Source organism: Streptomyces sp. NPDC059256, from assembly GCF_042753785.1.
Taxonomy (GTDB): domain Bacteria; phylum Actinomycetota; class Actinomycetes; order Streptomycetales; family Streptomycetaceae; genus Streptomyces.
The window spans coordinates 1-111,712 of record NZ_JBHYZO010000021.1; the positions used below are offsets into that span (position 1 = coordinate 1).

General features: G+C 68.7%; 96 protein-coding genes and 3 pseudogenes. 45 read left to right on the forward strand and 54 right to left on the reverse strand.

Translation table 11 applies throughout. From position 1 onward, the window contains the following. The first annotated feature begins 499 nt into the window (after positions 1-499). Positions 500-1,501 (forward strand): tryptophan--tRNA ligase, encoded by a 1,002-nt coding sequence (gene trpS / locus ACFXJL_RS28850; RefSeq protein WP_384636312.1) that lies wholly within the window; start codon positions 500-502, stop codon positions 1,499-1,501. 86 nt (positions 1,502-1,587) lie between these two features. On the opposite strand, the gene proC is transcribed toward trpS, so the two are convergent. After that, a complete protein-coding gene (proC, locus tag ACFXJL_RS28855) occupies positions 1,588-2,397 on the reverse strand; it encodes a pyrroline-5-carboxylate reductase (RefSeq protein ID WP_384697161.1) in 810 nt (269 codons plus the stop codon). Between the two features lie 121 nt (positions 2,398-2,518). On the opposite strand from proC, the gene ACFXJL_RS28860 reads away from it, so the two are divergent. Then, positions 2,519-3,037, forward strand: a complete 519-nt coding sequence (locus ACFXJL_RS28860; RefSeq protein WP_384697164.1) for a SigE family RNA polymerase sigma factor — start codon at positions 2,519-2,521, stop codon at positions 3,035-3,037. A gap of 160 nt (positions 3,038-3,197) precedes the next feature. Here the strand turns inward: ACFXJL_RS28860 and ACFXJL_RS28865 are convergent, their stop codons facing one another. Together ACFXJL_RS28865 and ACFXJL_RS28870 are read right to left on the reverse strand one after the other, a co-directional pair. Further along, a complete protein-coding gene (locus tag ACFXJL_RS28865) occupies positions 3,198-3,935 on the reverse strand; it encodes an ABC transporter permease (RefSeq protein WP_358876548.1) in 738 nt (245 codons plus the stop codon). Then, positions 3,932-4,819, reverse strand: a complete 888-nt coding sequence (locus ACFXJL_RS28870) for an ATP-binding cassette domain-containing protein (RefSeq protein ID WP_384697167.1) — start codon at positions 4,817-4,819, stop codon at positions 3,932-3,934. The genes ACFXJL_RS28865 and ACFXJL_RS28870 overlap by 4 nt, the downstream gene beginning before the upstream one ends. Before the next feature lie 103 nt (positions 4,820-4,922). Between ACFXJL_RS28870 and ACFXJL_RS28875 the strand changes: the two genes are divergently transcribed. After that, positions 4,923-5,447: a hypothetical protein gene (locus ACFXJL_RS28875; RefSeq protein WP_384636302.1), complete on the forward strand. Its 525-nt coding sequence runs from the start codon at positions 4,923-4,925 to the stop codon at positions 5,445-5,447. 185 nt (positions 5,448-5,632) lie between these two features. On the opposite strand, the gene ACFXJL_RS28880 is transcribed toward ACFXJL_RS28875, so the two are convergent. From ACFXJL_RS28880 to ACFXJL_RS28900, 5 genes are all read right to left on the reverse strand, one after another. After that, entirely contained in the window at positions 5,633-6,838 is a 1,206-nt protein-coding gene (locus ACFXJL_RS28880; protein WP_384697170.1) for an NAD(P)/FAD-dependent oxidoreductase, read from the reverse strand. 51 nt (positions 6,839-6,889) lie between these two features. After that, positions 6,890-7,765, reverse strand: a complete 876-nt coding sequence (gene sigJ / locus ACFXJL_RS28885; RefSeq protein ID WP_358876552.1) for an RNA polymerase sigma factor SigJ — start codon at positions 7,763-7,765, stop codon at positions 6,890-6,892. 81 nt (positions 7,766-7,846) lie between these two features. Then, positions 7,847-8,623 carry a class I SAM-dependent methyltransferase gene (locus ACFXJL_RS28890; RefSeq protein WP_384697174.1) on the reverse strand — a complete coding sequence of 259 codons (777 nt, stop codon included), beginning with the start codon at positions 8,621-8,623 and terminating at the stop codon, positions 7,847-7,849. A 121-nt stretch (positions 8,624-8,744) separates the two neighbouring features. Next, the gene (locus ACFXJL_RS28895; RefSeq protein ID WP_384697177.1) at positions 8,745-9,299 is read right to left on the reverse strand and encodes a hypothetical protein; all 555 of its coding nucleotides are present in this window, start codon (positions 9,297-9,299) and stop codon (positions 8,745-8,747) included. Between the two features lie 403 nt (positions 9,300-9,702). After that, positions 9,703-10,020, reverse strand: coding sequence for an SH3 domain-containing protein (locus ACFXJL_RS28900; protein ID WP_329021864.1), 318 nt, complete (start codon positions 10,018-10,020; stop codon positions 9,703-9,705). Between the two features lie 133 nt (positions 10,021-10,153). Between ACFXJL_RS28900 and ACFXJL_RS28905 the strand changes: the two genes are divergently transcribed. Further along, positions 10,154-12,304, forward strand: a complete 2,151-nt coding sequence (locus ACFXJL_RS28905; protein WP_384636335.1) for a PQQ-binding-like beta-propeller repeat protein — start codon at positions 10,154-10,156, stop codon at positions 12,302-12,304. Between the two features lie 211 nt (positions 12,305-12,515). On the opposite strand, the gene ilvD is transcribed toward ACFXJL_RS28905, so the two are convergent. The 4 genes from ilvD to ACFXJL_RS28925 form a co-directional block, all read right to left on the reverse strand. Further along, positions 12,516-14,366 (reverse strand): dihydroxy-acid dehydratase, encoded by a 1,851-nt coding sequence (gene ilvD, locus ACFXJL_RS28910; RefSeq protein WP_383540511.1) that lies wholly within the window; start codon positions 14,364-14,366, stop codon positions 12,516-12,518. A gap of 236 nt (positions 14,367-14,602) precedes the next feature. Beyond that, positions 14,603-15,217 carry a TetR family transcriptional regulator gene (locus ACFXJL_RS28915; protein ID WP_358876556.1) on the reverse strand — a complete coding sequence of 205 codons (615 nt, stop codon included), beginning with the start codon at positions 15,215-15,217 and terminating at the stop codon, positions 14,603-14,605. Next, a complete protein-coding gene (locus tag ACFXJL_RS28920) occupies positions 15,214-16,062 on the reverse strand; it encodes a sugar phosphate isomerase/epimerase (protein ID WP_358876557.1) in 849 nt (282 codons plus the stop codon). The genes ACFXJL_RS28915 and ACFXJL_RS28920 overlap by 4 nt, the downstream gene beginning before the upstream one ends. Before the next feature lie 258 nt (positions 16,063-16,320). Next, positions 16,321-17,250: a Ppx/GppA phosphatase family protein gene (locus tag ACFXJL_RS28925; protein WP_358876558.1), complete on the reverse strand. Its 930-nt coding sequence runs from the start codon at positions 17,248-17,250 to the stop codon at positions 16,321-16,323. 40 nt (positions 17,251-17,290) lie between these two features. On the opposite strand from ACFXJL_RS28925, the gene ACFXJL_RS28930 reads away from it, so the two are divergent. Beyond that, entirely contained in the window at positions 17,291-18,148 is an 858-nt protein-coding gene (locus ACFXJL_RS28930; protein WP_384697182.1) for a hypothetical protein, read from the forward strand. An 8-nt stretch (positions 18,149-18,156) separates the two neighbouring features. Here ACFXJL_RS28930 and ACFXJL_RS28935 read toward each other — a convergent pair whose 3' ends face one another. Beyond that, positions 18,157-19,815, reverse strand: a complete 1,659-nt coding sequence (locus ACFXJL_RS28935; RefSeq protein WP_384636283.1) for a hypothetical protein — start codon at positions 19,813-19,815, stop codon at positions 18,157-18,159. 425 nt (positions 19,816-20,240) lie between these two features. Here ACFXJL_RS28935 and radA point away from each other — a divergent pair, with 425 nt between their 5' ends. Together radA and disA are read left to right on the forward strand one after the other, a co-directional pair. Continuing rightward, positions 20,241-21,731, forward strand: coding sequence for a DNA repair protein RadA (gene radA / locus ACFXJL_RS28940; RefSeq protein WP_358876560.1), 1,491 nt, complete (start codon positions 20,241-20,243; stop codon positions 21,729-21,731). Positions 21,732-21,775: 44 nt separating this feature from the next. After that, on the forward strand, positions 21,776-22,900 hold the full coding sequence (gene disA / locus ACFXJL_RS28945) for a DNA integrity scanning diadenylate cyclase DisA (RefSeq protein ID WP_329021846.1): 1,125 nt from the start codon (positions 21,776-21,778) through the stop codon (positions 22,898-22,900). 190 nt (positions 22,901-23,090) lie between these two features. Here disA and ACFXJL_RS28950 read toward each other — a convergent pair whose 3' ends face one another. Next, on the reverse strand, positions 23,091-23,930 hold the full coding sequence (locus ACFXJL_RS28950; RefSeq protein ID WP_384636279.1) for a hypothetical protein: 840 nt from the start codon (positions 23,928-23,930) through the stop codon (positions 23,091-23,093). 177 nt (positions 23,931-24,107) lie between these two features. Here ACFXJL_RS28950 and ACFXJL_RS28955 point away from each other — a divergent pair, with 177 nt between their 5' ends. The 6 genes from ACFXJL_RS28955 (at position 24,108) to cseC (ending at position 29,509) form a co-directional block, all read left to right on the forward strand. After that, positions 24,108-24,755 carry a phosphatase PAP2 family protein gene (locus tag ACFXJL_RS28955; protein WP_384697185.1) on the forward strand — a complete coding sequence of 216 codons (648 nt, stop codon included), beginning with the start codon at positions 24,108-24,110 and terminating at the stop codon, positions 24,753-24,755. A gap of 281 nt (positions 24,756-25,036) precedes the next feature. Beyond that, a complete protein-coding gene (locus tag ACFXJL_RS28960; protein ID WP_358876563.1) occupies positions 25,037-25,942 on the forward strand; it encodes an A/G-specific adenine glycosylase in 906 nt (301 codons plus the stop codon). Between the two features lie 173 nt (positions 25,943-26,115). Next, positions 26,116-26,802, forward strand: a complete 687-nt coding sequence (locus tag ACFXJL_RS28965; protein WP_358877057.1) for a SigE family RNA polymerase sigma factor — start codon at positions 26,116-26,118, stop codon at positions 26,800-26,802. Then, on the forward strand, positions 26,790-27,482 hold the full coding sequence (locus ACFXJL_RS28970) for a hypothetical protein (RefSeq protein WP_358876564.1): 693 nt from the start codon (positions 26,790-26,792) through the stop codon (positions 27,480-27,482). The genes ACFXJL_RS28965 and ACFXJL_RS28970 overlap by 13 nt, the downstream gene beginning before the upstream one ends. Positions 27,483-27,491: 9 nt before the next feature. After that, positions 27,492-28,187 carry a two-component system response regulator CseB gene (gene cseB, locus ACFXJL_RS28975; protein ID WP_329021836.1) on the forward strand — a complete coding sequence of 232 codons (696 nt, stop codon included), beginning with the start codon at positions 27,492-27,494 and terminating at the stop codon, positions 28,185-28,187. Then, positions 28,184-29,509, forward strand: a complete 1,326-nt coding sequence (gene cseC / locus ACFXJL_RS28980) for a two-component system sensor histidine kinase CseC (protein WP_358876565.1) — start codon at positions 28,184-28,186, stop codon at positions 29,507-29,509. Before cseB ends, cseC begins: the two co-directional genes overlap by 4 nt. Before the next feature lie 287 nt (positions 29,510-29,796). On the opposite strand, the gene ACFXJL_RS28985 is transcribed toward cseC, so the two are convergent. Further along, positions 29,797-30,519 carry a M23 family metallopeptidase gene (locus ACFXJL_RS28985; RefSeq protein ID WP_358876566.1) on the reverse strand — a complete coding sequence of 241 codons (723 nt, stop codon included), beginning with the start codon at positions 30,517-30,519 and terminating at the stop codon, positions 29,797-29,799. A 472-nt stretch (positions 30,520-30,991) separates the two neighbouring features. On the opposite strand from ACFXJL_RS28985, the gene ACFXJL_RS28990 reads away from it, so the two are divergent. From ACFXJL_RS28990 to ACFXJL_RS29005, 4 genes are read left to right on the forward strand one after another with little or no spacing between them, the layout of a single operon-like run. After that, positions 30,992-34,300, forward strand: coding sequence for an NACHT domain-containing protein (locus tag ACFXJL_RS28990; RefSeq protein ID WP_384697191.1), 3,309 nt, complete (start codon positions 30,992-30,994; stop codon positions 34,298-34,300). Positions 34,301-34,347: 47 nt separating this feature from the next. Beyond that, the gene (gene dacB / locus ACFXJL_RS28995) at positions 34,348-35,964 is read left to right on the forward strand and encodes a D-alanyl-D-alanine carboxypeptidase/D-alanyl-D-alanine-endopeptidase (RefSeq protein ID WP_384697194.1); all 1,617 of its coding nucleotides are present in this window, start codon (positions 34,348-34,350) and stop codon (positions 35,962-35,964) included. 42 nt (positions 35,965-36,006) lie between these two features. Further along, a complete protein-coding gene (locus ACFXJL_RS29000) occupies positions 36,007-36,366 on the forward strand; it encodes a trypco2 family protein (RefSeq protein WP_358876569.1) in 360 nt (119 codons plus the stop codon). Further along, positions 36,363-39,395, forward strand: a complete 3,033-nt coding sequence (locus tag ACFXJL_RS29005) for an NACHT domain-containing protein (RefSeq protein WP_384697198.1) — start codon at positions 36,363-36,365, stop codon at positions 39,393-39,395. The genes ACFXJL_RS29000 and ACFXJL_RS29005 overlap by 4 nt, the downstream gene beginning before the upstream one ends. Before the next feature lie 177 nt (positions 39,396-39,572). On the opposite strand, the gene ACFXJL_RS29010 is transcribed toward ACFXJL_RS29005, so the two are convergent. Continuing rightward, positions 39,573-42,101, reverse strand: a complete 2,529-nt coding sequence (locus tag ACFXJL_RS29010) for an ATP-dependent Clp protease ATP-binding subunit (RefSeq protein WP_358876571.1) — start codon at positions 42,099-42,101, stop codon at positions 39,573-39,575. Positions 42,102-42,532: 431 nt separating this feature from the next. Here ACFXJL_RS29010 and ACFXJL_RS29015 point away from each other — a divergent pair, with 431 nt between their 5' ends. Then, entirely contained in the window at positions 42,533-43,249 is a 717-nt protein-coding gene (locus tag ACFXJL_RS29015) for an SCO3374 family protein (protein ID WP_384697201.1), read from the forward strand. Between the two features lie 12 nt (positions 43,250-43,261). Here the strand turns inward: ACFXJL_RS29015 and ACFXJL_RS29020 are convergent, their stop codons facing one another. The 10 genes from ACFXJL_RS29020 to ACFXJL_RS29065 all read right to left on the reverse strand — a co-directional run bounded on the left by ACFXJL_RS29020 (position 43,262) and on the right by ACFXJL_RS29065 (position 51,779). Continuing rightward, complete coding sequence (locus ACFXJL_RS29020; protein ID WP_329021813.1) at positions 43,262-43,597, reverse strand: Lsr2 family protein; 336 nt, start codon at positions 43,595-43,597, stop codon at positions 43,262-43,264. Between the two features lie 143 nt (positions 43,598-43,740). Next, entirely contained in the window at positions 43,741-44,262 is a 522-nt protein-coding gene (locus tag ACFXJL_RS29025) for an amino-acid N-acetyltransferase (RefSeq protein ID WP_358876573.1), read from the reverse strand. A gap of 9 nt (positions 44,263-44,271) precedes the next feature. After that, the gene (locus tag ACFXJL_RS29030; protein ID WP_384697206.1) at positions 44,272-44,850 is read right to left on the reverse strand and encodes a BlaI/MecI/CopY family transcriptional regulator; all 579 of its coding nucleotides are present in this window, start codon (positions 44,848-44,850) and stop codon (positions 44,272-44,274) included. 147 nt (positions 44,851-44,997) lie between these two features. Further along, complete coding sequence (locus ACFXJL_RS29035; protein ID WP_329021810.1) at positions 44,998-45,171, reverse strand: hypothetical protein; 174 nt, start codon at positions 45,169-45,171, stop codon at positions 44,998-45,000. Between the two features lie 14 nt (positions 45,172-45,185). After that, entirely contained in the window at positions 45,186-45,779 is a 594-nt protein-coding gene (locus ACFXJL_RS29040) for a hypothetical protein (protein ID WP_358877058.1), read from the reverse strand. A gap of 298 nt (positions 45,780-46,077) precedes the next feature. Further along, entirely contained in the window at positions 46,078-46,878 is an 801-nt protein-coding gene (locus tag ACFXJL_RS29045; RefSeq protein WP_329021808.1) for a type III pantothenate kinase, read from the reverse strand. Then, a complete protein-coding gene (gene nadC / locus ACFXJL_RS29050) occupies positions 46,878-47,897 on the reverse strand; it encodes a carboxylating nicotinate-nucleotide diphosphorylase (RefSeq protein ID WP_384636248.1) in 1,020 nt (339 codons plus the stop codon). The genes ACFXJL_RS29045 and nadC overlap by 1 nt, the downstream gene beginning before the upstream one ends. Beyond that, entirely contained in the window at positions 47,894-49,699 is a 1,806-nt protein-coding gene (locus tag ACFXJL_RS29055) for an L-aspartate oxidase (protein ID WP_384697210.1), read from the reverse strand. Before ACFXJL_RS29055 ends, nadC begins: the two co-directional genes overlap by 4 nt. Then, complete coding sequence (gene panC / locus ACFXJL_RS29060; protein ID WP_358876577.1) at positions 49,696-50,790, reverse strand: pantoate--beta-alanine ligase; 1,095 nt, start codon at positions 50,788-50,790, stop codon at positions 49,696-49,698. Before panC ends, ACFXJL_RS29055 begins: the two co-directional genes overlap by 4 nt. Positions 50,791-50,840: 50 nt before the next feature. After that, positions 50,841-51,779: a Rossmann-like and DUF2520 domain-containing protein gene (locus ACFXJL_RS29065; protein ID WP_384636242.1), complete on the reverse strand. Its 939-nt coding sequence runs from the start codon at positions 51,777-51,779 to the stop codon at positions 50,841-50,843. 140 nt (positions 51,780-51,919) lie between these two features. Between ACFXJL_RS29065 and ACFXJL_RS29070 the strand changes: the two genes are divergently transcribed. Beyond that, positions 51,920-53,065 carry a threonine aldolase family protein gene (locus ACFXJL_RS29070; RefSeq protein WP_384697215.1) on the forward strand — a complete coding sequence of 382 codons (1,146 nt, stop codon included), beginning with the start codon at positions 51,920-51,922 and terminating at the stop codon, positions 53,063-53,065. Positions 53,066-53,092: 27 nt separating this feature from the next. Here the strand turns inward: ACFXJL_RS29070 and ACFXJL_RS29075 are convergent, their stop codons facing one another. The 3 genes from ACFXJL_RS29075 to ACFXJL_RS29085 all read right to left on the reverse strand — a co-directional run bounded on the left by ACFXJL_RS29075 (position 53,093) and on the right by ACFXJL_RS29085 (position 55,797). Then, on the reverse strand, positions 53,093-53,695 hold the full coding sequence (locus ACFXJL_RS29075) for an ATP-binding protein (RefSeq protein ID WP_384697218.1): 603 nt from the start codon (positions 53,693-53,695) through the stop codon (positions 53,093-53,095). 62 nt (positions 53,696-53,757) lie between these two features. Further along, positions 53,758-54,462 (reverse strand): response regulator transcription factor, encoded by a 705-nt coding sequence (locus tag ACFXJL_RS29080; RefSeq protein ID WP_358876581.1) that lies wholly within the window; start codon positions 54,460-54,462, stop codon positions 53,758-53,760. A gap of 138 nt (positions 54,463-54,600) precedes the next feature. Then, a complete protein-coding gene (locus ACFXJL_RS29085) occupies positions 54,601-55,797 on the reverse strand; it encodes a sensor histidine kinase (protein WP_358876582.1) in 1,197 nt (398 codons plus the stop codon). Between the two features lie 96 nt (positions 55,798-55,893). Between ACFXJL_RS29085 and ACFXJL_RS29090 the strand changes: the two genes are divergently transcribed. Both ACFXJL_RS29090 and ACFXJL_RS29095 read left to right on the forward strand, forming a co-directional pair. Beyond that, a complete protein-coding gene (locus ACFXJL_RS29090; protein WP_384697222.1) occupies positions 55,894-56,868 on the forward strand; it encodes an SAM-dependent methyltransferase in 975 nt (324 codons plus the stop codon). Positions 56,869-57,115: 247 nt separating this feature from the next. Beyond that, positions 57,116-58,258 carry an NADH-quinone oxidoreductase subunit D gene (locus ACFXJL_RS29095; RefSeq protein ID WP_384697225.1) on the forward strand — a complete coding sequence of 381 codons (1,143 nt, stop codon included), beginning with the start codon at positions 57,116-57,118 and terminating at the stop codon, positions 58,256-58,258. A gap of 329 nt (positions 58,259-58,587) precedes the next feature. On the opposite strand, the gene ACFXJL_RS29100 is transcribed toward ACFXJL_RS29095, so the two are convergent. The 4 genes from ACFXJL_RS29100 to ACFXJL_RS29115 form a co-directional block, all read right to left on the reverse strand. Continuing rightward, positions 58,588-59,931 carry a hypothetical protein gene (locus tag ACFXJL_RS29100; RefSeq protein ID WP_384697228.1) on the reverse strand — a complete coding sequence of 448 codons (1,344 nt, stop codon included), beginning with the start codon at positions 59,929-59,931 and terminating at the stop codon, positions 58,588-58,590. Between the two features lie 171 nt (positions 59,932-60,102). Further along, complete coding sequence (locus tag ACFXJL_RS29105) at positions 60,103-61,071, reverse strand: ABC transporter substrate-binding protein (RefSeq protein ID WP_358876586.1); 969 nt, start codon at positions 61,069-61,071, stop codon at positions 60,103-60,105. Positions 61,072-61,319: 248 nt separating this feature from the next. Then, entirely contained in the window at positions 61,320-62,030 is a 711-nt protein-coding gene (locus ACFXJL_RS29110; protein WP_384697231.1) for an ABC transporter permease, read from the reverse strand. Continuing rightward, positions 62,030-62,815 (reverse strand): ABC transporter permease, encoded by a 786-nt coding sequence (locus tag ACFXJL_RS29115; protein WP_384697294.1) that lies wholly within the window; start codon positions 62,813-62,815, stop codon positions 62,030-62,032. Before ACFXJL_RS29115 ends, ACFXJL_RS29110 begins: the two co-directional genes overlap by 1 nt. 139 nt (positions 62,816-62,954) lie before the next feature. Here ACFXJL_RS29115 and ACFXJL_RS29120 point away from each other — a divergent pair, with 139 nt between their 5' ends. The 6 genes from ACFXJL_RS29120 (at position 62,955) to ACFXJL_RS29145 (ending at position 67,323) form a co-directional block, all read left to right on the forward strand. Continuing rightward, positions 62,955-64,130 (forward strand): ABC transporter ATP-binding protein, encoded by a 1,176-nt coding sequence (locus tag ACFXJL_RS29120; RefSeq protein WP_384697234.1) that lies wholly within the window; start codon positions 62,955-62,957, stop codon positions 64,128-64,130. A gap of 131 nt (positions 64,131-64,261) precedes the next feature. Next, positions 64,262-65,101 carry a dihydropteroate synthase gene (folP, locus tag ACFXJL_RS29125; protein ID WP_358876589.1) on the forward strand — a complete coding sequence of 280 codons (840 nt, stop codon included), beginning with the start codon at positions 64,262-64,264 and terminating at the stop codon, positions 65,099-65,101. Further along, positions 65,098-65,556 carry a nuclear transport factor 2 family protein gene (locus ACFXJL_RS29130; RefSeq protein ID WP_329021775.1) on the forward strand — a complete coding sequence of 153 codons (459 nt, stop codon included), beginning with the start codon at positions 65,098-65,100 and terminating at the stop codon, positions 65,554-65,556. The genes folP and ACFXJL_RS29130 overlap by 4 nt, the downstream gene beginning before the upstream one ends. 233 nt (positions 65,557-65,789) lie before the next feature. Then, positions 65,790-66,149, forward strand: a complete 360-nt coding sequence (folB, locus tag ACFXJL_RS29135) for a dihydroneopterin aldolase (RefSeq protein ID WP_329021774.1) — start codon at positions 65,790-65,792, stop codon at positions 66,147-66,149. Next, complete coding sequence (folK, locus tag ACFXJL_RS29140; protein ID WP_358876590.1) at positions 66,146-66,733, forward strand: 2-amino-4-hydroxy-6-hydroxymethyldihydropteridine diphosphokinase; 588 nt, start codon at positions 66,146-66,148, stop codon at positions 66,731-66,733. The genes folB and folK overlap by 4 nt, the downstream gene beginning before the upstream one ends. A 95-nt stretch (positions 66,734-66,828) precedes the next feature. Further along, positions 66,829-67,323 carry a DUF3180 domain-containing protein gene (locus ACFXJL_RS29145; protein ID WP_358877060.1) on the forward strand — a complete coding sequence of 165 codons (495 nt, stop codon included), beginning with the start codon at positions 66,829-66,831 and terminating at the stop codon, positions 67,321-67,323. A gap of 300 nt (positions 67,324-67,623) precedes the next feature. Here the strand turns inward: ACFXJL_RS29145 and folE are convergent, their stop codons facing one another. The 6 genes from folE to dacB (ACFXJL_RS29175) all read right to left on the reverse strand — a co-directional run bounded on the left by folE (position 67,624) and on the right by dacB (ACFXJL_RS29175) (position 75,660). After that, the gene (gene folE, locus ACFXJL_RS29150) at positions 67,624-68,229 is read right to left on the reverse strand and encodes a GTP cyclohydrolase I FolE (protein ID WP_358876591.1); all 606 of its coding nucleotides are present in this window, start codon (positions 68,227-68,229) and stop codon (positions 67,624-67,626) included. A gap of 125 nt (positions 68,230-68,354) precedes the next feature. Next, entirely contained in the window at positions 68,355-70,385 is a 2,031-nt protein-coding gene (gene ftsH / locus ACFXJL_RS29155; RefSeq protein ID WP_358876592.1) for an ATP-dependent zinc metalloprotease FtsH, read from the reverse strand. 186 nt (positions 70,386-70,571) lie between these two features. Beyond that, positions 70,572-71,111, reverse strand: a complete 540-nt coding sequence (hpt, locus tag ACFXJL_RS29160; protein ID WP_329027685.1) for a hypoxanthine phosphoribosyltransferase — start codon at positions 71,109-71,111, stop codon at positions 70,572-70,574. Positions 71,112-71,284: 173 nt separating this feature from the next. Further along, positions 71,285-72,478: a tRNA lysidine(34) synthetase TilS gene (gene tilS, locus ACFXJL_RS29165; RefSeq protein WP_384697240.1), complete on the reverse strand. Its 1,194-nt coding sequence runs from the start codon at positions 72,476-72,478 to the stop codon at positions 71,285-71,287. A 269-nt stretch (positions 72,479-72,747) separates the two neighbouring features. Next, positions 72,748-73,878: a zinc-dependent metalloprotease gene (locus ACFXJL_RS29170; RefSeq protein ID WP_358876594.1), complete on the reverse strand. Its 1,131-nt coding sequence runs from the start codon at positions 73,876-73,878 to the stop codon at positions 72,748-72,750. 378 nt (positions 73,879-74,256) lie between these two features. Continuing rightward, positions 74,257-75,660, reverse strand: coding sequence for a D-alanyl-D-alanine carboxypeptidase/D-alanyl-D-alanine-endopeptidase (dacB, locus tag ACFXJL_RS29175; protein ID WP_384697243.1), 1,404 nt, complete (start codon positions 75,658-75,660; stop codon positions 74,257-74,259). Between the two features lie 182 nt (positions 75,661-75,842). Here dacB (ACFXJL_RS29175) and ACFXJL_RS29180 point away from each other — a divergent pair, with 182 nt between their 5' ends. Together ACFXJL_RS29180 and ACFXJL_RS29185 are read left to right on the forward strand one after the other, a co-directional pair. Next, positions 75,843-76,337 (forward strand): inorganic diphosphatase, encoded by a 495-nt coding sequence (locus ACFXJL_RS29180; protein ID WP_250921645.1) that lies wholly within the window; start codon positions 75,843-75,845, stop codon positions 76,335-76,337. A 199-nt stretch (positions 76,338-76,536) separates the two neighbouring features. Beyond that, a complete protein-coding gene (locus ACFXJL_RS29185; protein ID WP_384636209.1) occupies positions 76,537-78,291 on the forward strand; it encodes a threonine/serine exporter ThrE family protein in 1,755 nt (584 codons plus the stop codon). Positions 78,292-78,361: 70 nt separating this feature from the next. Here the strand turns inward: ACFXJL_RS29185 and ACFXJL_RS29190 are convergent, their stop codons facing one another. Next, positions 78,362-79,066, reverse strand: coding sequence for a DedA family protein (locus ACFXJL_RS29190; RefSeq protein WP_384697246.1), 705 nt, complete (start codon positions 79,064-79,066; stop codon positions 78,362-78,364). A gap of 288 nt (positions 79,067-79,354) precedes the next feature. On the opposite strand from ACFXJL_RS29190, the gene ACFXJL_RS29195 reads away from it, so the two are divergent. From ACFXJL_RS29195 to ACFXJL_RS29205, 3 genes are all read left to right on the forward strand, one after another. After that, a complete protein-coding gene (locus ACFXJL_RS29195; RefSeq protein WP_329021756.1) occupies positions 79,355-79,723 on the forward strand; it encodes a YbjQ family protein in 369 nt (122 codons plus the stop codon). Positions 79,724-79,864: 141 nt separating this feature from the next. Beyond that, on the forward strand, positions 79,865-80,368 hold the full coding sequence (locus ACFXJL_RS29200) for an FBP domain-containing protein (protein ID WP_358876597.1): 504 nt from the start codon (positions 79,865-79,867) through the stop codon (positions 80,366-80,368). A 121-nt stretch (positions 80,369-80,489) separates the two neighbouring features. Next, positions 80,490-81,926, forward strand: a complete 1,437-nt coding sequence (locus ACFXJL_RS29205) for a glutamate decarboxylase (protein WP_384636205.1) — start codon at positions 80,490-80,492, stop codon at positions 81,924-81,926. Positions 81,927-81,986: 60 nt separating this feature from the next. Here the strand turns inward: ACFXJL_RS29205 and ACFXJL_RS29210 are convergent, their stop codons facing one another. Next, entirely contained in the window at positions 81,987-82,628 is a 642-nt protein-coding gene (locus tag ACFXJL_RS29210; protein ID WP_329021751.1) for a PadR family transcriptional regulator, read from the reverse strand. A 60-nt stretch (positions 82,629-82,688) separates the two neighbouring features. On the opposite strand from ACFXJL_RS29210, the gene ACFXJL_RS29215 reads away from it, so the two are divergent. Beyond that, entirely contained in the window at positions 82,689-83,417 is a 729-nt protein-coding gene (locus tag ACFXJL_RS29215; RefSeq protein ID WP_384697250.1) for a bleomycin resistance protein, read from the forward strand. Between the two features lie 51 nt (positions 83,418-83,468). Here ACFXJL_RS29215 and ACFXJL_RS29220 read toward each other — a convergent pair whose 3' ends face one another. The 3 genes from ACFXJL_RS29220 to ACFXJL_RS29230 all read right to left on the reverse strand — a co-directional run bounded on the left by ACFXJL_RS29220 (position 83,469) and on the right by ACFXJL_RS29230 (position 86,611). Next, on the reverse strand, positions 83,469-84,017 hold the full coding sequence (locus ACFXJL_RS29220; protein ID WP_384636198.1) for a DinB family protein: 549 nt from the start codon (positions 84,015-84,017) through the stop codon (positions 83,469-83,471). 164 nt (positions 84,018-84,181) lie between these two features. Then, positions 84,182-85,639 carry an aldehyde dehydrogenase family protein gene (locus ACFXJL_RS29225; protein WP_358876601.1) on the reverse strand — a complete coding sequence of 486 codons (1,458 nt, stop codon included), beginning with the start codon at positions 85,637-85,639 and terminating at the stop codon, positions 84,182-84,184. A 72-nt stretch (positions 85,640-85,711) separates the two neighbouring features. Continuing rightward, entirely contained in the window at positions 85,712-86,611 is a 900-nt protein-coding gene (locus ACFXJL_RS29230) for a helix-turn-helix domain-containing protein (RefSeq protein WP_383532498.1), read from the reverse strand. A gap of 322 nt (positions 86,612-86,933) precedes the next feature. On the opposite strand from ACFXJL_RS29230, the gene ACFXJL_RS29235 reads away from it, so the two are divergent. Next, positions 86,934-87,440, forward strand: a complete 507-nt coding sequence (locus tag ACFXJL_RS29235; RefSeq protein WP_384697254.1) for an ATP-binding protein — start codon at positions 86,934-86,936, stop codon at positions 87,438-87,440. A gap of 464 nt (positions 87,441-87,904) precedes the next feature. On the opposite strand, the gene ACFXJL_RS29240 is transcribed toward ACFXJL_RS29235, so the two are convergent. Beyond that, the gene (locus tag ACFXJL_RS29240; protein ID WP_329027681.1) at positions 87,905-88,147 is read right to left on the reverse strand and encodes a DUF397 domain-containing protein; all 243 of its coding nucleotides are present in this window, start codon (positions 88,145-88,147) and stop codon (positions 87,905-87,907) included. A 553-nt stretch (positions 88,148-88,700) separates the two neighbouring features. Here ACFXJL_RS29240 and ACFXJL_RS29245 point away from each other — a divergent pair. Next, positions 88,701-89,249, forward strand: coding sequence for a hypothetical protein (locus ACFXJL_RS29245; protein WP_384697257.1), 549 nt, complete (start codon positions 88,701-88,703; stop codon positions 89,247-89,249). 32 nt (positions 89,250-89,281) lie between these two features. Here ACFXJL_RS29245 and ACFXJL_RS29250 read toward each other — a convergent pair whose 3' ends face one another. The 3 genes from ACFXJL_RS29250 to ACFXJL_RS29260 all read right to left on the reverse strand — a co-directional run bounded on the left by ACFXJL_RS29250 (position 89,282) and on the right by ACFXJL_RS29260 (position 93,557). Beyond that, entirely contained in the window at positions 89,282-91,324 is a 2,043-nt protein-coding gene (locus ACFXJL_RS29250) for an FUSC family protein (RefSeq protein ID WP_358876604.1), read from the reverse strand. Positions 91,325-91,384: 60 nt separating this feature from the next. Further along, entirely contained in the window at positions 91,385-92,500 is a 1,116-nt protein-coding gene (locus ACFXJL_RS29255) for a DUF2786 domain-containing protein (protein WP_384697260.1), read from the reverse strand. Positions 92,501-92,906: 406 nt separating this feature from the next. Further along, positions 92,907-93,557 carry a lipoprotein gene (locus ACFXJL_RS29260; protein ID WP_358876606.1) on the reverse strand — a complete coding sequence of 217 codons (651 nt, stop codon included), beginning with the start codon at positions 93,555-93,557 and terminating at the stop codon, positions 92,907-92,909. Between the two features lie 140 nt (positions 93,558-93,697). Between ACFXJL_RS29260 and ACFXJL_RS29265 the strand changes: the two genes are divergently transcribed. Together ACFXJL_RS29265 and ACFXJL_RS29270 are read left to right on the forward strand one after the other, a co-directional pair. Next, on the forward strand, positions 93,698-94,255 hold the full coding sequence (locus tag ACFXJL_RS29265; RefSeq protein ID WP_384697263.1) for a sugar O-acetyltransferase: 558 nt from the start codon (positions 93,698-93,700) through the stop codon (positions 94,253-94,255). A gap of 211 nt (positions 94,256-94,466) precedes the next feature. Then, positions 94,467-96,179 carry a bifunctional 3'-5' exonuclease/DNA polymerase gene (locus tag ACFXJL_RS29270; RefSeq protein WP_384697266.1) on the forward strand — a complete coding sequence of 571 codons (1,713 nt, stop codon included), beginning with the start codon at positions 94,467-94,469 and terminating at the stop codon, positions 96,177-96,179. Positions 96,180-96,569: 390 nt separating this feature from the next. Here the strand turns inward: ACFXJL_RS29270 and ACFXJL_RS29275 are convergent, their stop codons facing one another. Next, a complete protein-coding gene (locus ACFXJL_RS29275; RefSeq protein WP_358876609.1) occupies positions 96,570-96,944 on the reverse strand; it encodes a VOC family protein in 375 nt (124 codons plus the stop codon). 1,906 nt (positions 96,945-98,850) lie between these two features. Beyond that, positions 98,851-98,988, reverse strand: a complete 138-nt coding sequence (locus tag ACFXJL_RS29280) for a hypothetical protein (RefSeq protein WP_384697269.1) — start codon at positions 98,986-98,988, stop codon at positions 98,851-98,853. Between ACFXJL_RS29280 and ACFXJL_RS29285 the strand changes: the two genes are divergently transcribed. The 3 genes from ACFXJL_RS29285 to ACFXJL_RS29295 all read left to right on the forward strand — a co-directional run bounded on the left by ACFXJL_RS29285 (position 98,987) and on the right by ACFXJL_RS29295 (position 102,475). After that, on the forward strand, positions 98,987-100,228 hold the full coding sequence (locus tag ACFXJL_RS29285) for a PLP-dependent cysteine synthase family protein (protein WP_384697272.1): 1,242 nt from the start codon (positions 98,987-98,989) through the stop codon (positions 100,226-100,228). The genes ACFXJL_RS29280 and ACFXJL_RS29285 overlap by 2 nt on opposite strands. Beyond that, positions 100,225-101,538: an MFS transporter gene (locus ACFXJL_RS29290; RefSeq protein ID WP_384697275.1), complete on the forward strand. Its 1,314-nt coding sequence runs from the start codon at positions 100,225-100,227 to the stop codon at positions 101,536-101,538. Before ACFXJL_RS29285 ends, ACFXJL_RS29290 begins: the two co-directional genes overlap by 4 nt. A gap of 511 nt (positions 101,539-102,049) precedes the next feature. After that, on the forward strand, positions 102,050-102,475 hold the full coding sequence (locus ACFXJL_RS29295; RefSeq protein ID WP_358876613.1) for a hypothetical protein: 426 nt from the start codon (positions 102,050-102,052) through the stop codon (positions 102,473-102,475). 129 nt (positions 102,476-102,604) lie between these two features. Here ACFXJL_RS29295 and ACFXJL_RS29300 read toward each other — a convergent pair whose 3' ends face one another. Further along, complete coding sequence (locus tag ACFXJL_RS29300; RefSeq protein ID WP_384697299.1) at positions 102,605-103,189, reverse strand: histone deacetylase; 585 nt, start codon at positions 103,187-103,189, stop codon at positions 102,605-102,607. 531 nt (positions 103,190-103,720) lie between these two features. On the opposite strand from ACFXJL_RS29300, the gene ACFXJL_RS29305 reads away from it, so the two are divergent. Further along, on the forward strand, positions 103,721-104,515 hold the full coding sequence (locus ACFXJL_RS29305; protein WP_384697278.1) for a L,D-transpeptidase: 795 nt from the start codon (positions 103,721-103,723) through the stop codon (positions 104,513-104,515). A gap of 281 nt (positions 104,516-104,796) precedes the next feature. Here the strand turns inward: ACFXJL_RS29305 and ACFXJL_RS29310 are convergent, their stop codons facing one another. Then, positions 104,797-105,336 carry a GNAT family N-acetyltransferase gene (locus ACFXJL_RS29310; protein WP_384697281.1) on the reverse strand — a complete coding sequence of 180 codons (540 nt, stop codon included), beginning with the start codon at positions 105,334-105,336 and terminating at the stop codon, positions 104,797-104,799. Then, positions 105,333-106,325, reverse strand: a complete 993-nt coding sequence (locus ACFXJL_RS29315) for a hypothetical protein (protein WP_384697284.1) — start codon at positions 106,323-106,325, stop codon at positions 105,333-105,335. Before ACFXJL_RS29315 ends, ACFXJL_RS29310 begins: the two co-directional genes overlap by 4 nt. A gap of 521 nt (positions 106,326-106,846) precedes the next feature. Here ACFXJL_RS29315 and ACFXJL_RS29320 point away from each other — a divergent pair. The 4 genes and pseudogenes from ACFXJL_RS29320 to ACFXJL_RS29335 all read left to right on the forward strand — a co-directional run. Continuing rightward, positions 106,847-107,137: pseudogene (locus ACFXJL_RS29320) on the forward strand (ATP-binding protein); the annotation flags it as partial. Positions 107,138-107,174: 37 nt separating this feature from the next. Then, positions 107,175-107,729: pseudogene (locus ACFXJL_RS29325) on the forward strand (lantibiotic dehydratase); the annotation flags it as partial. A gap of 1,080 nt (positions 107,730-108,809) precedes the next feature. Continuing rightward, entirely contained in the window at positions 108,810-109,982 is a 1,173-nt protein-coding gene (locus tag ACFXJL_RS29330; RefSeq protein ID WP_384697286.1) for a DNA cytosine methyltransferase, read from the forward strand. Positions 109,983-110,000: 18 nt separating this feature from the next. After that, complete coding sequence (locus ACFXJL_RS29335; protein WP_384697289.1) at positions 110,001-111,080, forward strand: restriction endonuclease, SacI family; 1,080 nt, start codon at positions 110,001-110,003, stop codon at positions 111,078-111,080. Between the two features lie 257 nt (positions 111,081-111,337). On the opposite strand, the pseudogene ACFXJL_RS29340 reads toward ACFXJL_RS29335, so the two are convergent. Further along, positions 111,338-111,712: pseudogene (locus ACFXJL_RS29340) on the reverse strand (hypothetical protein); the annotation flags it as partial.

Below are 111,712 nucleotides of genomic sequence, written 5' to 3' on the forward strand. Positions count from 1 at the left end.
CTCCGGTCTTGCGTTTCCGACTCTATCAGATCCTTTCGGGCCTGATTCCCGGTCGAAATCGGGATTGTCTTTCCGGCCCCTCGGCCGTTCCGACGAGTGAGACTTTAGCGGAATCCAGTGTCCCGAACCAAATCGGGTTGCGTTCCTGCGAACGCGGATTCCTCATTCCGTAATTGCGCACACAAAGGCGGACGGCTACGAGTAGTCGTTTGCTTCTGGTGTGGTCTTGCGGAATGGCTGCCCGGGGACCAACCAAAGTCGGCGCTCACGTCGGGCAACTCGGAGAACACTACGGACCACGTGTATCCACTGTCAACCTGGGGCTCGCTCCCGTAGTCTCCCGGCATGACATCGCGTAGCTGCCTCCTTCAGTGGCGCGCCGCCTGACGGCGGCCGGCACCTACGCGCGTACTCATCGGCCGCCGCCTCGGCGGCCTTTTTGTTGCTCTCTCCCGGAGCCGGCCGCCGGCGCTGCGGCCACGGCAGGAGAGGGACAACGGTGACCAAGCGAATCTTCAGCGGCATCAAGCCCACGGGGCACCTGACGCTGGGCAACTATCTCGGAGCACTGCGCCGCTGGGTCGATGTCGACCAACACCAGTCGGACGCGCTGTTCAGCGTGGTCGATCTGCATGCGCTGACCGTGGACCACGACCCGGGACGCGTACGCAGGCTCAGCCGACAGGCGGCGACGCTCATGCTGGCCGCCGGACTCGATCCCGAGCTGTGCACGGTGTTCGTCCAAAGTCATGTGGCCGAGCACACCCGGCTCTCCTATCTATTGGAGTGCACGGCAACCGACGGTGAGCTGCGGCGCATGATCCAGTACAAGGAGAAGGGGGCACGGGCTCGGGCCGCCGGGGAGAGCGTCCGGCTGTCCCTGCTGACCTATCCGGTGCTGATGGCGGCGGACATCCTCGCCTATGGGACCGATGAAGTGCCGGTGGGCGAGGACCAGACGCAGCACGTCGAGCTCAGCCGGGATCTGGCCGTGCGGTTCAACCAGCGGTACGGGCACACCTTCACGGTGCCGAAGGCCACCCATCCATCCGTGGCCGCTCGGGTCATGGACCTACAGGACCCGCTGTCGAAGATGGGGAAGTCCCACGCTTCGACAGCCGGCATCGTCTATCTGCTGGACGACGCGGACATGGTGCGCAAAAAGATCATGCGTGCGGTCACGGACAGCGGGCGCGAGGTCGAGTACGACCGCGAGCGAAGCCCCGGTGTCGCAAATCTGCTGGAGATCCTCGCCGCCTGTTGCCAAGGGAACCCGGAAGCGTTGGCCGGTGGATATGAGTCGTACGGAGCGTTGAAGCGGGACACGGCCGAAGCCGTGGTGGAGCTGCTGAGGCCGGTGCAGGAGCGCCACGCGGGACTTGCGGCGGACGGGGGGTACGTCGATGGAGTGTTGAAGCGCGGTGCCGAGAGGGCCAGGGCCATGGCACGCCCGAGAGTCGATGCCGCCTATGCGGCGATGGGACTGCTCCCCGGCGTTTGAGGCAGAGGTTCGATGGCACCAGCAGCCTCGTCGAGGCTGATCCGTGTGGCCCACCGCCGAGGCGTCGCGGCGGTGGGTGCACAGGGTCAGCCGTTGCCGGAGGCCAGCTCTCGGCTGCGGTCGCGGGCGGCCTCAAGCGCGGCGATGAGTGCGGCGCGGACACCGTGGTTCTCCAGCTCGCGGATGGCGCTGATGGTGGTGCCCGCGGGGGAGGTGACGGCTTCACGGAGCTTTACGGGGTGCTCACCGCTGTCGCGGAGCATGACCGCGGCTCCGATGGCGGCCTGGACGATCAGGTCGTGGGCCTGCGAGCGCGGTAGGCCGAGGAGGATTCCGGCGTCGGTCATGGCCTCGACGAGGAAGTAGAAGTACGCGGGCCCGGAGCCCGACAGGGCGGTGGCCGCGTCCTGCTGGGATTCGGGAACCCTCAGGGTCTTGCCGACACCGCCGAAGATCGCTTCGGTGTGCGCGAGGTGGTCGGGGGTGGCATGGCTGCCGGCTGAGATCACGGACATGCCCTCGTCGACGAGGACCGGGGTGTTGGGCATGACACGGACGACGGGTGCTCCCGGTGACAGGCGCTCCTCGATGAAGGAGGTGGGAATTCCCGCAGCCGCGCTGATGGTCAGGCGGTCGGTGGTGAGGTGCGGGGCGAGTTCGTCGAGGAGCTTGCCCATGTCCTGGGGCTTGACGGCCAGGATGAGGGTGTCGGCCCGCTTGGCGGCCTCTGCATTGGTGACGGGTTCGACCCCGTAGCGGGTGTGGAGTTCCGTTGCGCGATCCGAGCGACGGGTGGTGACCAGAAGGTCGGAAGGCCGCCATCCAGCTCGGATCATCCCGCTCAGCAGGGCCTCGCCGATCTTGCCTGTGCCGAGGACTGCGACTGTCTGGGTCATGGGCTGTGTTCACCTCGCCGATGGGGGTTCTTGCTGCTCATACTCGCACTGGCGCCGCGGTGGCGCCGTGACGTCCACAGGGCGGTACGGCTGAGGGTGTTGATAGCTCCTGTGGAACCTGATGGCGCGAGGGAGGCTCCTACGGCGCGTGACGGAGGACGAGTTCGACGCCCTGTACGCAACCGCGTTCCCCAGGCTGGTGGGGCAGCTGACCGCGTTGACGGGTGATCACGGTGAGGCGCAGGACGTGGTTCAGGAGGCGTTCGTCCGCGCCTGGTGCCGTCGTGCTTCCGTCCTGGCGGACAGGGCTCCCGAGGCATGGGTCAGGACGGTGGCGGTGCGGCTCGCGGTGAGCCGTTGGCGTAGGGCGAGGAGATGGCGGGAGCTGGTGTGCGGCCATGGCGCGGCGGAGCGGGTGCTGGAGCCGGGGCTAGAGCATCTGGTGATCGTCCAGGCCCTGCGGCAGTTACCGGAGGCTCAGCGCAGGGCCGTGGTGCTGCACCATCTGTGCGATCTGACCGTGGAGCAGGTCGCACAGGAGACGGGTTCGCCGACGGGGACGGTCAAGGCCCGGTTGTCTCGGGGGCGGGCCGCTCTCGCGAAGCTGCTCACTCCCGGAGGCACCGTCTCCGTGGGCTGACCGTCCTGTCAGGGAGTCAAAGCGGAAGCGATCAGACGGACGCGATCAGACGGAAATGGCATGGAATCGGACGGGATGGAGGTGGGGCGCGGGTCCAAGGGGGTCGTGGCATTCCGGCCGGTGAGGCTGTCGCGGCTGTGCTGGCTGTCGTCCCGCCCGGTCAGGCCGTGCGGCGACGCAGGGTGGCAGCGCCGAGACCGAGGACCAGGATGGCGCAGCCCGCGACCACGAGGACGTCCCGGACGAAGGCACCCGTGGGGTCGGGGTGGCGGAGGACTTCGGTCATGGCGTCGACGGCGTACGACATGGGCAGTGCGTTGGAGATGGTCTCCAGGATGGGCTGCATGTTCTCGCGTGGGGTGAACAGACCGCAGAGGAGGAGTTGGGGGAAGATCACGGCCGGCATGAACTGGACTGCCTGGAACTCCGAGGTGGCGAAGGCGGAGACGAAGAGACCGAGCGCCGTGCCCAGCAGTGCGTCCAGGAGGGCGACGAGCAGGAGCAGCCAGGGGGAGCCGACGACGTCCAGGCCGAGGGCCCAGAGTGCGAGCCCGGTGGCCAGGAGGGACTGGGCGATGGCGATGACGCCGAAGGCCAGGGCGTAGCCGGTGATCAGGTCGCCCTTGCCGAGGGGCATGGCGAGCAGGCGTTCCAGAGTGCCTGATGTGCGTTCGCGCAGGGTGGCGATGGAGGTCACCAGGAACATCGTGATCAGCGGGAAGATGCCGAGGAGTGCGGCGCCGATGGAGTCGAAGGTGCGGGGGCTGGCGTCGAAGACGTAGCGCAGGAGGAACAGCATCACGCAGGGGACGAGGACCATCAGGGCGATGGACCGTCGGTCGTGGCGCAGTTGACGTAGTACGCGGGCCGCGGTGGCGAGAGTGCGGGAGATGCTCATCGGGCGTTCTCCTGACCGGTTGGGGTCGACTCTTCGGTCGCGGTCGACTCTTCGCGCTGGGTGCCGGGATCCGGGGACGCTGCCGTCGTGTTCCCGGGTGGGCGGTGAGGCGGGGTGCCCGGGTCGGCAGCGGGGCGGGTGGCGGTCGCGTCGACCAGACGGAGGAAGGCCGCCTCGACCGTGTCGGTGCCGGTGCGCAGCCGGAGGGCGGAGGGGCTGTCCTCGGCGAGGATCTCGCCTTCTCTCATCAGGAGGAGGCGGTGGCAGCGTTCGGCTTCGTCCATCACGTGGGAGGAGACGAGGATCGTCGTGCCGCGGTCGGCCGCGAGCCGGTGAAAGAGGTTCCAGAGGTCTCGGCGCAGTACGGGGTCGAGTCCGACGGTGGGTTCGTCGAGGACGAGGAGTTCGGGCGTGCCGAGCAGGGCGACGGCGAGCGAGACCCGGCTGCGCTGGCCCCCGGAGAGGCGTCCCGCGAGGGCGTCCGTGTGGGAGGTGAGGTCCACATCGGCGATGGAGCGGGTGACGTGGTCCTGGCGGAGTTTTCGTTGGTGCCGTCCGGGGTGGAGCACGGCGGCGAAGTAGTCCAGGTTCTGTCGGACCGTCAGGTCGTCGTAGATGGAGGGCGCCTGGGTGACATAGCCGATGCGGGAGCGGAGCGCGGCGTGACCGGCCGGGCTGCCGAGGATGTCGAGGGTGCCGCTGACCTTGGCCTGGGTGCCGGCGACGGCGCGCATCAGGGTGGATTTTCCGCAGCCGGAGGGGCCGAGCAGGCCGGTGATCCGACCGGGCGGAATGGTGAAGTCGATGCCGCGCAGGACGGTGCGGGCTCCTCGTACGACGGTGAGACCGCGGGCCAGGACGGCCACATCAGAGGAATTCATCATGTGATGAATAATGCTGTCGGGTGACCGTCCCGTCAAGAGATGGGGGGTGCGTCAGGGGGATCCCCCATGGCGCTTCGGGGGGCACCCAGAGAAAGCTGAAGGCATGAGCGGACACATGAACCAGCACGGCCAGATCTCCAAGGCCGAGCGGCGCCAACTGGCGGTCGCGGCGACGACGCTCGGCCCCTGGCGGACCGCCGCGACGACCGGCGGCTCGGGAGGCGTCGTCGTCTTCGGGCTCGGCGCCCTGGGGGGCGTCAGCCTGGAACTGCTCGCCGGAGCCCTGTCCTTCGCACTGATGTTGTTCTTCGTCGTGGGTGGCGCCGGGGCCGTGATCGGCGGCAGGTCGGCGGCTCCACGGACGGCCGGATCCACTGATGGCACCGGGTTGCCCGTCGCGGTCGACACCGATTCCCCCAGCGATCGGCGCATACGGCGCTGGGCCCGCGAGCACCCCTGGCGAGTCGCCATGGTGCCCGGTGCGTCCATGGCACTGGCCGATGTCGTGGTGAACACGACGCTGAGTGCGCGGAGCTTCATGGGCGGTGTGGGGGACGCACTGTGGATGGGTGTGCTGGTCTGGCTGTTCGTGGGATTGGCCGGACGGTTCGCTCCTCGCAAGGGCTGAGCACCTCGCAAGGGCCGAGTGCCTCGCAAGGGCCGAGTGCCTCGGCAAACACGGAGTGCTTCGGTAGCTGAGTGCTTCGGTAGCCGGGCGCCTGTGCAGTTGGGCGGGTGCGATGCCGCGGGGGCACGGACACCCGGGCGCCCGGCTGCGAAGGCAGCGGCGGCCGACGGTCCTCAGGCCGTCGGTCAGAAGCCCGGCAGCCGCCCGAGGGTGTCCGGAGCCCGCCGCGCCAAGCCCATCACACTGACCGTGGAACGAACGATGCGTTCCTTGGCCCAAGCGGCCGTACGACCGGTGAGGACGCGGTCCCGCGGACTGTCGTCGTGACGGACGAATTGGACCAGGCCGTCACGGCGGCCCAGGCTCACGCACTGGAGCAGGTAGCCGAAGTCCAGCCGCTCGGGTACACGGCCCCGGAGTTCGGCGATGATCGCGGTCGCCGCATGGGAGCCGGTGGGCAGCGCCGCGGCACAGCCCATGCGCAGCGAACCCGCCCGTGACGAGTGGGCGGCTGCGGCATCGCCGACCGCGTAGATCTCCGGATGGCTGATCGAGCGGAGGGATGCGTCCACGGCGACCCGGCCGCTGGCTGGATCCAGTGCGAGACCGGCCTCCGCGGCCACGGCCGTACGAGGGACCATGGCCGCCGCCCACACGACCGCATCGGCGTCCACGTCCAGCGGGTCCGCCACGGTGTGTCCTTCCTCGATGCGTACGCCCAGCGCCGTCAGCACCCCCCGAACGTGGTCCCGGCCCCGTGTCGAGTGGCCGACCGCGAGTTCACCCGCGGTCAACAGGCGTACGTCCCAAGCAGGTCGTGACTCGGCGATTTCGGCGGCCAGTTCGATGCCGGTCAGCCCGCCGCCGACGACGGCCAGCGAGCCGCTGCGGTCGCGGGTCAGGGTGCACAGGGCGGGCGTGGTCTCCGCGGTGAAGACCTGTGGGGCGGCCGGTTCGGGCCGGGGGGAGGCGTCCGCGGTTTCGAGCGGCGCGAGTTCACCGGTGGGCGGGGCTCCAGCGGACTGCCGAGGTGCGGATCGTACGGAGAGGACGCCGGGCGGAACGGCCGTACGGCTGCCGAGGGCGTACACCAGACGGTCGTAGTCGAGGCGTCGTCCGTCGTCCGTGGTGATCTGCCGGGCGAGCGGGTCGAGGGCCGTGACCCGTTGGGGGAGGTGGCGCACACCGGTGCCGCGCAGGAGTGACGCCAGCGGGAGATCGTTCGTTGCCGGTCGGGCGACGAGTTCGTGCTGACGTACCCGTTCGGTGAAGCGGTCGGTCGGATCGACCAGGGTGACGCGGGCATGCGGCGCCAGCCGCAGCGCGGCCAGCAATCCCGCATAGCCCGCGCCGAGAACGATGATCTGCTGCTTGTCGCGTTTCGTCGTCATGCAAGGGGGACGAGGTGAGCCGCAGATCTGTGACGTGGCACCGGTCACAGATCAGCGCAGGGCATCCAGATCGAGGTGGGAGAGCTTGTCCGGGTTGAGCATGGCGTTGACTTCCTGGATGCGCCCCTGATCGACCGTGAAGGCGAAGACGGCCGCATAGCCGGTGGTGTGGTCGGCGACGAGCACTCCGGGCGCACCGTTGACCTCCCGCATGACCATCCACATCCGGTCCGGGTGGAAGTCGCGCATCAGATGCTGGGCGAAGCGGGCCACCTTCTCGGCGCCGAGCACCGGCAGCCGAGCGGCGATGACCTTGCCGCCGCCGTCCGACCGCCAGATGACATCGGGGTCGAGGATGTTCAGAAGCGCCTCGAAGTCCCCGGCCACCACCGCGGCTGCGAAGGCTTCGACGGCCTTGCGGTGCTCGGCACGCGCCACGGGACGGCCGGGCGCCTCGGCGCGGACCCGACGGCGGGCGCGGGAGGCCGACTGCCGTACGGAATCGGGACTGCGGCCCACCACCTCGGCGATCTCGGCGAAGGGCACGGCGAAGACGTCGTGGAGGATCAGTGCGGTGCGCTCGGTGGGGCCGAGTCGTTCCAGCACGGTCAGGAGCGCGATGCTCACCGACTCATCGAGGGCCACCCGCTCCTCCGGGCCTTCCTGGGTGACCAGCGGTTCGGGCAGCCAGGGGCCGGTGTACTGCTCGCGGCGCGCCCGGGCGGAGGTCAACCGGTCGTAGCAGATACGGCTGATCACGGTCGTCAGATAGGCCCGGGGGTCGTCCGCCGTGCCGTCGGGCAGCCCCGACCAGCGCAGCCATGCGTCCTGTACGGCGTCGTCGGCGTCCGCGACGGAACCGGTCATGCGGTAGGCGATGCCCCACAGCCGTCCGCGCTGTTCCTCGAACTCGGCCAGTGCGGCCATCGTTCCCCCTTGCCCTTCTCCTCGGTGCGTTCCGTCCCCGGCGGGTTCCACGTCGTGCAACAGGTTCTACGCGTATGGGTTCTACGAGTGCGACGGTCGGTGCGGACGGAATGTGACGGTCAGCTGGACCTCGTACTCCTCGTGCAGGACCCCGTCGGGGAACGCCTTGAGCAGTTCGGCCCGTTCGCGGGCGAGGAATCGTGCTGCTTCGTCCTGCCTCATGGTGAGGAAGAGGGAGTGACTGGAGAGATTGTCCAGATGCGCGTCAACGGAGATCTTCCGTGTCCAGGAGACGGCACGCTCCCGGGTGGGGACCGGGTCGGGCAGCCGGCGTGAGCCGCCGGGGGCGCCGTGCGCCCCGTCGGCGAGTTCGGTGCTCATGCGGGCGGCCTGGGCGGCGATCCAGGGCGCGGTCAGATCGGCGACGTTCCACCACAGTGCGAGCGCCCCACCGGGCCTCAGCACCCGCAGTGCCTCGGGCAGGGAGCGGGCCGGGTCCGTCCAGTGCCATGACTGGGCGTAGGTGATCAGATCGGCGGTGCCGTCCGCCAGGGGCAGCGCCTCACCGGAGCCGAGGACGAGCGGGGTATCGGGGAGGGTACGGCGGAGTTGGGCGGCCATGCCGGGGCCGGGTTCCACCGCGGTGACCCGTGCGCCCCGGGCTCGTAGCAGCCGGGTGGCTATGCCGGTGCCCGCGCCCACGTCGATGACGCGGGTGCCGTGGAGCGAACGGCCGGTGATCTCCTCGACGGCGTCGAAGAGCGCGGGCGGATAGCCGGGGCGCGCGCTGTCGTAGCGGGCCGCCGCAGTGTCGAAGGAGAGCGCCCTCGACCGGGCCGGCGAGATGGGTTCGGTCATGGCAGGTCCATCCTGGCTCGTCCGCTGCTGGTCCGTTGCTGGCCGCTGCTCGTCCGTTGCTGGTCCGCTGCTCGTCCGCTTTCGTGCCGGCGGGTCCGGTCCATCAGCTCTGTCGGCGTCCCTATCGGCGTCGTGCCCTGGCGGACCTTCCCGCCCTGCCCTTGCGTGCGGCTGGGTTGCCGGTGCGGGCCTTGCGCCGCCGGTCGTACCGGGCCCGGGCGGTCTCGTACTCCTCGCGGTGCAACGACTCCCCGGGGGCCTCCAGCAGTGCACGCACCGCATAGGCGAGGAGTACGCCGATGAATCCGACGGCCTTGAGACTGCGCAGCGAGTCGGGTGCCGCGATCGGGCCGGTCGGGCGACGGGTGAAACCCTCCCAGGTCTTGCGGAAGGCGATCGCACTGCACGCCGCGAGCATGACGATGACCAGTGCGTTGACGAAACCCCCGACCTCGGCGATCGTCAGGCCCTGGTAGGCGAAGCGCAGTACCAGCGCTCCCGCGATGGCGGCCGTCAGGGCACCGATCGCGAGGCCCGCGCGGCGCAGCCCGTATCCCCCGTCACGGTCCACCCAGGTGGTGCCGAAGAAGCGGATGGGCTCGGGCCGGGGGCCCGTCTCCGCTTCGGCGCCCTGCCCTGGACCGGCGGTGCTGGTGGTGGTGCTCTGCTCGCTCACGCGCCGATTATCGCAAGGCGCGGCTCGGTGGGCGCGGACGGACCCGTGGAACGGCGCTGCGCGTGGCGAGGCCCCTGGGGTTACGGGCCTGGAGCTCATCTCTCGGGGCCGGTCCTCCCACGCAAACCGATGCCCGGGCGACCCGACGGTGCCGGTACGACCCGACGGTGCCCGGGCGGCTCGCTGCCCTGCTGCCACAGGACACGGCCAACGCTCCGGGTGCCTTGGTCCAGTGGCCCCAAGGCACCCGGAGCGTCAGAGCCGATCGAAGTCACCGGGGTCGGCCCGAACACCCCGAGCAGTACGGACACAACCCAAGTGGTACCGAGCCGTCCAGGCAGCCCGCACGACCCGGGCGGTCGACCCGGCCGACGACCCCGAGGGCGTCAACGCGCCACCGGTGTCAGGCACAGCGGATCGTCACATACCCGTCGCTGCCGGTCTGCACATAGGCGTCGGAGATGAACTGGCCGTTGGCGATGCAGTCCCAGATGTTGGTCGTGCCGTAGGGACCGGTGATCCATTCCCCCGGCTTCTGGCAGTTGATCGGCACGCGTGCCCCGTACGGCAGCACCCTGACGATGTCGTGCTGTGTTCCCGGTCCGCTGCGGACGTTCACCCGGTAGCCGGGTGCGACCGGATAGCGCGTGGAGCTGCGGGGCGAGACATCGCCCGCCTCGGCTGCACCATCTGTTTCCGGACGTACTTCTTCAAGTCCCATTGCAAACTCCCCCGTTGCTGTATAGGCGTTTACGTACGGTACGCCCCGCGGAGGGCAACAAGCCATCCCTGGATCGCACGCACCATCGACTAGGCTCCGACCAGTCGTGCGCTCCAAGAACACGGGGGTGGAGATGCCACCACTGCGCAGTACCGGACAGTCTCCGGAAGCGGAACATCCGGAATATGCCGGGCAATACCGTCTTGAGTCATGCCTGGGAACCGGTGGCATGGGAGTGGTGCATCTCGCCACCTCCGACTCAGGACTCCGCTTGGCGGTCAAGGTCATCCACCGTGAGCACGCATCCGACCCTGAGTTCAGAGCACGCTTCCGGCAGGAGATCGCGGCGGCGCGAAAGGTGAGCGGTGCCTTCACCGCATCCGTCGTGGACGCCGACCCGCAGGCCGGACGGCCCTGGATGGCCACCTTGTTCATCGACGGGCCGACCCTTGCGGAACAGGTCAAGCGGAACCCGTTGAACGGTGGGGAGCTACGTCGGATCGGAGCCGGTCTGGCCGAAGCGCTCCGCGACATCCACCGGGCGGGGGTGGTCCATCGCGATCTGAAACCGAGCAATGTGCTGCTCGCGTCCGACGGCCCCAAAGTGATCGACTTCGGTATCTCCCGTCCTTCGGACAGCGATCTGCGCACCGAGACCGGAAAACTGATCGGGACTCCGCCCTTCATGGCGCCGGAGCAGTTCCAGCGGCCGAGGGAAGTCGGTCCCGCCGCCGATGTGTTCGCGCTGGGGGCGGTCCTGGTTCATGCCGCGACCGGGCGCGGCCCCTTCGATTCGGACAGTCCGTACATCGTCGCGTACCAGGTCGTCCATGATGAACCGGATCTGGCGGGGGTGCCCGATGACCTCGTACCGCTGCTGCGGCGATGTCTCGCCAAGGACCCGGACGAGCGGCCCACCCCCCATGAGGTGATGGTCGCGCTGCGGAGTTCGACCCCGTCGAGCGGCTGTGACACCCAGGCGTACATACCGGCTCCCCGGACGCCCGACCCCAGCGAGGACGCCCCCGAGGCCGATGCGCGGCGGTCCGTCTGGAAGCGCCACCGGTTGCGGTGGGCGGCGGCGGGCGCAGCCGTCGTGGCGCTGGTGGTGACCGGTGTGCTGGTGGTGCGCACCCTGGATGAGGTCGAGGTCTCCGCGTCGCCGGGTTCGGTGGCGGTGAGCCGGGGCTTCACGGGCTGGGACGTTCTCCTCGGCAAGGCCGGACGCGAGGACAAGACCCCGGTGTGCACGGCGCCTTCGGACGGCTCCGCCCTCTACTGCGCCGCACCCGGCGTCACAGCGGCCCGATTGGACCCGCAGCGGGGCACAACGCTCTGGTCGAAGGCCGGGGCCGGTACCGAGGCTGGGCCCGGGCCCGGGACTGATCCGAGCGCCCGCGAGGACGGGCGGGTCAAGGCACCCGTGTTCGCGGGCGGCCTGGTCCATGTGGTGACACCGAACGTGGGCCTGCTGGAGGCCCTGGATCCCGCGTCGGGCGCGGTGCGTTGGAGTGTGAAGACCTCGGCGTACTCGGCCGTGCGCCATGCCGGGGACACCGTGCTGCTCGTGGGCAACGGCACCGTACGGGCGCTCGACGCGGCAACGGGTGCCCGTAGGTGGGAGGAGCGCCACGGCGGAGTCGGTACGCAGTGGATCTCCATGGCGCACGGAAGGGGTCCCGTCTTCGCGGCCACCCCCTCCGGCGACGGTGCCTCGACCTCGGTGATCGCGGTCGACCCCGCGGACGGCAAGCAGTTGTGGCGGGAGCGGCTCACCGGAATGCTGACCCCCGTGTCGGCGACGGACGACGCGCTGCACCTGCTCTCCACCAACGCCGACGACTACACGGACGCCGTGGTGCGGCTCGGTACGAAGCCCGGTGCCCGCAAGGTCCGCAGGGTGGCCCTCGACGTCCCCGTCGACCAGGCCCAAGCGGCGGTGGTCGGCGAGGTCGTCCGGCTGAGCGGCTCAGGAGGGGCACTGTTGGCGATCGATGTGGAGGCGGGCGCCCAACTGTGGCGCCTGGAGACCTCGGTCACGCATCTGTCGCGCCCCGCGGGCGATGCCCGCACGATGTACGTGGCGGCGGGCGACGGACGGCTGCTCGCCGTGGACGCGGTGGCCGGGAGGCTGATCGGGCAGACCGAGCCGCGGATGAACGACGGGCGCTACACCTTCTCCTCGGTGCTGTACGAGCCGGTGGTGACGTCGGGGCGGGTCTTCGGGACGGCACCGAACGGATCGGTGTTCGCCGTGGACGCGAAGGATCCCAGGCGCTGGTAGGTCCCGCGGTCCCGCGCCTCATTGCACTGCTCGACGGTCGACGGCTTGCGGGGTCTGGGCGGGGCCGAGGAGGCGTGCCGGGCCGGACCGACTTCGGCCGGGCCCTCGGAAAGCACCGGGCCCGCCCGGCACGGCTGCCGGACGGGCCCGATCGTTCCACTGCTGGCGTCCACGCCCCCGGCGCGAGGCGGCGGGGTTGAGGACCACCGGGTCAGGACAGTCTGCTGACGTCCCTGACCGCGCCCTTGTCGGCGCTCGTCGCCATCGCCGCGTACGCCTTGAGGGCCGCGGACACCTTGCGCTCGCGGTTCTTCGGCGCGTACACACCGCCGAGAGCCGCCTTCCGGGCAGCCAGGTCCTCATCGGAGACCAGCAGCTCGATCGAACGGTTCGGGATGTCGATGCGGATGCGGTCGCCGTTCTCGACGAGCGCGATCGTGCCGCCCGATGCCGCTTCCGGGGAGGCGTGGCCGATGGAGAGACCCGACGTACCACCTGAGAAGCGGCCGTCCGTCACCAGCGCGCACGTCTTCCCCAGGCCGCGTCCCTTGAGGAACGAGGTGGGGTAGAGCATCTCCTGCATGCCGGGGCCGCCCTTGGGGCCCTCGTAGCGGATGACGACCACATCGCCGTGCGTGATCTCCTTGCGGAGGATCTTGTCGACGGCCTCGTCCTGCGATTCGCAGACGACCGCGGGGCCCTCGAAGGTCCAGATCGACTCGTCGACACCGGCGGTCTTCACCACACAGCCGTCGACGGCCAGATTGCCCTTGAGGACCGCGAGCCCACCGTCCTTGCTGTAGGCGTGCGCGGCGTCGCGGATGCAGCCGAGGGCGGCGTCCGTGTCCAACGTCTCCCACCGCTCGGACTGGGAGAACGCCTCGGCGGAGCGCACACAGCCGGGTGCGGCGTGCCACAGCTCGACGGCCTCGTCGGACGGGGAACCGCCCCGGACGTCCCAGGTTTCCAGCCACTGCTTGACGGACGGGGAGTGAACCGTGTGGACGTCCTCGTCGAGGAGGCCCGCCCGGTAGAGCTCGCCCAGGATCGCGGGGATGCCGCCGGCCCGGTGGACGTCCTCCATGTAGTACGTGCCCTGGGGCGCGACGTTGGGCGCGACCTTGGCCAGACAGGGGACGCGGCGGGAGACGGCGTCGATGTCGGCGAGGTCGTAGTCCAGCTCGGCCTCCTGCGCCGCCGCCAGCAGGTGCAGGATCGTGTTGGTGGAGCCGCCCATGGAGATGTCGAGCGCCATGGCGTTGTCGAAGGCGGCACGCGTGGCGATGTTGCGGGGCAGGACGGTGGCGTCGTCCTCCTCGTAGTACCGCCGGGTGATCTCCACGACGGTGCGGCCCGCGTTCTCGTAGAGGGCGCGGCGTGCCGTGTGGGTCGCGAGCACCGAGCCGTTGCCCGGCAGGGACAGGCCAAGAGCCTCGGTCAGACAGTTCATCGAGTTGGCGGTGAACATGCCGGAACAGGAGCCGCAGGTCGGGCAGGCGTTCTCCTCGATGCGGAGGATGTCCTCGTCCGAGATGCTCTCGTCGACCGCGTCCGAGATGGCGTTGACCAGGTCGAGCTTGCGGACGGTTCCGTCGACGAGGGTGGCCTGACCGGCTTCCATCGGACCGCCGGAGACGAAGACGGTCGGGATGTTGAGCCGCAGGGCGGCGTTCAACATGCCCGGGGTGATCTTGTCGCAGTTGGAGATGCAGATCAGGGCGTCGGCGCAGTGCGCCTCGACCATGTACTCCACGCTGTCGGCGATCAGGTCGCGGGAGGGGAGCGAGTACAGCATTCCGCCGTGGCCCATGGCGATGCCGTCGTCGACCGCGATGGTGTTGAACTCACGCGGAATGGCGCCTGCCGCCTTGATGGCCTCGCTCACGATCCGGCCGACCGGCTGGAGGTGGGTGTGGCCGGGGACGAACTCGGTGAAGGAGTTGGCGACCGCGATGATCGGCTTGCCGATGTCCGCGCTCGCTACGCCCGAGGCACGCATAAGGGCGCGGGCGCCCGCCATATTGCGGCCGTGGGTGACTGTGCGGGACCTCAGCTCGGGCATCGTCGCTCGCTCCTCGGTAGTAAGAGACTTGTCGCCACCCACGAGCGTACGCCGACGGACCAAGATCTGGACACTATGTCCGCAATGTGGGATGCGCTGCTCAGGGAGCGGTCACTCCCGTCAGCCGTGGGCGGCCGGTACGGGCCGACAGGGGCGGCGGGCCGGACGGCCACCGCCGCACTCATGGGTTCGATGCAACGGTACGCGGCTGGAGCCGTGCGCGGGACCGCTCGGGCTCAGGCTTCGGTCAGATAGCGCTGAAGCGTCGGCGCCACCTGGGAAATGATCTCTTCCGGATCGGCCGACGCCAACGGCTCCACCTGGATCACATAGCGCAGGACCGCGATCCCGATCATGTGGGAGGCCGCGAGCTCCGCACGGAACTTCGGGTTCGGCACCTCCAGCTCGGCCGCGATCCGCTCCAGCAGCCGCCGCAGCACGAACCCCCTGAGGACCTTCGCCGCCGCCTCGTGCGTGAGCGCGGAGCGGATGACCACGAGCAGGGGGCCCCGGGAGACGGGGTTCTCCCAGACACCGATGAAGTACCGCGCGATGCGTTCACCGATCCCCTCGGTGCCCTTGCCCAGGATCGCCGTCACGGCCAGCGCCGGTTCGAAGGACACCTCGATGGCGGCGGCGAAGACATCGTCCTTGGAGCCGTAGTAGTGGTGGACCAGGGCCGCGTCCACGCCCGCCGCCCGGGCGATGCCGCGCATGGTCGTCTTGTCGTAGCCCCGCTCGGCGAACTCCGTGCGGGCGGCGCCCAGGATGCGCTCCCGCGCACCGGGACCCTCCTGGGCAGCGGCGCGGGCCGGACGTCCGCGGCGGCGCGGAGCGGGGGCGTCCGTCATGGGCCGGGCACTTTCCGGGCATCGGTCGACGCATGGGCGGCCAGATGGCGGCGGGTGAAGTCGAGCGCCTCGGCGAGGTCGGCCTCCCGTTCGGCCGCCGACATCGCCCGGCGCGTGTTGACCTCGACGACCACATGGCCGTCGAAGCCCGTTCGCACCAGATGCTCCAGCAGTTCCGCACACGGTTGGTCACCCCGCCCGGGCACCAGGTGCTCGTCCTTCGCGGACCCCTTGCCGTCGGCCAGGTGCACATGGCTCAGCCGGTCGCCCATCCGGTCGACCATGGCCATCGTGTCCACCCGGGAGGTGGCCGTGTGCGAGAGGTCGATCGTGAAGTGGCGGTAGTCGTCCTTGGTGACGTCCCACTCGGGCGCGTAGGCCAGCATCTCGCGGTCCCGGTAGCGCCACGGATACATGTTCTCGACGGCGAAGCGCACGTCCGTCTCGTCGGCCATCCGCCAGAGGCCGCTGACGAAGTCCCGGGAGTACTGGCGTTGCCAGCGAAAGGGCGGGTGGACGACGACCGTCGACGCCCCCAGCTGCTCCGCAGCCGCCTGGGCGCGCTGGAGCTTGGTCCAGGGATCGGTGGACCAGACCCGCTGGGTGATCAGCAGACAGGGCGCGTGGACCGCGAGGATCGGCACCCGGTGGTAGTCGGAGAGCCGGCGCAACGCCTCGATGTCCTGACTGACCGGGTCCGTCCAGACCATCACTTCGACGCCGTCGTAGCCGAGGCGCGCGGCGATCTCGAAGGCCGTCGCCGTCGACTCCGGATAGACGGAGGCCGTCGACAGGACGACCTTCACGTCCCTCGCGCCCGGGGGGCGCGCCACTGGTTCCACCACGCAGACAGGGTACGGGGCCGGGAGCGGGCCTCGGAGCAGGGAGCGACCGGTCCGGGGTCTACACGGCGGCGTTCGCGGTCGTGGTGGGGGGTGAAGGAGATCCGCCCCCTGGACGTACCACCGGCAGGCATCCGCACCTGGTGGCACGCACGGACACAGGGCGGCCGACGAAGCGGCACGGTGGGTGGCGGAAGGCCGCCGGGCCGGAGCCCGTACGGCCGGGGGTTCCCCATCGGGGAGCCGTTGGGCTCCCGCTCCCTAGCCGACCGGCAAGTGGTCGAGGCGACGCAGGATCACGCCTTCGCGCAGCGCCCAGGGACAGATCTCCAGCACCTCCGCGCCCAGCAGGTCCATGGCGGCCTCCGCGACGAGCGCGCCGGCCAGCAGTTGGCGCGCACGGCCCGCCGCCACGCCCGGGAGCGCCGCGCGCTGCTCGATCGTCATCTCGGCCAGTTTGGGCATCCAGTCCTGGAGCGACTTGCGGGTCAGCTCGCGCTGTACGTAGATGCCCTCGGCGTCGCGGGCGGCCCCGGCGATCCTGGCCAACTGCTTGAAGGTCTTGGACGTCGCCACGATGTGGTCGGGCCTGCCGAAGCGGCTGAACTCGCCGACCGTACGGGCGATCTCCGTCCGTACGTGGCGGCGCAGCGCGCGGACGTCTTCCGGCGTGGGCGGGTCGCCGGGCAGTTCCTTGGTGAGTCGACCGGCGCCCAGCGGCAGGGAGACCGAGGCGTCCGGGACCTCGTCGATGCCGTAGGCGATCTCCAGCGAACCGCCGCCGATGTCTATGACGAGCAGCTTTCCCGCGGACCAGCCGAACCAGCGGCGGGCGGCGAGGAAGGTCAGGCGCGCTTCCTCCGCGCCGGTGAGCACCTCCAGATGCACCCCGGTCGCCTCCCTGACCTGGGAGAGCACCTGGTCGGCATTGGTTGCTTCGCGCACGGCTGAGGTCGCAAAGCTGAGCACCTGCTCACAGCCCTGGTCTTCGGCGGCCTGGACCGCCTTGTGCAGCGTACTGATCAAATGGTCAACGCCCTCGGGGCCGATGGCGCCCTTGTCGTCGAGGAGTTCAGCCAGTCGCAACTCCTCCTTGTGCGAGTGTGCGGGTAGGGGGCGGGCGCCGGGGTGCGCGTCCACTACCAGCAGATGCACCGTGTTCGAACCGACGTCGAGGACTCCGAGTCTCATGGACCGAACGCTACTGCGGTCTCGGACATACCCTTGGCCTGTGGCAAAGACGAAAAAGGCGAAGCAGGGCAAAGCCCATCCCCAGCTCTCACAAAAGGCACAGGGCGACGAGAAGGGGCTGGACTTCCCGCGCGCCTGGGTGGAGTTCCCCGATCCCACCGACGACGAACAGGTCTTCCGCTGCGATCTGACCTGGCTGACGTCCCGCTGGACCTGCATCTTCGGCAGCGGTTGCCAGGGGATCGAGGCAGGTCGGGCCGATGACGGGTGCTGCACGCTGGGCGCGCACTTCTCGGACGAGGACGATGAGAAGCGGGTGGCCGGCCATGTGGCACGGCTCACTCCGGATATCTGGCAGTTCCATGACGTGGGAACCAAGACGGGCTGGGTCCAGGCCGCCCCGGACGACGACTCGGATGAATCAGACGACGCAGAGGAGGCGGAGGAAGCGGAGGAGGGCGGGGCGCGCCAGACCCGGCGCTGGCAGGGGTCCTGCATCTTCCAGAACCGCCCGGGGTTCGCCGGCGGCGCGGGCTGCTCCCTGCACATTCTGGCGTTGCGGGAGGGCCGCGAGCCGCTGGAGACCAAGCCGGACGTCTGCTGGCAGCTCCCGGTGCGGCGCACCTACGACTGGATCGAGCGGCCGGACGACACCAAGGTGCTCCAGATCTCGATCGGCGAGTACGACCGAAGGGGCTGGGGGCCGGGTGGCCACGACCTGCACTGGTGGTGCACATCGGCCACCTCGGCGCACGCGGCGGGTGAGCCCGTCTATGTGACGTACCGGCCCGAACTGACGGAGCTGATGGGGAAGGAGGGGTACGAGGTGCTGGCCGGGTTGTGTGAGGCACGGCTCGCCACCCAGTTGCCCCTGCTGGCCCCGCATCCCGCGGACTAGGTCGCCGTCTAGGTGCCCGAGGCCGGGGGTGTCTCGGGCGACGGTGACGGGGGCGACGGCGATCCGGCCGGTGGCGAGGAGGGCGGCGAGGGCGATGGGGTCTCGGGCGTCGGTGACGGTGTCGGCGAGGGGGAAGCGGGCAGGGTGGGCGTATGGGACGGCGACTCCGGTGGGACCGGTGAGCCGCGCCCCTCGATCAGCACCGTCGCACTCGCCGGGGCCACCGACACCCGCGCCCGCCACGCCCCGACGGGCTCGCGCGACCGGTCGACGGTGACCGTGAGAGTGATCGACTCCCCCGGTCGCAGCACGCCCGACGTCCGACTCACCGTGAGCCAGGGCGCTGACATCCCCACCGACCAGCTCACCGGTGTCCTGCCGGTGGCGAGCAGGGTGATCGAGGTCCCGCCGGCTGTCGACGCGGCCCGGACGGCGAGCCGTCCCGGGCCGCCGTGGCCGGGGGCGGTGGGCGAGGCCGGCGATCCGGTGCTGATGACCTCGACCGAGACGTCCGGCTCGTTCAGGCCGGTCGTACGGGCGGCTCGCGGACCGGCCTCCGCCTGGCCCGCACCTTCGTAGCGGTCGTGCCGGTTGTAGGGGTCACCGGCCAGGCCCCGGTCCTCCTCGGCCTCCGTCGCACTGACCGAGGTGCCTCCAGGGCGCCCCTCCCCCGTCAACGGTGCCCCTCGGTACGCGGCCCACAGCGCGAGCACCGGTGCCGCCACGACCGTCGCCACGACCGTGGTCGTCACCGCCCTGGCCCGCAGGCGGTTACGGCGGGCAGCATGGTCCTTCGGGTTCAGCGGAAACCCGGCCGAACCGAAGCGGAGCGCCGTCGACCGGGTACGGGGCAACTGGCACAGCGCGCGGTCGATGTCGGCCCGGGGCGCCCTGGCCAACGGGAGGGCGGCCGGGGTGGCCGACCCTGGCCACGGGCCCCGCGCCTCCTCGCGCTCGGCCGCCCGACGGCAGCGGGGGCAGTCGTCGACGTGGCGGACGAGTTCGGTGCGCAGCGCGGCCGAGAGCAGCACCAGATGATCGCCGGTGAGCCGGGCGATGGCGGGGCAGTCCCCCCGGTCGACGATGGCGAGCGCCGCCCGGGTCCGTTCCACTTCGCAGGCCGCAGCCGCGAGCAACTCGCGTGCCCCCGGCGGATCGAGCCCGAGGACCGCGGCGACTTCCCGGGTGCTGAGGCCGTGCCGTACGGCGAGTTCCAGGGCCTCCCGCTGCTCGGGGGAGGTGCCGGCCGCCTCGGGCCAGGCCAGCAGTGCCAGTTCCGCCCGACGCCGCTCCGCCGTCTCCTGTGACGCCTGGGTCTCCTGTGGTGCGGACGGGCGGCCGGTGTGTGCACCCGGGCGGGTCTTCCTGCGTTCGGTCAGTCCCCGTAGACAGGCCCATCGGGCCAGTGCGTACAGCCAGGCCGTGCGTTCGGGTCCGGGTGCCGGGCAGCGGCCGTGATGGCGTTCGGCGGTGACCAGGACCTCGGCGACGAGCGCGGTCGCCGCGTCGTGGTCACAGAGGGCGGAGAGACAGTAGGTGAACAGCCCGTCGAGATAGGGGCCGTAGCGCGCCGCGGCCCGCCCGGTGACCGGTCGCGCTGCACGACGGTGCGAGGCGTGTTGCTGTACGCCGCTGCCTTGCGTGGGTGGCTCCAGACCGCTGCTCATCACGCGGTGACCGTAGGCGTACACCAACATCCGGTTCGCACCACTTGAGCACTTTTAATCCGTACGGGTGAACAGTTCGCTCGAAGGGGGACATGAATGGCGAATTACGCCCCTGTTGCGCTGGGGCATTCGGGTGACTCACGGTCGAAAATGGGGAATTCTGCGCGAGCCTGACTGGGTCCCGGCCGGGTCTTGCCGGGCCCTTGCCGGGGCAGGCGAAGGGCCGAGACCAAGGGTCGAGACGAAGGGTCGAACAGCACCACGGAGCACCTTCGGTACGCCGTGCGGACGGCGGGCGGACGACAGGCAGACCACCAACAACCCACCAACAAACCACCACCAAACCACCCGCAGACTGAGCAGCGGACGGCGGGCGGAACCCATCGCTGGCCACCGGTGTCAGTGCGGGGCGCTACGGTCTGGGGATGGCTGCCCGTACGAAATCCACCAAGGACCGGCCGTCCTACCGCTGCACCGAGTGCGGCTGGACCACCGCCAAGTGGCTCGGCCGCTGCCCCGAATGCCAGGCGTGGGGGACGGTCGAGGAGTACGGCGCCCCCGCGGTGCGCACCACCGCCGCAGGGCGGGTCTCCACCGCCGCGCTCCCCATCGGGCAGGTGGACAGCAGGCAGGCCACCGCCCGCTCGACCGGCGTGCCCGAGTTGGATCGGGTCCTCGGTGGTGGACTGGTGCCCGGTGCCGTGGTGCTGCTCGCCGGCGAGCCGGGGGTCGGCAAGTCCACCCTGCTGTTGGACGTCGCCGCCAAGGCGGCCAGCGAGGACCATCCCACCCTCTATGTCACCGCCGAGGAGTCCGCGAGTCAGGTTCGGTTGCGCGCCGATCGGATCAAGGCGCTCCACGACCATCTCTATCTCGCCGCCGAAACCAATCTCTCCTCCGTGCTGGGGCATCTGGACGCGGTGAAGCCGTCCCTGCTGATCCTCGACTCGGTGCAGACCGTGGCCTCGCCGGAGATCGACGGCGCCCCCGGCGGCATGGCCCAGGTGCGGGAGGTGGCGGGCGCCCTGATCCGGGCGTCCAAGGAGCGCGGGATGTCCACCCTGCTCGTCGGTCATGTCACCAAGGACGGCGCGATCGCCGGACCGCGCCTGCTGGAGCACCTGGTCGACGTCGTGCTGTCCTTCGAAGGGGACCGCCATGCACGACTTCGACTGGTTCGTGGGGTGAAGAACCGCTACGGGGCCACGGACGAGGTCGGCTGCTTCGAACTCCACGACGAGGGCATCACCGGCCTGACCGATCCGTCCGGGCTCTTCCTCACCCGCCGGGACGCACCGGTCCCCGGGACCTGTCTGACGGTGACGCTCGAAGGGCGGCGCCCCCTGGTCGCCGAGGTCCAGGCGCTGACGGTCGACTCGCAGATCCCGTCCCCGCGGCGCACCACTTCGGGGTTGGAGACCTCTCGGGTCTCGATGATGCTGGCGGTGCTGGAGCAGCGGGGCCGCATCACGGCACTGAGCAAGCGGGACATCTACAGCGCCACGGTCGGTGGTGTGAAGCTCTCGGAGCCCGCGGCGGATCTGGCGATCGCCCTGGCCCTGGCGTCGGCGGCCAGTGACACGCCCCTGCCAAAGAACCTGGTGGCCATCGGCGAAGTGGGACTCGCGGGGGAGGTCCGGCGCGTCACCGGAGTGCAGCGGCGGCTGGCCGAGGCTCATCGACTCGGCTTCACCCAGGCCCTGGTCCCGACCGACCCCGGAAAGATCCCCGCGGGGATGAAAGTGACGGAAGTGGCGACCGTCGGAGACGCCCTCAGGGTGCTCCCCCGCGGTCGCCAGAAAAGCGGTAGCGGACCCTCCGCAGAGGGTCCGGCAGGTGGGCCCGTGGGCTCGCCCCGAAGGGCTCCGGGCAAAGAGAGCGCGGACGCCCCACGGGATGGGGACCTGCGCCGGTAGACTTTGCCCTGGTCTCGCCCATCCGTACGAGCCGGAGGAGTGCAGTGGCAGCCAACGACCGGGCATCAGCATCCGGAAAGTCCGGCGCGAGCTCCGGCAACGAAGCACTGATCCGCGCCGCCCTGAGCGCGGTCGCACCAGGCACCGCGCTCCGCGATGGCCTGGAGCGCATCATCCGCGGCAACACCGGCGGACTGATCGTCCTCGGCATGGACAAGACGGTGGAGTCGATGTGCACGGGCGGATTCGTGCTCGATGTCGAGTTCACCGCCACCCGTCTGCGCGAGCTGTGCAAGTTGGACGGCGCACTCATCCTGGACAAGGACATGTCCAAGATCCTCCGGGCGGGGGTGCAACTGGTCCCCGACGCGTCGATCCACACCGAGGAGACCGGCACCCGCCACCGCACGGCGGACCGCGTCTCCAAGCAGTGCGGGTTCCCCGTGGTCTCCGTCTCCCAGTCGATGCGACTCATCGCGTTGTACGTGGACGGCGAGCGGCGGGTGCTGGAGGAGTCGGCGGCGATCCTGTCCCGCGCCAACCAGGCCCTGGCCACCTTGGAGCGCTACAAGCTCCGCCTCGACGAGGTCGCGGGGACGCTCTCTGCGCTGGAGATCGAGGACCTGGTCACGGTCCGGGACGTCACGGCCGTCGCCCAGCGTCTTGAGATGGTCCGCAGGATCGCGACCGAGATCGCCGAGTACGTGGTGGAGTTGGGCACCGATGGTCGGCTGCTCTCCCTCCAGCTCGACGAGTTGATCGCCGGCGTGGAACCGGAGCGGGAACTAGTCGTGCGCGACTACGTGCCGGAGCCGACGGCCAAGCGGTCGCGCACGGTCGACGAGGCACTCGCCGAGTTGGACGCGCTCACCCACACCGAGCTCCTGGAACTGCCCATAGTGGCCCGGGCTCTGGGGTACAGCGGCTCTCCCGAGACGCTTGACTCCGCGGTCTCCCCGCGCGGCTACCGCCTTCTGGCGAAGGTCCCCCGGCTGCCGGGAGCGATCATCGAGCGGCTTGTCGAGCACTTCGGTGGACTACAGAAGCTGCTCGCCGCGAGCGTGGCCGACCTCCAGGCGGTGGAAGGGGTCGGCGAGGCCCGGGCCCGAAGCGTCCGGGAGGGACTGTCCCGGTTGGCGGAGTCCTCGATCCTTGAGCGGTACGTCTAGGGACGCATCCCGGCGCCCGAGGGCGGGTCCGTACCGAAGGTCGCACGGTCGGCGGGTCACGACCCGTACTCGGCTGCGCCTTCCAGCGCTGTCCCGTACTCGGCCGTGCCCTCAAGGGCCATCGCCCCGGGGCCAGAGACCACGGCCGAGCCAGGCCCATTCGGTCCAGCCTTTCTGCCCGCCCGGTGCCTCAGTCCTTCTCCAGGCGGAAGGACGCCGGCAGCACCGCGGTCCCGGGGAAGCTGGCCTCCACCAGATAGGTGCCCGCCGAGACCGCACGCGAGGTCGGCGTCGCACACCGGGGCTCGCTCTGCCTGCGGTCCCACCGCACGGTGTGGGTGACCGTCTGACCGGCGGGCACCCGTAGCAGCACGCTCCCCTGCGGCCGAGGGCAGTCCTTGGACGACCACACCTCTTCATCGCCGGTGTCCTTGACCGTCAGTACGGCGGCCTTGGGCCCGAAGTCCGCCTTGCACGTCGTCGCCGAGGTGTTGGAGGCACTCAGCTGGAACGAGGGCTTCTCCCCCGGCTCATAGGAGACCTTCGCGCTGCGCAGCGTCAACTTCAGCGCCGAAGAGGGGCAGTTGGGCAGATCGGAGCCCGCGGGCACTTGCTGGCCCGCCGTACCGCCCGAGGTTGCGGCGCCTCCAGAACCCTGGCCGCCGTTCGCAGCCCCGCCCTCCGTACCACCGCTGGCGGAACCCTCGCTCCCGCCAGAACCGGAACCGGAACCAGAGCCGGAACCAGAGCCCGAGCCGCTCCCGGAGCCGGAGGGGGAACCGCTCGGCTTCTCGCGCCCCCCGGGCTGCTCACTGATCGCGGGGCCTGACTGGTCAGGTCCCGGCGTGATCGAAGGAGCCGGTGTGGCAGAGCCGTTGACGCCGTCGTCCTTTCCGCCGTTCCCCCGGTCCGAGGTGACGGCCCATGCCACCAGCACCAGGAGCAGCGCGGCCAAGCACAGCGCGATAGCCCTCCGTCGCCAGTAGATGGAGGAGGGGAGCGGCCCGATCGGATTGCGCAGAGATCCCACGAACCAAACTGTACGAGAGATCACGCCCAACTCCGGCCCTACCCGCCGCCTACACCCCAAGTTCTCCGGATCATCATCATGGAAGCCAATCTTCCCCTTGTGGTGGTGCGGTGTTGCTGTCCCAACCTGCGACCGGCATCGAGGGCATGACCCCCCACCAGGTAGCGTCCCTGAACCATGGACAGCAGCATCACCCGCGACCTCTACCGCGACATAACCGACTTCGCCCACACCACCCCGACCTGGTTCCAGAAACTCGCCGAGATCTGGACCGAGCTGGGGCTGCTCCTGTTCGGAGCGCTCTTCCTCGTCGCCTGGTGGCGGGCGCGGGTCGGACCCCCATCGGCGATAGCCGTGGCCGTCCTCGCCCCCCTCGCCACGGCGACCGGCTATGTGGTCAGCGAGTCGTTCAAGTCAGTGGTCGACGAGGACCGTCCCTGTCGCACGGTGGCGGACGCCGCGGCCTCGCTCGTCCCCTGTCCTCCCGTGGGTGACTGGTCCTTCCCCAGCAACCACTCATCGATCGCGGGCGCCGCTGCCATCGCCCTGGCGATCGCCTGGCCCCGGATCGCCCTGCTGACGGTGCCCATGGCGGTACTGATGGCGTTCTCCCGGGTCTTCGTCGGGGTGCACTACCCCCATGACGTGCTGGTGGGTCTGGTCCTCGGTGCCCTGGTGGCGGTGGTCTTCATCCTGGCGCTGCGCCGCCCGGCCCAGTCACTGCTGACGACGATGCGCACCAGTCGTACGGGTGTGGTCGTCTGGTTCGCCGGTCCGGGCGGAGCAGCGGCACCGGTACGAAATCGGCATCGGCATCGGCGCTAGGCAGTATCCGCAGCTGGGTCCGCCGGGTGCGGGCCGGGCCTGGGCCGATGGGTCGTCGCGGGGCCGGCCCTGAGCTCGGCAGCCGCCGTTCAGGACGGGCTGGGCACCATCAGCCCAGGAGCAGGCATCGCACCACCAGCATCAGGTACACCCTGCACCTCGTGCGTCCCCCGGTTCGCACCGCACCCCGGCCACCCCGGGTACACCCTCTGGGCCGCTCGGCCCACGGCCCGGAGCGGATGCACCATCCGCCAGCCGGGACGTGCCAGGATCGGTGTGCCATGACTGACACCACCACAGCCCTCGCCCCCACCGACGCCGCATCCCTCCACGCCCCCGTCATCGCCTGGTTCGACGAGCACGCCCGCGATCTGCCGTGGCGTCGCCCCGAGGCGGGCGCGTGGGGCGTGATGGTCAGCGAGTTCATGTTGCAGCAGACACCGGTCAACCGGGTCCTGCCCGTGTACGAACAGTGGCTGGCCCGCTGGCCCCGCCCTGCCGATCTGGCCGCCGAGGCGCCCGGGGAGGCCGTCCGCGCCTGGGGACGCCTCGGATACCCCCGCCGTGCGCTGCGCCTGCACGGCGCCGCCCAGGCGATAGCAGAACGACACGACGGCGACGTACCCCGCGAACACGCACAGTTGCTCGCCCTGCCCGGAATCGGCGAGTACACCGCGGCAGCCGTCGCATCCTTTGCGTACGGGCAGCGACATGCCGTCCTCGACACCAATGTGCGCAGGGTCTTCGCCCGGGCCTCGTCCGGCATCCAGTACCCGCCGACCGCCACGACGGCCGCGGAGCGCAAGCTCGCCCGTGCGCTGCTCCCCGATGACGAGGAGACCGCGGCCCGGTGGGCTGCGGCGTCGATGGAGTTGGGTGCGCTCGTCTGCACCGCCCGTAACGAGGACTGCGCCCGCTGCCCGATCGCCGCACAGTGCTCCTGGCGGCTGGCCGGGAAGCCTGCCCACGAAGGCGCGCCCCGGCGGGGCCAGACCTATGCGGGCACTGATCGACAGGTGCGCGGCAAGCTGCTCGCCGTGCTCCGCGAATCCTCGGAACCGGTACCGCAGACGGCCCTGGACGTGGTGTGGCACGAGCCCGTACAGCGGGCCCGCGCCCTGGACGGACTGGTCGCTGACGGGCTGGTCGAACCGCTGGAAGGCGGGCTGTACCAGCTCCCGGGCTGATCCCGACCAGGCCCGCTTCCCTGGGTGATCGACACCGAAACATCTGCTGTTACACAACCGATGGATGGCCGTGCGCCCTTCGAGGGCTGCTCCGCACAGGCCCGTGACAACCGCTCCGTAACTTCTCCTGCATAAGGAACGCAGTGCTGGTGACGGGGACGGAGGCGGTTGGAATGGCGCACGGCGAGGTGCTCGGTTTTGAAGAGTACGTACGCAGCCGGCAGGAGGCACTGCTGCGCAGCGCCCGGCGGCTGGTGCCCGATCCCGTCGATGCCCAGGACCTCCTCCAGACCGCGCTGGCCCGCACCTACGGTCGTTGGGACGGCATCGCCGACAAGTCGCTCGCCGACGCCTATCTGCGCCGGGTGATGATCAACACCCGGACGGAGTGGTGGCGCGCCCGCAAGCTGGAGGAAGTGCCCACCGACCAGCTGCCGGACGCCCGGATCGACGACGGCAGCGACCAGCGTGCCGACCGCGCACTGCTGATGGACGCACTGAAGGTGCTCGCGCCCAAGCAGCGCAGTGTGGTGGTGTTGCGGCACTGGGAGCAGATGAGCACGGAGGAGACGGCTGCCGCGCTGGGCATGTCGGCGGGTACCGTGAAGAGCACACTGCATCGGGCACTGGCCCGGCTCCGCCAGGAGTTGGAGCGCCAGGAGGCGGAGCGTCGCGAGTTGGAGCGCCGGGAGCGGGTCGAGCACGAGGCCGCACAGCGCGCCGACCGTCCGACGAACCGTCGCCCCGAAGCCGGCGAGCTGCGGGTCCCGACCCAGGACCGTAGCGGTCTACAGCGCTTGCGGTGCGGTGATGGACAGGACAGGCAGGACGAACGGGGGCAGGAGCGGTGCGCGGCCTGAGCGGCCTGGTGACCCGGGAGCACTCGGAGAACGGACGCGGTGGAGGACGGCGAGCGGCGGGCGGTACGGCCGCCGTCGTCCTCGCCGCCTTCGGCATGTTCACGGCCGGTTGCTCGGCGGGGGGCACCGGCGTGAAGGACGAGGGCTCCGCCCACGCCGAGAACGCCAAGAGCGTGCCGTCGGCGAACGTCTCGGCGGGCGGCACGCAAAAGGTCGACCGGGTCAACCCGGTACGGCTGGTCAAGGACGATCCGAAGGTCAGCAAACGGATCAAGTCCGACCTCAAGCCGTGCGGCAGGGACTACCCGGTGGACACCTCGTACGGGAACATGACGGGCGGCACCCAACCCGATGTGGTCGTCAATGTGATGAGCTGCGTCGATTCGGTGGGGGTCGGCACGTATGTGTACCGGATGAACGGCACGCGGTACGAGAATGTCTTCACCTCCGAGGAACCCGCGGTGGTCTCCGCCATCGACCGCGGCGATCTGGTCGTCACCAAACAGGTCTGGGTGGAGAACGACCCGGTGGAGGAGCCCTCCGCCGAGGAGGTCACCACGTACCACTGGACGAGCGGAAGGTTCGCCCAGATGCATTGGGTCCGCAATGAGTACAGCGGACCCGTCGACGGAGACGACTTGCTCGCCACCGAGCCGCCGGAACCCCCAAGAGAGAACTGAGAGCACCGGATGGCCGAGACACATGTGTTGTTCGTCGAGGACGACGACGTCATCCGGGAGGCGACCCAGTTGGCGCTGGAGCGCCAGGGTTTCCTCGTCACCGCGATGCCCGACGGACTGTTGGGCCTGGAGGCGTTTCGCGCCCAGCGCCCCGACATCGCCCTGCTCGACGTGATGGTGCCGGGACTCGACGGGGTGAGTCTGTGCCGTCGCATCCGCGATGAGTCGACCGTGCCCGTGATCATGCTGTCGGCGCGTGCCGACTCCATCGACGTGGTGCTCGGGCTGGAGGCGGGAGCCGACGACTACGTCACCAAGCCGTTCGACGGGGCGGTCCTGGTCGCCCGCATCCGTGCGGTGCTGCGCCGCTTCGGCCATGCGAGCGGGGACGGGGTGACGACCGGGGAACAGCCCCCGGGTGCCCTGCTGACCTTCGGGGAGCTGGAGGTCGACACCGAGGGCATGGAGGTGCGCAAGGGGGGCGAGCCGGTGGCTCTGACCCCGACCGAGATGCGGCTGCTGTTGGAGTTCTCGGCCGCTCCCGGAACGGTGCTGTCCCGAGACCGGCTCCTGGAGCGGGTCTGGGAGTACGGCTGGGGCGGTGACACCCGTGTGGTGGACGTCCATGTCCAGCGGTTGCGCACCAAGATCGGGCAAGACCGGATCGAGACGGTTCGCGGCTTCGGATACAAGCTCAAAGCATGAGGCGCCTCGCGCTGCGCACCGGGGTCCGTTGGAAGATCAGTGTCGCGATCGCCGCCGTGGGCGCCCTGATCGCCGTGGCCCTGAGCCTGGTCGTGCACAACGCCGCCCGGGTCTCGATGCTGGACAACGCCCGGGACGTGCAGATGGACCGGCTCTCGATGGCCCAGCGCTGGCACGAGACGTCCAAGAAGACCGACCCCCGGTTCAACAGCAAGATCAATGACCCGTTGCTGCCCAAGGAACTCCAGCGGCTGATGAAGGAGAAGCGCCGCGGCACCTTCGTGGAGGACGACCACGACGGCCCGCCGGTGATCTGGGCCGCCGTCCCACTGGCCAACGGCGATGTGCTCTCCCTGCACAGTCGCTTCGCGGGGCGGAGCTCCACCCTGCTCAGGGACCTCGACCAGGCGCTGATCATCGGTTCGGCCTCGGTGGTCCTCGCGGGCAGCGCGCTCGGCGTGCTCATCGGCGGCCAGCTCTCCCGCCGGCTGCGCAAGGCCGCGGCAGCCGCCTCGAACGTGGCGGAGGGCAATACGGGCGTGCGGGTGCGGGACGCGATCGGCGGTGTCGTACGAGACGAGACGGACGATCTCGCCAGGGCGATCGACGCCCTCACCGATGCGCTGCACGCGCGCATCGAGGCGGAGCGGCGGGTCACCGCTGACATCGCCCATGAGCTGCGCACACCGGTCACGGGCCTGCTGACGGCCGCGGAGCTGCTGCCCGCGGGCCGCCCCTCGGAGCTCGTACGGGACCGGGCCCAGGCGATGCGGACCCTGGTGGAGGACGTACTGGAGGTCGCGAGGCTGGACAGTGCGTCGGAGCGGGCGGAACTCCAGGAGATAGCCCTCGGTGAGTTCGTCACACGCCGGGTGTCGGCCCTCAACCCGGACGTGGCGATCGAGGTGGTCCACGAGTCCCGGGTGAACACCGATCCCCGTCGACTGGAGCGGATCCTGCTGAATCTGCTCACGAACGCGGTCAAGTACGGGGGGACGCCGGTCGAGGTCACCGTCGAGGGCCGGGTGGTCCGGGTGCGCGACCACGGGCCCGGCTTTCCGGAGGCGCTCCTGCGCGAGGGGCCGAGCCGCTTCCGTACGGGGGCGAGCGATCGGGCCGGTACCGGGCACGGGCTGGGGCTGACGATCGCCTCGGGCCAGGCACGGGTGCTGGGGGCGCGGCTCACCTTCCGCAACGCGGCGCCAGCGGTGCCGCTGGTGGGCGATGCTCCTGCGGCCGGGGGCGCGATCGCGGTGCTCTGGCTGCCGGAGCACGCTCCGACGGACAGCGGGAGCTTCCCGATGCTGCCGCGACAGGGGTAGGCGCCCGATCGGAGCGGCACGGGCACGGCCTGTGCGCGGTCGGCGACACGGCATGACCCAGCGCGACGCTGTTGCAAGCGCGGTCGGAATCGACGTACCCGCGGGGCGGCCATGACCCTGAGTCCCCCTTGGGTCACAGACCACCTGCGTACGGTTCTCCGTCGACCGTCACGGGGAGGGTGACCGCACACCACGAACGGCCCCCGGTGAAGACCGGGGGCCGTTCTCGCGCCCGCCCGAGGGCGGCGGCGCGTGGATGAGGAGGTGCAGGTTCGCAGCTCATCGGATCAGAGGGTCACACCCTGGGCACGCAGGTAGCTCACCGGGTTGATGGCGCTGCCGTAGTTCGGGGTGGTGCGGATCTCGAAGTGCAGGTGAGGGCCGCTGCTGTTGCCGGTGTTGCCGGACAGGGCGATCTGCTGGCCGCCCTGGACCTGCTGCCCGATCTTCACATCGACGCGGGAGAGGTGGGCGTACTGCGAGTAGGTGTTGCTGTCGTGCTTGACGACCACGGCGTTGCCGTAGGCAGGTCCGTCACCGGCGCCGTTCGGGCCGGCCTTGACGACGGTGCCGGGGCCCACGGAGTTGACGACGGTGCCGGTCGGCACGGCGAAGTCCTGGCCGGAGTGCTTGCTCGCCCACATGTTTCCGGCGTTGCCGTAGGTGGCGCTCACCACGTACTGGGAGACCGGCTTGGTCCACCCGGAGGCGGCCTTCTTGGCGGCGACGGACTTGGCGGCCACGGCCTTCTTGACAGCCGCCTTCTTGGCAGCGGCGGCCTTCTGCGCGGCAACGGTCTTCGCGGCGGCCTGGGACTGGGCCTGGGCCTGGGCGGCGACCGCGTTCGCGGTGCTGTTCACGGCGACGGGCTTGCTGGCTGCCGTACCGGTCTCGGCGGCGATCGCAGCTCCTGTGCCGAGGACCGTCACGGCTCCCAGACCGGCAGCGACAACGGCGGTACGGGTACGGAGAGCGGACGGGCGGGGGCGACGGGAAATGAAGCGCGACATACGGGAGAAGCCTCCAGGCACATGGGGACCCGGCACGAGGATTCGCACCGGGCGTTTGGCTATCCCTTGGTAACCGAATCGCCCATATCGCCTCAACCCCCCCATCTACGACATAAAGTCGTAGTTGAACGGTCCTCCATCGCAACCCTTGACAGTTTTTGATCATGTTCGCGCTGTTTGCAGAGAATCCAGCTAGATATCCGCGCTAGATCGGGTTTAACCGCATGTACGCCTCCCAGGACGCCCCACCAGAACCGCCGGGCACCCGCTCGATCGGGCGCTCGGGAGGCACGGGACCAAAGTCCCGAGGAGGCTCAGGAACGGTCGTCGCGGGAGGCCGCGAACACCCCTCCTATTCCGCGTAGTAAGCCCGAAAGGGCCTGTGTGCCTTGTCACCGGCCCAACCCCCTTTCCCCGCCCGGAAAGTGGCCTGCGCCACTAGCCTCGGGCAGGACTCAAGGGGGTTGGGGCGATGCACGGCACGATGACGGCACGGGTGGTCGCGGTCCATGGCAGACAGCAGGGCACAGGGGTACTCCTCACCCCCAGAACGGTCCTGACCTGCGCACATGTCGCCGGCTCCGGTCGGGTGGAGATCTCCCACCCGGCGCTCGGCCAGCGCGTGGGCGGTGCGGCGCTCCTCCTGGGAGACCCCAAGGTCATCGATGCCGCCCTACTGATCGCCGATCACGACATCGTGCCTTCCGATCGACTAGGCCGGCTCCGATGGGCCCGTCTGACCAGGGACGACGTCCTATCCGGCTGCCAGACGATCGGCTTCCCCTGCCATCAGCGCTATCAGGGCGGCCGGCTGGACTTCGGCCAGTACATGGGCAGCGTCCTGCCCGTCGCAGGACGGATGCACGGCGTCCTCACCTTCTGGCTCGACCACTCCCCGGGCGTCCCGCACAAGACCTCTCCGCTCGCCGGGCTCTCCGGCGCGCCCGTCCTCGCCGGCTCGGTCCTGGTGGGCATGGTGACCCGGGTACGCGACACGGACGGGCACCAGCACCTGGAGGCCATCCCGGTGGAGGCGATCCACCAGATCTTGCGCCGCAGCTCCCTTCTGGGGCGGTTCTCAGCGCTCCGACCCCGCCCCCGGGCAGCTCGGCCCTCCCTCGATGCACTCCCCGTCGAGCAGCACTGGCCCGGCGTACTGGACCTGCCCCCGCTGGAGCGGCTCTCCAGCTTCCATCCGCAGGACGCCGCCTTCGAGGAGGGGTACGCGAGCGCCCTGAAGGCCCAGTACCGCAAGACGGAGGTCTTCGGCATCGACGAGCTGGGCATCAGCGAGTCCAGCTGGGACCTCGACACCGCCTATGTGAGCCTCGAAGCCGTCGAGCTGGAGCCCCAGGACGGCCCGGACCCGGGGCCGCCCCGCCCGATCGACACCCCCGTACCCCGCTCATTACGCATCGAAGACCTCCTCGGCCTCAGCCAGCACACCCTGCTGCGGGGCGAGGCGGGAGCGGGCAAGACCACCCTCGTGTGGTGGCTCGCCGCCCATGCCTCCTGCGGAACGCTCCCCGCCGCGCTCGACGAGCTCAACGGGCTGGTCCCCTTGGTCATCCCCATGCGCAGCCTCCATGCCCACGGCGGACCGTTCCCCGGACCGGACGAGCTCCCCGGGGTCGCAGGTCTACCCATCGGACGGGCGCCGCAGGGCTGGGCCACCCGCGTACTGGAATCGGGGCGGGCCCTGATCCTCGTCGACGGCCTCGACGAGCTCCCCCAGACCCATCGGCACAAGGCCCGCAGCTGGCTCACCCTCCTGCTGGGCCGGTACAGCGGCAGCCGCGCCCTGGCGACCGTACGTCCCGGCGCGGTGGAAGCACGCTGGCTGGCCTCCGAAGGCTTCGCCGACCTCCTGCTGCTGCCGATGAGCGACCAGGACATCAAGGCGTTCGTACGGGCCTGGCACCGGGCCGCGGCCCTGGAGTACGCGGCACTCGACCGCCGGCGCGCCGATGCCGAAGCCCATGCCCTGAGCGAGCTGGAACAACGGCTGACCCGCGAGTTCGACACCAACAGGGTGCTGCGCGACCTCGCCCGCACCCCGCTGCTGTGCGCGGTGATCTGCGCGCTCCACCGCAAGCGCAAGGGCGCCCTCCCCCACACACGCTGGGAGCTCTACCAGGCCACGCTCGACATGCTCCTCGGCAAACGGGACAGCGGGCGCGGCATCCACGCCCCCGAAGGGCTGGTCCTCCATGTGGAGGAGAACAAGCTGCTGCTCCAGCACATCGCGGTCTGGCTGGTGCGCAACGGCCAGACCCAACTGACCTTCGCCGAGGCCGTCACCCAGATCGGGTTGGCGACCCGGAGCATGCGACAGGTGCGGGACCAGGGCACCCCGGAACAGATCCTGACCCATCTGATCAATCGCAGCGGACTGCTCCAACAACGCACGGGCAGTGTCGTCCAGTTCATCCACCGCACCTTCCAGGACTATCTGGCGGCCAAGGAGTTCTCCGACACCGACAGCCTGGGCGAACTGCTGCGGCACGCGCCGGACGAACAGTGGCGCGATGTGATCCACCTCGCCGTCGGACACCTCGATCGCAACCGGGTGAGCGCACTGGTCAAGGGACTGATCGCCCGGGGCGACCAGGCTGCGAGCAGCAGCATTCGCCGCGCCCTGCACATCCTGGCTGCACACTGCGCCGCTGCCGCCGTCTTCCTCGACGACACCGTCCTCACCGCGTCGGAGGACCGCGTCCGTGCACTGATGCCGCCCATGACCTCGGGACAGGTCCACGAGTTGACCGGCCTCGGCGCGTTTGTGCTTCCCCTGCTGCCGGGGGCCTCCGAAAACCCCCATGCCGACCGGATGGTGATCGAGACGATCGCGGCGATCGGCGAGGAGGCCGGCTTGGAACGGCTGGTGGATTTCGCACAGCACCCGGCGGGCCCGGTCCGGCGCGCCCTGGCCGACGTCTGGGCGAGCTTCCCCGCACAGTTGTACGCCCGCAGAGTGCTCGCCCGGACCCGGCTGGACGACGTCGTACTCAATGTGTGGGGCGACGACCAACTGCGGGCGCTGGAGCACTGCGGTCCCACGGTCGGCGTCGTGGCGCTGTTCGGGAGCCACTCGGGCAAGACCTTGGACGCCCGGCTGCCGCGCACCGGGCTGCGGTCACTGCGGCTCAACGGGAACCATGAGATCACCGAACTGGGCTTCCTCCGGAACCGCCCCGCCCTCAGCACCCTCACCCTCATCGACTGCCCCAAACTCACCAGCCTGGCAGATCTCGCCGACCGGTCGCTGCGCCGACTGGAGATCGGACAGGGAGAGCTCGCCCTCAACGGGCCGCACCCTCAGGTCACCGACCTCCAGGTGTTCGGCCTGGAGCCCATGGACCACCCGGACTACACCGCCCTGTCCCGATGGGACACCGTGGCCACGCTGTCCCTGATGCCTCCACAGCGCATGTCCGCACTGATCCGCGCCACCGGTGGGATGACGGCACTCCAGGGCCTGACGGTACGCGCGTTCGCAATCCTCGACCTGGAGGCGACCGACACCACGGAGCGCATCACCTCGCTCTCCATCCAATCGCTGGACCGCCATCTGAACACGGCCGCGCTCGCCCGCGTCTTCCCCTCACTGCGCCAACTGACCATGGTCGTACGCGGTGTACGGGAGTACGCGCTCGACCTCACCCCGCTCGCCGAACTCCCCGATCTCACGATCACCCTCAAGTCCGGCGGAGGCATCCCCCTCCATATCTCCGGCACTGAGCCGTTCGGGGGACGTCTGAGGACCATGACAGGCCAGTGAACGCCGGCGTCCTTCCCGCGTCCGCCCCCATCCGGAATGCTCCGGACATGACCAGATCCGTGATGGGCACCGATCGTCGCACCCCCCGCGTCCGCCCGTTCCGCACCGGGCTCGGCTGCGTCCTGACCACCGCACTCGCCCTCACCACCCTCACCTTCAGCAGCCCTGCCGGAGCCGGCACCTCCAACAGCGGGCTCAAGGGCGCCATCGACACCATCCTGGCCGACGCCCGGCTCGACGGCGGCGCGGCCAGTGTGGTGATCGCCGACGCCGACACCGGTGAACGGCTCTACCAACGCGCCGGTGGGGACCGGCTGATGCCGGCCTCCAACACCAAGATCGCCACCTCCGTCGCCGCCTTCGGCGTCCTCGGCCCGCAGTACCGCTTCTCGACCGACGTCCTGACCCACGGCACTCGTGACGGCGCCACCCTCAAGGGCGATCTGTACCTCCGCGGCGGCGGCGATCCCACCACCCTCGCCAAGGACTACGACAAGCTCGCCGCCGCCGTGGCCACCGCCGGAATCACCAAGGTCACCGGTCGGCTCGTCGCCGACGACACCCGCTTCGACACCCAACGCCTCGGCCGCTCCTGGGCCGTCGACGACCAGTCCTCGTACTACTCCGCCCAGACCTCGGCCCTCACCGTCGCCCCTGACACCGACTACGACTCCGGCACCGTCATCGTCGAAGCGGTCCCGGGTGCGAAGGCCGGCGACAAGCCCAAGGTGACCGTGGAGCCGAAGACCGGCTATGTGAAGCTGGACATCAGCGGCACCACGGTGGCCGCCGGCGGGTCCGACACCCTGTCCGTACAGCGGCGCCACGGCAACAACACGATCACCATCAGCGGAAACATCCCGATCGGGGCCGGAGCCACCAAGGAGTGGGTGACCGTCTGGGAACCCACCGGCTACGCCGCGGCCGTCTTCCATGACGCCCTCACACGCCACGGGGTCAAGGTCACGGAGAGCACCCGCCTCGGCCGCGCCACCCCCACCTCCGCACAACCGCTCACCTCGCACCGCTCCATGCCCCTGCGGGAGCTCATGCACCCGTTCATGAAGCTGTCGAACAACATGCACGCCGAAGCCCTGACCAAGACGATGGGATACGAGACGGCAGGCCGCGGCACCTGGAGCGCCGGGCTTGCGGCGATCGCCACCCGACTGCGCGCGGAAGGCGTCACCACCGACGACCTACGACAGGTGGACGGATCGGGTCTGTCCCGGATGAACCTCTTCCCGGCCGAACAGTTCGCCACCCTCCTGCTCTCCGTGCGCGACGCCCCCTGGTACGCCGACTGGTACGCCTCACTGCCGCTCGCCTGCGGCCCCGACCGGGCCGCGGGCGGAACCCTCCGTACCAGGATGTGCAACACCCCGGCGGCTCTCAACGCACGCGCCAAGACCGGTTCCCTGACCGGCGCTTCGGCACTCTCCGGGTACGTCAAGGACGCGAACGGGCGGGAACTCGTCTTCAGCATCGTCCTGAACAACTATCTGGCGTCTTCGGTGAAGAGCATCGAGGACGCCGTCGTGGTCACGCTCGCCCGTACCGACACGACCACGGAAACAGTCCCATCCATCACTCCGGCCCTCACCCGCACCACGGATCCCACCGCTGACCGGGAATGCTCCTGGCAGAAGCCGACGTTCTGCTGAAACCAATCATGGCCCGGGCCGGGTCTGGGTACCGTCCGGGCCATGAGCGACACCCATGCCAACGACACCGCCATCGAACTGGCCGACGCGATCGAAGCCGTCCGCGAACAACTGGTCGACGCCGCGGGACGCGCAACCGGCCAACCCGTCCTATTCGAAGTGGGCGACATCGAGATGGAGTTCACCATCGAGCTGCGCAAGGACCGCAGCGGCGGACTCAAGGCGAAAGCCTGGGTGCTGGAGGCCGGTGGCGACACCACCAGGTCCACCGGGCACACCCATCGGGTGTCCTTCACCCTCACCCCGAAAAACGCACGGACCGGCGGCAGCTGGCTGGTGGGCCATGACGAGGCGGGCGACACGGCCGACTTCGGGACGGCCGGACCCGCCAACCGCCCATGAGCCCCTTCCGGGCCTCGCCCGGACGCCGCGCCGTGGCCGTCATGGGGCAGTGCCAGGGCAGCGGCGCCATCATCACCGCGACCACCGTGCTCACCTGCGCACATGTGGTCGGTTCCGCACACACCGCCGCGGTCGCGTTACCTGGCCGCACGGGAACGGTGCACTGCCAGGTCGTGTGGTCCAACCCACGCCTCGACGCGGCACTGCTCCAGAGCCCCAAACCGCTGCTGTCGGGCGCCACCTGGCTGCTCAAAGAGACCCCCGTACCGATGTGCGAGGTCACATCCGACCGACCGTTGCCCCACTGCGAGATCGTCGGCTTCCCCCGCATCCAGCGCTACGAAGGGCAGAAGCTCGACGCCGACCAGTACACCGGGACCGTACTGCCCCTCGCCGGGATCATCCGCAAGACGATGACCTTCGCGTTCGACCAGCCCCCCGCGGTCGAAGCGCCCGGCGGCCCATCGCCCCTCGCCGGGCTCTCCGGCAGCCCCGTCTACTCCGGCAACGCACTGCTCGGCATCGTCAAGGAGGTACCGCAGGGGCGCAACCACCTCCGCGTGGAGTGCGTACCGGCGGGGCTCGTCTTCACCGATCCCGACCTCCTGGACTGGTTCGCCCGCCGTTCCGACAACATCGCCCCGCCCCGGCTGGAACGACTCCGAAAGACCCACCCCGACGACACCCACTACGAGGAGGAGTACGGGGAGGCCCTCAGGGCGGAGTACCGCAAGACGAAGATCTTCGGACTGGACGAACTCAGCAGGAACGACACGGAATGGGACCTCGACACCGCCTATCTGAGCCTGGAGGCCCGCCCGCAATCCCGTGCCGGGCGCAGGGCACCCGTCGACTCCGCAGTACCGCGCGACTATTGGAACCTACCGACGTCCCGCGAGGAACACGGCTCGGGCCCACAGCAGATCGAGGAGTTGCTCGGCACCCGCCCCCGGGTCCTTCTGCGCGGGGACGCCGGCGCCGGCAAGACCACGCTGATCTGGTGGCTGGCCGCCCACGCAGCCGCCGGAACCCTCGACGACCGACTCGCCCAACTCAATGGACTCGTGCCCTTCGTCATCCCCCTGCGCAGCCTGCGCGCCCAGGGCGACGGCTTCCCCTCCCCCGCCCAACTCGCCGGGGTGTCACGTCTGATGATCGACGCAGCTCCCGTCGGCTGGGCGGGACGGGTACTCGCCGATGGTCGGGCACTCCTCCTGGTGGACGGGCTCGACGAAGTGCCGCAGGAGGACAGGGAAGAGGCACACCGCTGGCTCTCCCGCCTGGTACACCGCTTCCCCCTGACCCGATGCCTGGTGACCGTGCGTCCACTCGCCGTCGCCCCTGACTGGCTCGCCTCCGAGGGCTTCGAAGAACTGAGCCTGCTCCCCCTGCACGACGAGGGCATCCGGGCGTTCAGCGCCGCCTGGCACCGGGCGGCCCGGCTCGATGACGAGGATGTGCAGGGCATCGACGAACTGGAACGCGGGCTCCGCCAGCAGTTCGACCTCAATCCTGCGCTCCGGGACCTCGCCCGCACCCCGCTGCTGTGCGCCGTGATCTGCGCGCTCCACCGGCTGCGCCAGGGCTTCCTTCCCGAGAGCCGCTGGGCGCTCTACCGTTCGGCCCTGGAGATGCTGCTGGGACAGCGGGACAAGCGGCGCAGGGTCGGCACTCCCGAGGGCATCACCCTGTCCGTCGAGGAGAGCCAGCAACTGCTGCAACGGATCGCGGTGTGGCTGGTACGAGGCGGTCAGACCGAGTTCACCCAGGACCAGGCACTGCGCCAGATCGAACGGACCCTCGACGGAATGCCGAAGGTACGCCGGCAGGGCAAACCCGAACAGATCCTCATCCATCTCCTCAACCGCAGCGGGCTCCTCCAGGAACGCTCCGCCGGGTCCTTCCAGTTCACCCACCGCACCTTTCAGGACTTCCTGGCCGCCAGGGAGTTCATCGAGGGCGATCAGCTCAATGAACTCCTGCGCCACGCAACCGAGCAGGAGTGGCACGACGTCCTGCTACTGGCCGCGGGCCACTGCTCACGGCGCGAACTGCCGGTGCTGGTCACCGGACTCCTCACTGCCGGCAGACAGCGCGGAACCCGGGGCTCGGGACGCACCGGCCTCTACGTCCTCGCCGCACTCTGCGCCCAGCACGCGGCCTGGCTCGACCAACTGACGCACGACCGCGTCCAGGACGCGATCCTCTCCGTGCTGCCGCCCCACAGCCTGAGCGAACTCCACCACCTGGCCCGGCTCGGCAGCCAAGTGCTGCCCCTACTACCGGCCCCCGAGGAGCTCGGCATCTCCGAGCGGGGGCAGCTGGCGGAACTGGTCAGCGTCGTCGGCGGAAGCTCGGCCGTCCCCTACGCCCGCCGTCTGGCGCTCGCCGCCCGGGGCGAGCCGCACGGCGAGTACCTGCTCACCCGTGACTGGGCGCGGTTCCCACCCGAGGAGTACGCGCGCGAGGTCCTGTCCGGTCTCGATCTCGCCAACACCATCGTGTATCTCACGAACGAGGCCCAGCTCGCGCAGTTGCAGCTGCTGCCGCACGCCCGCTACGTGGGAGTGACCGGATCCATCGCGCCCACGGTGCTCTCCAGAGCCCTCGCCACGTCCGAGCTGTACTCCCTCAGCTTGGACAACAACTCGCTGCTCACCGATCTGACGGCCGTGGAAGGTTGCGCGAACACCCTCACCAAACTGTCGGTGGAGCACTGCACACAGCTCGCGGACTTCACGGCGCTGCCCGCCCTGACCTCGTTGACGGAACTGAACCTGTCCAGGGTCCGGGTGCGCACGGCAGACCTCACGGCACTGGCCCGGGCTCCCGCACTGCGCAGGCTCCTGTTGAACAACCCGGTGTTGGTGGGGGACGAGAGTCTGGATCTGTCCCCGCTCCGCACGGCGCCCGGGCTGAAGGTGCTGATCAGCGAAGTGTCGGAACACCGGCTCACCGGAAGGGCGGCGCTCGGGGAACGACTGACCGTGAGCCACCCGAGGGGCTGCAACTGCCCCGAAGCCCACTAGGGGCAGCACGGCCGGCTCTTGGCCGGCACGCGATCGCGCAGTGCGCCCTTTCCGTAGCGGCGTGCTTCCGCCGCGACCGCGTGGCGTCGGACCACGGAGAAGGGGCTGCCCCGGCCCGTACCCATGAGTACGGAATCCGGGGCAGCCCCTTCTCAGTCTGACGGCACCTCGCGGAGGCTATGCCTCCTTGGAGAGGTTCGGTCCGGCACCGCCCGCGGCCTGCTCGATCGGCGGGACGTCCGGCAGCGCGGACTTCTCCTCGCCACGGAAGGTGAACTTCTTCTCTTCACCCTCGCCCTCGGTGTCCACGACCACGATGTGACCGGGGCGCAGCTCGCCGAAGAGGATCTTCTCCGACAGCACGTCCTCGATCTCCCGCTGAATGGTCCGGCGCAGCGGCCGGGCACCCAGGACCGGGTCGTAGCCCTTCTTCGCGAGCAGCGACTTGGCCGTGGCGCTGAGCTCCAGGCCCATGTCACGGTCCTTGAGCCGCTCATCCACCTTGTTGACCATGAGGTCGACGATCTGAATGATGTCTTCCTCGGTGAGCTGGTGGAAGACGACCGTGTCATCGACACGGTTCAGGAACTCGGGCCGGAAGTGCTGCTTCAGCTCCTCGTTGACCTTGACCTTCATCCGCTCGTAGTTCGACTTCACGTCGCCCTGTGCGGCAAAGCCAAGGTTGAATCCCTTGGAGATGTCCCGGGTCCCGAGGTTGGTCGTCATGATGATGACCGTGTTCTTGAAGTCCACGACCCGGCCCTGGGAGTCGGTCAGACGACCGTCTTCCAGGATCTGCAGAAGGGAATTGAAGATATCGGGGTGGGCCTTCTCGACCTCGTCGAAGAGGACGACCGAGAACGGCTTCCGGCGCACCTTCTCGGTGAGCTGACCGCCCTCTTCGTATCCCACGTATCCGGGCGGAGAACCGAAGAGACGGGAAACCGTGTGCTTCTCGCTGAACTCCGACATGTCGAGGGAGATCAGGGCGTCCTCGTCACCGAAGAGGAATTCGGCGAGCGTCTTGGAGAGCTCGGTCTTACCGACACCGGACGGGCCGGCGAAGATGAACGAGCCACCGGGACGCTTCGGGTCCTTCAGACCCGCCCGCGTACGGCGAATGGCCTGGGAGAGCGCCTTGATGGCGTCCTTCTGGCCGATGACGCGCTTGTGCAGCTCGTCTTCCATGCGCAGGAGTCGGGAGGACTCTTCTTCGGTCAGCTTGAAGACCGGAATGCCGGTCGCCGTGGCCAGGACTTCGGCGATGAGCTCGCCGTCGACCTCGGCGACGACGTCCATGTCGCCGGCCTTCCATTCCTTCTCGCGCTTGGTCTTCGCGGCGAGGAGCTGCTTCTCCTTGTCGCGGAGGGAAGCCGCCTTCTCGAAGTCCTGGGAGTCGATGGCCGACTCCTTGTCGCGGCGGACTCCGGCGATCTTCTCGTCGAACTCACGGAGGTCCGGCGGTGCGGTCATCCGGCGGATGCGCATCCGGGAGCCGGCCTCGTCGATCAGGTCGATCGCCTTGTCCGGCAGGAAGCGGTCCGAGATGTACCTGTCCGCCAGGGTCGCGGCCTGGACGAGGGCCTCGTCCGTGATGGAGACCCGGTGGTGGGCCTCGTAGCGGTCGCGCAGGCCCTTGAGGATCTCGATGGTGTGCGGCAGCGACGGCTCCGCGACCTGGATGGGCTGGAAGCGGCGCTCCAGGGCCGCGTCCTTCTCCAGGTGCTTGCGGTACTCGTCGAGCGTGGTGGCACCGATGGTCTGGAGCTCACCGCGGGCGAGCATCGGCTTGAGGATGCTGGCCGCGTCGATCGCGCCCTCGGCGGCACCCGCGCCGACGAGCGTGTGCAGCTCGTCGATGAACAGGATGATGTCGCCGCGGGTGCGGATCTCCTTGAGGACCTTCTTCAGGCGCTCCTCGAAGTCACCGCGGTAGCGGGAGCCGGCGACCAGGGCACCGAGGTCCAGGGTGTAGAGGTGCTTGTCCTTGAGGGTCTCGGGCACCTCACCCTTGACGATGGCCTGGGCCAGACCCTCGACGACGGCGGTCTTGCCGACGCCGGGCTCGCCGATGAGCACGGGGTTGTTCTTGGTGCGGCGGGACAGCACCTGCATGACCCGCTCGATCTCCTTCTCGCGCCCGATGACCGGGTCGAGCTTGGACTCCCGTGCGGCCTGGGTGAGATTGCGGCCGAACTGGTCCAGGACGAGCGAGGTCGAGGGAGTGCCCTCGGCCGGGCCGCCGGCAGTGGCGGCTTCCTTGCTTCCCGAATAGCCGGAGAGCAGCTGGATGACCTGCTGCCTCACTCGATTCAGATCGGCGCCCAGCTTCACGAGGACCTGGGCCGCGACGCCCTCGCCCTCGCGGATCAGGCCGAGCAGGATGTGCTCGGTGCCGATGTAGTTGTGGCCCAGCTGAAGGGCCTCGCGGAGCGAAAGCTCCAGGACCTTCTTGGCACGGGGAGTGAAGGGGATGTGCCCGGACGGGGCCTGCTGGCCCTGACCGATGATCTCCTCCACCTGCTGGCGGACCGCCTCGAGCGAAATCCCGAGGCTCTCCAGGGCCTTAGCGGCGACACCCTCACCCTCGTGGATTAGGCCCAGGAGGATGTGCTCGGTGCCGATGTAGTTGTGGTTGAGCATCCGGGCTTCTTCCTGAGCCAGGACGACAACCCGCCGCGCGCGGTCGGTGAACCTCTCGAACATCGTTAATCGCTCCTCAGAGCGGTCAGGCAGTAAGGGGTCGGTCCCCTCCCTGTCCTTCCGCAGCTTAGTCCCGCAAGCGGGGACCGCTCATTCCAACTGCCGACACCCGTCTGTGGCCTCCTGACCCCTGAACGCCGACAACTGCTCCAACCCGATGGTGCGAGACGATGTTCCCGCAGGCCAGGCAGTTACCCTCACCATCACTACGCCGATGGCGAACGTAAGCGCTCCCTGCGAGCGTGTCGCCCCTTCCCACTAGGGATGTCTTACCCGTAAGCACTGACAGTCCATGCGGCGCACACCGGTTCCCTCCGCTACGGGCGAACAACCTCGTGCGCTCGAATGCCCCCGAACACCCCCATCTGCGACACCCTGAGCAATGCATTGCGCACTCTGCGTAACTCCTACGGCGGATCGAGAGTTCCCGGGACATGACTTTCACCGTTCCGGGGCCCCGTTCTTCCAGCGAGGCCGTCGCGTCGCCGCCCGAAAGGGAAGTGGCATGGGCGCGCTGGTACGAAACGGAACTGGGCTGGGCGACAACCGTCGACCCGAGCGACCCACAAGTCACAGGCGACCCAAATGCCTCGCATTGCCACGTCTCGCATTGCCACGGGGGCCATCGCTCTTCCCTCGTATGGCTACGGACCGGGGTGCGTTTCGACGTACTGCAATTTCCGGCGGCAGCGGGAGCGGCAGTGCTCGACCAGATGCAGCTGAACGGGCCCGTGGCGCTCTCCGGGCCGGCGGGGGACCGAATGCAGCTGCTGGTGGCCGCAGGGAGCGCTGAGGAGCTTCCAGGGCTGCTCGACTGGCTGGAATGGGGCGGGATCACCTTGGATCTGACCGCCGTCGGTGCGGGCGGACGCCTGAGCGCCCCACCCCCACCAGGCAGGACCGGCTCTCGGGAGGCCGCCGTCTGGCTGCGGCCCCCCGTGCCGGGGTGTGAGGTGGAACCGACACTTCCGGCCCTGAACCCGCTAGGACGCGGGGCCGGAACAGGTCGGGGCGGGGGCCCCGATCTCGTCCGTCTCCTCGATGCGGTCGCCTCCGAGTGCCACCGCATCCGTTTGCTCGGTACGAATATGCGCACGGCCGCGGGAACGAGCGCGTACGAATACGCGGCCTGCGAATACCTGGCCGATTAAGACGGCTGCTACTCAGCCGTTGGCCTTCTCGTACGCCTCACGGACCGTGGCGGGGACTCGACCGCGGTCGTTCACCTCGTAGCCGTTCGCCTTGGCCCACGCGCGGATTTCCGCGGTGTCCTTGTTCCCACTCGCCGCCGCACGGCCCTTACCCCGACCCGAAGCAGCGCGGCCACCCGTGCGCCGCCCGCTCTTGGCATACGGGTCAAGCAACCCGCGGAGCTTGTCCGCATTGGCGGTGGTGAGGTCGATCTCGTAGGTCTTGCCATCGAGAGCGAACGTCACGGTCTCGTCCGCCTCGCCGCCGTCGAGGTCGTCGACAAGAAGGACCTGAACCTTCTGTGCCACCGGATTTCCTTTCATCGAAAATGCAGTACGCGGAAAGGAAACCGCTTTTCCCTGGAAAACACAAACCCTTGGCAGAGGTTCAGATCCTCAAGAAGACGGGAAACATGCGCGATTCGGACATAGAGCTCCCAGGCAAGTGGTGATCACAGGTGCAGAAGCATCCGGCTGTTGCCCAAGGTGTTCGGCTTCACGCGTTCGAGCCCGAGGAACTCGGCTACACCCTCGTCATAGGAACGCAGCAGCTCGGTGTAGACATCTCCGGCGACCGGCGTCTCGCCGATCTCGACGAAGCCGTGCTTGCTGAAGAAGTCGACTTCGAAGGTCAGACAGAAAACTCGGCGAACCCCCAGCCAGCGCGCTGTGTGCAGCAGTTTGTCGAGCACCTGATGGCCGATGCCTGTGCCCTTGAAGAGAGGATCGACCGCAAGTGTGCGTACTTCTGCGAGGTCTTCCCACATGACGTGGAGAGCGCCGCAGCCGACGACAGTACCGTCTTCGTCCCGTTCTGCAACCCAGAACTCCTGGATGGCTTCGTAAAGAGTCACTGTCGCTTTGTCGAGCAGGATGCCTTCACTCACGTACGGATCCAGCAGTCGGCGGACCGCACCCACATCGCCGGTCCTGGCGCGTCTGACGGTGATGGCATTTGCCGCTGCATTAGACATGCATCGACGCTATCGCCCCGAGGATGTCCGGCCGTCGGCGGGATGGTCGCCGTGAACTGCGTCTTGGTCGAGAAGGGGACCCTCACCAGGAACTGCATCTTCGGCGAGATCCGGGTCAACAACGGCCGGAACTTCGCCTTCGACCAAATCGGAGTCGCCCCTACGAACAGCGCCTTCGGCTTCGGCTTCGGCTTCGGCTTCGGCTTCGGGGGATGCAACCCCTTCTTCAGTCGAGTCGCCTTCTTCGGCCGCGTTCGGGACCGGTTCACCCCCGACCATGCGGACGGCCGCTTGCAGCGCCTCACGCTGTTCGGGCGACATCATGCCGAAGAAGGCCACGAGTGCGGCGGCAGGGTTGTCGCTCTTGGACCACGCCTCGTTCATCAAGGCCGCCGAGTACGCGGCCCGAGTCGAGACGGCCGTATATCGATAGGCACGGCCTTCGACTTCCCTGCGGACCCAGCCCTTCTGATGGAGATTGTCCATTACCGTCATGACGGTCGTGTAGGCGATGGAGCGGTCCTGTTGGAGGTCTTCCAGGACTTCCCGGACGGTGACCGGCCGGTTCCATTGCCAGACCCGTGTCATGACGGCATCTTCGAGCTCTCCCAATTGGCGGGGCACATTCCCACCATAGTGGGAGAAGTTGGAATGCTCGGTAATGACGTAACAAAAAGGACGTACGACTCAAACCGAGTGTGCCGTACGTCCTGCGCCTCAGGTATTGCTCCTGAGTCAGCTATCCCCGCCGCCCTGACGGGCCGCTTCCGCGCGGGCGATCGTGGCATCCACGATCGCGTCTTCCTTGGACTTGTTCGGACCGCCCTGACTCTTGACGATCGTCACGATCAGGGCGGTGAAGAGAGCGGCCATCACCACGGGAGGCACCAGGGCGGATACGTAGTCCATGCCTCCCAGAGTAGCTACCCCGCGGCGCGCTCCTCCGGTGGGGGCGCAGGGCGACGGCGCGGCGGAAAGACCTCGGAGGGCTTGGGCACCGGGCGCTCGCCGGGGACGGGCTCCTCGGGCCTGGTCGGAGCCGGCCTCGGCTGGGGGCGTGGCTCCGGCTTCGCATCGGGGTCCCGTTCGTCCGCTGCCCGGCCGCCGGGCAGCGCGAGCAGCCGCGCCCGCGGGGCGGGAGCGGTCCACCGGCCGAGCCTGGCCCGTACGGACTGCTCGGCCAGCGACTGGCAGCGTTCGAGGACGGCCGCGGCGACCGGATTGCCACGCAGTGCCCTCAGGGCCGCGAGGTCGTCCGGACAGGGGTCGTAGCCGGCGGCGAGGGCGTCCTGGAGGAGTTCCAGATAGCCGGTCAGCGAGCCGGGGAGTGCCGCGCGGTAGCGCGTCAGGTCGGCGAGGAGGAAGGCGTGCAGTCGCCCGGCCTCGAACACCGCCTCATCGACGGATTCCGCCAGACGCAGGCAGTCCCGGATGTCCTCGTCGGGCAGGGAGGTGGGATGGAGGGCGACGGCGAGGGCGCGTCGGAGCACACGCAGCTCGTCTGCGCTGAAGGCCATGCCGCCGCGGGAACCGTATGGCGTGGGCATGAGGTGACGATACGTGCGACCAAGGAGAAATCAACCCAATACGGGCACTTGGGCGCGGCGCACCCGCTTGCGGCGGCGAGCCTCCGGACGGGTACCGCCGAGGCGCCACGCATCGGGCGCCTCCACGGCTTCTCAGCGCCGGCCACCAGGACCGAGGAGGGCCGGCCACTGCGGCGGCAGGTGCCGTCGGGGCCCCACCGGCCCCCTGCGCACGCCGGCCGGGCCGCTCCGAGCGGCCGGCTCGGGCGGCCCCAGACCGGACGCCGAGTCACATGCGGGAGACGTTTCGCTCGTAGACCAGGCGCAGGCCGATCAGCGTCAGCCAGGGCTCGTGCTCATCGATCTCCGAGGACTCTCCCAGCACCATGGACGCCAACCCGCCCGTCGCGATGACGGTGACGTCGTCCGGGTCCGCCGCGGCCAGTTCGGTCTTCATCCGGCGGACCACACCGTCCACCTGGCCGGCGAATCCGTAGACGATGCCGGACTGCATGGCCTCGACCGTGTTCTTACCGATCACGCTCCTCGGGCGGGCCAGTTCGATCTTGCGCAGCTGGGCGCCCTTGACGCCCAGGGCCTCCACCGAGATCTCGATGCCCGGGGCGATGACCCCACCGACGTACTCGCCGCGCGTGCTCACCGCGTCGAACGTCGTCGCCGTACCGAAGTCGACGACGATGGCCGGGCCCCCGTAGAGGTCCACCGCGGCCAGTGCGTTGATGATGCGGTCCGCGCCGACCTCCTTGGGGTTGTCCATGAGGATCGGCACGCCGGTCTTGATGCCCGGCTCGACGAGCACCGCGGGGACGTCGCCGTAGTAGCGCCTGGTCACCTCGCGCAGTTCGTGCAGGACCGAGGGGACTGTGGAGCAGATCGCGATGCCCTCGATGCCGTCGCCCAACTCGACGCCGAGCAGGGGGTGCATCCCCATCAGCCCCTGGAGGATGACGGCGAGTTCATCGGCGGTGCGTCGGGCGTCCGTGGAGATCCGCCAGTGCTCGACGATCTCGTCGCCGTCGAAGAGTCCGAGGACCGTGTGGGTGTTGCCGACGTCGATCGTGAGCAGCATCAGACTTCAGCCTCGCGTAGGTCGAGTCCGATGTCGAGGATCGGAGCGGAGTGGGTCAACGCGCCCACGGCGAGGTAGTCGACGCCGGTGTCGGCGTAGGCGCGGGCGTTCGCGAGGGTCAGTCGGCCCGACGATTCGAGGATCGCCCGGCCGTCGGTCAGCGCCACCGCCTCCTCGGTCTCGGCAGGGGTGAAGTTGTCCAGCAGGATCAGATCGGCACCCGCGTCGAGCACCTCGCGGACCTGGTGGACCGTGTCGACCTCGACCTCGATCGGAAGGTCGGGATAGGCGTCCCGGACGGCCTTGAAGGCATCGGCCACCCCGCCGGCCGCCACCACGTGGTTGTCCTTGACCAGCGCGGCGTCCGAGAGGGACATCCGGTGGTTGACGCCGCCGCCGCAGCGGACCGCGTACTTCTCCAGGGCGCGCAGCCCCGGAGTGGTCTTGCGGGTGTCGCGGACCTTCGCCTTCGTCCCTTCCAGGGCGTCCGCCCAGGCGCGGGTCGCGGTCGCGACACCGGAGAGGCGGCACAGGATGTTCAGTGCACTGCGCTCACCGGTCAGCAGATCCCGGGTGCTGCCGGTGACGGAGAGCAGTTTCTGCCCTGCGACGACGCGGTCGCCGTCGTCGACGTGGCGCTCCACGGCGAACTCATGGGTCGCCGCGACCGACAGCACGGCCTCGGCGATCTGGAGTCCGGCCACCGTGCCCGCCTCGCGGGCGGTGAAGTCGGCGGTGGCCACGGCCTCCTCGGGGACGGTCGCGACGCTGGTGACGTCCACACCGCCGTCGAGGTCCTCGCTGAGCGCGAGATAGGCGATGTCCTCGATCTGTACGGGGTCGAGACCGGCCTCGGCGAGCAGCGCGGCCAGCGCGGGGTCAAGACCGCACTCGTACTCCTCGTCGTCGCCCTGGGCGCAGCCGCAGGAGTCCCCGCAGCCACCGCCTTCGGGCTCGGCGGCGCCGATCTGGATCAGCGGTACGTCCACGGGGAGTGGACGTTCTTCGGGCGTGCTCACGGCTGGTGCTCCCTGGGGACGTGGGGGACGGTCGGCGGTTCGGGTGGGGAGAGCGGATCGGCCCGGTGTTCGGGGAGTGGGTCGAGGGCCGTCGCGGGGAAGGCGGTGTGCCCGGTGCGGGTGACCACGAGCGAGCGGTCGGGGGCGATCCGCACGATCAGATGGCGGTGCCACTCCTGGTCGTCGCGGTCGGGGCGGTCCTCGCGCCAGTGACAGCCGCGGGTCTCCTCGCGCTGAAGCGCGGCGGCCGTGAGCACCCGGGCGACACAGAGCAGGTTGGAGGTCTCCCAGGAGTCGACGCCGGGCTCTGCGTGCTTGGCGTGCCGGGTGTGCTGGGCGCTGTCGCTGCTGACCGCGCTCGTGTGCACGGCCTCCAGGGCCGCCGCTGCTTCCCGCAGGCTCTCCTCGGAGCGCAGCACCCCCGCGCCGAGCGACATGATCCGCTGGATGGCGGGGCGGGTGTCGGGGTCGATCAACGGCAGTACGGACGGTGTGCCCGGTGGGTGGGGAACGCCGGCCGTGAGGGTGCCGGCCGAGGACCTGCGTGCGATGTCCGCCGCGATGCGCTCGGCGAAGACGAGGCCCTCCAGCAGGGAGTTGGACGCGAGTCGGTTGGCGCCGTGGACACCGGTGCAGGCGACTTCGCCGCACGCCCAGAGTCCGGGGACCGTGGTGCGGCCGTGGAGGTCGGTTCGTACGCCACCGGAGGCGTAGTGGGCGGCGGGGGCGACCGGGACCGGTTCGGTGACCGGGTCGATGCCATGGGCACGGCAGGCCGCGAGGATCGTGGGGAAGCGGTGCTCCCACATCCGGGCCCCGAAGTGGCGGGCGTCCAGGTACATGTGGTCCGCGCCCTGCTCGCGCATCCGGCGCATGATGGCCTTGGCCACCACGTCCCGGGGCGCCAGTTCCGCCAGTTCGTGCTGGCCGAGCATGAAGCGGACACCGTCGGCGTCGACGAGGTGGGCGCCCTCTCCGCGTACCGCCTCGGATACCAGGGGCTGCTGGCCCTCGGAGTCCGTACCGAGGAAGAGCACGGTCGGATGGAACTGCACGAACTCCAGGTCGGACACCTCGGCGCCGGCACGCAGGGCGAGGGCCACACCGTCACCGGTGGAGACCGCGGGGTTGGTCGTGGCGGAGAAGACCTGGCCCATGCCGCCGGTGGCGAGGACGACGGCGGGTGCGTGGACCGCTCCGACGCCGTCGTGCTGCCCCTCGCCCATCACATGGAGGGTGACTCCCGCGGTACGGCCTTCGGCGTCGGTCAGGAGGTCGAGCACCAGGGCGTTCTCGATGGTGCTCAGACAGGCGGTGCGGGCGGCTTCCACCAGGGCGCGGGAGATCTCGGCGCCGGTGGCGTCGCCGCCTGCGTGGGCGATGCGACGCCGGTGGTGGCCGCCCTCCCTGGTCAGCTCTATCTCGCCGGCGGCGGAGGTGTCGAAGACGGCACCCGTGGCGATCAGTCGGTGCACCGCCGCGGGGCCCTCGGTCACCAGGGCCCGGACCGCCTCCTCGTCGCAGAGGCCGGCGCCGGCGACCAAGGTGTCGTCGAGGTGCTGTTCGGGGGTGTCGCCCTCACCGAGCGCGGCGGCTATGCCGCCCTGGGCCCAGCGGGTGGAGCCGTCGTCCAGACGGGCCTTGGTGACGACGACCGTGGACAGGCCCGCGGCGGCGCAGCGCAGGGCCGCGGTGAGCCCGGCGACCCCGGAGCCGACGACGACGACGTCGGCGGCGATGGACCAGCCGGGGGCGGGGGCGTTGAGCCGTATGCCCGGGCCGTGCGGATGGGTCGTGCTCACGAGGTGGCTCCGAACCTGAGGCGGGTGTTGTCGATCAGGCGGGTCGCACCGACCTTCGCGGCGACGGCGAGGATCGCCTCCCCCTCGAAGTCGTCGGGGACCTCGGTGAAGGTGGCCGGATCGACGAGCGCCAGATAGTCGAGGACCAGGGGTGGGTTGGCCCGTGCGGCGTCGTCGAGCACCGTACGGGCTGCGGCGCGCACGGCGTCGGCACCGGCCGGTGCGGCCTGGGCGACGGCGGCGGCATCCGCCGCGGCTCGGGCCTCGCCGAGTGCGGACAGGGCGGCGGCGCGGGCCAGGGTTCCCGGCGTGGCTTCGGCCCGGGCGAGCAGCGCCTGCTGTGCGGCCTGACGGTCCCGGGCGGCGAACAGTGCGCGGGAGAGGGCCAGCGCGGTGTCCCGCTCGGCAGCCGAGAGGTAGCGGTTGCGGCTGGAACGGGCGAGCCCGTCCTCCTCGCGCACGGTGTCCACCCCGACGATCTCCACCGGAAGGTTGAGATCGCGGACCATCCGTCGGATCAGGGCGAGCTGCTGGGCGTCCTTCTGCCCGAAGAACGCAAGGTCAGGGCGGGTGAGATGGAGCAGCTTGGCGACGACGGTGAGCATCCCGTCGAAGTGGCCGGGGCGACTGGCGCCTTCGAGGCGCTCCCCCATGGGGCCGGCGGTGACCTTCACCATGGGTTCGCCGTCGGGGTAGATCTCCGCCACGGACGGGGCGAAGACGATGTCGGCGCCCGCCGTCTCCGCGAGGGTCAGATCGGCGTCGAGGGTGCGCGGGTAGCGATCGAGGTCCTCACCCGCGCCGAACTGGAGCGGGTTGACGAAGACGGTGACCGTGACGAAGCCCTTGGTGCCCACGCGCTCGCGTGCCGCACGGATCAGCGCGGCGTGCCCTTCGTGGAGGGCGCCCATCGTCATGACGACGGCCGTGTGGCCGGGTGCGGCCAGGTGTTCGAGGACGTACCCCAGGTCATCGAGGGTCGGGACCAGCTCGAAGCCGGCGGGGCGCGAGGTGATGGAGCCCAGTGGACGGGTGCGCTCCGGGCCCGGTGCAGCGACGGCGGCTGGTCCGACGGGAGGACGACCGCTCATCCCACCCGTCCCGCTCGTCCCGCCCGTCCCGCGCGTCTCATGGGGGCCGCTCACGGGCGCTCGCCGCCCGTGGGCTGACCGCCGTCTGCCAGTACACCGAGGAGGTCTTCGGCAAGCTCGGGTTTGAGCAGGCCGTGGGCGAGCGCCCGGTCCGCGGTGGTGCGCGCCATCGCCAGATAGCCCGCGACGGTGGCGGGGGCGTGTTTGCGCAGTTCCGCCACGTGGACGGCGACGGTCCCCGCATCACCGCGGGCGACGGGCCCGGTGAGCGCGGCGTCCCCCGAGCGCAGGGCGTTGTCCAGGGCTGCTCCGAGCAGGGGGCCGAGCATCCGGTCAGGCGCCGCCACTCCTGCGGTGCGCAGCAGCTCCATCGACTGGGCGACCAGCGTGACGAGGTGGTTCGCCCCGAGGGAGAGGGCGGCGTGGTAGAGCGGGCGGGACTGCTCGTCGACCCACTCGGGCTCTCCGCCCATCTCGATGACCAGCGCCTCGGCGGCGAGCCGCAGCTCGACCGGGGCGGTGACCCCGAAGGAGCATCCGGCCAGTCGCTGCACATCGACGCTGGTGCCGGTGAACGTCATCGCGGGGTGGAGGGCGAGGGGCAGTGCGCCGGCCCGGGTAGCGGGCGCGAGCACCTGCACACCGAATCGCCCGGAGGTGTGCACCAGCAGTTGACCGGGCCGGACCGCCCCGGTGTCGACGAGCCCCTCGACCAGGCCGGTCAGCGCATCGTCGGGGACGGTCAGCAGGACCAACTCGGCGCGGGCGAGCACCTCGGCGGGCGGGACGATCGGCACGTCCGGCAGCAGGACGGCGGCCCGGCGGACGGAGGCTTCGGAGACGGCCGAGACAGCGACGGGACGGTGTCCGGCGAGCTGGAGCGAGGCGGCCAGGGCCGGTCCGACCCGGCCGGCTCCGACGACGCCGACGGTCAGACGGGCGGGCCTGTCCCGAGGGTCGAGTGGCTCTTGGGGGGCTGTGGCATTCACGCGGTGCAGAACCTTCCGTTCCAGTCCGCGGCGGGTACCGGACGATGTCCCGTCATGCTACGCCAGCACCACTTGCCCCCCGATGGTTGTCCACAGGCTGTGTGCGGCGCCACTCCGGCCCTCTCGGGGATGATCGTCGGATGGCGGAGACGAGCGGACAGGACAACAAGCAGCGTCGACGGGCGGCATGGCGGGCTTCGCGCCGAAAGCTGTGGCAGCCGCCCACAGAGGATCGCATCGGGGAGCGCTTGGCGGCCCTCGCCGCGGATGCCGAACACGTGTACGACCTGGATGAGTGGGCCGATCTTTACGGGGACGGAGTGGTCGAGGCGGTGGAGGAGCGGACCGCCGCCCTCCTGGGGTTCCCGGCCGCCGTGTTCTTCCCGACGGGGACGATGGCCCAGCAGATCGCGCTGCGCTGTTGGGCGGGGCGCACGGGCAACGACACGGTCGCGCTCCATCCGCTGGCGCATCCGGAGGTCCATGAGCGGAACGCGTTTAGCGTGGTGAGCGGCTTGCGCACGGTCCATCCCGTACGGGAGCCGAGGTTGCCGACGGCGGACGAGGTACGGGACTTCGAGGAGCCCTTCGGCACCCTGATGGTGGAGCTACCACTGCGGGAGCCGGGATTTATCCTGCCGTCCTGGGACGAATTGGTGGCGGTGGTGGAGGCCGCACGGGAACGCGATGCAGTGGTGCACTTCGACGGCGCACGGCTGTGGGAGTGCGCCCCGCACTTCGGTCGCTCCCTTGCGGAGATCGCCTCGCTCGCCGACAGCGTGTACGTCTCGTTCTACAAGTCGCTCCGGGGGCTGTCGGGCGCCGCGCTGGTGGGTCCGACGGACGTCATCGCCGAGGCCCGGGCCTGGCGGCACCGCTATGGCGGCCAGTTGTTCCAGCAGTACCCGGCGGCGCTGTCGGCTCTGCTCGGCATGGAGCGGGAGCTTCCGCGGCTGCCCTCGTATGTGGCCCATGCGAAGACGGTGGCCGCAGCGCTGCACGAGGCGCTCCGGGATGCACGGGTGCCGTGGTTCCGAATCGTTCCCGAGGTGCCCCACACCCACCAGTTCCATGTCTGGTTGCCCTACGAGCCCGACCGGCTGGAGAAGGCAGCGACGGAGCAGGCGGAGAGTACGGGCATCACGCTGTTCCGTGTCTGGTGGGCCCCGGAGGGAGCGCCTCCGGGGACCTCGATCACAGAACTGACGGTGGCCGAACCCGGCCTGACATGGACGGCACAGGACGTACGGGCAGCGGTCGACGAGTTCCTCAGCCGACTGGTCTGACGGGATTCGTGACGGCGAGGCGAGCGGTCAACCCAGGCGGATGTGCCGGATGCCCGTCCATGCCTTACGCAGTCGATGGGTGAGCGGCCCGTCGGTGTTGGGCCGCAGCCGCAGCCCCACGCGCTCGGCGATGAGGTCGGCGACCTGCGGGACGCTCACCCGGTCGGTGCGGACGTGCTCGGCGAAGAGCGGCCCGCCGAGTCGGTCGAGGCAGTGGTCCAGTTTGCTCACGGCGAAGCTCTCCCGCTTGAGACCGGTCCCCAGCCCCCGTTCCCGCAGCCGGCGCAGTACGGTCGCCCGCTCCGCGAGGAGTGCGAAGTGGTGGACGTCGTGCCCCGCCGCCCGCAGCCGCCCCACGGTCTCCCCGAAGTACGCCGGCTCCACCACCGTCATCGGCGCGATCAGCACCCCCGGATGGGAGCGCAGGCAGACGTCCAGCGCTTCGAAGACACCTGCCCGCCAGGCCGTGAGGTCCTGGAAGTCGCCGCGCACCGCGGGCGGCATCATCCCGTGCAGACCAAATCCGACGCGCTCGGGATCACAGACGAAACTGCCCGGGAGCCTGCGGTGGATCTCGTACGCCGTCTGGGTCTTGCCACCGCCGAAAGGGCCATTGATCCATAGCAACATGGAATCGACCCTAAGGACGGCGACCGTCACCCGTGGGCGGCTGTCGGGAACTGCCGGTCGGTTCAGTGCGCCCCGCCGCCCGCGCGCACCAATCCCGTCTCGTAGGCGAGCACCACCACCTGCACCCGGTCGCGGAGGTTCAGCTTGGTGAGGATGCGTCCGACGTGGGTCTTGACCGTCGCCTCCGACAGCACCAGCCGGGCAGCGATCTCACCGTTGGACAGCCCTTGGGCGACGAGGAGCATCACCTCGCGCTCGCGCTCGGTGAGCCGGTCCACGTCCTTGTTCTTCGGCTCGCCCACACTGCTGGGCAGCATCGGCGAGAACCGGTCCAGCAGTCGCCTGGTGGTGGAGGGCGCCACGACCGCATCACCGCTGTGGACCGAGCGGATCGCCGCAAGCAGTTCGCCAGGCGGTACGTCCTTGAGCATGAAGCCGCTGGCCCCGGCCTTGAGCCCGGAGAAGGCGTACTCGTCCAGGTCGAACGTGGTCAGGATCAACACCTTGGGCGGGTCGGGCTGGGCACAGATGCGCCGCGTGGCCTCGACCCCGTCCAGACGCGGCATCCGCACGTCCATCAGCACCACGTCCACGGCCGTCGACCGCAACACCTCGATCGCCTCGGCGCCGTCGCCGGCCTCGGCGACCACCTCCATGTCCGGCTGGGCGGCGAGCACCATCCGAAAGCCGGTGCGCAGCAGCACCTGATCGTCGACGAGCATGACTCTTACGTGCGTTGCGGGCGTTCCGGCTGTGGCATCAGTCATACGGCCAGAGTACGTAGGTCAGGCGGCGGGGGCGTCGGCGCGGGCGATGGGCCCGGCTCCACGCAGGAGCACCGACCGCAGCACGGCGCAGGACCGCGCGCTGCTTGTGGAACGAACGCGCGAAGGGCCCGGTGCGGGCTAGGCGGTCTTCAGCGGCAGCAGGGCGCTGATCCTGAAGCCGCCGCCGGGCCGGGGGCCGGCGTCCAGAGTTCCGCCGACCATGCCGATGCGCTCCCGCATCCCGATGAGCCCGTGCCCCTGGCCGTCCGCCCCGCCGTCCTCGTAGAGCTCGTGCGCGGAGCCGCGACCGTCGTCCTCGACCAGCAGCCCGAGGCCGTCGTCGAAGTAGACGAGCCGCACGCTCGCGCCGACCTCCGGGCCCGCGTGCTTGCGCGTATTGGTCAGGGCTTCCTGGACGATGCGGTACGCGGTCAGCTCGACGCCGCTGGGCAGCGGACGAGGTGTCCCCTCGATCCTGAAGTCCACCGTCAGTCCCGCCCTGCGCACCTGCTCGACCAGGTCCTCGATCTGTTGGACGTCGGGCTGCGGAACGTACTCGCCGCTCTCCGGGTCATCGCCCGTGCGCAGAACGCCGAGCAGCCGCCGCATCTCGGCGAGCGCCTGCCGGCCGGTGGTGGAGATCGTCTCCAGCGCCTGTTTGGCCTGGTCGGGCGCGGCATCGAGGACATAGGCGGCGCCGTCGGCCTGCACGACCATCACCGAGACGTTGTGGGCCACCACATCGTGCAACTCGCGGGCGATCCTGGCCCGCTCGGCCGCCACCGCGACCTTGGCCTGCGCCTCCCGCTCCCGTTCCAGCCGGGTGGCGCGCTCTTCCAGTTCGGCGAAGTAGGCACGGCGGGTGCGTATGGAGTCGCCCAGCACCCAGGCGAGCGCGAACGGCACCGCCAGGAAGATCACCAGGAAGACCTGCTGGGTCGTGGTGGCCTCGGGACTCGGCCAACGCAGCTGGGCGAGGGGCGCGGCGACGAGGCCGCCGGCGAGTGCGAGGCGGGAGGCCCAGCGGGAGCGGTCGCGCGCCGCGACGGTGTAGATGATCACCAACATCGCGAAGTCGGCCGTATTGACCGGGACGTCCAGGATCAGCTGTGCGACACCGGTGACCGCCCCGAGCACCAGCATCTGCTCCGGCCTGCGGCGGCGCAGCGCGAGAACCAGGCTCAGCGCCGCACCCAAGAGGAGTGCGGCCCAGGTGGGCCCGGTGTCGTCGGCGCCCCCCCACACCCACAGCACGGTGAACCCGAAGAGGACGATGCCCCAGAAGGCGTCGACGCCCGTCGGGTGTCTGCGGATGAACTCATAAACGCGCTGCACGTAACCCAGAGTAGGGAACCCTGACAGCCGACGGGGTCAACCGCCAGAGCGATCCGAACAGCGGAGGCGTACTCCGCAAGGTGGAGACTTGCCGTTGTGACGGACGAGACGTGTGAATGGCAGGGCTGGCGTGAAGCAACGGAAGCCGCTCTGTACGGGCCCGGCGGCTTCTATCTCCGGCCCGAGGGGCCTGCCGGACACTTCCGTACCTCGGTGCATGCCTCCCCCCTGTTTGCCGCGGCCGTCGCCCGGCTGTTCCGGGAGACGGTCGCGGAACTGGGCCCGGGTGCGGGGGACCCGGTGATCGTGGACATGGGTGCGGGTCGGGGCGAGCTGTTGACGGGAGTGCTGGCGGCCCTGCCCGATGACTTTCCGGTACGGGCGTACGCCGTGGAGCGGGCCTCGCGGCCGGCGGGACTCGACGCCCGGATCGAGTGGACGCACCGGCCGCCCGAAGGGGTTCGGGGGCTGCTGTTCGCCAACGAGTGGCTGGACAACGTGCCCGTGGACGTGGCGGAGGCGGACGAGGACGGGGTGGTGCGACAGGTGCTCGTCGCTGCCGACGGCACGGAACGCCTCGGTCCACCGGTGGCGGGGGCGGATGCCGAGTGGCTGGCGCGCTGGTGGCCGCTGACGGAGCCAGGAGCTCGCGCGGAGATCGGTCGACCGCGGGATGTGGCGTGGGCACGGGCGGTGGCGACGCTGGACGAGGGCTTGGCCGTGGCGGTGGACTACGCGCACTCGGCGGCGGCCCGTCCGCTGTTCGGCACGCTGACCGGGTTCCGCGGAGGCAGGGAGGTGCGACCGGTGCCGGACGGGAGTTGCGATCTCACCGCGCACGTGGCCCTGGACGCCTGCGCACTGCCGGGAGCGGTGCTGTCCACCCAGCGCGAGGCCCTGCGCGGGTTGGGGGTGGCGCCCGAACGACCACCGATCGCCCGGGCGACCACCGATCCGACGGGATATCTGCGTGCACTGTCCGAGGCGTCCGAGGCGGCTGAGCTGCTGCTGCCGGGCGGGCTCGGTGACTTCATCTGGCTCAAGCAGCCGGTGCGGCCGACCAGCGGCTGAGGACGTAGCTCGTAGGAGCCTGGGCCCGCGGGGCGTCACCGCCGTACCGGTCCACTGACGGCATGGGCGGCCTCCGTGGCGGGGCCTACGGAAGGGCCTCCTCCGGGACCGCCGGGTCGGGGGCGAGCGGGTGGTGCGCGGCGCCGGCCGGGGAACGGGAGCCGCACCAGGGGTCGGCCGGCGCGTGGGACCGGGCTCCGACAGCGCCGCATTCAGGTGGATGGAGGGATGGGGGGATACTGACCCCATGACGGAGACCACCCTCGGAATCGGCGGAGCCGCAGAGAGCACCGACATGGTGCTGAACATCGGCCCGCAGCACCCTTCCACGCACGGCGTCCTCCGCCTTCGTCTCGTCCTGGACGGCGAGGTCATCCGGCACGCCGAACCCGTCATCGGCTATATGCACCGGGGTGCAGAAAAGCTCTTCGAGGCCCGCGACTACCGCCAGATCGTGATGCTCGCCAACCGCCACGACTGGCTCTCGGCGTTCTCCAACGAGTTGGGCGTGGTGATGGCCGTCGAGCGGATGCTGGGCATGGAGGTCCCCGAGCGGGCCGTGTGGACCCGTACGCTCCTCGCCGAGTTGAACCGGGTGCTCAACCATCTGATGTTCCTCGGCTCGTACCCGCTGGAACTCGGCGGCATCACCCCCGTCTTCCACGCCTTCCGCGAGCGGGAGGAACTCCAGAGCGTCATGGAGGAGATCTCCGGCGGGCGGATGCACTACATGTTCAACCGGGTGGGCGGGCTGAAGGAGGACCTCCCCGCCGGCTGGACCGGGCGGGTGCGCCACGCGGTGGCCGATGTCCGGTCCCGGATGGACGTGTACGACCGGCTGGTACTCGGCAACGAAATCTTCCGTGGACGGACCCGGGACGTGGGCGTGTTGTCCGCCGCCGCGGTGCACGGCTACGGCGTCAGCGGCCCCATCGCCCGGGCGTCGGGAGTGGACTTCGACCTCCGCCGCGACGAGCCCTATCTGGCCTACGGCGAACTCCAGGACACCCTCAAGGTGGTCACCCGTTCCGAGGGCGACTGCCTGGCACGGTTCGAGGTGCTGCTTGACCAGACGCACAACGCCCTGGACCTGGCGGACGCATGTCTCGACCGCATCGCCCAACTGCCGCCCGGACCGATCAACCAGCGGCTGCCCAAGGTGCTGAAGGCGCCCGAGGGCCACACCTACTCCTGGACCGAGAACCCGCTCGGTATCAACGGCTACTACCTGGTCTCCAAGGGCGAGAAGACGCCCTACCGTTTGAAGCTGCGTTCGGCCTCGTACAACAACATCCAGGTGCTCACCGAACTGCTCCCGGGAACGCTGGTCGCGGACATGGTGTCCATCCTCGGATCGCTGTTCTTCGTCGTGGGCGACATCGACAAGTAGGGCTCGAACAAGTAGGGCTCGAAGGCGCGGGCGACGACGAGCGTCCGTGCAGGGCGTTCGTCGAAGGGGTTGGACGACGGGGCGCACCGAGGAGCGGGCGCCGTCCCATCGAACCGGGGTCATGGTGTGGGGCCGGGCTCGGGGAGCCCGTGGCAACCGTCGTGTACGCCCCTGGCCGCCCGACCCGCGCTCGCTCGGGGCATCGGCGCCGGCCTGTTGGAACGCAGTGCGGTCCGGAGGTCGGCAGACCGCTCCACCGCACACCACCCACCGCACCCGGCGCTGAGCGGGACGCGTCCCCAGCCGGGGACTCGCGCAGGCGCGGGGGCCTACGAACTGACCGCCTTGCGGAGCTTGCCCACCGGCACCCGCTCCTGCTGCGGCTCCTCGTGTACGGCCAGATCGATGACGTCGCCCACCGCCCGCGCCGGGTCGGCACGCTGAGCGGCCAACGTCTCCTCGCCGACCACATCGGCGAGGTCCTCCTGTTGTACGTCGTCCAGGACTCCGGACTCGGCGGCACCACGGCGGTCCGCACCACGGCCGGGGGAGATCGCACGGCCAGGGGGCGTCGTGGCCGACGCGGTCTGCTGGGGCAGGGTCAGGGAGAGCGCGGCGGGGCCGGATCGAGACCCGTCCCCCGCTGGCGGTACGGCGGCGGTGCTACCCGGCTCGGTCTCCGCGGTCGGTGCTCCCTCCCGCTGGGGCGGAACCGTACCGGCCGCCCGCTGGGCACCGAAGAAGTTGAACCCGCTCTCGGGTCGGGGCTCGGGAAGACGACGCGGCCCGTACGGCGCCACGGCCTTCGCAGCGGAAGCGCGTCGGGCGGGGACAACAGCCGGACGACTGTGCTCCGCTTCGATCTCGGCGGCAGGCTCCTGCGGTGGGCCGTCCGTCTCGTAGGCCATCTCAACCGGCTCAACCGGCTCTTCCTCGACCGGCTCGTCGGCCTCGGCCTCGGGATCGGGATCGGCCTCGGGATCGGCCTCGGGCGAGCCGTCCTCAGAGACGGCGTCCGTGTGCCCTTCGGCAACCGCCTCAGGTGCGTCAGTCGCCTCCGCCACCTCCGCGGGCGGCTCCGTGGCGTCCTGGACGCCCGCTTCGGCCGCCTGCCGCTGCGCCGCGGCACTGTCGGTGAGGTCTTCCAGGGCCTTGCGGGCGCGCAGGAAGACATCGGCGGTGGGCGCGGATCCGATCTGGGCGAGCCCCTTGGGCATCGCCACCTCGATCGTGAGCTGTCGACGCTCTTCCAGCGCCCCTGCCCGTTCGGTCTCGGCGGTGGCGTACCGCCGCAACAGCGCGGCGTGCTCGCCCCGGAGTGCCGCAAGCTCCACCCGCTTGGCGCGCAGCTTCGCGTCGAGCTTGGCGCGCAGTTCGCGCGACTCCTCGACGTCCGTCTCCAACTCGGCTATGCGTTCTTCGGACTGCCAGGCGTCATGAGCTCGGGCGCGGGTGAGGTCAGCGACCTGACGGCCCGCTTCCCGGTCCCACAGGCGCATCATCACCGCGCCGGTGCCGGCCGCCGCTGCGGCAGCCACGACCAGGGTCCGCAGCATCACGGGATCCACCAACGTCCATGAGCCGACGGCACAGAGCGCCGACGCTCCGGCGACCGCGACCGGCGGCAGCATCCTGTGCAGGGGCGGGGAATGGCGGTGGCGTCCACGTGGCATGGCCAGAAATTTACCGTGCGTAGACGTCAAAGGGGATGGTGGGTACTCAATTCTCTCTTCTTCTCTGGTGAACGTCCGATGTGGTTCACCCCAAACCTCTATGGACTCAACCACCACGGTGGTCCCGGAGCTTTCAGCGTCTGACGCAAACCAGCTCCGGGACCCGCATTTCTAGGAGTTGAGCAGCCCCTTCGACTCCAGATACTCCCTGGCCGCGTCCTTCGGCTTCGCGCGCTCGGCGTCCACCTTGCGGTTCAACTCGGCCAGATCGGCGGTCGTCAGTACCTTCGTGAGCTTTCCGAGCGCTTCGGCTATCTCCGGACTGCCCGCGTCCTTGGCATTGACCACGGGCAGGACGTTGTCCGCGTTCTGGAGTTTCTTGTCGTCCTCCAGGAGGACCAGTCCATCGAGCACGGCGTCCGTGGTCGTGGTGAGGGCGAGTTGCACGGTGCCGTCCCGCAACGCCTGCTTGGACTGCGGCGTCCCCACACCCTTGGGGTCGACCCCGGTGACGTCGATGCCGTACGTGGCCTTGAGGCCCGGTGCGCAGAACGGCCGGACCTCGCACTCGTCCCCGGCGGCGATCTTGACCTTCAGCTTCGACCTCCCGAGATCGGAAAGCGTCTTGAGGTCGTTCTTCTCGGCGAATTCCTTGCTCACCGCAAAGGCGTTCTGGTCGACGGCCGCACCCGGCGGAAGCACCTTCAGACCGCGTGGTTCGGCGAGCCTGGTGAGCGCGGCGACGGTTGCGTTCACATCGCTGGAGGCAACCGGCTTCTCCTCGGGCGCCTTCGGCCCGTTCACCTTTGCGTTGAGGAATTCCGCGATCGTCGCCGCATATTCCGGCACGATGTCGATCTCGCCCTTCTCCAGCGAGGGTTCATACAGTTCGCGGTTCTTCACGGTGGTGATCGAGGTCTTGTATCCGACGTCGGCGAGGGCCTGGGCATACAACTCGGCCAGGACCTTCGCCTCGGTGAATGAAGCGGCGCCGATGGTCAGGGAGCCCTTCTTGCCCGAGCCGGCGCCCTTCTGGTCACCTTCTGACTTCTCCAGGCTGTCACCGCCGCAAGCGGCGAGCGAACCCACCAGGGCCGCCACGGCCAGTACCGCTCCCGCCGTACGAGAGGTCTTGCGCATCGGGGTCTCCTCCAAGGAGTCATGGGGTGGTATCGCGTATCAAGGGAGTGGGCGAGGGAGTGGGGCGAAGGGCGAGGTCGAGACGTACGGCCGGGCATCGCAGAGGTTTCACCGTCGCCGCTGGGGGCGGGTCGTCAACCGAGAACGGCTTGCGCGACGACCGACCAGCGCTGGTCACGTTGCCGGACGGCCACGGGCCGCTCTGACCCGTCACGGCTCCCCTGCCCCTGTCGGACGGTGGTGGGCGCTCAGACGGCGGAAGGCACCGGACCCGACTCCTTCCGCTCCCCCTGTGCGGGCTTCCGCAAGGGGTTCAACAACCGGTCCGCCACCACCAGCACCGCTTCCACCAGCAGTGCCAGACCGGCCGCGAGGAGTGCTCCGGCCACCACCTGTGCGGTGTCGTAGGTGTTGAAGCCCGCGGTGATGATCCGCCCCAACCCGCCCTGGCCGACCATGGAGGCGATCGTGGCGGTGGCCACCACCTGCACGGCTGCCGAACGCAGACCGGTCATCAGCAGGGGATAGGCCAAGGGGAGCTCCACCCGGAAGAAGAGCTGCCAGCCGGACATCCCCATGCCACGGGCGGCCTCCACCACCGCACGGTCCACCTCTCGCATCCCCACATACGCATTGGTCAACAGCGGGGGCACCGCGAACAGCACCAGGGCGATGATCGTCGGTGCATAGCCCGCCGTACGCAGCGGTGTGAGCATGAACAGGGCCAGCACGGCGAACACCGGTATCGCCCGGCCGGCGTTGGACACATTGATCGCGAGTGCTCCCCCTCGCCCCAGATGACCGAGCCAGAGGGCGAGTGGTAGGGCGATGGCGCAGGCCAGCAGGAGGGCGATCCCGCTCACGTACACATGCTCCCCCAGCCGGTGCCAAGCACCGCTGTCCCCCTCCCAGTTCGCCCCGGTGGTGAGCCATGTCCAGGCGTCGGCGAGCACTCCCATCAGTTCGCCCCCTCAACGGCGTGCGCTTCTTCTCGCCGTGCCCCGAGTCGCGCCGCGCCATGCCCGGCCGGCGGTATTCGTTCCCGGGAATGCGTCTCTGGGATGGTGTCCCGCGCCTTGGGCGTGCGTGTCCAGGGCGTGAGCAGTCGCTGTATCCCCAGCAGCAGGAGATCGGCCGTCACCGCCAGCAGCACACAGAGCACGGACGCGGTCAGCACCTGCGCCTTGAACGTCGTCTGCACTCCGTCGTCGATGAGATTGCCCAGTCCGCCCTTGCCGACCAGCGCGCCGACGGTCGTCAGGGCCACCGTGGAGACCGTCGCGATCCGCAGCCCGGCCATCACCGCGGGCAGTGCCAAGGGCAGTTCGACCTCCCACAGGAGCCGAACCGGACCGTAGCCCATGCCCCGGGCGGCTTCCCGCGCCTCGGCGGGCACCGCCGCGAGACCGGCCAGGATGTTCCGGACCAAGATGGTCAGCGAGTAGAGCACGAGACCCGTGACCACCAGCGCCGACGACAGTCCGAAGACCGGTAGGAGCAACGAGAACATCGCCAGCGACGGAATCGTGTAGAGCAGGGTCGTCAGCCCGAGCACCGCCCCTGCGAAGGCGGGCTTGGCGCGGGCGAGGAGGGCCAGGGGGAACGCCACCACGAGTCCTATGACGACCGATGCCACGGTGATCCACAGATGCTCGACCGTCGCGTCCGTCAACTCCTGGCTGCGGCTGCGGAGATACTCCCCGCAGATCCAGTCATTGGCCGCCAGACAGCCCTGAGCGGCCAGCCGCATACTCATGTTCCCCTCCTCCCCATCCGTGCCGAACGTATGTCTGCCGACCATAACCTTGGCCACTGACAATCGTCCGAGGGCGTCATAGACCGGCAACACGGCCTTCACACAGCACCCGCCACAAGGGGGAACCATGATCCTTTTCGAGAACGTCACCAAGCGCTACCCGGACGGGACCACCGCCGTGGACGACCTGTCGTTCGAGGTGGCCCAGGGCGAACTGGTCACCCTGGTCGGCCCGTCCGGCTGCGGCAAGACCACGACGATGAAGATGGTCAACCGCCTCATCGAACCGACCAGCGGGCGCATATCCGTGGACGGCGAGGACATCTCCACCGTCGATCCGGTCACCCTGCGCCGCCGCATCGGCTATGTCATCCAGCAGGTCGGCCTCTTCCCCCACAAGACCGTTCTGGAGAACACCGCGACCGTGCCCCATCTGCTCGGTTGGCAGCGGTCGAAGGCCCGGGCCCGGGCCGCCGAACTGCTGGACCTGGTGGGTCTCGACCCATCCGTCTACGGGGACCGCTACCCGGAGCAGCTCTCCGGCGGCCAGCGCCAACGCGTGGGGGTGGCCCGGGCACTGGCCGCCGATCCGCCCGTCCTGCTCATGGACGAGCCGTTCGGCGCCGTGGACCCCGTGGTGCGCGAGCACCTCCAGAACGAGTTCCTCAAGCTCCAGTCGCAGGTCCGCAAGACCGTCCTGTTCGTGACCCACGACATCGAGGAGGCCGTGCGGCTCGGCGATCGCATCGCCGTCTACGGACAGGGCAGGATCGAGCAGTTCGACGCCCCGGCGGCGGTGCTCGGTACCCCGGCCACCTCGTACGTCGCGGACTTCGTGGGCGCCGACCGCGGCCTCAAGCGCCTGTCGGTGACCCCCATCGAGGAGGGCGATCTGGAGCAGCCCCCGATCGTGCGCCTCGACGATCCGCTGCCCGGCGAACTCGGCGCACGCTGGGCCGTCGTCCTCGACGGTTCGGGTCATCTGCACGGCTGGCTCTCCGCCGAGCACGCACGCGACGCCGCGGTCGGGTCGACGACCGTGCGCGAGCGCGCCCGTCGGATGGATGCCCGCCTACCGCTGGGCGCTTCGCTCAAGCAGGCGTTCGCCACGATGTTGCAGCACGACGCGGGGTGGATCGCGGTCGTCGACGGGGAGTCGGGACGCTTCCTCGGGGTCCTCACCCCGGGGAGGCTCCATGAGGCGCTGCGACGCTCCATCGACGCCGATGCCCAGGACCTTCCCCGTACCGCTGTCGCACTGGACTCGATCGGTACGGTCCCCACCGGGCCCGAGCGGCCATGACGGAACCGGTCCCGAGCGGCCGTGGCCGGACAGGGACCGGCTCGTACCGCAGGACGCGTCACGGGCCACCGCCCGCGGGTGGAGCGGCACCGGAGGCCGCGGCTGTCGGCCGGCGGGCCTAGGCTGGACGTATGAGTACGTTGCGCGGGTTGCCGGAGTGGGGTCGCTGTGCGGTCATGGGAGTCGTCAATGTGACACCCGACTCCTTCTCGGACGGCGGTCGCTGGTTCGACACCACCGCCGCGGTCAAACGCGGCCTGGACCTCGTCGCCGACGGAGCCGATCTCGTCGACGTCGGCGGTGAGTCCACCCGCCCCGGTGCCAGCCGGGTCGACGAGGAGGAGGAGCTGCGCCGCGTCGTCCCCGTCGTGCGCGGCCTGGTCGCCGAAGGCGCCACCGTCTCCGTGGACACCATGCGGGCCCGGGTGGCCGCCGAGGCGGTCGCCGCCGGCGCAGCCCTCGTCAACGACGTCAGCGGAGGGCTGGCCGACCCCGAGATGGTTCCCGCGGTCGCCGCGGCGGAGGTGCCCTTCGTCGTCATGCACTGGCGGGGCTTCAGCCACGACATGAACAGCCGGGCGGTCTACGAGGACGTGGTCGCCGAGGTCACCGCTGAGCTGCGCAGCCGTATGGAGGCCGTGGTCGACGGCGGTATCCACCCCGATCGCATCGTCATCGATCCCGGCCTGGGCTTCGCCAAGGAGGCCGCGCACGATCTGGCGCTGGTGGCCCACCTCCGTGATCTTCGGAGCCTCGGTCGCCCCCTGCTGGTCGCCGCCTCCCGGAAGCGATTCCTCGGCCATGTACTGGCCAAGGGCGGCACACCTCCGCGCGCCAGGGAACGGGACGCGGCCACCGCCGCGGTCTCCGCCATAGCCGCCCACGAGGGCGCCTGGGCCGTACGGGTCCATGAGGTGCAGGCCACCGCCGACGCCGTACGGGTCGCACGCGCCGTCGAGGCCGCCCGGTGAGCCGTACCGACATCGAGTTGGTCGAAGAGGCCAACACCACGTTCTACGAAACGATGGAACGAGGGGACTTCCAGGCCCTCTCCGACCTCTGGCTGGACGACCAGATCTCCTGTATCCACCCCGGCTGGCCGGTGCTCTCGGGCCGGGGCGAGGTGCTGCGTTCCTATGCACTGATCATGGCCAACACCGAGTACATCCAGTTCTTCCTGACCGATGTGCAGGTGAGCCTCGCCGGTGACACCGCGCTCGTCACCTGTACGGAGAACATCCTCAGCGGAGGACCGGCGGAGGAGAGCGGCGAACTGGGACCCCTCGTGGGTCAGCTGGTGGTCGCCACCAACGTCTTCCGCCGTACGCCGGAGGGGTGGCGGATCTGGTCGCACCACGGCTCGCCCGTCCTCACCGAGAGCGACGACGAGGAGACGGGCGGGGACGACGAGGAGTCCCCGGCCTAGCAACGCCTCCCGTAGCCCGCCGTGGACGCCATGAGCGACGGCCGATGCGCCCCGCCCCGGGGGGTTTGGCCGATCATGCCCCGGGCAAACGCTCGATCCAGCCGCCAGCAGGCCCCGCCACCGCACCCCGTGAGCGAACGGTGTCAGTGGTCGCAGGTAGATTCGAATGGGGACACGGACTGCTCGGCAGCGGTCCGCTGCCCGTCAGACCTACGACAGCAGGAGTGATTCGCGTGGATCGTGTCGCGCTGCGCGGCCTCAAGGCCCGCGGGCACCATGGCGTCTTCCCCCGGGAGCGCGAGGAGGGGCAGACCTTCATCGTCGACCTGGTGCTCAGCCTCGACACCCGCCCCGCAGCGGCCGACGACGACCTCGCGAAGACCGTGCACTACGGCGTCGTGGCAGAGGAGGTCGTGGCGGTCGTCGAGGGCGAGCCCGTCGACCTCATCGAAACTCTGGCCGAGCGCATCGCCAGAACCTGTCTCAAACACGACGGCGTCGAAGAGGTCGAGGTGGTGGTCCACAAACCGGACGCACCGATCACGGTGCCCTTCGACGATGTCACCATCACCATCACCCGGAGCCGAGTATGAGCGACCCCACCGTGCAGCCGGTTCCGGCTTCCGTCGTCGAGCAGGTGGACGCGGCAGACGCCACCCTGTCCAACCCCAAGCGTGCCGTGATCTCCCTCGGCTCGAACCTGGGCAACCGCTTGGAGACCCTCCAGGGTGCGATCGACGCCCTGGAGGACACCCCCGGGGTCCGTGTCAAAGCCGTCTCCCCGGTGTACGAGACCGAACCCTGGGGTGTGGACCCCGGCTCGCAGCCGTCCTACTTCAATGCGGTGGTGGTGCTGAAGACGACCCTGCCGCCGGTGTCCCTCCTGGAGCGCGGACAGGCCATCGAGGAGGCGTTCGACCGGGTTCGCGAGGAGCGTTGGGGCCCGCGGACCATAGACGTCGACATCGTCACGTACGCGGACGTCGAGTCGGACGACCCTGCGCTCACCCTGCCCCACCCGCGGGCCCACCAGCGGGCCTTCGTGCTGGCTCCCTGGCTCGAAGTCGACCCGGAGGCCCAGTTGCCGGGCCATGGTCCGGTGGCGGGGCTGTTGCAGGGCGTGGGCCAGAACGGTGTGCTCGCCCGCACCGATCTGGAACTTCGGCTGCCGGAGTAGTCGTTAGGCTCTTGCGTTGAAGGTGCGCTCCACCGTGCACCTTCGCATGATCTTTTTCAGTGGGACGGCAAGGTGAGGAAGGGCGTGCTCTCTCGGTGAAGCAACTACGGCTCGGAGTGCTGGCCGGTCTCTTCGCCGGTGCCGGCGTGCTGTCCTGGGCCGGCGCCCGTCTCTGGGAGTCCTTCGGCAGTCTGCCGAGCGTCCCCCTGGCCGCTCCCATCGTGCTGGCCGCGATCGCCGCCGTACTGACGGCCACAGCACTGTCCCTGCGTTCCCGACTGAAGGCCCAGCGGGAGCGCCGGCCGGGAGCCAAGGGAGTGGAACCGCTGATGGCCGCGCGAGCGGTGGTCTTCGGCCAGGCGAGTGCCTTGGTCGCGGCGCTGGTGAGCGGGATGTACGGGGGGACCGGGGTGTTCCTGCTGGGCTCGCTGGACATTCCGTCCCGACGGGACCAGGCGATCTACGCGGGGTTCTCCGTCGTGGCGGGGATCGCGGTGATCGCGGCGGCGTTCTTCCTGGAGCGGGTGTGCCGCCTCCCCGACGACAGCGATCCCGGCAGCACCACAGGGCCGGGCCCGGCTCACGCCTAGACTCCGCGAATCTCCGGGGGATTCAGCCTGACCCCACCAGAGAGTGGGGCCTGACCCCACTGGGGAACGACAAGGAACCGCCCGAGCCGCTACCAGGGGCCCTGCCACAAGCTGCCGAACTCTGGGGCGCCCCTGGCCCTGCTCCCCCGCTGGGTCCGGACCCGCAGGCCCCCGAACCCACTGCCCCCGCTATCTGCGCCCTGACCACGCCCTGGCGAAGCGGGACCGAGCACCCCGGGGGCTGGCCGATGCCACCGAGCTCACCCGCTGCGCAACAGCCCCGGACGTCGAGGACACGACCTAGCGGGCCATGATCAGACTCATGGCCTCATTACGGGTCGCGGGGTCCCGCAGCTGCCCCCGGACCGCCGAGGTGATCGTTTTTGCACCTGGCTTGCGGACTCCTCGCATCGTCATGCACATGTGCTCGCACTCGACCACCACGATGACCCCGCGCGGCTCCAGGATCTCCATCAGCGAGTCCGCGATCTGCGTGGTCAACCGTTCCTGCACCTGCGGACGGCGAGCGAACACATCCACCAGCCGGGCCAGCTTGGACAGGCCCGTGATCTTCCCGTCGCTGGACGGGATGTAGCCGACGTGCGCCACCCCGACGAACGGGACCAGATGGTGCTCACAGCTGCTCATGACTTCGATGTCCTTGACCAGGACCATCTCGTCATGGCCGAGGTCGAACGTCGTGGTGAGCACATCGCTGGGCTTCTGCCACAGACCGGCGAAGATCTCCCGATAGGCCCGGGCAACCCGCGCAGGGGTCTCCCGCAGGCCCTCTCGGTCCGGGTCCTCCCCAACCGCGATGAGCAACTCGCGTACGGCGTTCTCGGCTCGTTTCTCGTCGAAATCACCGGTCGTACCTTCGCCGTCCAGCGTCACCGGGTCGGTCATGTGTGCCTCGTTCCTCTTGCTCTGGCCTGCGGTCATACAAATGCCGCGTCCCCCCAGGCTAAAACCTGGGGGGACGCGGCAGCCATCCTGGAAGCGGTGTGATCAGAGCGACACCGCCCCTGACCTCAGCTCTCCGGACGCTCTTCCGGTGCCGCTTCGACATTCGGCGCGGCTTCGGTGGGTGTCGAGCCGTTACCCGCCACCGCCCCGTTGGCGCCGTTGGTCAGCGCCAACTCCTTCGGCGAGAGCACCGGAGGACGCGTCGAAGGCGTACGACGGGAGGAGCCGGTCCACGCCGGGCGAGCCGGACGCTTCACGATCGTCGCGAAGACCTCCGCGATCTGTTCCTTGCCCAGCGTCTCCTTCTCCAGCAATTCGAGAACGAGGTTGTCGAGGACGTCACGATTCTCGACGAGAATTTCCCACGCTTCGTTGTGCGCGGTCTCGATGAGCTTCTTGACCTCTTCGTCGACCAGTGCCGCGACCTCTTCGGAGTAATCCCGCTGGTGCGACATCTCCCGGCCCAGGAAGGGCTCGGTGTTGTCGCCACCGAACTTGATCGCGCCGAGCCGCTCCGTCATGCCGTACTGCGTGACCATCGCGCGGGCCGTTGTCGTGGCCTTCTCGATGTCGTTCGCAGCGCCGGTGGTCGGGTCGTGGAACACGAGCTCCTCGGCCGCGCGCCCGCCCAGCATGTAGGCCAGTTGGTCGAGCATCTCGTTGCGCGTGGTCGAGTACTTGTCCTCTTCCGGCAGGACCATGGTGTAACCCAGGGCCCGACCACGGGAGAGGATCGTGATCTTGTGTACCGGGTCGGAGTTCGGTGAAGCCGCCGCGACCAGGGCGTGACCGCCCTCGTGGTACGCGGTGATCTTCTTCTCCTTGTCCGACATGATGCGGGTCCGCTTCTGCGGGCCCGCGACCACACGGTCGATCGCCTCGTCCAGTGCGTGATTGTCGATCAGCTTCTTGTCGCCGCGTGCGGTGAGCAGCGCGGCTTCGTTCAGCACGTTCGACAGGTCGGCGCCGGTGAAACCGGGCGTACGCCGGGCGACAGCGCCCAGGTCCACGTCCGGAGCGACCGGCTTGCCCTTCTGGTGAACCTTGAGGATCTCCAGACGGCCCTGCATGTCCGGACGGTCGACCGCGATCTGCCGGTCGAAACGGCCGGGCCGCAGCAGCGCCGGGTCGAGGATGTCAGGGCGGTTGGTGGCGGCGATCAGGATGACGCCACCCTTCACATCGAAACCGTCCATCTCGACGAGGAGCTGGTTGAGCGTCTGCTCCCGCTCGTCGTGCCCACCGCCGAGACCGGCGCCACGGTGCCGCCCGACGGCGTCGATCTCATCGACGAAGACGATCGCCGGAGCGTTCGCCTTCGCCTGCTCGAAGAGGTCGCGCACTCGGGAGGCACCGACACCGACGAACATCTCGACGAAGTCGGAGCCGGAGATCGAGTAGAACGGAACGCCGGCCTCACCGGCGACGGCACGGGCGAGCAACGTCTTGCCCGTACCGGGCGGGCCGTACAGCAGCACGCCCTTGGGAATCTTGGCGCCGACCGCCTGGAACTTGGCCGGCTCCTGGAGGAACTCCTTGATCTCGTGGAGTTCCTCGACGGCCTCGTCGGACCCCGCCACATCGGCGAAGGTCGTCTTCGGAGTGTCCTTGGTGATCAGCTTGGCCTTGGACTTCCCGAAGTTCATGACTCGGGAGCCGCCGCCCTGCATCTGGTTCATCAGGAACAGGAAGACCACGACGATCAGCACGAAGGGCAGCAGCGAGAGCAGCACCGAGATGAACGGGCTCTGCTTCGACGGCGAGACGGTGTATCCGTCCTCGATGTCACCGGCCTCGTACTTCGCCTGAAGCTTGTCGGCGAGATCGGCACCCTGGGTGCCGATGTAGCTCGCCTGGATCTTGTTGCTGCCCTTGACCTTGACGTCGTCCTTCAGGTCGACCTTGATGATCTGCTCGTCGCCGGTGGTCAGCTTGACCGAGTCGACCTGGTTCTTGTCGATCGCCTGGACGACCTGGCCGGTGTCCACTGTCTTGTAGCCGCCGGACGAGCCGACGACATTCATCAACACGACCACGGCGAGGACGGCCAGCACGATCCACATGACCGGCCCACGGAAGTATCGCTTCACGTCCATCCATACGGAGCGGATTCGCCCCGTCCCTCCTGCCCGTAGGTAAATGCTGCTGTGAGAAAAGACTGTTCTTCGGACGGTACCCCAGCATCGCCACCGTGACCGCACGGTACGGCTGACAAACCCGCCCTCCCATGCTCCAACGGCGCGAGACGGGCCATGGTTCCCGTTGGCCCCGCCCCTCCTGGCTCAGCCGCCGTAAACGTGGGGCGCGAGCGTACCGACGAAGGGGAGATTGCGGTACTTCTCCGAGTAATCAAGCCCATACCCAACGACGAACTCGTTCGGAATGTCGAACCCGATCCACTTCACGTCGATCGCGACCTTCGCCGCGTCCGGCTTGCGCAGCAGTGTGCAGACCTCGATGGAGGCCGGCTCGCGCGAGCCGAGGTTGGAGAGCAGCCAGGACAGGGTGAGCCCGGAGTCGATGATGTCCTCGACGATCAGGACGTGCTTGCCCTTGATGTCGGTGTCGAGGTCCTTGAGGATGCGGACGACGCCGGAGGACTGGGTACCCGCGCCGTAGGACGACACGGCCATCCAGTCCATGGTGACGGCGCTGGAAAGGGACCGTGCCAGGTCCGCCATCACCATCACTGCGCCCTTGAGGACACCGACGAGAAGCAGATCCTTGCCCGCGTACTCAGCGTCGATCTTCGCGGCGAGCTCCGTCAGCTTCGCGTCGATCTCTTCCTTGGTGATGAGCACCGACTGAAGGTCGGTGCCCATGTCCTTCTCGTTCACGCGGTCGCTTTCTTTCGAGCGGGTTCCGGGGCTGCCCCGGTTCAGCACGGCCTGGCGATCCGGGGTCCGGGCGTGTCCCCGGGCCCAGCGCGGTGCGTGCCTGGGCTCAGGGAGCGTTCCCGGGTGACCTCAGCCGCTGTGCTTGTGCCGCGACTGCGTCAGCCTTGCCGGATGACAAGTCTGCCACTCTGCCGGCGCGCCTCGACGCGGCCGGGCAGATTGATGCCCCCCTGACCCCGCCAACCGGTGATGAGCCGATCGACTTCCTCGATGTGACGGGCGAAGAGCGAGCCGGCCGGCGCACCCGCCTCGATCACGGCCCGCCGCAACACCCGGCGCCGGACGGCGGGCGGCAGGGCGTAGAGCTTGGCGCATTCCAGTTGGCCGCTGTCGTCCCGTACGGATGTCTCCGCGTCGGCGGCCCAACTGTCGAGGGCGTCCGCGTCGTCACGGGAGAGTTGCGCGGTACGTGCCAGGGCTTCGACGACGCCCTTGCCCAACGCCTTCTCCAGGGCCGGCAGGCCCTCGTGACGCAGTCGGGAGCGGGTGTACGCGGGGTCGGCGTTGTGGGGGTCGTCCCAGACGGGCAGCGACTGCACCATGCACGCCTTGCGTGCGGTCTGCCGGTCGATCTGGAGGAAGGGGCGACGGTAGCGCCCGTAGGAGCCGGAGACGGCCGCCATTCCGGAGAGCGAGCGGATACCGGAACCGCGAGCGAGACCCAGCAGGACGGTTTCCGCTTGGTCGTCGCGGGTGTGACCGAGGAGCACGGCGGCGGCGCCGTGGCGTTCGGCGGCCTCGTCGAGGGCTGCGTAGCGGGCGTCCCGGGCGGCGGCTTCGGGGCCGCCTTCGCGCCCCACTTCCACGGTGACCGCTTCGACGGGGTCGAGTCCCATCGAGGAGAGCCGGACCGCCACCTCGGCGGCACGCAGGTCGGAACCGTCCTGGAGGCCGTGGTCGACGGTGATGCCGCCGGCGCGGACGGAGAGTTTGCGGGCCTCGAAGGCAAGGGCGGAGGCGAGGGCCATCGAGTCGGCGCCGCCGGAGCAGGCGACGAGCACGAGGGGCGGCTGTCCGGCGGGGGTGGCACAGCCGGGGTGGAACGGGGCCTGGTCGCGGGAGCCCGAGCCGAAGGAGCCGGAGCGCGCCGCGGGGCTCGCGGCTCCGGAGGGCGCCGCAGGCACGGAGGCGGTGGCACAGGCGGCAGCAGCCGCGTGGCTCAGGCGCGTCGCACGCTCGGCGGGTTGGGCGGGGGTGCCCTGCGCGAGGTGGGAGGAGTATTCGTTGAGTACGTCGTGGAGTACGCGGCGGACCGCCAGGCGTATCGCCGCGACCGCTGGATGGGGACCCATGTCCGGTGCCCTTCGTGGAGAGGATGGGGGGTGCCTCGGTCGAGTCGGAGCGGGAGCTTCGGAGCTTCGAGGTCTGATGTTTCGGTGGTTCTGAGACTCGAACGCTTCCGAGTGGGAGAAAGTCACTCAGAGTGCGTCGATGGTGACAGAACCGAGCCGTTCCCCGAGCATCGCACGCCTATCTACGGGCTACGGTCCCTCGGATGGGTGATGCTGCGCCCTCCGGGGGGCGTCCCCCGACCCCCTGAGGGCGCACGGCCCTCCGCCGCCTAGGAGTCTGCCTTTCGATGCACCCGCGCAACCCAGTCGGCGGGTTTGGCGATCTCCGACTTGGTCGGGAGGGTGTTGGGAGAGGTCCAGACCCGGTTGAAGCCGTCCATGCCCACCTCCTCCACAACGGCCCTGACGAAGCGCTCTCCGTCGCGGTACTGGCGCAGCTTCGCATCGAGGCCCAGGAGCTTGCGGAGCGCCTGGTCGAGTCGACTCGCTCCGCGGGCCCTGCGCTGTTGGAACTTCTCCCGGATCTCGGCCACCGACGGGACCACGGCCGGGCCCACGCCGTCCATCACAAAGTCGGCGTGCCCTTCGAGCAGGGACATCACGGCGGTGAGCCGGCCGAGGATCTCGCGCTGTGCCGGCGTCTGGACCAGTTCCACGATGGAGCGTCCGCCGTCGTCCCGCTCGCCTTCGGGACGCGCACCCGACAGTGATTGGGCGGCCTCACGGAGGCGTTCCAGGACCGTCATCGGGTCCATCTCCGTCTCCCCGAGGAAGGACTGGATCTCCCCTTGCAGATGGTCGCGCAGCCAGGGCACTCCGGTGAACTGCGTGCGGTGGGTCTCCTCGTGCAGGCAGACCCAGAGCCGGAAGTCATGGGGGTCGACGTCGAGTTCCCGCTCGACGTGCACGATGTTGGGGGCGACCAGCAGCAGCCGTCCGCCACCGTTGGCACCTGCCGGCAGATCACGGGTGGCCGGCGCGAATGTCTCGTACTGGCCGAGGACCCGGGAGGCGAGGAAGGACAGCAGCATCCCCAACTCGACACCGGTGACCTTGCCCCCCACTGCGCCCAGCATCGCGCCGCCGGGGCCGCCTGAGCGGCGGTCCTGCATCTTCTCCAGCAGGGGTTTCAGCAGTTCGCGGAAGCCCGCGACGTTCGCCTTGATCCAGCCGGCCCGGTCCACCACCAGGACGGGGGTGTCCTCGGGCTGATGGCTCTCGGGGATCATCCGGGTGAAGCCCCGTACATGTTCTTCGGAGGCTTTTGCGTGTCGCCTTAGCTCGGCGACGACCGCACGCGCCTCGTCCTTGCTCACGTCAGGCCCTGGCCGCACGAGGCGGGTCGCGGTCGCCACCGCGAGATTCCAGTCGACCATCTCGGCACCACCGATGCTCGTCATGCGTCAACCGTACGTGGTGGGTCCGGGCTGCGGTGAGGTGATGAATGCCGCCTGGTGGAACGGGTGAGCGGCGGCGGGGGCGGATGGGCCGCGGTGGGACGCGGGCGGTTCGGCCGGCCGGGGCCGTGTCGGCGGGGCGGGATCAGGTCCGGCAGAAGGATGCAGCCCATGCCAACAGACCACGCAATAGACCACGCGACAGACCACGACAACAGACACCGACACCCGTAGCAACGCCGGCACCGGCACCGCGGGGGTACGCGCGTCCGGCGGTCGGGCGGATGGCTAGTGGATGCCTGTCCGCACCTGTCTGTGCTCGGTTCTGTGCTCGTTGGTGCTCGTTGGTGGTTCACCGTCCCCCGCAAGCACCATGAAGCGCTACGAGATGAGGGCCGTCGCAAGCCGGTCGAGCGCCGGTTGGGCCTCGTCGCGGGAAGGGGTCTTGCCGGCGAGGAAGGCGAAGGCCAGGAGTCGACCGTCGGCGGAGACCACCGTTCCGGCCAGTGAGCTCACACCGGTGAGCGTCCCCGTTTTGGCGCGAACCAGCCCTGTCCCGGGGGATGCGTCCGCGTATCGGGATTCGAGCGTCCCACTGAATCCGGCGATGGGGAGCCCCGTGAGGACCGATCGCAATTCGGGCTTCGAGGGATCGGCCGCTCGGCTGAGCAGTGCGGTCAGGAGGCGCGCTGAGACCCGGGCGGAACGGTCGAGTCCGCTGCCGTCGGTCAGCCGTGCCCCCGTCAGGGGCAGTCCGAGGCCGGCCAATCGCTGGTGCACCGCACGTCCACCACCGGCGAAGCTCGCCTCCTGTCGGGAGGCGAGCGCAGTCTGTCGGGCGAGTGCCTCCGCAAGGTCGTTGTCGCTGTCGGTCAACATCCGTTCGACCAGGGCGGAGAGCGGGGCGGACATCACGCGCGCCACGGGTTCGGCCGTACGGGGCACCACGGTGGCGGCCGGCTTGGTGATCACTCGGATCCCGCGCGCCTCCAGCAGTTGTTCGAAGGCACGGGCCGCGGCGCCCGCGGGGTCGGCGACCCGTTCCGAGTCGCCGGTCGCGGTGGGGTCCTTGCGCCCCTGGTCGACCATGAGCGCGGTGACGGGGGCCAGGTTGCCGTTCTTGCCGATGCGGTGTCGGACCGGCCCCCGGTAGAGGGACTTGTCGTAGGTGAGCCGCACGGCCGTCGCCGACCGTTGGCGCAGAACGGTGGCGGCACGGTCGGCGAGAGTGGCGAGGGCGGACTGGCTCAGCGTGGCATCACCGCCCCCGACGAGGGTCAACTCCCGGCCGTCGGCGGAGAGCACAGCGGTGGTGGGGATGCGGTGATCGGGCCCCAACGCGGCCAGGGCCGCAACAGCGGTGGCGACCTTGACGGTGGATGCGGGCGCCATCGGTTTGGCCGCGTCCTGCCCGAAGACCTGTCGTCCCGTCGAGACATCGACGACGCTGGCCGTGCGGAGCGGTCCGAGGCCAGGGTCGCGCAGGAGGGTGCCCAACTCATTGCCGAGCCCGACGACGGGCTTCCCGTCGGCCGGCCCGGTCGTGGCTCGAACGGTACCGATCGCGGTGAGCACACCGGGTGCGCTGGGGGCGGGTGCGGGCCGTTGGCCGACCGGTCGGCGGTGATCTGCGCCACCTGCCGTACTCCGTGCAGCCGCCCACTGCTTTTCGGCCTTACGCTGGCCGGAGTCCCAGGGACCGGCCGCGGCCACCGCCCCGGCGGCGAGGGCCAACCCCACCACGGCGGCGCCCGCGGCGAGCTGCCACGTCTTGAGCACCGGCACCTCGACCAGCCCCTTTCGCGATCACACACCTGCGTGAGGGACACTTAATCACCAGAACTGCGTCTTGCCGCGAGCACGGCACCCCCGGTCAGGGCCATCGGCCACTCGTCTGGGGGTCCGGGGATGTCCCCGGGAGGGCACAGCATCACCGGACGTATGTGTTGATCATGGAGGAGCCACCCGTGGAGTTCGACGTCACCATCGAGATCCCGAAGGGTTCGCGGAACAAGTACGAGGTGGACCACGAGTCGGGTCGTATCCGCCTGGACCGTCGACTCTTCACCTCGACCAGTTACCCGGCCGACTACGGCTTCGTCGAGAACACCCTCGGCGAGGACGGCGACCCGCTGGACGCGCTGGTCATCCTGGACGAGCCGACCTTCCCCGGCTGTCTGATCAAGTGCCGTGCCATCGGCATGTTCCGCATGACCGATGAGGCGGGTGGCGACGACAAGCTGCTCTGCGTACCGGCCTCCGACCCGCGCGTCGAGCACCTGCGCGACATCCACCACGTGTCGGAGTTCGACCGCCTGGAGATCCAGCACTTCTTCGAGGTCTACAAGGACCTTGAGCCCGGCAAGTCCGTCGAGGGCGCCAACTGGGTGGGCCGGACCGAGGCCGAGGCCGAGATCGAGGCTTCCTACAAGCGCCTTGAGGCGCAGGGCGGCGCACACTGACACCGCGGCACCACGACGCCACCACGGGCGGGACACCCTTCGGGGGTGTCCCGCCCGTGGTGCGTGGGCAGCAGATCACCTGCGTACGGGCCCGGGGGCGGGATGCCGCGGAAGCGGGGCGACGCCTCAGCGCGCCTTCGGGTTCGCGCACATACTGGCCCTGAACCGGCATTGGCCGAGGGAGTGAGGACGGTACGTGGTGGCGGAGCCGGAAGGTCGAGGTCCACGGGACCCCGGGCCACGGGGTCCGGAGGACGCACGGGGGCAGGACCGCCGTGGCCGGGACGGCACATGGCGGTCACCGCAGGTCGCCGATCGACAGGGCTCGGAGAAGCCCCTGTCCGACGAGGCCCATTCGGCCTTCACCCCGCCTGCCGGTTTCGGCGTTCCCGAAGCCCCGGAGGAGGACCAGCCGACGTCGGAGTTCTCCGTTCCGGCCGGTACGACCGCCGAGGTACCGATCGAGCAGGAAGGTTCCGCCTTCGCTCCCCCCAGCACGTACAGCGCCCGGCACTCCCCACCGGCCTTCACTCCGGCCCAGGGCATCGCCGAGGTGCGGCTGGTCAAGGACGCCCCCTGGCAGGACCGGATGCGCACGATGCTGCGGATGCCGGTGGGCGAACGGCCCATCCCGGAGACCGCCCAACGCCATGAAGAGGGCGGACCGGCCGTCCCGCGGGTGCTCGACCTGACCCTGCGGATCGGCGAACTGCTCCTCGCGGGCGGCGAGGGCGCGGAGGACGTCGAGGCCGCGATGTTTGCGATCACACACTCCTACGGGCTCGACCGCTGTGAGCCCACCGTCACCTTCACCCTGCTGTCCATCACCTACCAGCCCTCCCTGGTCGACGACCCGGTGACCGCCAACCGGACGGTTCGCCGCAGGGCGACCGACTACACCCGACTGGCCGCCGTCTACCGACTGGTGCACGACATCAGCACCCCCGAGACCGGGGTGACGTTGGAGGAGGCGTACCGCCGGCTCGCGGAGATACGCCGCAATCGCCACCCGTACCCCGGTTGGGCACTCACGGTGGCCGGCGGTCTGCTGGCAGGAGCGGCGTCCGTCCTGGTCGGCGGCAATGAGCTGGTCTTCCTGGCGGCGGCGATCGGGGCCATGCTCGGTGACCGGTTGGCCTGGCTGTTCGCGGGGCGTGGGCTGCCGGAGTTCTACCAGTTCGTGGCCGCGGCCATGCCCCCCGCCGCGATGGGGGTCGCCCTCACCCTGTCTCCGTTCGATGTGCGGGCCTCGGCGGTGATCACCGGTGGACTGTTCGCCCTGATTCCCGGACGCGCCCTGGTGGCGGGCGTCCAGGACGGCCTGACCGGCTTCTACATCACGGCGGCGGCGCGACTCCTGGAGGTCGGCTATCTGATCGTCGGGATCGTGGTCGGGGTGTTGAGCGTGCTCTATCTGGGGCTCGCGTTGGATGCGAGCCTGACCCCCGAGACCGCGGTGCACGCCATCGAACGCCCCGAGGTCCAGTTGTTGGCCGCGATGGCGCTGTCACTGTGCTTCGCCGTGCTGCTCCAACAGGAGCGGGACACGGTCTTGCTGGTGACCTTGAACGGCGGGGTCGCCTGGGTGGTCTACGGCGCGCTGGCGGACACGGCGGACGTGCCACCGGTCGCGGCGACGGCCGCGGCAGCGGGGCTGGTGGGCCTGTTCGGACAGATGTTGTCGCGCTATCGATTTGCTTCCGCACTGCCCTATGTCACGGCGGCGATCGGACCGCTGTTGCCCGGTAGCGCAACGTACTTCGGTCTGCTGGCCATCGCCCAGGGCGAACTGAACACCGGCCTCGCGTCCCTCTCGAAGGCCGCCGCGCTGGCCCTGGCCATCGCGATCGGGGTGAACCTGGGCGGTGAGATCTCCCGTCTCTTCCTGCGGGTACGCGGTGGCGCCGAGCTGACGGAACCGCGACGGGCGGCGAAGCGGACCCGAGGCTTCTAAAAACGCACGGTCCCCGCGTACGAGTCGTACGCGGGGACCGCAGCGGAAGGCCAACGAGAGGCAGCAGCGCTCAGCGCTTGGCGTGCCGACCGCGCTGCACCGGGCCCTGACCGCCTTCGTCAGGGGTGACGGCAGTGGCAGCAGCGGCCTTCTTGCCCTGGGAGCGGGCGCGCAGCACCTCGATCACGATCGGAAGCACCGAGAGCAGCACGATCAGGATGAGGATCTTCTCGATGTGCTGGTGCACGAAGTCAATCTTGCCGAGCATGGCGCCCAACAGGGTCACGCCCGCGCCCCACAGCACACCGCCGACGATGTTGTACGTGATGAACGAGCGGTAGTTCATCCGGCTGACACCGGCGATGATCGGGGTGAACGTCCGCACGATGGGGACGAAGCGCGCGAGGACGAGCGACTTCGGGCCGTACTTCTCGAAGAACTCGTGGGCCTTCTCGACGTTCTCCTGCTTGAAGAGGCGGGAGTCGGGCCGCTTGAAGAGGGCGGGGCCGACCTTGCGCCCGAAGAGATAGCCGACCTGGTCCCCTATGACGGCCGCGAGGACGATCAGGGAGCAGATGGCCCACAGGGGCAGGGTGCCGAGCGTGCCCGTGGTCACCAGCAGACCGGTGGTGAACAGCAGCGAGTCACCCGGCAGGAAGAACCCGATGAGCAGACCTGACTCGGCGAAGACGATGACCAGGACGCCGATGAGGCCGAAGGTGTTGATCAGGTAGTCCGGGTCCAGCCAGCTCGGTCCGAGCGCGAGGGTAGTCACGAGGTCCTGGCTCCAATGAGTCAGAGATCTGCCATAGATCGGTGATCGGGGGATCGGCGAAGACAGCCGCCGACCCACGCTATCAACGCATCGGCCCTGCTAGGCGTTCCAACGGCCCCCTCAGGATGCACTGTGCCAGCACCGGTACAAAGCTGTGCGACAGAGGTTCCTCGGTAAAGCCCCAAAAAGCGTTCAAAGTCCAACGAAATCCCTTGGGGCCGAAGGGACGGTTGGTCGATGGGGGAATCCCTGAGCACGGGAAATCCCCCACCAAGGAAGGCGGACGGCATGGGCATCGACGACTTCGGCGGTGGACAGGGACCCCACCCGGACGTACTGGTGGTCACCACCAACGATGTGCCCGGGTACGAGGTGCGGCAGATCATCGGTGAGGTCTTCGGGCTCACGGTCCGCTCCCGCCATCTGGGGAGCCAGATCGGAGCGGGCCTCAAGTCCATGATCGGCGGCGAGCTGAAGGGGTTGACCAAGACGCTGGTGGAGACGCGCAACCAGGCGATGGACCGACTCATCGAGCAGGCCAGGGTGCGCGGAGCCAACGCCGTGCTGATGTTCCGCTTCGATGTGACGGAGGCGGCGGACGTCGGCACGGAGGTCTGTGCGTATGGCACGGCGGCGGTGATCGCACCCCGCGGCTGACCGGCTCGGCCACCGTCCTTCACTCCACCGGCGTGTGACGGGTCGCTGACCGGTGCAGCAGCACGGTTGGTGCGCCGGGCGAGCGGCTGGGCAGCAAAAAACCCGATGTCATCCACCGGTGGGCTTGGGTACGGTCCCCCAGTGGACCCGTTGACCGAAAAGCAGATCCGTACGTCCCTGGTGAACTGCTCCAAGGGCGAGGCGGGCCGGCTCAAGCTCCCCGCTGACTTCCATGAGCTCACCTGGCAGGACCTGGACTTCCTGGGGTGGATCGACCCGGCCGCGCCGTTGCGCGCGTACATCGTCGTCCCGCGCGCCGAGGGCCCACTGGGCATCGCACTGCGCGTACCCGCGGCCAGTCGGACCAGCGCGGTCAAGACCAGTCTCTGCGGCATCTGTCTCACCGGCCATGCCTCATCGGGCGTGAACCTGCTGGTGGCGCCCCTCAGCGGGGCCCGGGGGCGCGACGGCAACACGGTCGGGCTCTACGTCTGTGCCGATCTGGCCTGCTCGCTCTACATCCGGGGCAAGCGGCAGCCGAAGCTCCGTATGACCCGGTACGAGGAGAGCCTGACCCTCGCCGAGAAGTCCGCCCGGAGCCTGGACAACCTCAACGCGTTCATCGCGAAGGTCACCGCCGACTGAGACAGAGACAGCCGCCCGGGGACGGCCCCGGGTGGCCGTCCCGCGTTGCGGGCCTGGTTTCACCGTACGAGCCTGACCGGAGGGAACACCGCGACGCGGCTACCGGAAGGCGGCTTGGCTGATGTCACTCCACAGGGGCGCCGACAGCACACGGGGCAGCGGGTCGACTTCCGACGGGGAACCACGCAGTCGCATGCTCAATCCCTTCTTCGGTGAGGCCGACCCCGTCAGCGGAATGACGTCCGCACCGCCCACCCACCGGTTGCCGGACGGGCCCATGCCGCCGATGACCGCCTATCGGATCGTCCACGACGAACTCATGCTCGACGGGAACGCCCGGCTCAACCTCGCCACCTTCGTCACCACTTGGATGGAGCCGCAGGCCGGGGTGTTGATGGGTGAGTGCCGGGACAAGAACATGATCGACAAGGATGAGTACCCGCGGACGGCGGAGTTGGAGCGGCGCTGCGTCGCGATGCTCGCGGACCTCTGGCACGCACCGGACCCCGCCGCTTCGGTCGGCTGTTCCACCACCGGCTCCAGTGAGGCGGCGATGCTCGCGGGGATGGCGCTCAAACGGCGTTGGTCGGCTCGCAACGCCGACCGGTACCCGGGGGCCGCCCGCCCCAATCTGGTCATGGGCATCAACGTCCAGGTGTGCTGGGACAAGTTCTGCAACTTCTGGGAGGTCGAGCCCCGGTTGGTGCCGATGGAGGGCGACCGCTTCCATCTCGACCCGCAGGCAGCGGCGGACCTCTGCGACGAGAACACCATCGGTGTGATCGCCGTGCTCGGCTCGACCTTCGACGGGTCGTACGAGCCGGTCCAGGAGATCTGCGCCGCACTGGACGCGCTCCAGGAGCGGACCGGGCTGGACGTCCCGGTCCATGTGGACGGTGCCTCGGGCGCGATGGTCGCGCCGTTCCTCGACGAGGACCTGATCTGGGACTTCCGGCTGCCCCGGGTCTCGTCGATCAACACATCCGGGCACAAGTACGGCCTGGTGTACCCGGGTGTCGGCTGGGCGCTGTGGCGTTCCCAGCACGAACTCCCCGAGGAACTGGTCTTCCGGGTGAACTACCTCGGCGGCGACATGCCCACCTTCGCCCTGAACTTCTCCCGCCCCGGCGCCCAGGTCGTGGCGCAGTACTACACCTTCCTGAGACTGGGCTGGGAGGGCTATCGCGCGGTGCAACAGGCATCGCGGGACGTGGCCTGCAAGCTCTCGGACCAGTTCGCATCGATCGACGAGTTCCGGCTGCTCACCCGGGGCGACGAACTCCCTGTCTTCGCCGTGACCACGGCCCCCGGAGTGAAGAGCTTCGATGTCTTCGACGTGTCCCGGCGGCTGCGCGAGCAGGGCTGGCTGGTTCCCGCGTACACCTTCCCGAAGAACCGGGAGGACCTGTCCGTACTGCGTGTGGTGTGCCGCAACGGGTTCTCCGCCGATCTCGCCGATCTGCTGGCCGAGGACCTGGACCGGTTGCTGCCTGAGTTGCGCAAGCAGCCGGGTCCCTTGGGTACGGACATCGCGAAGGCCACCGCCTTCCACCACTGAGCGGGGCGCGCGCCCGTCGACGCCTGTTCAGATGCGGGCCAGAGCCGGCGACCAGGGGCGCTACCGCGCGTCCTCGGCGTGGACCTCGCCCGTCGCATAGGGGTTCTCCTCGCCCTCGGCGAGGACCCCGCGGAACGGATCGCCCTCGCCTTCGAAGGTGTACGCGCCGCGCTCGATGCGCTCGATCAGACCGCGCGTCCACTCGGCTCCGAAGTCGGCGGACGCCACCCAGAGGCTCATGATCTCCCCGATGTGTCCGAGCGACTCGGGGCCGGCTTCGGGCGTGTAGTACTCGGTGACGGAGGACCGCCAGTCCTCGATTCCCCGGATCCGCTCCTCCAGGAGCTCCACCGCCTCGGCGCGGGGGAGGTACACGATGAAGCCCACCGCGGCCGACAGCACGTCGAGCCGCTGGTCATAGGCGGTCAGGGACTCCCGGAGCAGCCGGAAGAACTCCTTCGACCCCTGCTCGGTGAGTTCGTACTCCGTACGCGGCGGGCCGCCGACCGTGGAGGGTGCCACCTCGTGGGCGCGCAGCAGATCCTGCTTCGCCATCTGCTTGAGCGCGTGGTAAATGGAGCCGGGCTTGGCGTTGGACCACTCGTGTGCGCCCCAGAACTCCAGGTCGTTGCGGACCTGGTAGCCGTGCGCCCGTCCGTGCTGGCGCACGGCTCCGAGGACCAGCAGACGGATCGCTGACATCGACCGAAACCCTTCTCTACAACTTTGACTAGTGTATTCAAATTTGACTACGCTGCAAGCATGACCGAGAAGGCCATCCCGCTCCTCCCGTGCCGCTCAGACCTGATCCAGGCGGTGGTCGATTTCTACACCGCCCTGGGATTCGAGACGACCTTCCGCCAACAGAGCCCCTATGCGTACGCCGTGGTCGAGCGCGGCTCGATCGAGCTCCAGTTCTACGGCATGAAGGGGTACGACCCCGCCGCATCCCACTCCGGTTGCTACCTGCTCACCGATGATGTGGACGGACTCCACGCGTCCTTCCGCGACGGCCTCAAAGCCGACCTCGGCAAGGTCCCCACCCGCGGTCTTCCTCGCATCGGACCGCTCAAGGACATGTCCTACGGGATGCGCCAGTTCCTGATCACCGACCCCACCGGCAACACCCTCCGCATCGGCCAGAGCACCGGCACGGACGGACACCATCGCCCGGCGCCCAAGGACACCTTCGGCCGGGCCCTGCACACCGCTGATCTCTTCGCCGACTCGAAGCAGGACCTAGCGGGAGCAGCCAAGATCATCGATCGCGTGCTCGGGCTGACGGACGAACAGCCCACCGCGCCCCAACTGCTCAGGCTGCTGGTGCTGCGCGGCGACATCGCCCATCGCCTCGGTGATGCTCCGCTCGCACAGCGGCTGTTGGAACGCGCGGCCTCCGTCCCGCTGACCCCGGAGGAGCGCACAGCGGTACGGGACGCTCTGGACCGGCTGGCGGTACTGCACACCGCGCCGGGGACAGCGGACCGATAGACGGGGCGGGGCCCTGTCCGGACTCGTCCGAGCCAGGGCCCCCGAAGGTCCCTATCCTGCGGCCGACTGCCGCTCCAGGGCCACCAGGTCGAAGGCCGATGCGCCGTCGAGGGACTCCCGGATGATGTCCGCGTGGCCCGCGTGGCGCGCGATCTCCTCCACGAGGTGGATCATCAACCACCGCATCGAGACCCGACCGTCCTTGGGGAACCAGGGGGCTTCGGGCAGCGGGAAGGTGTCGTCCAGGCTGGGCACGGACCGGATGAACTCCTCGGTCTCCTGCGCGACCGAATCCCAGAAGGCGAGCACGCCCGGAATCGACTCGTCGTCGACCAGACGGAAGCTGTCCGCCCAGGTCTCCTTCGTGTGCTGCCTCTCGTTGGGTCGCTGCTGGGCCAGTCGCAACCAGTTCAGTTCGCCTTCGGCCACATGCTTGAGCAGGCCGGACAGCGACAACTCACTGGCACTGGGACGGCTCGCCGCCTGTTCCTCGGTCAGCCCCATGACCGACCGCCGAATCGCCCCTCGCTGCGCCTCGACGAAGAGCAGCAGTGCTCCGCGCTCGTCGCCCGGAGTCTCCGCGGGTACGTGAGTGACCATGGGTCCGCCCTTCCGGCCCCCGACGGGAACCTGATTCTCCAGGAGAGGCCGATGCCTTCCCGATGACACCGCAAACACTAGAAGGCATTGAGGACAGCTCCGGTCCTCAATGCCTTCAGAGCGTGTCATCCCAGGAGGGCCCTGGGGGACGGGAGCCGATGCGGTCAGAACGGGAACTGCGAGCGACCGTGCTGCACCGAGATCCACTTCTGGGTCGTAAACGCCTCGATCATCGACTCACCGTTCAGCCGCCCGCTGCCCGAGTGCTTCTCCCCGCCGAAGGGGACGATCGGCTCGTCGTGCACAGTGCTGTCATTGATGTGGATCATGCCGGTGTGGATGCGCTTGGCGACCCGGACACCCCGCTCGATGTTGGCGGTGTGCACCGCACCGCTGAGCCCGTACGGAGTGTCGTTGGCGATCCGGACCGCCTCGTCCTCCCCGTCGAACGGCACGATCAGCGCCACCGGTCCGAAGATCTCCTGTCCGAGGACGGGGGAATCGGTGGCGATGCCGGTCAGCACCGACGGCCCCACCAGATTGCCTTCGGCAGTGCCGTGCAGCAGAGCGGTGGCGCCCGCCGCCACGGTCTGGGCCACCAGGGACGTGACCGCGTCGGCCTGCCGAGGATTGATCAGCGGGCCGATGTGGGTCGCGGGATCCGAAGGGTCGCCCACCTTGAGCGTCCGCACCTTGGCCACGAACTTCTCGGTGAACTCCTTCTCCACCGAGCGGTCCACCAGCACCCGATTGGCCGCCATGCAGACCTGGCCCTGATGCACGAATCGGCTGAAGACAGCCGCATCCACTGCATAGTCGATATCCGCGTCATCGAGGACGATCAATGCACTGTTTCCGCCAAGTTCCAGGATGGCGCGTTTGAAATTCGCGGCACAGACCACGGCGACGTGTTGGCCGACCCTGTCCGACCCCGTGAAGGAGATCGCCTTGGGGACCGGGTGCTCGATCAATGCATCGCCGATTTCGGCTATGTCCGTGATCACGACATTGAGCAGTCCTGGCGGCAGGCCCGCGTCCTCGAAAACCTTGCCCACCAGGGAACCACCACAGATCGGCGTGTTCTGATGCGGTTTGAGGACAACGGCATTGCCGAGCGCCAGTGAGGGCGCGACCGATTTGATCGACAGGAGGAAGGGGAAATTGAAGGGGCTGATCACTCCGACGACCCCGACGGGCAACCGGTAGACGCGGTTCTCCTTGCCGTCCACCGGGGAGGGGAGGATCCGGCCTTCGGGCCGTAGGGCCAACTGGATGGCCTCGCGCAGGAACTCCTTGGCGAGATGCAGTTCAAAGCCGGCCTTGAGGTGCGTACCACCGAGTTCGGCGATGATCGCCTCGGTGATCTCCTGTTCCCGTTCCTCGATGATGCGCAGAGCATTCTCGAAGACGGCCCGCCGACTGTAGGGGCTGGTCTCACCCCATGCCACCTGCGCACGCTCGGCAGCACGGTACGCCTGGTCCACCTCCGCGGCCGTGGCCACGGTAATGGATGCGAGCTTCTCCCCGTCGTAGGGGTTGAAATCGATGATGTCCCAGGAGCCGCTACCGGGCCTCCACTCGCCATCGATGTACTGGTAGGCCAGATCGGTGAACAGGGACATAGGACTCGATTCCTCACCCGTCGTCGGAACCTCACATAAACGTGCCTGATGACACGTCACTATACTTGCGCTTTATGTGAGTTGGAGTAGACCACGGAGGACATCGCGACTCTCGGCCGGGTCCGGACTGTCCTCTTGCAGTCTCTTCATCACCCGTTCGTACTGGGCGACTTCTTCGCGCTTGTCCAGATAGAGCGCACTGGTCAACTGCTCTAGATAGACGATGTCGGACAGATCCGATTCGGGGAATCGAAGCATGGCAAAGGAACCACTCTCGCCCGCATGACCACCGAAGCTGAAGGGCATCACTTGGAGAGTGACGTTCGGCTGCTCCGAGATCTCGATCAGATGCTTCAACTGCCCCTGCATCACAGCGCGATCCCCATAGGGCCTGCGCAGTGCGGCCTCGTCGAGCACCGCATGGACTTCGGGCGGGCGCTCCGAGACGAGCAGCTTCTGACGCTCAAGGCGCAGTGCGACACGTCGATCGACGTCCGCCTGACGGGCACCCGGCTGACCGCGGGTGACGACAGCATGGGCGTACGCCTCGGTCTGGAGCAGTCCATGGACGAACTGCACCTCGTAGAGCCGGATGTGTGAGGCGGCGGCCTCCAGTCCTACATAGGTCTGGAACCAGCCAGGGAGCACATCGCCGTAACTGTGCCACCAGCCGGCCACATTGGCCTCTTTGGCGAGGCCGAGCAGGGACTCGCGCTCCACGTCGTCGGCGACCCCGTAGAGGGTCAACAGATCCTCGATGTCCCGCGCCTTGAAGCTCACCCGGCCCAACTCCATACGGCTGATCTTTGATTCCGATGCGCGGATCGAGTAGCCGGCTGCCTCACGGGTGATACCGCGCGACTCGCGCAGTCTCCTCAGCTGGGAACCCAACAGGATGCGCCGCACCACGGAACCGCCCCCTGGCCCTGCGGCCCACGACTCGCCTGCGGTCACGACTCCCACCCTCCCCATCCTTCGCCTTTGTCTCGTTCGGTCCGCTGCGTACCTACCTACAGAGTGGGCCACCCCCGAGACCCCAAGTGCGGGATTCTGCCACCAAAACACTTCGGGGCGTACTCATTCAGTTACGGAAATAGGAAGCACTTGGGAAGACCATGAAAGAGTCACGGGAAAGATATAGCCAAGAATCACCATGCAAGGGACAGGTCGGGCGCGTGCACGTGCATCTGCCCTTGCATCTGCCCATCGCATTCGGAACGATGGTCTACACCGCACCTGCGTGCTCGTTCGTGTTGTAGCGCCACAGCCGCGATTGCCCCAGGGAGTGCCTCGCATGGGAACGAATGGATCGACCATGCTCAAGCCGTTAAGGCAGGGCCTTCCTCCGACGGGTCCCTCGCGGGTCTCAAGCTCGGCCTCGTGTTCGCTGTCCGCCCGCTATGAAGCGGTCCGCGGAGCACGGCACTTCACCAGGTCGACACTCCAACAGTGGGACCTGAGTGACCGCTTCGACGATGTGTCACTCGTCGTCTCCGAACTGGTCACCAATGCCCTCCGGCACGCACTGCCCGAAGATGCGGCCGATGACGCCCAACATCCGCCGGTACGACTGCACTTGCTGCGCTGGCCCGGACGTCTGGTGTGCGCGGTGCGCGACCCGAGCCCCGAGACGCCCGGCACGCCGTTCGACGACGATGTGCCCTTCCCGGACCCCCGCGGCACGGCCGAATCCGGCCGGGGCCTGTTCCTGGTGGACTCCTACAGCGACAGCTGGGGGTGGCATCCGCTCGCGGGGGCCCTGCACGGCAAAGTCGTGTGGGCCCTGTTCCAGCTGCACTGAGCCGGTACAGGACCGGGCCGACAAGCCGGGGAGCGGGCCCGGCTTTCGGGGGGCGGGCCCGCTTCTCTCCATCCGTGGGCACTCGATCGGATCTGATGCATCCTCAGCAGTGCTCGACCACGGCTTCAGCGGCGGTGACCGACGGCGCGCGTTGTCAGATGGCGGCGCATATCAGCGCCGACCGGAGCGCGGTCCACGGCATCGGCGCGCGCCGGGCTCCCGGAACCGCCCCATGGCTCACGGCTCCCCCACGTCATCCTCGTCCGACGACGGGTACACCGACTCCCTCGGCGGCGGGTGCACCAGCGGTGACCGCAAGTGGCGACGCCACCTGCGGTCACACGCCGGTGTGCCCGACCGGGTTTCTGTTCTGCGGTGCCGCGGAGGTCATGGGCGGCCCCACCGTAAGGCCCTTCAACTCACCTGCAAACACGGTTTGTTGTCGGACCATGGGCGATGCGGGATCAGCTTCCCGCGATCAGATGGTCAAACTCCCCGTCCTTGACGCCCAACAACATCGCCTCTATCTCGGCAGGCGTATAGACGAGCGCGGGGCCGTCGGGATGGCGGGAGTTGCGCATGGCGACGCCCCCACCGGGCAGTCTGGCGAACTCCACGCATGATCCTTGGGAGTTGCTGTGTCGGCTCTTCTGCCAGACGACCCCATGGAGCTCTGTGGCCGCCATGCCGTTGTACGCGTGGTGCACGAGTCGCTCCCGGGGTACAAGGTGCATGTGTCAACTGTCCCGGATCATAGCTGTGTTTCACGTGCGAATGCATAAGCGTTGGCACGCGCAGATGCACGTGCACGCGGGGTATTGCTTCGGTTACAGCCCCAACCCATTACGGATGAGGGGACGTTGGAGTTCACCGTCCGGGTGTGATCTTTGGCTTCGTGGTTCTCCACGGGCCCGATGGGCCGAGGGGCAGGTCCCGACGCTGGACGGCGTTCGCGTTCGGGCCTTGAGTGTGCAGCGTACTCGGAACACCCCAACGCACCATGCACCGACCGAGAAGGCAATGTGCACCGCCCGGCTCGATACGGGAGTACGGACCGTGGCGACCACCCACTTCGGACCGGGCGCCGACGGGCGTGCAGGTGCACGACCATGCACTCTCGTTGCCCTCGCCGACGCACCTTCCGGACGGCCCTTCGGGTGCGTCTTCCGGACGGCCCTCCGGGTGCGTCTCCCGGATCGAGCCCAAGAGCGCCCCTGATAGCTTGGCGCGGTCGGCGAGGTATCCCAGAGGGGCGGTGACGTGCGCGGACGTTCCGCCACAGCGGCATCGGCACTGGCCTCGGCAGCCCTTCTCCTCACCACCGGCTGCAACGGTGACGACCGAGGTGACACCAGCGGCCCGCACCGCGGTACACAGCCCACGCCCTGGACTTCAGCGGACTCGAACACCAGGGGCGGCCCGGACCCGGAGGGCGAGCAGCGGGGCGCCGACGGTCCTGACATCGCACGCTTGGAGGGTGCCTGGACGGGCACGACCCGGGGCAAGAAGGTGGACCTCGCCATCACGGGCCGAAAGGCCGCCCTCCTCACCGAGGGTCGAGCGTGCACGGGCGAATTGGCCGATCACCGTACGTCGGCGTCAGCGCCGGCACCGACGTCGTCAGCGTCATCACCGCCTTCATCGTTGGGGTCGGCGTTGTCGTTGATGTTGAAGTGCGTCGACGGGAACACCGAGCGGACCATCGGCACGATCGAGTCCGGCGACGGCGCCACACTGGTGATCTCCTGGGCAGCCGGCCTGCAGGACACCCTCCTGAGGGCGGCAGAACAGGCCCTGCCGACGGGCTAGCACCATCCTCATGCCCTCCTCTTGAGGGCCTCTTACCTTCGGACTCCTTCGTCGAGTGCTGTCGTCAACTCCTCCAGCGCCTCGGTGAGGAGGACCGTTCCACTCCCCAACACGGGGTGATCGTCATCCCAAGCTGCCAGTGCCTGCTGGACCCGGTCCCAGTTCAAGCTGCGACGTTCCTTGACCGCCCGCGCCGCCCGCTCGCCGTCCCTGCGCAGTGCGTCGGCGAGCTCCGCGGCGGGTGGAACGGGCACCGCGCCGTGCTCGGGCAGATGGGCCTCCATCAGCATCGCCCCCCGGCCGAACTGCCCCAACGCGTGATCGGCGGACTCGGCAGCCGCCCGGGTGAGCCCCCTGGCGCGCACCGGTTCATGGATCGCCCGGGCCAGCGCCTCCTGCCAGGCGATCCGGGCATCACGGGCATCGAGCAGCGACTGACGCAGATCCTCACCGGGGCGGTCCGCGGGGTTGGCGTAGTGGTCGACGACAGCCGCCGCATAGCGGCAGTCCGCGATCAGCCAGTCCGCGAGCCGATTGCGGAGCCGGGGAGTCTCCCACGCGGGGTAGAGGGCGTACGCCAGCATCGCGAGCAGGCCGCCGAGCAGGGTCAGCAGCACGCGTTCGGGGACGGTCTGTCCCGCTTCCTCGCCCGCCATGCCCAGGAGGAAGACCACATAGGCGGACGTGCAGATGTTGGAGGCGACGTACCCGGTTCGCATGACGAGGTACATGCCGAAGGCGCACAGGATGGCCAAGGCGCAGGAGATCGCCACCCCGGGATGGGCGACCTGCTCGACGGCCGTGGCCAGACCGACCCCGACGAGAGTGCCGCCGAAGCGGGCCACGGAACGGGAGTACGTCTGTGAGAAGTCGGGCCGCATCACCATGACCGAGGTCATCGGCGCCCAGTAGCCGTGTCCGAGGGACAGGGCCGCACCGAGGACGTACCCGGCGCACACCACCACCGAGACCCGAATGGCGTGCCGCAGCACGGGCGAGGCCCAACGCAGCTCGCCCCGCACCGAACGCAAAGCCCCGGGGAGCAGGCTCAGTAGGGACGGCCGGTCGCGAATGGGCCCTTCCTCGGTGCCGTCGCCTTCGGCTTCCTCCACCACGTCGTCGAGCAGGGCGACGAGTCGCAGCGCTGCGCGCCGCGGCGGACCGCTCAGGACGGTGACGGTGTCCGGGGTCTTGAGCGCGGCCATCGCCCCCGCCGGCATACGGACGGGTACGCCGTAGCGGACGGCTCGGGCCGCCGCGTCGAGGAGCGCTGCGGCTGCGGCCAGCACGTCCCGGACTCGCTCGCGTTCCGGGCCTTCGGGCGAAGCACCGACCGCAGGGTCGGCGAGCGAGGCGAGCACGGGTCTGATCCGCTCGGCGACGGCCCGGGTGCCGTGCAGTTCCGCGGGTCTGCGGCGGGCTTCGCGAGGCGTGACGGCGGCGGCGCTGCGGGCGACCATCAGCGGACCGGGGTCGAAGGACGCGGTGGGGTCGTGACGCAGCCGCCGCGCATAGTCGGCTTCGGCCGCGAGCGCGTCGGCGAGCGCGTCGCGCTGGGCGCCCCAGCGCCGTACGGGGAACAGAACGATCAGCGCGGCCTGGACCAGCCCTCCCACCGCGATCATGGCCGCATGGCCGGCGGCCGTCGCCACCGAGGTGGGGAGCGTGACGGTGACCAGCATGATCGCGACATTGGATGCGGCGATGATCCCGGTCGTGGGGCCGATCGCCCACGCAAGTCCGGCGGCGAAGGTCCAGAGGAAGAGAAGCGCGACGAACAGGGGGAGTTGAAAGCCGACCAGATAGCCGATGAAGGTGGAGACGGCGAGCGTGCCACCGGAGATCAGGGCGAGTACGGGACGAGGGCGCCAACTGCGCTGCAGGGTGGCGATCGCGGCCTGGAACGCACCGAACGCCGAGCTGACGGCGACGACGGGACCGAAGAGGGCGAGGGCGGTCCCCACGACCAGGGCCAGTCCGACGGCTCCGCGCAGGGCGACGAGAGGTTCGAGCCGGTGCCGTTCGAGCGTGAGCCCGGAGCGGGTGGTGTCCTTGAGGGCTCGAAGCCAGGTCATGGGGTGAGATTAGCCACTTTGGACACTTATCAACCGATTCCCGCGCACGGAATGTAGGCACTAACCGTGCGGCAGCTTCCGTCGCTCGGGTGACACACGGGCCTCGTCCGCCGCGGCCCGGCCGTGCAGCCAGCCCGCCTCATCGGTGACACCCCGCACGCGAGTCGTCGTCGTACGCGGAAACAGTTCATCGGTACGAGCCGACACGGCGACTTCGCGGGTGGCCAGGACGGGGAGGAGGTCTTCCGGCGCGGACACCCCTTGTGCGGCTGCGGCGAGGCGTTCCCCCAGCCGGGCCGCGTACGCCATGAGGAAGGACTGACGGAACGTCTTCGTACGCTTGCGTCCACCCGCACGCTGCGCCCCTTCGGCGCGCGCCATCGCGGCCGTGCCCTGGACCAGCAGCGAGGTGTACAGCAGTTCGACCGATTCCAGGTCGCCCTCGAACCCGACCACGGTGGAGAACTCGAAGGTGCTGTTCCACACCGCGCGACAGCGGTTCGCCGAGGCCGCCGCATCGAGCAGGATGGCCTTCGCCGTCTCATAGGGCGGTTCCACCCCGATGCGACAGGCGGACGGCACCGTGGACTTCGGGGCCAGGGACGCATCGTCGACGCTGTGACGGGACATCAGCTCCTGGGCCTTGGCGGTGAGCGCCTCCGCCTCATCGGGGTACGTCGTCGCTTCCGCCTTGGCCAGGAGCGCACGTATGCGGTTCAGCATGCGGGGTTCGTATCCCGAGGGTGCGACGAACGGCTGCCCGGGCATCGGGCCCACCGGTTCGATCGACGGGAGGCGGACCAGGACTCGATAGAGCTCCAACACGGCTGTGGCCCGTGTGAAACGGTCCGCTCGCCACCCCGTCCCGTCCAGCTCAGCCAGCTGCGCCGCCCAGCGCGGCGGAAGATTGGCATAGCTTCCGGTCTCGGCGAGGACGAGGGCGCCGAGCAGCCGGATGTGCGGCTCGGCCAGTTCGCGTCGGACGAGTCGCAGAAGGTCCGAGGGCTGCCAGCCGCGCTCCCAGGCTTGACGGACGAACTCCCCGCCGCGTCGCTCCAGCATGGCGTCCGTACCGGGATCGGCGGCCAGCAGGGAGGCAGCCCGATCCAAGGAGGCGTCGTCCTCCCCGTACAGCGCAGTGGCCAGCGCGTCGCCCAGCACGGTCACGGCCTTCACCTCCTTTGTCCACGATCATCGCAGGTGGAAGCCGGTCCATGCCCTACGGCCCGGCTCCAGGGGAGGCGCGGGGTGCCCTCCCACACCAGCCACGGTAGACGGCTGCGGTGTCGGGCCGCCCAATCCATCCACAGCCTGTGGATATCTTTTCGCGTGACGCGATGGGGCCGCGCCGAAGAATGGACGTACGCCTTCAGGAGCGGCACCCATGCGCCATGCGGCACGTCCGTGCCATGCGATGCCCGGCCACAGCGTCAGTTGCACGGACACCGAGAGCGGGATCAAAAAAGAGGCAGTTCGGGCCGTGCGTGAGTCGTGAGAGCGGGGCGAAGGGCCGCTGCCCGCATTCCCGAGCTGACGCGGGAACGGAAGACAGCGAGGGGCACAGGCCCCTCGCTGTCGGATTTCAGTTGGAGGTGACCGTTTTCCTCGCCAGTTCATAGGCGGGCAGCATCGCGTCGTGTTCCGACGAGTCCATTCCCCCCAAATCGAACACAACTACACCCTTGGGTGTGGAGAACGCGAAGGCCCGTTCCTTCCTGGGGGTGTCCAGGAACTCATTGACGTTCAGGTAACTCACCTCCGCCACCTTGAACTCCCCTGCCGTCCCCTTCGTGAACACCTCGCTCTTGCGATCCTTGGCGTTCTCCGCGACGAACTCCTTCAACACCGCGTTCGGATCGTCTCCCGCCTTCCCGCCGACCCAGATCCGCAGAAAGCCCACGATTCCAGCCGGTTTGGCGTCGATCTCGCACTTGAGCGTGACCGGACCCATGGAGGTCAGCCCGAACTGGGTGTCCTCTTTCACCGCCTCGGCGGTCCAATCGGCGGCGTGGTCAAAGGAGACGGGCAGCTCACAGGGCGAACCCTTGATCCCGACCTTCCCCCCTGCCACGACCGCCTTCGCGGTTGGACTGCTCGTCGCCGATTCCTTCTGCGCATTGCCGACCGGCCGATCGGGTTTCGATTCCGTCCCGGCCGAACAGCCGGCCAACAGCCCTACCGCAACAACACCGATACCAGCACCGCGTACGGTTCTGCGCATGGCGCGCGCCATGATCCCCCACCCCTGGTTGCATCAGACAGACATGGTCAATCCTAGAGATCCGCATGACCCATCGGGGACCGGAATGGACACTCCATGCAGTCGATCTGGCGCCCCAAACGTTTTTGCTTTCGGAGTCAGGAGGCTCACGCGTGGGAGAGAACAAGCAACGGATGCTCACAGGTGACTGGTATCTGCCCCAGGACGCCGAGTTGATCGCGGACAATCAGCGCCGCTTCGAGCTGTGTGCGGCCTACAACGGAGCAGGCGGAGCGAAGCCCGACGAACGGACGGCGATCCTGTCCGAGCTGCTCGGCTCGATGGGCGAAGGGGTATTGATCCGACCGCCGTTCCAATGCGACTACGGCAGCCATATCTCCATCGGCGCCCACGTCTTCGTGAATTTCAACGCCGTGTTCCTCGATGCCGCACCCATCACCATCGGATCCCATGTGCAAATGGGCCCGAACGTACAGCTTCTGACACCCACACATGAGTTGAACGCGGCCCGCCGCAAGGAGGGCTGGGAGAAGGGCGAGCCGATCACCATCGGAGACAACGTCTGGCTGGGCGGCGGGGTGATCGTCTGTCCCGGAGTCTCGATCGGAGAGAACACGGTCGTGGGCGCGGGCTCGGTGGTGACCAAGGACCTACCCGCAGGAGTGCTCGCGGTGGGCAACCCTGCCCGAGTGATCCGGAACCTCGACTGACCCGATCGGGACGCTCCACCGCCCCATGAGCCCGCACCCGGTGGTCCGGGAGCCCCTGTACAGCCCTCGTACAGGACTCGTACAGGACTCGTACAGGAGGAGACGGCGAGCAGTCGGGTTGTCCGACTCGCCCGACCTCGATCCGAGCCACGGCGCCGCCGGAGCCCGAGCACCAGCATCAATGTCAGACCCTGCTGCCACACTCAAGCCCATGGACGGACGCTGGGCGCTGGCGACGGAGGGGGACGGAGCACGGCTGGTCCCCCTCCGCCCCGATGGGCTGCCCGCGGGACCAATCGTCGACGAGCCCGATCTGATCGCGGCGGTGCGATCACGACCGGAGGTCGATCGATGGGTCTGGAGATCGACTGCGGAGATCTACCCCCGTCTGCTGTCGGCCGGAGTCCGTGTGGAGCGGTGCTACGACATCGAGGCCGCGGAGCAACTCCTGCTCGGCCACGAAGGACGGCTGGGTGAACCGCGTTCGGCCGCCGCCGCCCTCGCCCGACTACGCAACGGTCCGGTCCCGGCCGACCCGCCGCAGCGCACCGCCGAGCCCGGCTCGCAGTCCTCCCTGTTCGAACCGCAGCCCGTGACGGTCCCCCTGGAATCGCTGCTGGAGGTGTACGGGGACCAGTTGCGCCGGCATGACGCGGCCGAGCATCCGGGGCGGATGCGACTGCTGACGGCCGCGGAGTCGGCCGGCATGCTGGTGGCCGCCGAGATGAACCGCGCGGGGCTGCCCTGGCGCGCGGACGTGCACCGCCAGGTCCTGCACGACCTGCTGGGCGAGCGGTACGCGGGTGGTGGGGAGCCGCGCCGCCTCGCCGTACTGGCGGACGAGGTGTCGCGGGCCTTCGGCCGACGGGTGCGACCGGACCTCCCGGCGGACGTGGTGAAGGCGTTCTCTCAGGCGGGAGTGAAGGTGCGCTCCACACGGCGGTGGGAACTGGAGGAGATCGACCATCCAGCGGTCCGCCCGTTGATCGAGTACAAGAAGCTGTACCGGATCTGGGTCGCCCATGGGTGGAGCTGGCTTCAGGACTGGGTGCGGGACGGGCGCTTCAGGCCCGGATATCTGCCGGGCGGCACGGTCTCCGGTCGGTGGACGACCAACGGCGGAGGGGCACTGCAGATCCCGAAGGTGATCAGACGGGCGGTGGTGGCGGACGAGGGCTGGCGGCTCGTGGTCGCGGACGCCGACCAGATGGAGCCGCGCGTACTGGCCGCGATCTCTCGTGATGCAGGGCTGATGGAGATAGCGGGCCACGAGGGCGATCTCTACGCGCTGTTGTCCGACCGCGCCTTCTCGGGCGATCGGGAACATGCGAAGTTGGCGCTCCTCGGGGCGATCTACGGCCAGACCTCGGGGGATGGCCTCAAGAACCTGGCCGCGCTGCGCCGGAGGTTCCCCGCCGCCGTGGCCTATGTGGACGAGGCGGCCAAAGCCGGTGAGGAAGGCCGGCTCGTACGAACCTGGCTCGGGCGGACCAGCCCGCGCGCCGTGGGTTCCGATGACGACGGGGAGGCCGGTCTCCCCCAGGAGGACCCGTCGACTTCGGGGGATTCGATGTCGTTGCCCGGCTCGTCCGGAGCTGCGGGCGAGTTCACCCCCGGGTACGCCTCCACGAACGCCCGGGCTCGGGGCCGCTTCACCCGAAACTTCGTGGTGCAGGGCAGTGCGGCGGACTGGGCGCTGCTGATGCTCGCGGCCCTTCGGCGGGCCACCGCGGGAATGCGCGCCGAGTTGGTCTTCTTCCAGCACGACGAAGTGGTCGTGCACTGCCCACAGGAGGAGGCCGAGCGCGTGGCGGCGGCGATTCGGGAGGCCGGAGAGCTGGCGGGTCGGACGGCTTTCGGCCCCACGCCCGTGAGGTTTCCCATCACCACCGCGGTGGTGAAGTGCTACGCGGACGCCAAGTAGCACCCGGCGCGACGTTCGCGTACGCGTCGCCGGACGGGCCGGGCACACCTCGATCACCGGGTGATGGGCCCTCCGGGACGCCACCGTGGGAAGGGGCCCGGACGGCCGAGCGCAACGACGATGCGCGACAACGTTGTCCGAAAGCGTCGCCTGAGGATGCCGCCTGAGGGCAGTTGCTCATGGCGAGTGCTCGCGCACACGGTACGGCGGCACCTCGCGGTCACACTGTCCATCACCGCGAGGGGCAGTGCGTCCGGCTATCGACGGTGGACCGTCGGCGGCGGGCGGCGGAGTCCGGTGCGGCTGCGACCGACGACCGAGCCCGATACGCCCCACGACCGCGACGGCCCTCACCGAAGGCGATCACCCCGATGGACGGTCCGGTCCGGTTTACCGGTCCGCTGCTGCACCCTGACCGGGCGGCACGGGTTGGAGCAGCCCGATCCGGTTGCCGTCGGCGTCCTTCAAGGTGGCGATGAGCTTGCCGCCACCCACGTCCCGTACGCCTTCGACCTCTTCCGCCCCGGCGATGAGCAGCGTTTGCACGGTGTCCTCGATGTCGTTCACATGCCAGTAGGCCACGGGCCCGGTCATCCCTCGGCCATGGCCGTGGGGGTCGAGCCCGATGTCCTGCCCGGCGACATGGAAGCCGACGTAGTTCGGCTCGTCCACGGCGGGCTCGACCTCCAGCAAGGCCCTGAACAGGGCCTTCGCCTTCGCCAGATCCTTCACGGGATAGATGACCGTCTGGATGCCCTCGGCCATGGCATTCCCTCCTCGTACGGTTCGCGGCTGTCGGCTCAGGTATGCCCCGCAGTGGCGCATCCGCGTGATGGAGCGGGCGAAAAGGACCCGAGTGCCGCAGCCGAACGGGGGACGGCTGCGGCAGTGCGGCCCCCGGGTGGGCGAAGCGATCGACCCGCAGGCACAGGGTTGGGCAGCGGGGCTGAGGGGTGTTCGCGGGCCTGGTCGCTCGGCTCGCCGGTGCGGGCTCGGGCTCGCCGGTGCGGGCTCCGGCTCGCCGGTGCGGGCTCGGGGGCCGGCCCGTCCACGCCGCAAGCCCTTGGTGGCCCACGGCGCGATCCACCGGATCATCCGAGACTGTCGCGCTTGCCCCTGATGGCCCTGCCTTCTCGGAAACAGCCACGGGTGTACGGCTGAATCAAGACGTCGCCCCACCCGTGGAGGACTTCGGATAGAGGTAGCGCCGGACACCGCCGTCCGGCTCTGCCCACAGCAGGCTCGCACCTCACCGAACCGGCTCCGGCCACGGCCTTTCCCCACTCCCCACCTGGATGAGGTGCGGCCCGCCACTCCCCAGTGGACAATGCCCCATGTAACTCAAGCCCCATTTGCCCCATACACATCACAGCCCTCGCGACGCAAACCAGTCCGAAAATGTTCGGCACCTACGCGAACAGCCATCCCCCCTCCGTACCCGGGTGCAACAAATGTCCAACGCATCGAATTCGACGACACCGCAGGCGAGTTGTCATTGATCGCGCTCAACGGGCTATCATCACGGCATGATTACGGCGCGGCCACCCATCGGTGTTCTGCGGCCCGCGACCTTTCGTGGTCCGCTGCACTTCCTATGGCTGACCCTGCTCGTATTGGGTTTGCTGTCCACACACGGCACGAACGCCGAAGGCGTCACCCATCACCCGGCCAGCACCGCTTTCTTGACAGTGAATTCCGGCCCGCCACCTGTCGCCATCCCGACCTCGAAAAGCCGCGACGGACGCGACGGAACCGCATCACACGAACTGACGGCCGAAGCCGGACCCCCGACGGCGGGCAGCCACGGCGCCCGGCCTTCCCATGAGACGTACACGGGTAGTTCCGCGCACCATGTCGAGCAGTGCATGCCGACACAACCGCAGCTCACTCCGTCGTCACCCATGCCGTGCCCGGCCGCACTGGCACCGAGTCCGCACAGCGACTGGCCGCCCCCCACACCCTCCCTCGACGGTTCGTCGGGCACTGCGGCCATCCCCAGCGACGCACAGGCACACGACGTCCTGCGAATCTAGGCCCTGAGCATTCCGCGGGCCGGGGGCGACCCCCCGACCTGCCGATCGAGAACCTTCAAGAATTCTCCGCACTCATTCAACCCCACTGCGCCACGGGGTCCATCAGTGCTGCCCCGGAAATTCTCTCGATCCTCTCCCTCAGGCCATTTCTGCCCCTTCGCTACTCCCTGCGCCAACGATTCACTTCGTGAGTCGACATGTGAAAGGGATGCGCTCGGAGGACATATGTTGTCTCGTCGTCCCCCCTTTTCCGTACGCGTCTGGGCGAGAATGCGCAGTGCATTCGCCCTGGGCGTCCTCACCGCTCTTGTCGCCATCGCCGCAAGCTGTTCCACCCATTCCGCAACGGTCGGGCACTCCCCTTCGGGAACACCGGCACCCCTGGCCCTGCCCTTGGTCACCGAGGCGACCACGGGCCACGCCCCCGTCGCGCCGAGCCCGTCGTGTCCACCGGACAGCCGTAGTCCGCGAATCAGACCGGCCGAGCAAGCGCCGTCCGCCCCCACGACCCGTACGGCAGAAGGACATCCGTCGCCCCCGGACGAGGTGGCCGTCCAGGACCTCCGCGGGTCGCCACTGACTGCTCATGGCACCAGAACCGGGCGGCTCACCCTCCTTCGCATCTCCCGGTGGCGCATCTAGAAGGCCGGTTTGCCCAGCCGCCGAATGACGCCACCGACCGAAGAGAGCTCACAGCCCATGTCCTCCCTCTCCACCGACCCCACGGCCGCCCCCACGACACCGTTGACGGCGGGCCGATCAACCAACCCGTCCATGAACGCGACTCCCCTCGACCACCGCGGCGCCCCCTCGGCCATCGGCGCCCTGACCGGCGCTCCGCTCCTCACTGATTCCCCCCTCACCGCTTCAACGGCGACCGCTCCCGCGCGCACCGCGCTGTCGGGGCTGGTCGGCAACACCCCCGTCCTACGCATCTCCGCCCCCTTCACACCCTCGGACCGCGGATTCTGGGCCAAGCTGGAGGGGTTCAACCCCGGGGGCATCAAGGACCGGCCGGGCCTCCACATGGTCGAACGCGCCAGGGCTCGGGGCGAGCTCAAGCCCGGCGCCCGCATCATCGAATCCACCAGCGGCACCCTGGGGTTGGGGCTGGCCCTGGCCGGGATGGTCTACGGTCACCCGGTCACCCTGGTGACCGACCCCGGTCTGGAGCGTTCCATGACCCGACTGCTCACCGCCTACGGAGCACAGGTCAATGTCGTCTCCGACCCGCATCCGACCGGCGGCTGGCAGCAGGCCCGACGGGACCGCGTCACCCGACTGATGGACCGGCATCCGGACTCCTGGTGCCCCGACCAGTACAACAACCCCGACAACACCACCGCATACACCCCCCTCGCCCTGGAACTCGCGGCCGAACTGGGACACATTGACGTCCTCGTGTGCAGCGTGGGCACGGGCGGCCACTCGGCCGGTGTGTCCCGGGTCCTGCGTCAGCTCTACCCCGAGCTACGCCTCGTCGGAGTCGACACCATCGGTTCCACGATCTTCGGCCAACCCGCACGCCCCCGACTGATGCGGGGGCTCGGCTCCAGCATCTACCCGCGCAACGTCGCCTACGACCACTTCAGCGAGGTGCACTGGGTGGCCCCCGGCGAGGCGGTCTGGACGTGCAGGCAACTCGCCGCGTCCCACTACGCCACCGGCGGATGGAGCGTGGGAGCCGTCGCCCTGGTCGCGGGCTGGTTGGCACGTACCCTGCCGGCTGACACCCGGATCGCGGCCGTCTTCCCCGACGGCCCGGAACGCTATCTGAGCACGGTGTACGACGACGACTACTGCGCCGCCCATGGGCTGCTCGATGAGCGGCCGGCCGCAGAACCGGAGGTGGTGGGCCGCATGGACGAGAAGGAAGTCGTCCGTTGGACCCGTTGCCGGGCCGTCGTCGACCCCTTGGAGACGTCAGGCGCCAACGGCGCCGGGCGCGCGGAAGAACGCGCCGCGTCCTCCCCGAGCACCAAGAAGGCGGCAGGAACCGAGGGTGCGGACCGATGAGATCGACCATCGGCCAGATCCGCTCGTACGAAAAGAGCGTGCAACTGCTGATGGTGAATCAGTTCACCATCAATCTGGGCTTCTACATGCTGATGCCGTACTTGGCCGCCCACCTCTCCGGCACCCTCGGGCTGGCCGGCTGGACGGTCGGGTTGATCCTGGGCGTACGGAACTTCAGTCAACAGGGGATGTTCCTGGTCGGCGGCACGCTCGCGGATCGACTGGGCTACAAACCGCTGATCGTCGCCGGCTGTGTACTGCGGACCGTGGGTTTCGCGACCCTCGGCCTCGTCCAGTCGCTACCCGCACTGCTCGCGGCATCGGCGGCGACCGGGCTGGCAGGTGCCCTGTTCAATCCGGCGGTGCGCGCCTATCTGGCAGCCGACGCAGGGGAGCGACGCGTGGAGGCGTTCGCCCTCTTCAACGTCTTCTACCAGGCCGGCATTCTGCTGGGGCCCCTGGTCGGGATGGTGCTCACCGGGCTCGACTTCCGGGTCACCTGCCTGGTCTCGGCCGCAGTCTTCGCGGTGCTGAGCGTCGTACAGATGCGCAGCCTGCCCGCGCGCCGGGCCTCGGACAAACCGTCCGCCCGAGGCGAGGGATCCCAGGAGGGAGTGCTCACTCCATGGCGGAGCATCTTCCGGAACCGCCCGTTCCTGCTGTTTGCCGCGGCAATGATCGGCTCGTACGTCCTGACCTTCCAGGTGTACCTGGCGCTCCCCCTCGAAGTGCGTCGCATCGGCGGGGACGGAGGTGCGAGCACGGCGGCCGTAGCGGTGCTCTTCGCCGTGTCCGGACTTTCGACCATCGTCTACCAGACCCGGGTGACCGCCTGGTGCACAGCACGGATGCCGGCGGGCCGGGCGCTGGTGTGGGGGCTTCTGACCATGGCGACGGCGTTCACTCCCCTGCTGCTCGCCACCGCGCTGCCCGTCCCGGAGGGGAACGTTGGCCGGTGGCTCTTCGCAGCCGTGCCCCCGACGCTGGCCGCGCTCCTGCTCGCCTTCGGGACGATGATCGCGTACCCGTTCGAGATGGACACGATCGTCAGGCTCAGCGGCGACCGACTCGTGGCCACCCACTACGGGCTCTACAACACCATCTGCGGTATCGGCATCACCATCGGCAATCTGCTCACCGGAGTGGCGTTGGACACCGCACGCGGCGCCGGACTGTCGGCGCTGCCGTGGCTCTCACTGATCGCCCTCGGCCTCCTGTGCGCGGCGGCGCTCAACGCCCTTCATAGAACGGGCCGACTCGCCCCCGTGGATCACGCTCCAGAAGCCGTGGCGCCGGCCAAGTCCGCATAGGACACAAACCGGGTGAGCCAGTGATTCGGTGATTCGGTGGGTCAGCGGATCGGTGGGCCAGCGGGTCGGTGGGTCGGGGTGGGCAACCGCCCGGAGCCACCGACCCCAACACCGGGGCAGTCACTCACGCAGCACCGGCACCGGCACGGCGCCCTGCGGCCCCCGGGGTACCGCTTTGTGGATCATGCCGGGTTCACTCTCCGGCTCGCCTTCGCACCGGCACGGACTCATGGAGCGCTCCGGCATGGCCGACGACAACCCCGCGCCAGGCTGTCTGAAAGCCGTTGGCCCTCCCGGCGTTGAACGCTGCAACCGCCCGTAAACGCCCGCTTTCCGCCATGCTCGAAACTACTAGACCAATTTTCAACGCCGCTCTGTACACCATTGCACTATGTGCAGGTCGGCCCTACAGAACGCATATCAGCTATGTCACAATCCGGACGCACCACCCACCATTCACCCTCCTGTGGCCTCACCATGTCCCGTACAGCCACGCACGTCCAGGGGGACCATGCGCACCACAACGACCACCACGGCCATCGTCACGACCCTGCTGCTCGCATCGCTCGTGGGCTGCGGGACCGAAGACGGCACCACTACGCCGGGAACAACGGCTCCTTCCCCTGGGGGTACCGAAAGCGCCAAACAGCGTTTCCTCGTAGGCGCCTTGAGCGCGGACTTCGAAGGCTGGACGGACTACGCACCCATCGAGACCGACCTTGCCCATTTCCCACTGGAATGGTGCAAAGGGCTCAAGGCAGGGCGCAGCGTCGAGTACCTCTTCGATGAGAAGGAGGGGAAGTTGTACCCCTCAGGGAAAGACTGGAACACCATCAAGTCCGACGCCCACAAACTGCTGCTCATCGCCGTGGATACGCACTGCCCTGAGCTGCGGACCCAGGTCACCACGGAGCTTGTCGAAAGCGGCGAGCTCTGAGCAGAACGCAGGACGCAGGACCATTGAGCGGTGTGGCTGACGCCCCCAGCGAACCGGCCGCACCGCTGTCTCCATTGACCCGACCGTGTCACCCGTCACGGTCGCCCGGAGATCACGCTCGCACTGAGATCACGCTCGCACTGAGATCAACTGGGCCACCTCGCTCGGCGTCCATGCACCGGCCGCCCCCGGAGCCCGCGCCAAGTACGCGGCCACGGCGGCGCGCTCCCAGGCCCCGCAGGCCAGGAGTCCTGCGGCGATGTGTCGTAGATAGGCCGGCGACGGCCTGTTGAGCACAGCGCCGCGGGATCGCCAGGGAGCGGTGAACGTGAGAACCGGAACTCCCTCCAAGGACCCCGGGCACACCATGGTTTCGTAGCGTCCCGGGCCGAGTACGGACCGCCCCTCGGTCAGCGCAGTCCCGAGATCGAGGTCCACTCCGGGAGCCCGGCCCATCTCCTGGGCCGCGATGTCGGAGAACTGCTGCGCGGTGATGAGATGGGCGCGCGCCCAGAGGGCCCCTTCGGCATCGGGATCGTAGAACGCCCTTCCCCCGGTCCACACGGGCGACTCGGTGGCGAAGTAGAGCGCCCCGGGCAGCTCCAGCGCCACCGAACGCCGAGGCGCACGGTGATCACGGCACCCCGGATAGGTCCGCGCAGCCCCCACCGGCCGACCGCCGACGAGGTAGTACCGCAGGCGTTCCAGATCCATGTTGGACCCGTAGGAGGCGTACCAGACGAACCCGGATCCGGCAGCGGAGGCGACGGCCGGGTGCTCCGGCCGGTGCACGTTGCTCAAGCGGACACTCCCGATGGGCGTCGCGGACGGATGCCACGGCGGCCCCAGACCCTGCATCATCCCGCGCGGCGAGCGACGACACTCCGGCGACGCACCAGCGCCGTGCTGGGCATCCCGGGGCGGGCAGTCATGTTCATGGGGGACTCCTCTGGTGTACTGCACGGGAACCGGTCGTCACCCGTGTACTCCGTCGACGCGGAAGCAGCCCCGTTTCGACCCGCTCCGCGAATCCGCTGAGTTGGGCAGGGACAGGTCGGCCGTACCGGCGTCCTCAGTCGTACCTGGACGGCCCGGGCCAGTGGGGTGGGATCGCTGATACGTCGGAGTGAGGTCACGGCCGGGCCTGTTTGACGGCCGTCATCAGCGGCTACCGCTCACGGGACACAGAACCCTGCCCTGAGGCTGCCGCGAAAGCGAGGGTGGCCGGGAGTCGAGGAGCCCGGGATGACCAACTTCCGAATAGCGGCCCGCCTTCTGCGGTGGCTGACGGGCACGGTCTGCCTGGTGGCACTCACCGGGACCGCGGCCGCGGCCTCCGGCTCGGCGGCGGGTCAGACCGATGACGGACAGCTGACCCGGTCGGGACCTGCCTCCCATGTGTTCGGTACCGCGCCCCGCTCGGAGCTGAAGCCCTCCCTGCCCCAGGATGCGGCGACGTGCACCACGTCGACGGGGCCGTATCAGGAGGAGGTGGAGGATCACCTGGGGCTGGTGGTGGACGGGGTTCAGTCCGCGGGGGACTGTTCGGTGATCCAGGAGTTCCAACGGAAGCTGGGAATCGTCCCGGATCAGGGGTACGCGGGCCTGTTCACGTACCGCGGGGTGATGTGGGAGCGGGCCGTGGCCGAGGGGGACGCGATCGCCGGGTGCCCAGACACCTCCGGCACGGTGGTCTGCGTCGATATGAACCGGCAGATCCTGTGGGTGGAGGACGCCGGGAAGGTCATCTTCCGGCCGGTGCCCGCACGTACGGGGTCGCCGGACTTCCCGACCCGGACCGGGTGGCATCAGATCTTCGACCGGCAGAAGGAGTTCTGGTCCACCCTCTACGAAGGGCCCATGCCCTTCGCCCAGTTCTTCGACGGCGGTCAAGCACTGCACGGCAGCTACCGCAACATCTGGGAGGACCCCGGCTCCCACGGCTGTGTCAACCTCCGCTACGACGAGGCCAAAGCCCTCTGGAACGGACTCCGGCTCGGGGACGAGGTCTACGTCTGGGGCCGGCGCACCGGCGGCTGACCTCAGTCGGGCCGAGAACGCGACCTGGGGCAGGATCGCTATCGGCCTGCCGACTCGCGGTGTCTGGGTGCTGCGGTTCAGTCTGATCGGTCATTGGGTTCCCCTCCAGCAGCTACTGACTAATCCAGGGGGGGAACACCCCAGATGTAGGTCGCGCCTCACCCCAACTCCAAGAGCATCAAGATCAAGGTGTACAGGCTAGGAGGGGACGTCTGGTCCCGTTGGTCATTGTCGTGCAGGTGGCGCATGCCATCACAGCCCCACCCGGGTGCGACCAGCAGTCAAGGCCCGACATAGATCATCACTGCGAGTACTGGCGAAGCCACTGACGGCTGACTTTGCCCGATGTCCTCGTACCCCCACGACCTGTAGAGCGCATGCACCCTTCCATCGCCAGCAGCAGGGTTCACCATCAAGGTGACACTCATCTCATCATGAGTGGTGATGAGAGCGTCGTGGATGCGGCGGGCCGTTCCGGTCTTGCGCCAGGCCGGGCGGACGCCGATCTCCTTCAGGGCCAGGGCCGGGTGCTCGGTGTACTTCGCCGGCGGCTCCGGGGTGGTGCGCTGCCAATAGCGGTCGCTGCGTTCGATGGTGTTGCCATAGGCGTAGCCGACCGGTTCGTCGTCCGCGTACGCGAGGACGGCGACGAAGCCCGGTTCGGTGCCGTGGCGGTCCAGGCGTTCGCCGAAGGTGGTGACCGCGTAGTTCGGCAGGTGAAGGAGCGGGGCGCGTACGTCGGCGTATACGTCGAGGAGGTCGCCGCGGACGGGGTCGAGGGTGGTGAAGGTGCGCAGTTCGATGGCGGGGGCCGTGGTCATGCGGTAGTCCTCCAGGCGGCGGCGTGCTCGGTCCAGGTCTGTGTGGTGGTGCTGCTGGGGGCGGTGGCGCGCAGGGCGGCGCCGAACTCCTGGAGCATGCGTGCAACCCGGGCGTGGTGGGTGGCGACATCGGTGGGGACCTTCATCGCGGTGGCCGTCGCTGCGTCCGCGGCCCCTTGGGCGAGCTGGGCATGGGCGAGGCGTGTCGTCGCGATGGCGCAGGATCTGATCATGTGGGGGCGGAGCGCGGACAGGCAGCGGTGGGCGTGGTACTCGGCGGTTGGGTAGTCGCCCAAGGCCAGGTTCGCGGACAGGGCCAGCGAGTCCAGCTCGGCCTGGTCGTAGAAGGCGAGCATCCACACGGGACGGTAGTCCGTGGGGTTGGAGCGCAGCATGGCCTCCTGCGCCTGGTCGAACGTTCGGCGCATGCCGCTGCGGTCCTGGGCTGCGCCCAGGATGGCTCCCTGCCGGGCCAGGCCGAGGGACGCGAACAGGGGGTCGCGTCGGGTGAGGAAGAGGTTGCGGGCCACATCGTTCGCTGCGAGGGCGTCGGCGGGGCGGCCGAGGTGCCGGTACATGGTTCCCGTGTGGCTCCAGATGCGGAACTTGATCGCCTGGTCACCGGACATCTCGGCGAGGGTCTGAGCCTCCCGCATGTGGGTCTTGGCGTCGTCGTAGCGTCGGCCGTCGATCGCGGCCCACATCGCGGAGGAACGGAACGCCGCTGCGGAGGCGTACAGGCTGCTGCGTACGCGTTGGGTGGCGCTTCCCGAGTTCTGGAGGTTCAGTGCCTCGTTGGCGAGGGCGGCGGCTCGCTGTTCGATACCGAGCTGTCCACCGTGGCGGTGGTCGCTGGCGATGATCTCGGCGAAGCGCTTCTGGAGACGGTCGACGTCGCTCATGCCGATCCTGCGTGGCGACGCGGTGCCGGGTGACGCCGCGGCGACGGCGGCCGTCGCGATCCCGCCGACGAGCGTGCGGCGCTTCATGTCAGGGTCCTCCCGCTGCGGTGGAACCAGGGCCGACGGAGTCCTGCCCCGTGGAACGAACCCTAAAGCGGTGGCGGGCAGACCGGCGATGTCCTCAAGCGCCTTGCGGGTAGCTGACTTCGGCCACTTCACGCGGCCGGCTTTCCAGCCCCGGACCGATGATCCGTCGAGTCCTCCGGACCTTCCGGTCAACTGCTCTAAGAACCTTTTCACAGCGTCGGCGAGGCTGTTGGAGCTGTAGCCGTGCTCTGCCATCCACGCCTAAGAACGGTGTTGCGCGTGGCATCCATCCCGGCACGGTAGCGCTCGCGTCGCCCAGTCGTCAGGTAAACGCTGGGTCAAATCGCCCTAGGTCAGCCCGTTGAGCGGGTGGCTGATGGTCCTAACCAGCCGAACGGAAGCCGGGGTTATCTGGGTGTCGGCCGCCCACCATCCCGGGCGGCTGTTGACGGCCCGGTCCGCACGCTCACATCTCGCAAGGGGCGGTCCGGGCACCGAGACAACCCGAAGGCTCCATCCCCATGACGAGTCTCAACACACCTGTTCATGCCACCCGTGTCGGGCGCCCCGCCTACAGCCAGACCATCCCGTGCCAGCCGTCCACCGCTGAGACCTGCCGCAAGCTCGTCCAGCGTGTACTCGGCGCGTGGTGCCTGGATGAACTCGCTGACGGTTCCGTGCTGATCGTCACGGAGCTGATCGCGAACGCGTCCAGGCACACCTCGTGTCACGACATCCGTCTGACCGTGGGACGCCCGAGCGCCTCGCGAGTCCGTGTCGGCGTCGTGGACTGGGAACCCGGAGGTCTGCCCGCCACCGGCGTCTCCTTTCGGCGCCACCAGCCGCCCGTTGCCCGCACCCTTCGGAGGTAGCCGGTGGTTACCACGACTGCGGCGTGTGGCGTTGTCCGTAAGCCGCTATCTGCTGCGGGCCCAGCATCGGGCGACTCCCTTTGGTCGGTGAGCCGGAGTAGCCACGGCGAAGTTCGGATCGCAGGTGAGTGCGATCTGGGGCGAGGAGCACGTGCTCGTAGGCCGAGCCGGGGCAGAGTGGCTGGCCACCGTCGTACAGTGCCTGGAGTCGTGCCCGGAGTCGTGCCCGGAGCTGCTCGAACGGCTGCCCGTCGTTGCCAACAGCACCGCGTCGGTCCGTGGGGACCGGCTCATCGTGCCGTGTCAGTCCGATGGCAGAGGCGCCGAGACCCGCGCTGTCGAGGCATCGCTGGCCCTTACCGCGCCAATGCGGGTGGCCCTCACCTCGGCCGAGCTGTCGATCAGGGTGTGCATGCTTCTGAGCAAGCTCCAGGCAGAGTTCCCCGAGGCTGGGCCGGAGAAGACTCGCGAGCTGTTGGCAGAACTGATCCGACGGCGGGTGTTGATCACCAGCGCCGCCGGGGAGTCGACCGCTGTCTGGACCTGTGCTGTTGCGCTAGATGCGCCACGTCCGCACTCAGCGGGATGAGGGCGCAACCCGGGCACTCGTCGGTCGCCTCCCACAGCGGACTGCCCGGATCACGGGAACGGCCTCGCCTCGGAAAGGATGGCAACGAGAGTGCCACCGAGGAGTAAACGCACGCCTCCCTCGAAGCGATGACCAAACGGCCCACGTCCATGCGGTGGATCGTCGATGTCGCTATGAGCATTCGACAGGACAAGACCCAACTGAGACCACCGAAAGCAAGACAGCCCGCGCCCGACGCAGGCGCCATATCCGGTAAACGAAAAACCCCAGGTCACGGCGAGTGAGTCCTGGGGTTCTTCAGAGCCGCCTTCGGGATTCGAACCCGAGACCTACGCATTACGAGCACGTGAGAGATCGTGCCGGGCCATGTCGGCTGGTATTGCGGGATGCTGTTTTTTCCTGATCGGAGCGCTGATGTCGGTCCGACGAGTGCCGGGCCGTGTTGCACTGTCCAAAGGCGTCCGCGCTCCCCTGATGGCTGCTGGTGACCGACGATACCCGGTCAGCAACCCACTCTCTGAGACGGAAGGGGTCTTTGTCGTCACCCGACAGCTCCTTCTTCACAGAGGTCACAGGCCCCTGGGGGGGCGAGGAGGAAAACAGTCCAGGATTACGCCTCCTGCCGACAGCTACGGGACGAAGTACTTCGCCGACGAGGTGGTCGCCTCCGGGAAGCGGGGGCACTACGCCGCATGACGGGTAAGGCTCCGGAGGGCAATTGACGTCCCGGCTATCTGCGCAGGTCAGGGTGCCGAGCAAATTCACGAACGCCCGTGCTGGTCTACACATAGTCCACTCTTGCTAGCCCCCGCCAGGAGACCGAGCATCGGAAGTTGGGACGGACGCGGCTGGCCATGTGCAGCTCGGACGCCAGGCTCGCTTGTGGCACACCGACGTAGTAGTCCTCTCTGTATGGTGCCCGTGTCTGGCGGAAACAGCGAGAGGGGACAGCGGCGAGCTAGTTCTGGCGTCGTTTGGAGTGATCACGGGTCCCTGTTGGCTACAGTAGGTTAGTGTGGCGTGGTGAACCATGAGCTTCCCGTGATCAGTCTGTTCTCCGGGGCCGGTGGCCTCGACTGTGCCATCGAGAGCTGTGCTGAGCCACCGCTGGTCCAGGACGGCTCTGGGTCCCCACTCCGCGTCGCTGTTGCCACTGACTATGACCAGACGGCTCTGGACACACTTTCGGCCAATTTTCCGCACACCAAGACACTGTGTGGGGATATCCAAGCGATCCCGACCGCAGAGTTGCTGGAAGCCGGCGGGCTCAAGCCCGGCGATCCGACCCTGGTCATCGGTGGTCCTCCCTGCACACCATTCAGCAAGTCCGGGTTCTGGATCGAGGAGAAGCGTAACAGCGCTGATCCTAATGCCTCTCTCCTCGACGAGTACGTCCGGGTGGTCCGCGAGAGCAAGCCTGAAGCCTTCATCCTGGAAAATGTGCAGGGCTTGACGTATAAGACTCATCAGGCCCAGTTCGATCGGCTCATTGCGGGGCTTAGGGATGCAGGTTACAACCCGACGTTCCGTGTCCTCCTTGCGGCCGAATACGGAATCCCCCAGCTTCGCAGGCGAGTATTCGTCGTGGGACGACGTGACGGTAAAACTTTCCGCTTCCCCGAAACCACACACTCTGGCGAGTCAGAGCGCGACCGAGTGGTTGATCACACGAAGATTCCATTCACCGGCCTCCGCGAGGCGCTTGCCGGATTGCCAGACATTCCTGAGGTCGGAGAAATTGTCGAGGGAACCTACGCCGAACTCGCTGCGGAAGTACCTCCTGGGCAAAACTATCTGTGGCACACCGACCGATATGACGGTCGCAACGAGTTCAAGTGGCGCAGTCGCTACTGGACCTTCCTGCTGAAGTCAGACCCAGACCGCCCTTCTACGACGCTGCAGGCTCAGCCAGGCCCGTGGGTCGGGCCATTTCACTGGGAGAATGTGAAGAACGCGAACGGGGAAGAGCGAGCACGTAGGTTTCGCGTTACCGAGATGAAGCGGATTATGACTTTCCCGGATTCATTCATCTTCACCGGAGGAAGGCGTGAGATGCAGCGGCAGATCGGTAACGCTGTTCCTGTGGAGCTGGGCAAGGTCGTCACCAGGGCCCTGATGGAACAGCTCGGGCACCTTGAGCCTGACAGTGCCAAAATTCCTAACCAGGTCGGCCATGAACAGCTTGAACTGATTTAGAGCATAAATGGGGGAGCGGTGGGAATAACAATCAAAAAGAGTGAGGCTGAGGCGGTTCTGGAGGCGGCATATCAGGCTGCTGGCTCGGAGGGTGAGTTTTCAGAAGAATGGACACTTCTCGCCAAGTCGCTACGCGAGGATGACGCACCAAAAACCTACACTGCCGCTTTGGTAACAGAGTTGTTGGCGCGATCTTGCGACGAGAGCGTCGACCCGCAATCCATCAAAATGAAGCATGGCGAGCGTGCTTTTTCTCTCCGTGGCCTTTGCCATGGAGTTGTAGTGCCGATGTCAGGCAAGCTCGGGTTCGACCTCGGCGCGACTGGTCCTGAGCCGATAAACAACCAGCCATTCTTCCGGTACCAACATTTTTCGGAGATTGACGCAGTCCTGGGGAAGGCTCGGCCATACCTGGATCGACTTAGGGCTGCACTTACAAAGGTAGACGAAGAAAACTATTCCACCGATGAAGCATTCAATGCGCTCGTGGCCGTAATGACGGTCTGCATTGCCGTGGCGGAAAAAAGGCGTCGCGTTGCGGTGGGCAGCGCCGTAGTCGAGTCAAGCCTCATCTCTGCGACGCAAGCATTCGTCGTGAGCGGCAAGGATGTTCCACGTAAACTGCAAGCGTGCGTTGCAGCTGGCCTTGATATGGCCTACGACGTTGTCATTTCACGTCGAATCAACGACCCGTCTCGGGACTTCCCTGGTGACGTCCAAGTGATCCTGGACAGTGGACCTTTGCTTACCGTCGAAGTGCGCGGGAAGAGTGTTTCTGCTGAGGCGCTTGATCAGTTTGTTCTTAAGGCCGCAGAAGCTGGCTTTCGTCGAGTCGCACTCATGGTCGATACGACTTCGCACGTGTCGCTTCTGTCAGCTCAACAACTGACCAGCGAGCTTGAGCGAAACTATGGGTGCATCGTCAAGATAAATGAGAGCATGTCGAGCTTCTTGCGCGATGTATTCGTATGGTCGCCTCGCGACACCCAGTCGATCCTCTCGGCCTTCCCTGAGGCGATGTATCAGCGAATGATAGAGATCGAAGTACGAGACGCTGAGGTGGAGCGATGGGCGCAACTGTTCCCTGAAGGATCCTGACTTCTTTGCTGGACCACAGACGGCTCGCACCTGACCGAGCAGGCAGTGGAGTCAGCCGCCCCCGCCACGATGGTGTTCTGACCTCGGGGCGGGGCCGTCTCACTCTTACCCCGACCTGATCTTCGCCTCCTTGTTGGCGCGGACGGGCGACGGCACGTGGCCCCGGTGACGAAGGCAAGGAGGGGCGGCGCGCCAGCGGCCGGCCGACACCGCCGCGCCGTCGCGGCACCTCCGATCTGCGATCGGACTGCTTGCAGTTAAGGAAGGCGGCGGGTGGCGAACCCGTACCGCGAATCCTGGTAGGCGTCCCAGACTTCGGCCATGCTGTCCTTCAGCTCATCAATAGGCGTCGGTTCTCCCTCAGCGGGCATGCCCAGAAGCAGCGTGAGCTGCCCGTGGTACGTCAGCGCTGCCCGCAGCGTCGGCACGGTCCGGTTGCCGCTATCCGCCGTCCAGCCCGTCAGCGTGGGCTCAGCAAGCAGATCGCCAAGGGGCATGTCCAACGCATCGGCCAGAGATTTAGTAACCGACGGCCTGTCTAAAGGGTGTTGCAGAAGGTCCGTTTCGGGCAGGCCGGAGTGGTGCTTGGCCTGCTGTTTCACCGTGTCATGGCGAGGTTGTGCATGGCGGCG

Bases quoted from the DNA above. Each gene is read 5' to 3' on its own strand.
- proC (WP_384697161.1), bottom strand. From the start codon at position 2,397: ATGACCCAGACAGTCGCAGTCCTCGGCACAGGCAAGATCGGCGAGGCC.
- ACFXJL_RS28860 (WP_384697164.1), top strand. From the start codon at position 2,519: ATGGCGCGAGGGAGGCTCCTACGGCGCGTGACGGAGGACGAGTTCGAC.
- ACFXJL_RS28865 (WP_358876548.1), bottom strand. From the start codon at position 3,935: ATGAGCATCTCCCGCACTCTCGCCACCGCGGCCCGCGTACTACGTCAA.
- ACFXJL_RS28870 (WP_384697167.1), bottom strand. From the start codon at position 4,819: ATGATGAATTCCTCTGATGTGGCCGTCCTGGCCCGCGGTCTCACCGTC.
- ACFXJL_RS28875 (WP_384636302.1), top strand. From the start codon at position 4,923: ATGAGCGGACACATGAACCAGCACGGCCAGATCTCCAAGGCCGAGCGG.
- ACFXJL_RS28880 (WP_384697170.1), bottom strand. From the start codon at position 6,838: ATGACGACGAAACGCGACAAGCAGCAGATCATCGTTCTCGGCGCGGGC.
- sigJ (WP_358876552.1), bottom strand. From the start codon at position 7,765: ATGGCCGCACTGGCCGAGTTCGAGGAACAGCGCGGACGGCTGTGGGGC.
- ACFXJL_RS28890 (WP_384697174.1), bottom strand. From the start codon at position 8,623: ATGACCGAACCCATCTCGCCGGCCCGGTCGAGGGCGCTCTCCTTCGAC.
- ACFXJL_RS28900 (WP_329021864.1), bottom strand. From the start codon at position 10,020: ATGGGACTTGAAGAAGTACGTCCGGAAACAGATGGTGCAGCCGAGGCG.
- ACFXJL_RS28905 (WP_384636335.1), top strand. From the start codon at position 10,154: ATGCCACCACTGCGCAGTACCGGACAGTCTCCGGAAGCGGAACATCCG.
- ilvD (WP_383540511.1), bottom strand. From the start codon at position 14,366: ATGCCCGAGCTGAGGTCCCGCACAGTCACCCACGGCCGCAATATGGCG.
- ACFXJL_RS28915 (WP_358876556.1), bottom strand. From the start codon at position 15,217: ATGACGGACGCCCCCGCTCCGCGCCGCCGCGGACGTCCGGCCCGCGCC.
- ACFXJL_RS28925 (WP_358876558.1), bottom strand. From the start codon at position 17,250: ATGAGACTCGGAGTCCTCGACGTCGGTTCGAACACGGTGCATCTGCTG.
- ACFXJL_RS28935 (WP_384636283.1), bottom strand. From the start codon at position 19,815: ATGAGCAGCGGTCTGGAGCCACCCACGCAAGGCAGCGGCGTACAGCAA.
- radA (WP_358876560.1), top strand. From the start codon at position 20,241: ATGGCTGCCCGTACGAAATCCACCAAGGACCGGCCGTCCTACCGCTGC.
- ACFXJL_RS28955 (WP_384697185.1), top strand. From the start codon at position 24,108: ATGGACAGCAGCATCACCCGCGACCTCTACCGCGACATAACCGACTTC.
- ACFXJL_RS28960 (WP_358876563.1), top strand. From the start codon at position 25,037: ATGACTGACACCACCACAGCCCTCGCCCCCACCGACGCCGCATCCCTC.
- ACFXJL_RS28965 (WP_358877057.1), top strand. From the start codon at position 26,116: ATGGCGCACGGCGAGGTGCTCGGTTTTGAAGAGTACGTACGCAGCCGG.
- cseB (WP_329021836.1), top strand. From the start codon at position 27,492: ATGGCCGAGACACATGTGTTGTTCGTCGAGGACGACGACGTCATCCGG.
- cseC (WP_358876565.1), top strand. From the start codon at position 28,184: ATGAGGCGCCTCGCGCTGCGCACCGGGGTCCGTTGGAAGATCAGTGTC.
- ACFXJL_RS28985 (WP_358876566.1), bottom strand. From the start codon at position 30,519: ATGTCGCGCTTCATTTCCCGTCGCCCCCGCCCGTCCGCTCTCCGTACC.
- ACFXJL_RS28990 (WP_384697191.1), top strand. From the start codon at position 30,992: ATGCACGGCACGATGACGGCACGGGTGGTCGCGGTCCATGGCAGACAG.
- dacB (WP_384697194.1), top strand. From the start codon at position 34,348: ATGACCAGATCCGTGATGGGCACCGATCGTCGCACCCCCCGCGTCCGC.
- ACFXJL_RS29000 (WP_358876569.1), top strand. From the start codon at position 36,007: ATGAGCGACACCCATGCCAACGACACCGCCATCGAACTGGCCGACGCG.
- ACFXJL_RS29005 (WP_384697198.1), top strand. From the start codon at position 36,363: ATGAGCCCCTTCCGGGCCTCGCCCGGACGCCGCGCCGTGGCCGTCATG.
- ACFXJL_RS29010 (WP_358876571.1), bottom strand. From the start codon at position 42,101: ATGTTCGAGAGGTTCACCGACCGCGCGCGGCGGGTTGTCGTCCTGGCT.
- ACFXJL_RS29015 (WP_384697201.1), top strand. From the start codon at position 42,533: ATGACTTTCACCGTTCCGGGGCCCCGTTCTTCCAGCGAGGCCGTCGCG.
- ACFXJL_RS29025 (WP_358876573.1), bottom strand. From the start codon at position 44,262: ATGTCTAATGCAGCGGCAAATGCCATCACCGTCAGACGCGCCAGGACC.
- ACFXJL_RS29030 (WP_384697206.1), bottom strand. From the start codon at position 44,850: ATGACACGGGTCTGGCAATGGAACCGGCCGGTCACCGTCCGGGAAGTC.
- ACFXJL_RS29035 (WP_329021810.1), bottom strand. From the start codon at position 45,171: ATGGACTACGTATCCGCCCTGGTGCCTCCCGTGGTGATGGCCGCTCTC.
- ACFXJL_RS29040 (WP_358877058.1), bottom strand. From the start codon at position 45,779: ATGGCCTTCAGCGCAGACGAGCTGCGTGTGCTCCGACGCGCCCTCGCC.
- ACFXJL_RS29045 (WP_329021808.1), bottom strand. From the start codon at position 46,878: ATGCTGCTCACGATCGACGTCGGCAACACCCACACGGTCCTCGGACTC.
- panC (WP_358876577.1), bottom strand. From the start codon at position 50,790: ATGAGCGGTCGTCCTCCCGTCGGACCAGCCGCCGTCGCTGCACCGGGC.
- ACFXJL_RS29070 (WP_384697215.1), top strand. From the start codon at position 51,920: ATGGCGGAGACGAGCGGACAGGACAACAAGCAGCGTCGACGGGCGGCA.
- ACFXJL_RS29075 (WP_384697218.1), bottom strand. From the start codon at position 53,695: ATGTTGCTATGGATCAATGGCCCTTTCGGCGGTGGCAAGACCCAGACG.
- ACFXJL_RS29080 (WP_358876581.1), bottom strand. From the start codon at position 54,462: ATGACTGATGCCACAGCCGGAACGCCCGCAACGCACGTAAGAGTCATG.
- ACFXJL_RS29095 (WP_384697225.1), top strand. From the start codon at position 57,116: ATGACGGAGACCACCCTCGGAATCGGCGGAGCCGCAGAGAGCACCGAC.
- ACFXJL_RS29100 (WP_384697228.1), bottom strand. From the start codon at position 59,931: ATGCCACGTGGACGCCACCGCCATTCCCCGCCCCTGCACAGGATGCTG.
- ACFXJL_RS29105 (WP_358876586.1), bottom strand. From the start codon at position 61,071: ATGCGCAAGACCTCTCGTACGGCGGGAGCGGTACTGGCCGTGGCGGCC.
- ACFXJL_RS29110 (WP_384697231.1), bottom strand. From the start codon at position 62,030: ATGGGAGTGCTCGCCGACGCCTGGACATGGCTCACCACCGGGGCGAAC.
- ACFXJL_RS29120 (WP_384697234.1), top strand. From the start codon at position 62,955: ATGATCCTTTTCGAGAACGTCACCAAGCGCTACCCGGACGGGACCACC.
- folP (WP_358876589.1), top strand. From the start codon at position 64,262: ATGAGTACGTTGCGCGGGTTGCCGGAGTGGGGTCGCTGTGCGGTCATG.
- folK (WP_358876590.1), top strand. From the start codon at position 66,146: ATGAGCGACCCCACCGTGCAGCCGGTTCCGGCTTCCGTCGTCGAGCAG.
- folE (WP_358876591.1), bottom strand. From the start codon at position 68,229: ATGACCGACCCGGTGACGCTGGACGGCGAAGGTACGACCGGTGATTTC.
- ftsH (WP_358876592.1), bottom strand. From the start codon at position 70,385: ATGGACGTGAAGCGATACTTCCGTGGGCCGGTCATGTGGATCGTGCTG.
- hpt (WP_329027685.1), bottom strand. From the start codon at position 71,111: ATGGGCACCGACCTTCAGTCGGTGCTCATCACCAAGGAAGAGATCGAC.
- tilS (WP_384697240.1), bottom strand. From the start codon at position 72,478: ATGGGTCCCCATCCAGCGGTCGCGGCGATACGCCTGGCGGTCCGCCGC.
- ACFXJL_RS29170 (WP_358876594.1), bottom strand. From the start codon at position 73,878: ATGACGAGCATCGGTGGTGCCGAGATGGTCGACTGGAATCTCGCGGTG.
- ACFXJL_RS29195 (WP_329021756.1), top strand. From the start codon at position 79,355: ATGGGCATCGACGACTTCGGCGGTGGACAGGGACCCCACCCGGACGTA.
- ACFXJL_RS29205 (WP_384636205.1), top strand. From the start codon at position 80,490: ATGTCACTCCACAGGGGCGCCGACAGCACACGGGGCAGCGGGTCGACT.
- ACFXJL_RS29210 (WP_329021751.1), bottom strand. From the start codon at position 82,628: ATGTCAGCGATCCGTCTGCTGGTCCTCGGAGCCGTGCGCCAGCACGGA.
- ACFXJL_RS29215 (WP_384697250.1), top strand. From the start codon at position 82,689: ATGACCGAGAAGGCCATCCCGCTCCTCCCGTGCCGCTCAGACCTGATC.
- ACFXJL_RS29220 (WP_384636198.1), bottom strand. From the start codon at position 84,017: ATGGTCACTCACGTACCCGCGGAGACTCCGGGCGACGAGCGCGGAGCA.
- ACFXJL_RS29225 (WP_358876601.1), bottom strand. From the start codon at position 85,639: ATGTCCCTGTTCACCGATCTGGCCTACCAGTACATCGATGGCGAGTGG.
- ACFXJL_RS29230 (WP_383532498.1), bottom strand. From the start codon at position 86,611: ATGGGGAGGGTGGGAGTCGTGACCGCAGGCGAGTCGTGGGCCGCAGGG.
- ACFXJL_RS29235 (WP_384697254.1), top strand. From the start codon at position 86,934: ATGGGAACGAATGGATCGACCATGCTCAAGCCGTTAAGGCAGGGCCTT.
- ACFXJL_RS29250 (WP_358876604.1), bottom strand. From the start codon at position 91,324: ATGACCTGGCTTCGAGCCCTCAAGGACACCACCCGCTCCGGGCTCACG.
- ACFXJL_RS29260 (WP_358876606.1), bottom strand. From the start codon at position 93,557: ATGGCGCGCGCCATGCGCAGAACCGTACGCGGTGCTGGTATCGGTGTT.
- ACFXJL_RS29270 (WP_384697266.1), top strand. From the start codon at position 94,467: ATGGACGGACGCTGGGCGCTGGCGACGGAGGGGGACGGAGCACGGCTG.
- ACFXJL_RS29275 (WP_358876609.1), bottom strand. From the start codon at position 96,944: ATGGCCGAGGGCATCCAGACGGTCATCTATCCCGTGAAGGATCTGGCG.
- ACFXJL_RS29285 (WP_384697272.1), top strand. From the start codon at position 98,987: ATGAACGCGACTCCCCTCGACCACCGCGGCGCCCCCTCGGCCATCGGC.
- ACFXJL_RS29280 (WP_384697269.1), bottom strand. From the start codon at position 98,988: ATGGACGGGTTGGTTGATCGGCCCGCCGTCAACGGTGTCGTGGGGGCG.
- ACFXJL_RS29290 (WP_384697275.1), top strand. From the start codon at position 100,225: ATGAGATCGACCATCGGCCAGATCCGCTCGTACGAAAAGAGCGTGCAA.
- ACFXJL_RS29295 (WP_358876613.1), top strand. From the start codon at position 102,050: ATGCGCACCACAACGACCACCACGGCCATCGTCACGACCCTGCTGCTC.
- ACFXJL_RS29300 (WP_384697299.1), bottom strand. From the start codon at position 103,189: ATGGATCTGGAACGCCTGCGGTACTACCTCGTCGGCGGTCGGCCGGTG.
- ACFXJL_RS29305 (WP_384697278.1), top strand. From the start codon at position 103,721: ATGACCAACTTCCGAATAGCGGCCCGCCTTCTGCGGTGGCTGACGGGC.
- ACFXJL_RS29310 (WP_384697281.1), bottom strand. From the start codon at position 105,336: ATGACCACGGCCCCCGCCATCGAACTGCGCACCTTCACCACCCTCGAC.
- ACFXJL_RS29315 (WP_384697284.1), bottom strand. From the start codon at position 106,325: ATGAAGCGCCGCACGCTCGTCGGCGGGATCGCGACGGCCGCCGTCGCC.